This window comes from Aquitalea magnusonii (genome assembly GCF_002217795.2).
GTDB lineage: Bacteria > Pseudomonadota > Gammaproteobacteria > Burkholderiales > Chromobacteriaceae > Aquitalea > Aquitalea magnusonii_B.
The window spans coordinates 4,641,244-4,754,616 of sequence record NZ_AP018823.1 but is presented as its reverse complement, the minus strand read 5'-3'; the positions used below and the strand labels follow the sequence as shown (position 1 = coordinate 4,754,616).

117 protein-coding genes, 9 tRNA genes, 2 rRNA genes and 1 riboswitch (2 of these 129 cut by a window edge) are annotated in these 113,373 nt (G+C 58.6%); of the genes, 26 read left to right on the top strand and 102 right to left on the bottom strand.

Annotation, left to right across the window (positions count from 1 at the left end; all coding sequences use genetic code 11):
• The 4 genes from DLM_RS22460 to DLM_RS22445 form a co-directional block, all read right to left on the bottom strand.
• Positions 1-731 (bottom strand): 23S ribosomal RNA (locus DLM_RS22460); it reaches 2,156 nt to the left of the window's first position.
• A 285-nt stretch (positions 732-1,016) separates the two neighbouring features.
• Positions 1,017-1,092 (bottom strand) — tRNA-Ala (locus DLM_RS22455).
• A gap of 4 nt (positions 1,093-1,096) precedes the next feature.
• Positions 1,097-1,173 (bottom strand) — tRNA-Ile (locus DLM_RS22450).
• Positions 1,174-1,237: 64 nt separating this feature from the next.
• Positions 1,238-2,773 (bottom strand): 16S ribosomal RNA (locus DLM_RS22445).
• Together the 16S and 23S rRNA genes with 2 tRNA genes alongside form the textbook arrangement of a ribosomal RNA operon.
• A gap of 374 nt (positions 2,774-3,147) precedes the next feature.
• Between DLM_RS22445 and DLM_RS22440 the strand changes: the two genes are divergently transcribed.
• A complete protein-coding gene (locus DLM_RS22440; RefSeq protein WP_089083734.1) occupies positions 3,148-3,780 on the top strand; it encodes a pyrimidine 5'-nucleotidase in 633 nt (210 codons plus the stop codon).
• Positions 3,781-3,806: 26 nt separating this feature from the next.
• Here DLM_RS22440 and DLM_RS22435 read toward each other — a convergent pair whose 3' ends face one another.
• Entirely contained in the window at positions 3,807-4,862 is a 1,056-nt protein-coding gene (locus DLM_RS22435; protein ID WP_089083733.1) for a PLP-dependent cysteine synthase family protein, read from the bottom strand.
• A gap of 102 nt (positions 4,863-4,964) precedes the next feature.
• Entirely contained in the window at positions 4,965-5,561 is a 597-nt protein-coding gene (locus DLM_RS22430; protein ID WP_089083732.1) for an OmpW/AlkL family protein, read from the bottom strand.
• 147 nt (positions 5,562-5,708) lie between these two features.
• Between DLM_RS22430 and ubiD the strand changes: the two genes are divergently transcribed.
• The gene (ubiD, locus tag DLM_RS22425) at positions 5,709-7,184 is read left to right on the top strand and encodes a 4-hydroxy-3-polyprenylbenzoate decarboxylase (RefSeq protein WP_089083731.1); all 1,476 of its coding nucleotides are present in this window, start codon (positions 5,709-5,711) and stop codon (positions 7,182-7,184) included.
• Between the two features lie 82 nt (positions 7,185-7,266).
• The gene (locus DLM_RS22420) at positions 7,267-7,626 is read left to right on the top strand and encodes a 50S ribosome-binding protein YggL (protein WP_089083730.1); all 360 of its coding nucleotides are present in this window, start codon (positions 7,267-7,269) and stop codon (positions 7,624-7,626) included.
• A gap of 70 nt (positions 7,627-7,696) precedes the next feature.
• On the opposite strand, the gene DLM_RS22415 is transcribed toward DLM_RS22420, so the two are convergent.
• The 6 genes from DLM_RS22415 to DLM_RS22390 form a co-directional block, all read right to left on the bottom strand.
• Positions 7,697-8,296 carry a YdcF family protein gene (locus DLM_RS22415; protein WP_089083729.1) on the bottom strand — a complete coding sequence of 200 codons (600 nt, stop codon included), beginning with the start codon at positions 8,294-8,296 and terminating at the stop codon, positions 7,697-7,699.
• 126 nt (positions 8,297-8,422) lie between these two features.
• Positions 8,423-8,662: a DUF2164 domain-containing protein gene (locus DLM_RS22410; protein ID WP_197715473.1), complete on the bottom strand. Its 240-nt coding sequence runs from the start codon at positions 8,660-8,662 to the stop codon at positions 8,423-8,425.
• 73 nt (positions 8,663-8,735) lie between these two features.
• Entirely contained in the window at positions 8,736-9,092 is a 357-nt protein-coding gene (locus DLM_RS22405; RefSeq protein ID WP_089083728.1) for a hypothetical protein, read from the bottom strand.
• 140 nt (positions 9,093-9,232) lie between these two features.
• On the bottom strand, positions 9,233-10,633 hold the full coding sequence (aspA, locus tag DLM_RS22400; RefSeq protein WP_089083727.1) for an aspartate ammonia-lyase: 1,401 nt from the start codon (positions 10,631-10,633) through the stop codon (positions 9,233-9,235).
• 258 nt (positions 10,634-10,891) lie between these two features.
• Positions 10,892-11,662 carry a histidine phosphatase family protein gene (locus DLM_RS22395; protein ID WP_089083726.1) on the bottom strand — a complete coding sequence of 257 codons (771 nt, stop codon included), beginning with the start codon at positions 11,660-11,662 and terminating at the stop codon, positions 10,892-10,894.
• A gap of 118 nt (positions 11,663-11,780) precedes the next feature.
• On the bottom strand, positions 11,781-12,692 hold the full coding sequence (locus tag DLM_RS22390; RefSeq protein ID WP_089083725.1) for a LysR family transcriptional regulator: 912 nt from the start codon (positions 12,690-12,692) through the stop codon (positions 11,781-11,783).
• A gap of 196 nt (positions 12,693-12,888) precedes the next feature.
• On the opposite strand from DLM_RS22390, the gene DLM_RS22385 reads away from it, so the two are divergent.
• Positions 12,889-13,995, top strand: a complete 1,107-nt coding sequence (locus tag DLM_RS22385; protein ID WP_231959940.1) for a sensor domain-containing diguanylate cyclase — start codon at positions 12,889-12,891, stop codon at positions 13,993-13,995.
• 13 nt (positions 13,996-14,008) lie between these two features.
• On the opposite strand, the gene DLM_RS22380 is transcribed toward DLM_RS22385, so the two are convergent.
• From DLM_RS22380 to DLM_RS22290, 19 genes are all read right to left on the bottom strand, one after another.
• The gene (locus tag DLM_RS22380; protein ID WP_089083723.1) at positions 14,009-15,892 is read right to left on the bottom strand and encodes a polysaccharide biosynthesis protein; all 1,884 of its coding nucleotides are present in this window, start codon (positions 15,890-15,892) and stop codon (positions 14,009-14,011) included.
• Positions 15,893-15,914: 22 nt separating this feature from the next.
• Entirely contained in the window at positions 15,915-16,592 is a 678-nt protein-coding gene (locus DLM_RS22375) for a sugar transferase (protein ID WP_089083722.1), read from the bottom strand.
• A complete protein-coding gene (locus DLM_RS22370; protein WP_089083721.1) occupies positions 16,589-17,752 on the bottom strand; it encodes a DegT/DnrJ/EryC1/StrS family aminotransferase in 1,164 nt (387 codons plus the stop codon). The genes DLM_RS22375 and DLM_RS22370 overlap by 4 nt, the downstream gene beginning before the upstream one ends.
• Positions 17,753-17,911: 159 nt before the next feature.
• Entirely contained in the window at positions 17,912-19,033 is a 1,122-nt protein-coding gene (locus DLM_RS22365) for an acyltransferase family protein (protein WP_089083720.1), read from the bottom strand.
• Between the two features lie 60 nt (positions 19,034-19,093).
• A complete protein-coding gene (locus DLM_RS22360; RefSeq protein ID WP_089083719.1) occupies positions 19,094-19,612 on the bottom strand; it encodes a hypothetical protein in 519 nt (172 codons plus the stop codon).
• Between the two features lie 4 nt (positions 19,613-19,616).
• Positions 19,617-20,852, bottom strand: a complete 1,236-nt coding sequence (locus tag DLM_RS22355; protein ID WP_089083718.1) for a glycosyltransferase family 4 protein — start codon at positions 20,850-20,852, stop codon at positions 19,617-19,619.
• Positions 20,853-20,885: 33 nt separating this feature from the next.
• Positions 20,886-21,578 (bottom strand): DUF1345 domain-containing protein, encoded by a 693-nt coding sequence (locus tag DLM_RS22350; RefSeq protein ID WP_089083717.1) that lies wholly within the window; start codon positions 21,576-21,578, stop codon positions 20,886-20,888.
• Between the two features lie 21 nt (positions 21,579-21,599).
• The gene (locus DLM_RS22345; protein WP_089083716.1) at positions 21,600-22,697 is read right to left on the bottom strand and encodes a glycosyltransferase family 4 protein; all 1,098 of its coding nucleotides are present in this window, start codon (positions 22,695-22,697) and stop codon (positions 21,600-21,602) included.
• A complete protein-coding gene (locus DLM_RS22340) occupies positions 22,694-23,782 on the bottom strand; it encodes a glycosyltransferase family 4 protein (RefSeq protein ID WP_089083715.1) in 1,089 nt (362 codons plus the stop codon). The genes DLM_RS22345 and DLM_RS22340 overlap by 4 nt, the downstream gene beginning before the upstream one ends.
• Positions 23,779-25,005, bottom strand: coding sequence for a DegT/DnrJ/EryC1/StrS family aminotransferase (locus DLM_RS22335; RefSeq protein ID WP_089083714.1), 1,227 nt, complete (start codon positions 25,003-25,005; stop codon positions 23,779-23,781). The genes DLM_RS22340 and DLM_RS22335 overlap by 4 nt, the downstream gene beginning before the upstream one ends.
• Positions 24,992-26,287, bottom strand: coding sequence for a lipopolysaccharide biosynthesis protein (locus DLM_RS22330; RefSeq protein WP_197715472.1), 1,296 nt, complete (start codon positions 26,285-26,287; stop codon positions 24,992-24,994). The genes DLM_RS22335 and DLM_RS22330 overlap by 14 nt, the downstream gene beginning before the upstream one ends.
• Before the next feature lie 2 nt (positions 26,288-26,289).
• Entirely contained in the window at positions 26,290-27,387 is a 1,098-nt protein-coding gene (locus DLM_RS22325) for a DegT/DnrJ/EryC1/StrS family aminotransferase (protein WP_089083713.1), read from the bottom strand.
• Between the two features lie 83 nt (positions 27,388-27,470).
• Positions 27,471-28,040 carry an acyltransferase gene (locus DLM_RS22320; protein ID WP_089083712.1) on the bottom strand — a complete coding sequence of 190 codons (570 nt, stop codon included), beginning with the start codon at positions 28,038-28,040 and terminating at the stop codon, positions 27,471-27,473.
• Positions 28,041-28,061: 21 nt separating this feature from the next.
• The gene (locus DLM_RS22315; RefSeq protein ID WP_089083711.1) at positions 28,062-28,598 is read right to left on the bottom strand and encodes a DUF4337 domain-containing protein; all 537 of its coding nucleotides are present in this window, start codon (positions 28,596-28,598) and stop codon (positions 28,062-28,064) included.
• A gap of 142 nt (positions 28,599-28,740) precedes the next feature.
• Positions 28,741-29,805: a Gfo/Idh/MocA family protein gene (locus tag DLM_RS22310; protein ID WP_045848835.1), complete on the bottom strand. Its 1,065-nt coding sequence runs from the start codon at positions 29,803-29,805 to the stop codon at positions 28,741-28,743.
• Positions 29,806-29,877: 72 nt separating this feature from the next.
• On the bottom strand, positions 29,878-31,182 hold the full coding sequence (locus DLM_RS22305; protein ID WP_089083739.1) for a nucleotide sugar dehydrogenase: 1,305 nt from the start codon (positions 31,180-31,182) through the stop codon (positions 29,878-29,880).
• A 225-nt stretch (positions 31,183-31,407) separates the two neighbouring features.
• Positions 31,408-32,151, bottom strand: coding sequence for a polyamine aminopropyltransferase (locus tag DLM_RS22300; protein WP_231960306.1), 744 nt, complete (start codon positions 32,149-32,151; stop codon positions 31,408-31,410).
• A gap of 46 nt (positions 32,152-32,197) precedes the next feature.
• Positions 32,198-33,184 (bottom strand): tRNA 2-thiocytidine(32) synthetase TtcA, encoded by a 987-nt coding sequence (gene ttcA, locus DLM_RS22295; RefSeq protein ID WP_089083710.1) that lies wholly within the window; start codon positions 33,182-33,184, stop codon positions 32,198-32,200.
• A gap of 89 nt (positions 33,185-33,273) precedes the next feature.
• Positions 33,274-34,047, bottom strand: coding sequence for a pteridine reductase (locus tag DLM_RS22290; protein WP_231959935.1), 774 nt, complete (start codon positions 34,045-34,047; stop codon positions 33,274-33,276).
• A gap of 134 nt (positions 34,048-34,181) precedes the next feature.
• On the opposite strand from DLM_RS22290, the gene DLM_RS22285 reads away from it, so the two are divergent.
• The 5 genes from DLM_RS22285 to DLM_RS22265 all read left to right on the top strand — a co-directional run bounded on the left by DLM_RS22285 (position 34,182) and on the right by DLM_RS22265 (position 37,871).
• Positions 34,182-35,333: a class I SAM-dependent methyltransferase gene (locus tag DLM_RS22285; RefSeq protein WP_089083709.1), complete on the top strand. Its 1,152-nt coding sequence runs from the start codon at positions 34,182-34,184 to the stop codon at positions 35,331-35,333.
• 95 nt (positions 35,334-35,428) lie between these two features.
• Positions 35,429-35,505: transfer RNA gene (locus DLM_RS22280), tRNA-Met, on the top strand.
• A 32-nt stretch (positions 35,506-35,537) separates the two neighbouring features.
• Positions 35,538-35,614 (top strand) — tRNA-Met (locus tag DLM_RS22275).
• A gap of 190 nt (positions 35,615-35,804) precedes the next feature.
• Positions 35,805-37,082: an HD-GYP domain-containing protein gene (locus DLM_RS22270; protein WP_089083708.1), complete on the top strand. Its 1,278-nt coding sequence runs from the start codon at positions 35,805-35,807 to the stop codon at positions 37,080-37,082.
• Positions 37,083-37,169: 87 nt separating this feature from the next.
• On the top strand, positions 37,170-37,871 hold the full coding sequence (locus tag DLM_RS22265) for a S4 domain-containing protein (protein ID WP_089083707.1): 702 nt from the start codon (positions 37,170-37,172) through the stop codon (positions 37,869-37,871).
• A gap of 1 nt (position 37,872) precedes the next feature.
• On the opposite strand, the gene DLM_RS22260 is transcribed toward DLM_RS22265, so the two are convergent.
• From DLM_RS22260 to rbsK, 8 genes are all read right to left on the bottom strand, one after another.
• A complete protein-coding gene (locus tag DLM_RS22260; protein ID WP_089083736.1) occupies positions 37,873-38,526 on the bottom strand; it encodes a HugZ family protein in 654 nt (217 codons plus the stop codon).
• A gap of 102 nt (positions 38,527-38,628) precedes the next feature.
• Positions 38,629-41,571, bottom strand: coding sequence for an EAL domain-containing protein (locus DLM_RS22255; protein WP_167467192.1), 2,943 nt, complete (start codon positions 41,569-41,571; stop codon positions 38,629-38,631).
• Between the two features lie 184 nt (positions 41,572-41,755).
• A complete protein-coding gene (locus DLM_RS22250) occupies positions 41,756-42,760 on the bottom strand; it encodes a LacI family DNA-binding transcriptional regulator (RefSeq protein WP_089083705.1) in 1,005 nt (334 codons plus the stop codon).
• A 318-nt stretch (positions 42,761-43,078) separates the two neighbouring features.
• Entirely contained in the window at positions 43,079-44,020 is a 942-nt protein-coding gene (gene rbsB / locus DLM_RS22245; protein ID WP_089083704.1) for a ribose ABC transporter substrate-binding protein RbsB, read from the bottom strand.
• 64 nt (positions 44,021-44,084) lie between these two features.
• On the bottom strand, positions 44,085-45,023 hold the full coding sequence (locus tag DLM_RS22240; RefSeq protein WP_089083703.1) for an ABC transporter permease: 939 nt from the start codon (positions 45,021-45,023) through the stop codon (positions 44,085-44,087).
• A gap of 21 nt (positions 45,024-45,044) precedes the next feature.
• Positions 45,045-46,535, bottom strand: a complete 1,491-nt coding sequence (locus tag DLM_RS22235) for a sugar ABC transporter ATP-binding protein (RefSeq protein WP_089083702.1) — start codon at positions 46,533-46,535, stop codon at positions 45,045-45,047.
• 10 nt (positions 46,536-46,545) lie between these two features.
• A complete protein-coding gene (rbsD, locus tag DLM_RS22230; RefSeq protein ID WP_089083701.1) occupies positions 46,546-46,944 on the bottom strand; it encodes a D-ribose pyranase in 399 nt (132 codons plus the stop codon).
• Positions 46,941-47,828 (bottom strand): ribokinase, encoded by an 888-nt coding sequence (rbsK, locus tag DLM_RS22225; RefSeq protein WP_089083700.1) that lies wholly within the window; start codon positions 47,826-47,828, stop codon positions 46,941-46,943. Before rbsK ends, rbsD begins: the two co-directional genes overlap by 4 nt.
• A gap of 418 nt (positions 47,829-48,246) precedes the next feature.
• Between rbsK and DLM_RS22220 the strand changes: the two genes are divergently transcribed.
• From DLM_RS22220 to lnt, 8 genes are read left to right on the top strand one after another with little or no spacing between them, the layout of a single operon-like run.
• On the top strand, positions 48,247-48,618 hold the full coding sequence (locus tag DLM_RS22220) for a hypothetical protein (protein WP_089083699.1): 372 nt from the start codon (positions 48,247-48,249) through the stop codon (positions 48,616-48,618).
• A gap of 38 nt (positions 48,619-48,656) precedes the next feature.
• Positions 48,657-49,991, top strand: a complete 1,335-nt coding sequence (miaB, locus tag DLM_RS22215; protein ID WP_089083698.1) for a tRNA (N6-isopentenyl adenosine(37)-C2)-methylthiotransferase MiaB — start codon at positions 48,657-48,659, stop codon at positions 49,989-49,991.
• 22 nt (positions 49,992-50,013) lie between these two features.
• On the top strand, positions 50,014-50,310 hold the full coding sequence (locus DLM_RS22210) for a YciI family protein (protein WP_089083697.1): 297 nt from the start codon (positions 50,014-50,016) through the stop codon (positions 50,308-50,310).
• Complete coding sequence (locus DLM_RS22205) at positions 50,307-50,648, top strand: hypothetical protein (RefSeq protein WP_089083696.1); 342 nt, start codon at positions 50,307-50,309, stop codon at positions 50,646-50,648. Before DLM_RS22210 ends, DLM_RS22205 begins: the two co-directional genes overlap by 4 nt.
• 16 nt (positions 50,649-50,664) lie before the next feature.
• Complete coding sequence (locus tag DLM_RS22200) at positions 50,665-51,627, top strand: PhoH family protein (protein ID WP_089083695.1); 963 nt, start codon at positions 50,665-50,667, stop codon at positions 51,625-51,627.
• A complete protein-coding gene (gene ybeY, locus DLM_RS22195; RefSeq protein ID WP_089083694.1) occupies positions 51,605-52,111 on the top strand; it encodes an rRNA maturation RNase YbeY in 507 nt (168 codons plus the stop codon). Before DLM_RS22200 ends, ybeY begins: the two co-directional genes overlap by 23 nt.
• Positions 52,112-52,115: 4 nt before the next feature.
• Positions 52,116-52,970 carry an HlyC/CorC family transporter gene (locus DLM_RS22190; protein ID WP_089083693.1) on the top strand — a complete coding sequence of 285 codons (855 nt, stop codon included), beginning with the start codon at positions 52,116-52,118 and terminating at the stop codon, positions 52,968-52,970.
• A 1-nt stretch (position 52,971) separates the two neighbouring features.
• Positions 52,972-54,492, top strand: a complete 1,521-nt coding sequence (lnt, locus tag DLM_RS22185) for an apolipoprotein N-acyltransferase (RefSeq protein ID WP_089083692.1) — start codon at positions 52,972-52,974, stop codon at positions 54,490-54,492.
• Between the two features lie 53 nt (positions 54,493-54,545).
• On the opposite strand, the gene DLM_RS22180 is transcribed toward lnt, so the two are convergent.
• Positions 54,546-56,024 (bottom strand): methyl-accepting chemotaxis protein, encoded by a 1,479-nt coding sequence (locus DLM_RS22180; protein ID WP_231959933.1) that lies wholly within the window; start codon positions 56,022-56,024, stop codon positions 54,546-54,548.
• A 540-nt stretch (positions 56,025-56,564) separates the two neighbouring features.
• Between DLM_RS22180 and DLM_RS22175 the strand changes: the two genes are divergently transcribed.
• Positions 56,565-57,362, top strand: coding sequence for an MOSC domain-containing protein (locus tag DLM_RS22175; protein WP_089083690.1), 798 nt, complete (start codon positions 56,565-56,567; stop codon positions 57,360-57,362).
• 86 nt (positions 57,363-57,448) lie between these two features.
• Here the strand turns inward: DLM_RS22175 and rplQ are convergent, their stop codons facing one another.
• The 50 genes from rplQ to DLM_RS21925 all read right to left on the bottom strand — a co-directional run bounded on the left by rplQ (position 57,449) and on the right by DLM_RS21925 (position 93,293).
• Positions 57,449-57,844 (bottom strand): 50S ribosomal protein L17, encoded by a 396-nt coding sequence (gene rplQ / locus DLM_RS22170; RefSeq protein ID WP_045846886.1) that lies wholly within the window; start codon positions 57,842-57,844, stop codon positions 57,449-57,451.
• 24 nt (positions 57,845-57,868) lie between these two features.
• Positions 57,869-58,852: a DNA-directed RNA polymerase subunit alpha gene (locus tag DLM_RS22165; RefSeq protein WP_089083735.1), complete on the bottom strand. Its 984-nt coding sequence runs from the start codon at positions 58,850-58,852 to the stop codon at positions 57,869-57,871.
• A 23-nt stretch (positions 58,853-58,875) separates the two neighbouring features.
• Complete coding sequence (gene rpsD, locus DLM_RS22160) at positions 58,876-59,496, bottom strand: 30S ribosomal protein S4 (RefSeq protein ID WP_045846884.1); 621 nt, start codon at positions 59,494-59,496, stop codon at positions 58,876-58,878.
• Between the two features lie 18 nt (positions 59,497-59,514).
• Positions 59,515-59,910, bottom strand: a complete 396-nt coding sequence (rpsK, locus tag DLM_RS22155; protein WP_008955659.1) for a 30S ribosomal protein S11 — start codon at positions 59,908-59,910, stop codon at positions 59,515-59,517.
• Positions 59,911-59,926: 16 nt separating this feature from the next.
• Positions 59,927-60,289 carry a 30S ribosomal protein S13 gene (gene rpsM, locus DLM_RS22150; RefSeq protein WP_089083689.1) on the bottom strand — a complete coding sequence of 121 codons (363 nt, stop codon included), beginning with the start codon at positions 60,287-60,289 and terminating at the stop codon, positions 59,927-59,929.
• A gap of 70 nt (positions 60,290-60,359) precedes the next feature.
• Positions 60,360-60,473 carry a 50S ribosomal protein L36 gene (gene rpmJ, locus DLM_RS22145; protein WP_011137711.1) on the bottom strand — a complete coding sequence of 38 codons (114 nt, stop codon included), beginning with the start codon at positions 60,471-60,473 and terminating at the stop codon, positions 60,360-60,362.
• A 268-nt stretch (positions 60,474-60,741) separates the two neighbouring features.
• Positions 60,742-62,061, bottom strand: a complete 1,320-nt coding sequence (gene secY / locus DLM_RS22140) for a preprotein translocase subunit SecY (protein WP_089083688.1) — start codon at positions 62,059-62,061, stop codon at positions 60,742-60,744.
• An 11-nt stretch (positions 62,062-62,072) separates the two neighbouring features.
• A complete protein-coding gene (gene rplO, locus DLM_RS22135; protein WP_045846881.1) occupies positions 62,073-62,504 on the bottom strand; it encodes a 50S ribosomal protein L15 in 432 nt (143 codons plus the stop codon).
• A gap of 3 nt (positions 62,505-62,507) precedes the next feature.
• Positions 62,508-62,693, bottom strand: coding sequence for a 50S ribosomal protein L30 (gene rpmD / locus DLM_RS22130; RefSeq protein WP_045846880.1), 186 nt, complete (start codon positions 62,691-62,693; stop codon positions 62,508-62,510).
• Positions 62,686-63,204, bottom strand: coding sequence for a 30S ribosomal protein S5 (gene rpsE, locus DLM_RS22125; RefSeq protein ID WP_045846879.1), 519 nt, complete (start codon positions 63,202-63,204; stop codon positions 62,686-62,688). Before rpsE ends, rpmD begins: the two co-directional genes overlap by 8 nt.
• A 13-nt stretch (positions 63,205-63,217) precedes the next feature.
• Positions 63,218-63,571 carry a 50S ribosomal protein L18 gene (rplR, locus tag DLM_RS22120; protein WP_045846878.1) on the bottom strand — a complete coding sequence of 118 codons (354 nt, stop codon included), beginning with the start codon at positions 63,569-63,571 and terminating at the stop codon, positions 63,218-63,220.
• Positions 63,572-63,584: 13 nt separating this feature from the next.
• The gene (gene rplF, locus DLM_RS22115) at positions 63,585-64,118 is read right to left on the bottom strand and encodes a 50S ribosomal protein L6 (RefSeq protein ID WP_045846877.1); all 534 of its coding nucleotides are present in this window, start codon (positions 64,116-64,118) and stop codon (positions 63,585-63,587) included.
• Positions 64,119-64,127: 9 nt separating this feature from the next.
• A complete protein-coding gene (gene rpsH / locus DLM_RS22110; protein ID WP_045846876.1) occupies positions 64,128-64,523 on the bottom strand; it encodes a 30S ribosomal protein S8 in 396 nt (131 codons plus the stop codon).
• Positions 64,524-64,537: 14 nt separating this feature from the next.
• The gene (rpsN, locus tag DLM_RS22105; RefSeq protein ID WP_045846875.1) at positions 64,538-64,843 is read right to left on the bottom strand and encodes a 30S ribosomal protein S14; all 306 of its coding nucleotides are present in this window, start codon (positions 64,841-64,843) and stop codon (positions 64,538-64,540) included.
• Positions 64,844-64,847: 4 nt separating this feature from the next.
• A complete protein-coding gene (gene rplE, locus DLM_RS22100; protein ID WP_045846874.1) occupies positions 64,848-65,387 on the bottom strand; it encodes a 50S ribosomal protein L5 in 540 nt (179 codons plus the stop codon).
• 12 nt (positions 65,388-65,399) lie between these two features.
• Positions 65,400-65,714, bottom strand: a complete 315-nt coding sequence (gene rplX / locus DLM_RS22095; protein ID WP_045846873.1) for a 50S ribosomal protein L24 — start codon at positions 65,712-65,714, stop codon at positions 65,400-65,402.
• 9 nt (positions 65,715-65,723) lie between these two features.
• Positions 65,724-66,092 carry a 50S ribosomal protein L14 gene (rplN, locus tag DLM_RS22090; RefSeq protein WP_043579386.1) on the bottom strand — a complete coding sequence of 123 codons (369 nt, stop codon included), beginning with the start codon at positions 66,090-66,092 and terminating at the stop codon, positions 65,724-65,726.
• A gap of 205 nt (positions 66,093-66,297) precedes the next feature.
• Entirely contained in the window at positions 66,298-66,561 is a 264-nt protein-coding gene (gene rpsQ / locus DLM_RS22085) for a 30S ribosomal protein S17 (RefSeq protein WP_045846872.1), read from the bottom strand.
• Between the two features lies 1 nt (position 66,562).
• Positions 66,563-66,751, bottom strand: a complete 189-nt coding sequence (rpmC, locus tag DLM_RS22080) for a 50S ribosomal protein L29 (protein WP_011137725.1) — start codon at positions 66,749-66,751, stop codon at positions 66,563-66,565.
• Positions 66,751-67,167 carry a 50S ribosomal protein L16 gene (gene rplP / locus DLM_RS22075; RefSeq protein ID WP_045846871.1) on the bottom strand — a complete coding sequence of 139 codons (417 nt, stop codon included), beginning with the start codon at positions 67,165-67,167 and terminating at the stop codon, positions 66,751-66,753. Before rplP ends, rpmC begins: the two co-directional genes overlap by 1 nt.
• Complete coding sequence (rpsC, locus tag DLM_RS22070) at positions 67,151-67,852, bottom strand: 30S ribosomal protein S3 (protein WP_045846870.1); 702 nt, start codon at positions 67,850-67,852, stop codon at positions 67,151-67,153. Before rpsC ends, rplP begins: the two co-directional genes overlap by 17 nt.
• 10 nt (positions 67,853-67,862) lie before the next feature.
• Positions 67,863-68,192, bottom strand: a complete 330-nt coding sequence (gene rplV / locus DLM_RS22065; protein WP_045846869.1) for a 50S ribosomal protein L22 — start codon at positions 68,190-68,192, stop codon at positions 67,863-67,865.
• A gap of 9 nt (positions 68,193-68,201) precedes the next feature.
• Positions 68,202-68,480, bottom strand: coding sequence for a 30S ribosomal protein S19 (gene rpsS, locus DLM_RS22060; RefSeq protein WP_024301222.1), 279 nt, complete (start codon positions 68,478-68,480; stop codon positions 68,202-68,204).
• A 6-nt stretch (positions 68,481-68,486) separates the two neighbouring features.
• Positions 68,487-69,320: a 50S ribosomal protein L2 gene (gene rplB, locus DLM_RS22055; protein WP_045846868.1), complete on the bottom strand. Its 834-nt coding sequence runs from the start codon at positions 69,318-69,320 to the stop codon at positions 68,487-68,489.
• An 11-nt stretch (positions 69,321-69,331) separates the two neighbouring features.
• Positions 69,332-69,646, bottom strand: coding sequence for a 50S ribosomal protein L23 (gene rplW / locus DLM_RS22050; RefSeq protein ID WP_197077176.1), 315 nt, complete (start codon positions 69,644-69,646; stop codon positions 69,332-69,334).
• Complete coding sequence (gene rplD / locus DLM_RS22045; RefSeq protein ID WP_089083687.1) at positions 69,637-70,257, bottom strand: 50S ribosomal protein L4; 621 nt, start codon at positions 70,255-70,257, stop codon at positions 69,637-69,639. The genes rplW and rplD overlap by 10 nt, the downstream gene beginning before the upstream one ends.
• On the bottom strand, positions 70,257-70,901 hold the full coding sequence (rplC, locus tag DLM_RS22040) for a 50S ribosomal protein L3 (protein WP_089083686.1): 645 nt from the start codon (positions 70,899-70,901) through the stop codon (positions 70,257-70,259). The genes rplD and rplC overlap by 1 nt, the downstream gene beginning before the upstream one ends.
• Before the next feature lie 144 nt (positions 70,902-71,045).
• Entirely contained in the window at positions 71,046-71,357 is a 312-nt protein-coding gene (gene rpsJ, locus DLM_RS22035; protein WP_017507377.1) for a 30S ribosomal protein S10, read from the bottom strand.
• Positions 71,358-71,371: 14 nt separating this feature from the next.
• Positions 71,372-72,562 carry an elongation factor Tu gene (gene tuf / locus DLM_RS22030; RefSeq protein ID WP_119313285.1) on the bottom strand — a complete coding sequence of 397 codons (1,191 nt, stop codon included), beginning with the start codon at positions 72,560-72,562 and terminating at the stop codon, positions 71,372-71,374.
• Between the two features lie 74 nt (positions 72,563-72,636).
• A complete protein-coding gene (gene fusA / locus DLM_RS22025; protein WP_089083742.1) occupies positions 72,637-74,733 on the bottom strand; it encodes an elongation factor G in 2,097 nt (698 codons plus the stop codon).
• Positions 74,734-74,760: 27 nt separating this feature from the next.
• Positions 74,761-75,231: a 30S ribosomal protein S7 gene (rpsG, locus tag DLM_RS22020; RefSeq protein ID WP_089083743.1), complete on the bottom strand. Its 471-nt coding sequence runs from the start codon at positions 75,229-75,231 to the stop codon at positions 74,761-74,763.
• Between the two features lie 99 nt (positions 75,232-75,330).
• Positions 75,331-75,702 carry a 30S ribosomal protein S12 gene (gene rpsL, locus DLM_RS22015; protein ID WP_059285905.1) on the bottom strand — a complete coding sequence of 124 codons (372 nt, stop codon included), beginning with the start codon at positions 75,700-75,702 and terminating at the stop codon, positions 75,331-75,333.
• Between the two features lie 164 nt (positions 75,703-75,866).
• A complete protein-coding gene (gene rpoC, locus DLM_RS22010) occupies positions 75,867-80,057 on the bottom strand; it encodes a DNA-directed RNA polymerase subunit beta' (RefSeq protein ID WP_089083744.1) in 4,191 nt (1,396 codons plus the stop codon).
• A gap of 56 nt (positions 80,058-80,113) precedes the next feature.
• Positions 80,114-84,289 (bottom strand): DNA-directed RNA polymerase subunit beta, encoded by a 4,176-nt coding sequence (gene rpoB / locus DLM_RS22005; protein WP_089083745.1) that lies wholly within the window; start codon positions 84,287-84,289, stop codon positions 80,114-80,116.
• A 154-nt stretch (positions 84,290-84,443) separates the two neighbouring features.
• Positions 84,444-84,815 carry a 50S ribosomal protein L7/L12 gene (gene rplL, locus DLM_RS22000; RefSeq protein WP_045848779.1) on the bottom strand — a complete coding sequence of 124 codons (372 nt, stop codon included), beginning with the start codon at positions 84,813-84,815 and terminating at the stop codon, positions 84,444-84,446.
• A 36-nt stretch (positions 84,816-84,851) separates the two neighbouring features.
• Positions 84,852-85,346: a 50S ribosomal protein L10 gene (gene rplJ, locus DLM_RS21995; RefSeq protein WP_045848778.1), complete on the bottom strand. Its 495-nt coding sequence runs from the start codon at positions 85,344-85,346 to the stop codon at positions 84,852-84,854.
• A gap of 92 nt (positions 85,347-85,438) precedes the next feature.
• A tRNA-Thr gene (locus DLM_RS21990) sits at positions 85,439-85,513 on the bottom strand.
• Positions 85,514-85,690: 177 nt separating this feature from the next.
• A complete protein-coding gene (rplA, locus tag DLM_RS21985; protein WP_089083746.1) occupies positions 85,691-86,386 on the bottom strand; it encodes a 50S ribosomal protein L1 in 696 nt (231 codons plus the stop codon).
• The gene (rplK, locus tag DLM_RS21980) at positions 86,387-86,818 is read right to left on the bottom strand and encodes a 50S ribosomal protein L11 (RefSeq protein WP_059287632.1); all 432 of its coding nucleotides are present in this window, start codon (positions 86,816-86,818) and stop codon (positions 86,387-86,389) included.
• A 98-nt stretch (positions 86,819-86,916) separates the two neighbouring features.
• Positions 86,917-87,450: a transcription termination/antitermination protein NusG gene (gene nusG / locus DLM_RS21975; protein ID WP_089083747.1), complete on the bottom strand. Its 534-nt coding sequence runs from the start codon at positions 87,448-87,450 to the stop codon at positions 86,917-86,919.
• Positions 87,450-87,806 carry a preprotein translocase subunit SecE gene (gene secE / locus DLM_RS21970; protein WP_089083748.1) on the bottom strand — a complete coding sequence of 119 codons (357 nt, stop codon included), beginning with the start codon at positions 87,804-87,806 and terminating at the stop codon, positions 87,450-87,452. Before secE ends, nusG begins: the two co-directional genes overlap by 1 nt.
• A 68-nt stretch (positions 87,807-87,874) precedes the next feature.
• Positions 87,875-87,950: transfer RNA gene (locus DLM_RS21965), tRNA-Trp, on the bottom strand.
• A 13-nt stretch (positions 87,951-87,963) separates the two neighbouring features.
• Positions 87,964-89,154 carry an elongation factor Tu gene (gene tuf / locus DLM_RS21960; RefSeq protein ID WP_119313285.1) on the bottom strand — a complete coding sequence of 397 codons (1,191 nt, stop codon included), beginning with the start codon at positions 89,152-89,154 and terminating at the stop codon, positions 87,964-87,966.
• A 40-nt stretch (positions 89,155-89,194) separates the two neighbouring features.
• A tRNA-Thr gene (locus DLM_RS21955) sits at positions 89,195-89,269 on the bottom strand.
• A 20-nt stretch (positions 89,270-89,289) separates the two neighbouring features.
• Positions 89,290-89,363 (bottom strand) — tRNA-Gly (locus tag DLM_RS21950).
• A 53-nt stretch (positions 89,364-89,416) separates the two neighbouring features.
• A tRNA-Tyr gene (locus DLM_RS21945) sits at positions 89,417-89,502 on the bottom strand.
• A gap of 139 nt (positions 89,503-89,641) precedes the next feature.
• On the bottom strand, positions 89,642-89,893 hold the full coding sequence (locus tag DLM_RS21940) for a YfhL family 4Fe-4S dicluster ferredoxin (protein WP_089082795.1): 252 nt from the start codon (positions 89,891-89,893) through the stop codon (positions 89,642-89,644).
• A gap of 99 nt (positions 89,894-89,992) precedes the next feature.
• Entirely contained in the window at positions 89,993-90,553 is a 561-nt protein-coding gene (gene rsmD, locus DLM_RS21935; RefSeq protein WP_089082796.1) for a 16S rRNA (guanine(966)-N(2))-methyltransferase RsmD, read from the bottom strand.
• 78 nt (positions 90,554-90,631) lie between these two features.
• On the bottom strand, positions 90,632-91,939 hold the full coding sequence (locus DLM_RS21930) for a M16 family metallopeptidase (RefSeq protein ID WP_167467191.1): 1,308 nt from the start codon (positions 91,937-91,939) through the stop codon (positions 90,632-90,634).
• The gene (locus DLM_RS21925) at positions 91,929-93,293 is read right to left on the bottom strand and encodes a M16 family metallopeptidase (RefSeq protein ID WP_089082798.1); all 1,365 of its coding nucleotides are present in this window, start codon (positions 93,291-93,293) and stop codon (positions 91,929-91,931) included. The genes DLM_RS21930 and DLM_RS21925 overlap by 11 nt, the downstream gene beginning before the upstream one ends.
• A gap of 70 nt (positions 93,294-93,363) precedes the next feature.
• On the opposite strand from DLM_RS21925, the gene ftsY reads away from it, so the two are divergent.
• The 4 genes from ftsY (at position 93,364) to rpoH (ending at position 97,188) form a co-directional block, all read left to right on the top strand.
• The gene (gene ftsY / locus DLM_RS21920; protein ID WP_089082799.1) at positions 93,364-94,491 is read left to right on the top strand and encodes a signal recognition particle-docking protein FtsY; all 1,128 of its coding nucleotides are present in this window, start codon (positions 93,364-93,366) and stop codon (positions 94,489-94,491) included.
• 74 nt (positions 94,492-94,565) lie between these two features.
• Positions 94,566-95,219 carry a cell division ATP-binding protein FtsE gene (gene ftsE / locus DLM_RS21915; RefSeq protein WP_089082800.1) on the top strand — a complete coding sequence of 218 codons (654 nt, stop codon included), beginning with the start codon at positions 94,566-94,568 and terminating at the stop codon, positions 95,217-95,219.
• A complete protein-coding gene (gene ftsX / locus DLM_RS21910) occupies positions 95,216-96,124 on the top strand; it encodes a permease-like cell division protein FtsX (RefSeq protein ID WP_089082801.1) in 909 nt (302 codons plus the stop codon). The genes ftsE and ftsX overlap by 4 nt, the downstream gene beginning before the upstream one ends.
• A gap of 200 nt (positions 96,125-96,324) precedes the next feature.
• Positions 96,325-97,188 (top strand): RNA polymerase sigma factor RpoH, encoded by an 864-nt coding sequence (rpoH, locus tag DLM_RS21905; protein WP_089082802.1) that lies wholly within the window; start codon positions 96,325-96,327, stop codon positions 97,186-97,188.
• A 114-nt stretch (positions 97,189-97,302) separates the two neighbouring features.
• Here rpoH and DLM_RS21900 read toward each other — a convergent pair whose 3' ends face one another.
• The 4 genes from DLM_RS21900 to DLM_RS23930 all read right to left on the bottom strand — a co-directional run bounded on the left by DLM_RS21900 (position 97,303) and on the right by DLM_RS23930 (position 101,948).
• The gene (locus tag DLM_RS21900; protein ID WP_089082803.1) at positions 97,303-99,090 is read right to left on the bottom strand and encodes a PglL family O-oligosaccharyltransferase; all 1,788 of its coding nucleotides are present in this window, start codon (positions 99,088-99,090) and stop codon (positions 97,303-97,305) included.
• Positions 99,091-99,184: 94 nt separating this feature from the next.
• Positions 99,185-101,011, bottom strand: coding sequence for a PglL family O-oligosaccharyltransferase (locus DLM_RS21895; protein ID WP_089082804.1), 1,827 nt, complete (start codon positions 101,009-101,011; stop codon positions 99,185-99,187).
• A 58-nt stretch (positions 101,012-101,069) separates the two neighbouring features.
• On the bottom strand, positions 101,070-101,498 hold the full coding sequence (locus DLM_RS21890) for a pilin (protein WP_089083022.1): 429 nt from the start codon (positions 101,496-101,498) through the stop codon (positions 101,070-101,072).
• 21 nt (positions 101,499-101,519) lie between these two features.
• The gene (locus tag DLM_RS23930) at positions 101,520-101,948 is read right to left on the bottom strand and encodes a pilin (RefSeq protein ID WP_089082805.1); all 429 of its coding nucleotides are present in this window, start codon (positions 101,946-101,948) and stop codon (positions 101,520-101,522) included.
• A 188-nt stretch (positions 101,949-102,136) separates the two neighbouring features.
• On the opposite strand from DLM_RS23930, the gene DLM_RS21880 reads away from it, so the two are divergent.
• From DLM_RS21880 to proB, 3 genes are all read left to right on the top strand, one after another.
• On the top strand, positions 102,137-103,486 hold the full coding sequence (locus tag DLM_RS21880) for an adenosylmethionine--8-amino-7-oxononanoate transaminase (protein ID WP_089082806.1): 1,350 nt from the start codon (positions 102,137-102,139) through the stop codon (positions 103,484-103,486).
• 124 nt (positions 103,487-103,610) lie between these two features.
• Positions 103,611-105,149, top strand: coding sequence for a hypothetical protein (locus DLM_RS21875; protein ID WP_089082807.1), 1,539 nt, complete (start codon positions 103,611-103,613; stop codon positions 105,147-105,149).
• A 76-nt stretch (positions 105,150-105,225) separates the two neighbouring features.
• Positions 105,226-106,344: a glutamate 5-kinase gene (gene proB, locus DLM_RS21870; RefSeq protein WP_089082808.1), complete on the top strand. Its 1,119-nt coding sequence runs from the start codon at positions 105,226-105,228 to the stop codon at positions 106,342-106,344.
• Positions 106,345-106,414: 70 nt separating this feature from the next.
• On the opposite strand, the gene DLM_RS21865 is transcribed toward proB, so the two are convergent.
• The 4 genes from DLM_RS21865 to ruvB all read right to left on the bottom strand — a co-directional run bounded on the left by DLM_RS21865 (position 106,415) and on the right by ruvB (position 109,577).
• On the bottom strand, positions 106,415-107,206 hold the full coding sequence (locus DLM_RS21865) for a hypothetical protein (RefSeq protein WP_089082809.1): 792 nt from the start codon (positions 107,204-107,206) through the stop codon (positions 106,415-106,417).
• Between the two features lie 89 nt (positions 107,207-107,295).
• A complete protein-coding gene (locus DLM_RS21860) occupies positions 107,296-107,730 on the bottom strand; it encodes a hypothetical protein (RefSeq protein ID WP_089082810.1) in 435 nt (144 codons plus the stop codon).
• Positions 107,731-107,821: 91 nt separating this feature from the next.
• Positions 107,822-108,538 (bottom strand): glutamine amidotransferase, encoded by a 717-nt coding sequence (locus DLM_RS21855; protein WP_089082811.1) that lies wholly within the window; start codon positions 108,536-108,538, stop codon positions 107,822-107,824.
• Positions 108,539-108,542: 4 nt separating this feature from the next.
• Entirely contained in the window at positions 108,543-109,577 is a 1,035-nt protein-coding gene (gene ruvB / locus DLM_RS21850; RefSeq protein ID WP_089082812.1) for a Holliday junction branch migration DNA helicase RuvB, read from the bottom strand.
• A gap of 90 nt (positions 109,578-109,667) precedes the next feature.
• A riboswitch (FMN riboswitch) is annotated at positions 109,668-109,820 on the top strand.
• A gap of 182 nt (positions 109,821-110,002) precedes the next feature.
• Here ruvB and ribB point away from each other — a divergent pair.
• Positions 110,003-110,662: a 3,4-dihydroxy-2-butanone-4-phosphate synthase gene (gene ribB, locus DLM_RS21845; protein WP_089082813.1), complete on the top strand. Its 660-nt coding sequence runs from the start codon at positions 110,003-110,005 to the stop codon at positions 110,660-110,662.
• 84 nt (positions 110,663-110,746) lie between these two features.
• On the opposite strand, the gene ruvA is transcribed toward ribB, so the two are convergent.
• The 4 genes in view from ruvA to murU are tightly spaced (at most 60 nt apart) and all read right to left on the bottom strand, a layout consistent with a single transcriptional unit that may run on beyond the window.
• Entirely contained in the window at positions 110,747-111,340 is a 594-nt protein-coding gene (gene ruvA, locus DLM_RS21840) for a Holliday junction branch migration protein RuvA (protein WP_089083023.1), read from the bottom strand.
• A gap of 30 nt (positions 111,341-111,370) precedes the next feature.
• Positions 111,371-112,318: a prenyltransferase gene (locus DLM_RS21835; protein WP_089082814.1), complete on the bottom strand. Its 948-nt coding sequence runs from the start codon at positions 112,316-112,318 to the stop codon at positions 111,371-111,373.
• A 60-nt stretch (positions 112,319-112,378) separates the two neighbouring features.
• The gene (ruvC, locus tag DLM_RS21830; protein WP_045846364.1) at positions 112,379-112,909 is read right to left on the bottom strand and encodes a crossover junction endodeoxyribonuclease RuvC; all 531 of its coding nucleotides are present in this window, start codon (positions 112,907-112,909) and stop codon (positions 112,379-112,381) included.
• Positions 112,906-113,373 carry the 3' portion of an N-acetylmuramate alpha-1-phosphate uridylyltransferase MurU gene (murU, locus tag DLM_RS21825; protein ID WP_089082815.1) on the bottom strand. 231 nt of this gene lie beyond the right edge of the window, so only the last 468 of its 699 coding nucleotides appear in the window; the start codon falls outside the window, past its right edge; the stop codon is at positions 112,906-112,908. The genes ruvC and murU overlap by 4 nt, the downstream gene beginning before the upstream one ends.

The window sequence follows — 113,373 nt, the reverse complement described above, 5'->3', positions numbered from 1 at the left end:
GTTCGGACCTCCAGTGCGTGTTACCGCACCTTCATCCTGGCCATGGATAGATCACTCGGTTTCGGGTCTACGCCCAGCAACTAAAGCGCCCTATTCGGACTCGGTTTCCCTACGCCTCCCCTATGCGGTTAAGCTTGCTACTGAACGTAAGTCGCTGACCCATTATACAAAAGGTACGCAGTCACCCCTTGCGAGGCTCCCACTGTTTGTATGCATCCGGTTTCAGGTTCTATTTCACTCCCCTCCCGGGGTTCTTTTCGCCTTTCCCTCACGGTACTGGTTCACTATCGGTCGATCACGAGTATTTAGCCTTGGAGGATGGTCCCCCCATCTTCAGACAGGATTTCGCGTGTCCCGCCCTACTTTTCGTATGCTCAGTACCAAGAATGAAATTTCGTGTACGGGGCTATCACCCACTATGGCGGACATTTCCAGGTCCTTCCACTATCTCAATCTCTATCACATACAGGCTATTCCGCGTTCGCTCGCCACTACTGACGGAATCTCGGTTGATTTCTTTTCCTCGAGTTACTTAGATGTTTCAGTTCACTCGGTTCGCTTCCACAGACCTATGTATTCAGTCTGGGATACCCTTGCGGGTGGGTTTCCCCATTCGGATATCGCGGGATCAAAGCTCTATTGCCAGCTCCCCCGCGCTTTTCGCAGGCTTACACGTCCTTCATCGCCTGTGATCGCCAAGGCATCCACCAGATGCACTTAGTCGCTTGACCCTATCATTTCAGTAACCTGAGTTACCAATCCGACAGGATTGTGTTTGTGCGACATGTCACACCGCCCCTTTTGTGATGGCGACATGACATTAGATACAATCAAATTCCCAAGATGACGATTTGTCCTGCATGCAGAGTTAACTTCATGCATTTCATTTCGCCGTCTAATTAATTCGGCTTCTTCAGTTTGTTAAAGATCGGGCGTTCGACCTTGCGGTCAATTCAACGCAAACAAAAAGATACCCGGAAACAACGTTTCCAGATGCGTTTTTGTTTGAGTTGAGGTGGTGGAGGATGACGGGATCGAACCGACGACCCCCTGCTTGCAAAGCAGGTGCTCTCCCAACTGAGCTAATCCCCCAAACTGGTGGGTCTGGAAGGACTCGAACCTTCGACCCCTGCGTTATCAACACAGTGCTCTAACCAGCTGAGCTACAAACCCAGTCAAACCCTTAAAATCTCGAATAACCGATAGGCTGTGAATACTTGACGATCGCCTTCTCTAGAAAGGAGGTGATCCAGCCGCAGGTTCCCCTACGGCTACCTTGTTACGACTTCACCCCAGTCATGAATCCCACCGTGGTAAGCGGCCTCCTTACGGTTAGCCTACCCACTTCTGGTGAAACTCACTCCCATGGTGTGACGGGCGGTGTGTACAAGACCCGGGAACGTATTCACCGCAGCATGCTGATCTGCGATTACTAGCGATTCCGACTTCACGCACTCGAGTTGCAGAGTGCGATCCGGACTACGATCGGTTTTATGAGATTGGCTCCACCTCGCGGCTTGGCTACCCTCTGTACCGACCATTGTATGACGTGTGAAGCCCTGGTCATAAGGGCCATGAGGACTTGACGTCATCCCCACCTTCCTCCGGTTTGTCACCGGCAGTCCCATTAGAGTGCTCAACTAAATGGTAGCAACTAATGGCAAGGGTTGCGCTCGTTGCGGGACTTAACCCAACATCTCACGACACGAGCTGACGACAGCCATGCAGCACCTGTGTTACAGCTCCCTTTCGGGCACCAATCCATCTCTGGAAAGTTCTGTACATGTCAAGACCAGGTAAGGTTTTTCGCGTTGCATCGAATTAATCCACATCATCCACCGCTTGTGCGGGTCCCCGTCAATTCCTTTGAGTTTTAACCTTGCGGCCGTACTCCCCAGGCGGTCAACTTCTCGCGTTAGCTACGCTACCAAGGATTCAAACCCCCAACAGCTAGTTGACATCGTTTAGGGCGTGGACTACCAGGGTATCTAATCCTGTTTGCTCCCCACGCTTTCGTGCATGAGCGTCAGTGTCATCCCAGGGGGCTGCCTTCGCCATCGGTATTCCTCCGCATCTCTACGCATTTCACTGCTACACGCGGAATTCTACCCCCCTCTGACGCACTCTAGCTGTGCAGTCTCCAATGCAGTTCCCAGGTTAAGCCCGGGGCTTTCACATCAGACTTACACAACCGCCTGCGCACGCTTTACGCCCAGTAATTCCGATTAACGCTTGCACCCTACGTATTACCGCGGCTGCTGGCACGTAGTTAGCCGGTGCTTATTCTTCAGGTACTGTCATCCCCCAGCGATATTAGCGCTAGGAATTTCCTCCCTGACAAAAGTCCTTTACAACCCGAAGGCCTTCTTCAGACACGCGGCATGGCTGGATCAGGCTTGCGCCCATTGTCCAAAATTCCCCACTGCTGCCTCCCGTAGGAGTCTGGGCCGTGTCTCAGTCCCAGTGTGGCGGATCATCCTCTCAGACCCGCTACTGATCGATGCCTTGGTGAGCCTTTACCTCACCAACTAGCTAATCAGACGTCGGCCGCTCAAATAGCGCAAGGTCTTGCGATCCCCTGCTTTCCTTCTCAAAGCGTATGCGGTATTAGCTATCCTTTCGGATAGTTATCCCCCACTACTCGGCACGTTCCGACGCATTACTCACCCGTTCGCCACTCGTCAGCGGAGCAAGCTCCCTGTTACCGTTCGACTTGCATGTGTAAAGCATGCCGCCAGCGTTCAATCTGAGCCAGGATCAAACTCTTCAGTTCAATCTCATAGCAAATTTTCTGGCACGCAAGATCAAAGAAAATAACAAGTATTTCTTGTCTTGCAGTGCAAGTATTTGGCTTTCGCCAAGCACTCACACCTATCGGTTATTCTGTTTTTTAAAGAGCGGTGCAGGTCGCTGCGTTTCGTTTCCGTCGCTGCGTTGTCTGCTGAGGAGGCGAACTATACCGCCCTGCCCCACCCTCGTCAACACTTTGTGCGAAGAAATCTGCAGGATTTGCCAGCAATAAATGCAAGTCATTGATTTTAAATAAACCGGAAAATGGTGCACTGGCAGGTAACTGGCGCGCGCAGTGGATGTCTTGGACTTTGCTCATGATAATAGCCGCTTCCTAACCTTGCCCTGGCCACCCTAATGTCTGCTCCCACCTGGATTTTTGATCTCGACGATACCCTGCATCAGGCTAGCCTGGGGATCTTTGCCCATATCAGTCGCATGATGAACCTATATATGGAGCGGCATCTGGACATGTCAGCAGAGGAAGCTCGACAACTGCGGCTACATTACTGGCATCGTTATGGCGCAACCCTGCAGGGACTGATGCGCCACCACGACGTGGATGCCGGTCATTTCCTGCAGGAGACACACTTACTGGATGAGCTGTATCGCTGGCTGGTATGGGAGCCGTCACTGACAGCTACCCTGCGCGCACTGCCTGGCCGCAAGATTGTGCTATCCAACGGCCCGCAACACTATATAGAAGGGCTGCTGCATAAAATGGATGTCCACCGCCAGTTTGCAGCCTGCTATGGCATGGAGAAAATGCGCTTCCGTCCAAAGCCGGACCGGCGTGGCTTTCGCTGCATGTTGCAGGCGGAGCGGCTTGATCCGGCACACTGCATCATGGTGGAGGATTCTTTGCCCAATCTGTATGCCGCCAAATCACTGGGCATGCGTACGGTGTGGATCAGCCGCCAATGCCGCAAACCCGCTTTTGTCGATGTGCGGGTCAACAAGCTGAGTCAGTTGCTGCGGCAACGCTGGTAAGCATCACCGCGACCTCCCCTGCCGATTTACCAGCGGCCTTCAAAGAAGAAGCGGCGATAGCGCTCCACCCATGGTGTGATGTGGTGGCCATTGTCCTCCAGCCACTGCGCGTTGTAGTAGCTGTTGAGGTAGCGGTTGCCATCATCGCAAATCAGCGTGACGACCGAGCCATGCCGCCCGTTGCGCACCATGTCGCTGACCAGCTCACACACGCCGAACAGATTGGTGCCGGTGGAGCCGCCGCACTTGCGGCCCATTACCTCTTCCAGAAAATGGATGGCTGCGTAGCTGGCCACATTGGGCACGCGGACGACCTTGTCGATGACGGTGGGGATGAAGGATGGCTCAACACGCGGGCGACCGATGCCTTCCACGCCGGAGCCGCCTTCGCAGCGGCAGTCGCTGTCGCCGCTATAGTAGCTATCGTAAAACACCGAGTTTTCCGGGTCGACAACGCAGATTTGTGTCGACAGTTTCTGGTAGCGCACATAGCGGCCAAAGGTAGCCGATGTGCCACCGGTTCCCGCGCCGCAGACAATCCACTCCGGCACCGGATTCGGCTCCAGCTCCATCTGTTTGAAGATGGTGTCGGCAATATTATTGTTACCCCGCCAGTCGGTAGCGCGTTCGGCATAGGTGAATTGGTCCATGTAGTGACCCTTCAGCTCCTGCGCCAAACGTCGGGACTCTTCATAGATGGTCGCCGGGTCATCCACCAGGTGACAGCGTCCGCCATAAAATTCGATGGAACGGATTTTTTCAGCCGAAGTACCACGCGGCATCACCGCGATGAAGGGCAAACCTAGCAAACGGGCGAAATAGGCTTCGGACACCGCGGTGCTGCCACTGGAAGCCTCAATAATGGTGGTGTTGTAGCGAATCCAGCCATTGCACAGGCCATACAGGAATAGCGAACGCGCCAGGCGATGCTTCAGGCTGCCGGTCGGGTGGGTGGATTCATCCTTGAAGTACAACTGGATTTGCGGCAACGCCGGGATCTGTAGCGGTATTAGGTGGGTGTCACTGGAACGATTGAAGTCCGCCTCAATTTTGCGGATGGCAGTACTAGCCCAATTGCCCATTTTTATCTCCTGAATGCATAAATTTAGAATACATTATTCTATTGCATGGAAATAAAAAAGCGCCTCCAAATGGAGGCGCTTTCTTGCGGCAAGACAAATTGCTTAGAATTTGGTGCCGATACCAATACCGTATACCCACGGATTGATCTTCAGGGTGCCAATGTCTTGGCCACCAAGACGAGCCTTGGTTTTGATGTCGATCTTTTTTACGTCGAAGTTCAGGAACAGGTTTTTGCTGATGGCAACGTCAGCACCAACCTGAGCGGCCAAGCCCCAGCTGTTCTGATCGATGTCAACATCCTGACCAAGAGCACGCAGCCCATTGCTATAGAAACGGGTGTAGTTCACACCAACACCAACATACGGACGGAAGGTGGCTTCCGGAGTGAAGTGGTACTGCAGAGTCAAAGTCGGCGGCAGGACCGAAACCTTGCCCAAAGAACCCAGATCACTCCTCAATTCGTGGCGGGAAGTACCCAAAATCAATTCAGCACCGATATTGTTGGTGATCATGTAAGTGAAATCCAGTTCTGGCACGGTATCGGACTTCACATCGGTATGGATAGCGGACAGCGTCTTATCAGCACTAACATCGGGATTCACATTGATCACGCGGAAACGCGCGATGATGTCGCCTTGAGCGGCGAAGGCGCTAGCGGAAATCAGACCGATGGCCGCAGCCAGAGCAAGCTTTTTCATTTGTATTCTCCAAGAGTGTAGGCAAGTTCACGGTCTTGGGCTTCTGCCGTAATTGACTTTCTAATAGGCCGGCAGTAGCTTGCGACGTTCAAGCGGAGGTTAACCAAACCTCCCGGTCAAAACTTTGCTTAAGATCATGAAACAGTCATGAAATATGCCGACCTGCGGGACTTTGTTGCTCAATTGGAACAGCAAGGTGAGTTGAAAAGAATCAATCTGCCGGTGTCTCCACATCTGGAGATGACCGAAATTGGCGACCGTGTCCTGAAAGCGGGTGGCCCGGCCCTGCTGTTCACGCAACCCCGGCACGATACGCAGACGTATTCGATTCCGGTACTGGCCAATTTGTTTGGCACACCCAAGCGTGTTGCCATGGGCATGGGTGCCAGCGACGTCATGCAGTTGCGTGAAATCGGCAAAACCCTGGCTTATCTGAAAGAGCCGGAACCGCCGAAAGGCTTGCGTGAGGCCTGGGACAAGCTGCCCTTGCTCAAGCAGGTGTTGTCCATGGCACCCAAGGTAGTCAGCAAAGCCCCTTGTCAGCAGATTGTGTGGGAGGGTGAGGAGGTGGATTTGACGCGCCTGCCCATCCAGCACTGCTGGCCGGGTGATGTGGCACCGCTGATTACCTGGGGCCTGACGGTAACGCGCGGCCCGAACAAGAAGCGGCAGAACCTGGGCATCTACCGCCAGCAGGTCATCGGCAAAAACCGCGTCATCATGCGCTGGTTGGCGCATCGTGGCGGCGCGCTGGATTATCGTGAATTCCGCCAGCAGAACCCGGACAAACCCTACCCGGTGGCCGTGGTGCTGGGCTGCGACCCGGCAACCATTCTGGGCGCAGTCACCCCGGTGCCGGACACTCTGTCCGAATACCAGTTTGCCGGCCTGCTGCGTGGCAGTCGCACCGAGCTGGTGAAATGCATCGGCTCTGATCTGCAAGTGCCGGCACGGGCCGAGATTGTACTGGAAGGCCACATCCATCCGGATGACATGGCACTGGAAGGCCCGTATGGCGACCATACCGGCTATTACAACGAGCAGGACCACTTCGCGGTGTTTACCATCGACCGCATCACCATGCGTGAGAATCCCATCTATCACAGCACCTATACCGGCAAACCACCGGATGAGCCTGCGGTGCTGGGCGTGGCACTGAACGAAGTATTCGTCCCCATCCTGCAAAAGCAGTTTCCGGAAATTGTCGACTTCTACCTGCCGCCGGAAGGCTGCAGCTATCGCATGGCGGTCATCAGCATCAAGAAGCAATATCCTGGTCATGCCAAGCGGGTAATGATGGGCTGCTGGAGCTTCCTGCGCCAGTTCATGTACACCAAGTTCATCATCGTGGTGGATGACGATGTGGACTGCCGTGACTGGAAGGAAGTGATGTGGGCGATTACCACCCGCATGGACCCGGTACGCGACACCACACTGATCGAGCACACGCCAATTGACTACCTGGACTTTGCCAGCCCGGTGTCCGGCCTGGGTGGCAAGATGGGGCTGGATGCTACCAACAAGATGCCGGGCGAAACCCATCGCGAATGGGGCGTGCCCATCGTGATGGATGATGCCGTCAAGACCAGGGTGGATGCCCTGTGGGAGCAATTGGGACTGTAAATGATCTTGCCGGCCAGGCTATTTCCCTGCCAGCCGGCAATGCCTGTTATTATCGCCGCGTCAATTCGTATCTGGAGCATTCATGTCTGATCTGCACAATCCCAATTCCGCCCAGCGCCTGAAACGTCTGAATCACCGCCAGCGCAAGAAAATGCGCGTCGGAGAATACCGTGAACTGGGTTTCCACCTGATTGCCACCATTGCCAGCGACGTCAATACTGACAGCCTGCTGGACGACTGGCTCAACTGCATCGATGAGGCGGCCATCAGCTTTGGTGGTCATTTCGATGGCAAGAACCGCCTGGAAGGTGTGGTATTCCCGGTAGGGGAAGTTGCCATCACCGAGGAAATCCGCGCCAAACTGGTGGCCTGGCTGCAAGCACGCAGCGAAGTATCCAATGTGGAAGCAGGTGATCTGATCGACCTGTGGCACACGGTGTAAGCACACTGTGCCATACAAAAAACCGGCCTGGTGCCGGTTTTTTTACGTCGGTATATCAATGAAGACAAGGTCAGGACAGCTTGCGGAACACGCGGTACCCCACATACAACCAGGTTTCCCGCGCCAGGAACTTCACCTTGTTGCTCCAACTGACATAGCGGCTGGACTGGGTAGGTGCCGGGGCTGCAGTCAATCCCAGATCATGCGCCATCAGGACGGCGCGGCGCATATGCAGAGGATCGCTGACCAGCAAGAATGAACGAATCCCGAAAGGGCCCGCCAGCTTGCCGGCATTTTCCAGATTCTGCCAGGTGGTGCGCGATTCGTTTTCGGCCAGCATGGCCGTCATCGGCACACCCTGACGCAGGGCAAATTCGCGGCCGACATCGGCCTCGGTGGGGTAGCCCGGTTCCGGCGTGCCGCCAGTGAATACAATCCAGCGCACCCGTCCTTGCTTATACAGGGCCACCGCATGATTAATGCGTTCACGCAGTACCGGCGACGGCTTGCTGCCCCAGGCGGCAGCGCCCAGTACCAAGGCGGCATCGGCAGGCTCAGTCGCAGGTTGGTCTGCATAACGTGCAATGCCCCAGGCCATGTAGCCAAAGCCGAGCATGACCATCAGCACGGCCAGCAGGAATCCTTTGAGCATCAGACGCAGATAAAGCATGAAGCAGTGGCAGCGGGAGGAAGGAAAGCCTGATTGTACCCCCGTTGACGGGCAGATGGCAGTCACTGCCGCTGCAGGGCCGCAATATGCGGCACCCAAATGCCATGCCTCCACGCCGGCGTGGTATTACTTTTCCAGCTCCCAGATGGCTGCCTGCAAGGACTCCATGCGCTGGCTGAGGGCCTGTTGGGCATCCTCCAGCGCCTGGTTGTATATCTGCCGGCCGATTTGGCTGGCCACAAAGTCGAGCAGAAACTGAGCATCGAAGGTTCCGACCTCAAGCTGCAATTCACTGGACAGATAGTGCTGCAGGACAGGTGCCAGTTGTTGCAATTGCTGCTGGCTGAGCATGGACTGAGTGGACATGATGGGGCTTCCGGACGGATCAAGCCCGGCATTGTGCCTTGTCGGCGACCCGCTGCAAAGCGGGTTTCGGACGCTAGCGCAGCAGCGTGCGCCCCATCTCCACCAGGCCATGCAGCAGATGCTGGCCGGATCGCTGCTGCAACTGCTGCCCTGTCAGGTAGAGCCGACAGGGATCATGCGGGGGCAGGGGTAGCTCACGGCACAATGTCAGCTGGGTCTGCGCACTGCCATACAGCAGGGTGATGACATCGGCCCCCGCCCGGCGTGTCAGGCGGCCCAGCTTGTCGGGCAACGCTGCCGGACTGCACAGCACATGGCTGGCATGGAAAGCGGAGGAGCGCAATACTTCTTGCTGGCAACGGCCATGTTCGGCCAGGCAAGACAGCCAGCGCGGGCTGTTTTCCAACCACCAGATCAGAATCTGTATCATGTTCAAGCTCCATTGTGCATTGCACAATAAACTTATACATCCAGCCCCGTCCTGGCACAAGCAATAAAAAAATGGCCGGGCAAACGACCCGGCCAACACAGGAAAGTCGGTACCGGACAAGTACCGACAGCAGAACACCGTTAAGACAGCCAGCGTGGCTGGGTCAATGCTTCGGGCAGCAGGGCTTCGTCCAGTTGGGCGCGCTGCATCAGCCCGCGTTCCAGCACGATATCGTAGACACTGCCACCGGTGGCGTGCGCCTCGGCGGCCACCGCGGTGGCGGCGGCGTAGCCGATGATGGGGTTGAGGGCGGTCACCAGGCCGATGGAGTTGAGTACATCGGCACGCAGCTTGGCTTCGTTGGCGGTAATTCCATTCACGCAGTGCTCGGTGAGCGTGCTGCAGGCATTGGCCAGATGACGCACGCTGCGGAACATGCTGTAGGCGATGACGGGCTCAAAGGCATTCAGTTGCAACTGGCCGCCTTCTGCCGCCATGGTGATGGTCATATCGTTGCCGATCACTTCAAACGCCACCTGGTTGACCACTTCCGGAATCACCGGATTGACCTTGCCCGGCATGATGGACGAACCGGCCTGACGGGCTGGCAGATTGATGTCGCCAATACCGGCGCGCGGGCCGGAGGACAGCAGGCGCAAGTCATTGCAGGTTTTGGACAGTTTGACCGCCACGCGCTTGAGCACGCCGGAGAGCTGGACGAATGCGCCGCAGTCCTGGGTGGCTTCCACCAGATTGGGGGCCGTCATCAGCTTCAGGCCAGTCAGTTCGGACAGATGCAGGCACACCAGCCGTGCATAGTCGGGATGGGCGGTAATGCCGGTACCGATGGCAGTAGCACCCAGATTGATTTCCAGCATCAGCGCACGGGCTTCGCTCAGGCGCTGTTCGTCTTCACCCAGCATCACGGCGTAGGTCTGGAACTCCTGACCCAGCGTCATCGGCACCGCATCCTGCAATTGGGTACGACCCATTTTCAGGATGTGCTTGAATTCTTCGGCCTTGGCCGCAAAGGCTTCGCGCAGCACGAACATGGTGCGTTGCAGGCGCAGCACGCCCCAGTAGGTGGCCAGACGCAGCGCAGTGGGATACACGTCATTGGTACTCTGACTCATGTTGACGTGTTCGTTGGGATGCAGCTTGTCGTACTCGCCCTTGGCATGGCCCAGGATTTCCAGCGCACGATTGGCAATGACTTCGTTGGCATTCATATTGGTGGACGTACCGGCACCGCCTTGAATCACATCCACCACAAACTGCTCGTGCAGCTTGCCATCCACCAGCTCTTCGCAAGCATCGACAATGGCCTGGGCTCGGCGTGCATCAAGCAGGCCCAGATCGCGGTTGGCCAGCGCTGCTGCTTTCTTGATTTGCGCCAGTGCGACAATCAGGTCGCCATAGCTGGCGATGGTCTGGCCGGTGATGGGAAAGTTTTCCACTGCCCGCAGGGTGTGGACACCCCAGTATGCAGCAGCCGGAACGGCGCGATCGCCAAGCAGGTCGTGTTCGATACGGGTGGACATGCAGCAAGCCTTTGTCGGTGGTCCCCGCCCATGCGGAGTGATGGAGGCAGACTGTAGGCTGGCACAGGGGGGATTGGCCAATTCCGATTCGGGATCAGGTCATGCAAATTTTGCATAACCATCAAAAAACCGTCTCAACCGTCAGCCGAATTGCTAAAGGAACACCACCCATCCAGCGCTGCAGTGGCAGACCCGCCAGCATGCGGACGGGCAGCCACCCAGACATTGGCGGGAGATGGGCCGGGCATGCCAGCGGTGCTAGGATGCCGCGTCCTGATAGCTCAGATCGCCCACCTTGCGCAGTTGGTACTGTCCATCCTGATAGCGCAGCACGGTGATGCTGGCGTTGGGGATATCAGCCCCCTGGGCTTGGCCGTGTACCAGCGTATCCAGAATGCTGAGGATGGCTCCGCCATGGCTGACCACCAGAACATTACCGCCCCCCGCCGCCACGGCATTGCTCACGATGTCCTGCATGCCGGCACGCAGGCGCGAGACGATTTGTGGATAGGTTTCTGCCCAGCCGCGCGGGTCGGCATCATGAATGGCCTGGGCAATGGCGCTGTCGCTCATCTTGCGGGTGAAGTCACCCCAGTTTCCCCATTGCGGGTCAAAGGTCATGCCCTGCTTTGCAAATAATGGGGTCCACATTTCGGCATCGGGCCGGCCCTCGAAGCTGCCGTAATTCCATTCCCGCAAGCGCGCGTCTTCCTGTACCGGCAGTTGTTGCTGCCGCCCCTGCGCCAGCACGATGCGGGCAGTGCTGCGCGCCCGTCCGAGATCGCTGCTATAGACTGCGATGAAGTGGATTTTGGCCAGCCCCCGGCCCGCCGCCTCAGCACCCTGGATGCCTGCCGCCGTCAACGGGGTATCGGACCAGCCCTGCACCTGACTGGTGGTATTGAACATGGTTTTGCCATGACGCAACAAATACACATCCACCACCGGCTTATCGGCCGCCGCCGCCAGTTGGCTGCTAAGCATGACCAGACAGCACACCATCCATTGCACAATTTTGCCGCCCTGCATTGCCACCCCCTCTGCCCTTGTGAGCCTTAACGAGCGTTCATGCTAGAAAATCGGCAGGCAAGTAACAGCAGGCAATCGCCTAAAAGCGGCTGCGTTTGGTCCGGATTGTGCGGAAGCCCTACACCGGCTGTACGCTGGCAGCCAGATAATCCCAGAAGGCATCCAGCTCGGGGCGGCTGCGTTTATTGTCGCGATACAAGCGCACCTCCATGTCCACGCTCCAGCCATCCGCCGCCGCCAACACCAATTGCTTGCTGCGCAATTCGTTTTGTACCGAGCTGGCGGGCAGGAAGGCCACGCCATGTCCTTCCAGCACCATGTTCTTCAGTCCCTCGGCCATGTCGGTTTCGTAACGCAGCGACAGGAAGGTGGGTTCGGGAGCCGCCTCCAGAATCAGGTCGGTCATCAGCCTGAAGTAGGCATTGCTGGCATAGCCGAGGAAGGGCAAGGGCTGCGCGGCACTTCCCGGCAGCGCATGGCGCGGCGTGTGGTCGGAATTGCTGCGCACATAAGGCCGCAGGGTTTCCACGCCCAGCCGCAGGCCGCTGTAGCGCGGATCGGTCAGCTCCACTGGCTGTTTGGGATGGTGATAGCACATCAGCAGATCGCAGCCGCCCTCCACGAAGGCCAGCAAGGCGTCATGCACATTGCTGGCCTGCAGGCGGCAGGATAAGGGACCAAAGCCCTGCTCCATCTGCGTGAGCCACTTGGGGAAGAAGGAAAATGACAGGGTATGCGGCACGGCCAGGCTGAGCGTGCCAGCCGGCAAGGGTTGCAAGCCACGCAACTGGGCGCGGGTACTGTTGATTTGCGCCAGCATCTGCACCGCCTGCTCGCGCAATAACTCGCCTGCCGCGGTAAGCCGGGTGGGATAGGTGGTGCGGTCGATCAGGTCGGCACCAAACCAGCTTTCCAATGATTTGATGCGGCGTGAAAAAGCGGGCTGGGTAAGATGACGGACTTCGGCGGAACGGGTAAAACTGCCGGTATCGGCCAGCACCAGAAAGTCCTCCAGCCAGCGGGTTTCCATTCTGTGTTCACTCCCATGTCCATTGCTATTAAAGCTCTTTAAAATCAGCCAGCTATTTCGCAGCCCCGCCACCGATTTTGGCAGAATTTGATATTTTACAATGTAGTACCGCACATTGCCCCTACAATGCTGCAAACGAAAAACTTGTCTGACAATGAGAATCACACACACTATCTGGCGAAGAGTGCTCGGCCTGATGCCAGGCGAGATTGCCAGCGATGAAACCGGCTGGCTGCTCAGCCCCCATCAGCACATGCCCTTGCTGCAGCAACGCCGTGCCTTGATGCTGGTGAACCGGGTGCGGCTGTTTGCCTTGCTGTTTGCCATCCTCACCCCGCTGTGGATTGTGGTGGACGTGCTGGCCCTGCCTTCCGGGCTGTGGGAAAGACTGGCCACGCTGCGCCTGCTGTCCACCGTGGCCTTTACCGCGCTGGTGCTGTGGTATCCGCAGGATGGCAGGCTCAAGCGCGCCTATCAGGGCATGAGCATGCTGTTTGCCATTCCCACCCTGTTCTACATCGGCTCGCACATGCTGATGACCCAGTACCATCTGGAAGGCGTCTCCGCCGCCGTGGGAACCGGCTATGCCTTCCTGCCTTTTGTGCTGCTGGCCGCCATTGCCATCTTCCCGCTCACCATGCTGGAAAGCCTGGCCTTCACCATGCCGGTGCTGCTGGCCTATGCACTGGCCTGGACCTTGGACTGGTCGGTTGCCAGTTGGCCTTCCTTTGGCGGCGAATTCTGGCTGTTGTCGCTACTGGCCGCAGTGTCGTCACTGGCCAGCATCAGCCAGTTGGCCTTCATCATCGCCCTGGTGGGACAAACCATCCGCGACCCGCTCACCATGGCGTTTTCACGCCGCAGCGGTATTGAAATGCTGGAACTGCAACTGGTGAATGCCGAGCGCAACCAGTTGCCGCTGGCCATTGCCTTTATTGATCTGGACCATTTCAAGGGGATCAACGATGCGTTTGGCCATGCCGCCGGGGACAAGACCCTGAAGCTGCTGGTGCAGCAAATCCAGCAGAACATGCGCCGCGGCGATGTGCTGGTGCGCTGGGGGGGAGAAGAGTTTGTGCTGTTGATGCCCAATACCGACCGGGTGCAAGGCGAAGTGGCCCTGGAGCGGCTACGCCAGAACGGCTTGGGCCTGCGCCCGGACGGCACGCCGCTGACCGCCAGCATAGGCCTGGCCGAGCGCCTGGCCGACAAATGCAATGCGCGCCGCCAGTTGGTGGAATTGGCTGACGCGCGCATGTACCGCGCCAAGCAGTTGGGACGTAATCAGGTGGTCAGCCGCTAGGCGGCCAATCGCTTCACCCCTGTTGCAGCACTACCCAGTCCTGGGTTGCCGGGGCGGCACGGAATTCGTGCACCACCTGCTGCATCAGCGCGAATGCCTGTGCGCCATCCAGCGCGCGGCAGGCCTCATCCAACTGCTGCATGAAGTGTTGCAGCTCCTCTGCCGGCAGATGGTATTCCTGCGCCCGCAGGATGCGTGGATGGTCGGTGGGCAGTACGTTGTCGCCGATCAGCAGTTCTTCGTACAGCTTTTCGCCCGGCCGCAGGCCGGAGAAGCGGATCTCGATATCGCCCCCCGGATGCTTGTCATCACGCACTTCCAGCCCGGACAGATGCACCATGCGCCGCGCCAGATCGGCGATTTTCACCGGCTCGCCCATGTCCAGCACAAACACATCACCACCCTCGCCCATCGCCCCGGCCTGAATCACCAGTTGGGCGGCTTCCGGAATGGTCATGAAGTAGCGGGTGATGTCCGGGTGAGTAACCGTCACCGGGCCGCCGGCCTTGATCTGCTTCTTGAACAGCGGCACCACCGAACCGGAGCTACCCAGCACATTGCCAAAGCGCACCATGACAAAACGGGTGTTGCTGCCGCTGGCGTGACGGCCTTGCAAGGTAAGCTCGGCCAGCCGCTTGGTGGCACCCATCACATTGGTGGGGCGTACCGCCTTGTCGGTGGAAATCAGCACAAAGGTATCCACGCCGCAGTCTTCTGCCGCGCGCGCGGTGGTGTCAGTGCCAAAGGCATTGTTGACGATGCCGGCCACCGGATTGTGTTCCACCATCGGCACATGCTTGTAAGCGGCGGCGTGATACACCGTTTCCACGGCAAAGCTGCGCATGATCTGGCATAGCCGGGCATAGTCGGTGACTGAACCGAGCAAGGGCGTGCGCGGGATATCCGGCGCCAGTTGCGACAGTTCCTGGTCGATGGCGTACAGGGCAAATTCGGTCAGCTCGAACAGCACGATGCGCGCCGGATTGTTGCGCGCGATCTGCCGTACCAGCTCGGAGCCGATGGAACCGCCCGCGCCAGTCACCATCACCACCCGGCCCTGGATATTGCGGGCCAGCAGTTCGGGACGCGGCGGCACCGGGTCGCGGCCCAGCAGGTCTTCGATTTCCACTTCTTTCAGCTCTTCCACCCGCGCTTCACCCGAAACCAGATCGGCCATGCCGGGCAGGCGCTTGATGGGGATGCGCAGATGTTCCAGCGACTCCAGGATTTCACGCTGTCGGCCACGGCTGACCGAGGGCATGGCCAGCAGGATGCAACTGGCTGTGGTTTCCTCGATCAACAAGGGCAGGTCGTCCGGGGCATGGACGCTGAGACCGCGATAGGTCCGCTTCCAGCTTTCCGGATTGTCATCGACAAAGGCCATCGGCCGGTATTCCTTGCCTGCCTGCAAGGCCAGCATCAGCTGTACACCAGCCTGACCGGCACCATAGATGATGACGTGTTCACGCGGGGCATCCACTGAATCGATCCGCCGCACCAGGCCGCGCAGCACAAAGCGGCTGCCGCCGATATAGGCCATGGCGAACATCCAGAAGATGATGATGGACGAACGCGGAAACGGCGCAATGCGCGCCATCACGATCACCGCTGTCAACACCAGCACCGCCAGACTCACCCCGGTAAACACGGTGTAGACGATCTTGTCGTCCAGGTATTTCAGCACCGCACGGTACAGCCCCAGCTTGACGAAGATGGGAATCACCCACAGCGGCGGCACGATGAAGATCCACAGATACGGGTCCAGCTTGGGGTCCCAGTAGCCGCCCAGACGCAGGACGACCGCGCTCCACAGGGCCAGCGGCAGCAGCAGCGCATCCATCAGCGCCAGCAGGGCCATCTTGTTGTGACGGGAAAAGGTGAGCAGTTTGTCTAGCATGTCGAATCGACTTTCACGGCCATCAGCGCAGCACGATTTTCAGCAAGGTGGCGAAGATGATGCGGATATCTTCCAGCAGGCTGTGGGTTTGCGCATAGCGCACGTAATAGCCCAGTTTTTCCGGCAGGATCTGTTCGATATAAGCGCGTTCCGGGTCCGCCGCGCGGCCCAGGATCTCGTTTTCATCAATCATGCGGATGGAGGCCCAGTCGGTAATGCCGGGGCGCACCGACAGCACGATGTCTTTGACTTCATCCGGGTAGTGCGCCACATACTTGGGCACTTCCGGGCGCGGCCCTACCAGGCTCATGTCGCCGAACAGCACGTCCAGCAATTGCGGCAGTTCATCCAGCTTGCTCTTGCGCAAAAAACGCCCGGCACCGGTGACACGGCTGTCCGCGCCCACGGTCAACTGACCCTGCACCTCGGTATTCACCTGCATGGTGCGGAATTTGTGGATGCGGAACAGCATGCCGCCCCGCCCTACCCGTACCTGGCGGAAAAACACCGGGCCGGGGGAATCGAACTTGATCCACAGCGCCACCAGCAGCAGCGGCCCGGCCAGCAGCAGCAGGCCGATGCTGGACGCAATCAGGTCGAACAGGCGCTTGAGCAGCGCCGAACCGGCCCCCGGCGGGCGACAGCATGGCGGTAACAAGGCCGGGCCTTCACCCGGCTGCAAAGGCTGGTGCTGACTCATGCGCCCAGAATCTCACGCACGGCGGCAATCACGCGGGTCTGATCGTCCGCGGTCATGCGGGTGTATAGCGGCAGGGTGACTTCGGCCTCGAAGGCGGCATCCGCCACCGGGAAGGCGGCACGGTCCAACTGATAGCCATCGCGCCATACCGGCTGGCGATGCAGCGGAATGAAGTGTACCGAGCAGCCAATGCCCTTTTCCGCCATGCAGACGATGAAGTCATCACGGCTGATGCCGGCTTCCAGCTTGATGCGCACCGGGTAGAGGTGCCAGGCATGGCGGTCCCCGGCATGGGCGGGACGGGCCGGCAGGATCAAGGGCAGGTCGGCCAGCTCACGGTCAAAGCGCTGGGCCATGACTTCGCGTTTTTCGCGGAAGGCCACAATCTTCTTCAACTGGTGGATGCCCATGGCGGCGGCGGTGTCCGGCATATTGTATTTGAAGCCGGGGGCGATCACTTCGTAATACCAGGCCGGGGTCTTGGACACATAGCGGTCGAAGGCATCGCGGCTGATGCCATGCAGACGCATGATCTTGCAGCGGGCAATGATGTCCTTGTTCTTCGATACCACCATGCCGCCTTCGCCGGTGGTCATGGTTTTGTTGGCGTAGAAGCTGAACACGGTGACGTCCGAATCCAGCGTGCCCACCAGCTTGCCCTTGTAGGTGGTCGGCAGGGCGTGCGCAGCGTCTTCCACCACTTTCAGGCCGTGTTCGCGCGCGATGGCGATGATTTCGTCCATCTCGCACGCGAGGCCGGCAAAGTGTACCGGCATGATGGCGCGGGTTTTCGGCGTGATGGCGGCACGGATGGCGGCCGGGCTGATATTGAAGGTGGCCGGGTCCACATCCACCACCACCGGGTCCGCGCCCAGATAACGCACCACTTCGGCGGTAGCGGTAAAGGTGTAGCTGGGGACAATCACTTCGTCACCCGGCTGGATGCCGATGGCTTCCAGTGCCAGATGCAGGCCGGCGGTGGCGGAGTTTACGGCAATCGCTTCCACGCCCTCGCCGATGAAGGCGGCAAAGTCGGCTTCGAACTGCTTGGTCTTGGGGCCGGTAGTCACCCAGCCGGAACGCAGGGCATCGACCACTTCATTGATTTCGTCTTCGCCGATATCCGGCAGGGCAAAGGGCAGGAATTTCTGTTCGCTCATTTTCGTCATCTTCAATAGGCGTCGTTGTTCATGGCTGGCAGCCGACGCATGGTTGCCAGTCGCGTATTCGGTCTTGTCAGCGGCGCTGAGAGCGGCCAACAAAATAGCGTAGCGGCCCTGGGGCAAGGCACGCAGCAGCAGGTTTTTTGTCAGCTGCGCTTACTGGCGCGCCAGATTATCGGTGGCCGGTTTCTCTTTCAGTGCATCGGCGGCGCGCTTGCCCAGCTTCTGCGTGGGCAGTTCCACCCAGCGATTGATGGCCAGTGCCAGATACCAGGTCAGCACGGTGGCGGCGGCCACCAGCAGCCACCACGGCAGATTGTACATAGCCAGCACTTCCATCAGCACATAGCCGGCATTGGAATGACAGACATACCAGGCATAGCTGATCGCGGCCACCCGCGCCAGCCACGGGCTGCTCCACAGTGCCGGGCGCAGCACACCCAGCACAAACAGGCTGATGCCGATGGCGTAGCTGCCGTACAGCTCCAGCGAGGGCCAGTTGGTCACCCACACGAACATGGCCAGCAGCCCGACAAAATGCAACACGGTTTCCACTGCTCCGGCCTGCCCGGTCAAATAGAAATAACACCAGCACCCGGCAAACATCAGCGGGAAATAACACACCACCGAAGACAGGAAATATTGGTCATAAGCCCAGAAATGCGCCAGTTGACCATGCAGGCCCTGTGCATTCGGGCCACGGCACAGCATGGCCACCAGCGGCAGCAGCAGCCAGATGGCCCACTTGATGCGTTTGCCGGTGAGTGCAAAGGCGCTGCCCAGCAAGGCGTAGAACCACAGTTCCACCTTCAGCGTCCACATCACCGGGTCGATATTGCGTCCGCCCAACATGTCCTGAAAGGCAATGCTGACATGGCCGATGACATCGCGCCGGGTGATGTCGAAGTCGTTATCCGCCAGCCAGGCGGCAATCCACAAGGCAAGCAGCGTCACCGCCAGCCCGGCCCAGTATGTCGGGTAAATGCGGAACACCCGCGACACGGCAAAGCGCAGTCCGCCCATGCGGGTGAGCGACAGCGGAATCAGCAGCCCGGAAATCAGCAGGAACAGCCCCACCCCCACCGCCCCCAGATTGAAGGGCAATACAAAAGACGCCTCTGCATAGCCTTCCAGCGGGTCCATATTGAGGATGTCGCCGATGCGCGCGCGATGCTGCCAGAAGGTTTGTGTGAAGTGAAACAAGATCACGCACAGAATGGCCATGCCACGCAGGCCATCGGCAAAATCAAAACGGACATGCTGCTTGCTGCTACTCATCCAGTACTCACCCGTTGCCGACGCAGGCAAGGCGTCGACCATATTTGAAAAAAACCCCTATTATCCTCGCCGTCCGTACGGCTTGGTACGGTTTTTTGTCTCTTTTTCGGCTGCATCAAAACGGTTTTGCCAGTCAAATTGCGCCAGATCAGCAGCAAACGCGTCAGTCCTTGGCTCCGAAGGCGTGCGCGCAGGACGGGCAAGGCGTCTGAGCAGCATTTCCACCAGCGTCAATGGCAGAAACAGCAATACCAGCACGATCCAGCCCACACCATGCCAATGCGCCAGCAGCTTCAGCCACTCCGGGGCTGGCTGCCCGCCTCCGCCATGCTTGTCCCAGAAAAACATCGCACCACAGAACAAGCCGAACCAGCCGACCAACAAGCCGGTCTGCACACGTGGCCACTGCTGCCAACTGGCCAGCGCATAGGCGGCCAGATACAGCAGCACCTGGGCCAGCCCCCAGCCCAGGCCGCTTTGCAAGGCCATGGCCAGCAGCACCATGCTGACAAAAAACACCGCGAGGTAAGTGGCCAGCTTCAGCCCCAGCCGCAGCAGTTTTCCCAGCAGGCGCAACATGACATCAGCCCTGGCGCAGCACAGCCTGCAAGAAGCGCTGTGCCAGGATGCGGTAATCATGATGGGCCAGCACATATTGCCGTCCGGCTGCCCCCATGCGGCCACGCTCGTTGGGCGTGGTGGCCAGCATGCGGCACACCGCGTCGGCAATGGCGGCTGGGTCTTCCGCGCCCACGCTGAAACCGGCCCCGGCATCCTTGACCATGTCATTGCCCGCTTCCACCGAGTGGATCACCGGCTTGCCCGCCATCAGGTAGTCGAACAGCTTGTTGGGATTGATGCCGAAGCGGTAGATGGGCAGCTTGCGCCAGCCAATGAACAGGCTGTCCATTTCAGCCAGAAAGGCCGGTACTGCGCGCTTGGGAATACTGGGCAGAAAATGCACATTGGTCAGGCCCATGGCACTGGCCTTCTCCACCAGCGCGGCCTTGTCCGGGCCATCGCCCACCAGCACAAAGCTGGCTGGCGTATCTTGCAACCGGGCGGCGGCTTCCAGCAGGAAGTCCAGCGCATTGGCCAGACCATGGCCACCGGCGTAGCCAATCAGAAAGCGCTTGTCCGCCTTCAGCTTGGCCAGCGCAGCCAGGTGTTCGGCGGGTAGTGGCGTGTCCGCCCCCTGCCACTCGGCCACGTCCACGCCGTTAGGAACGACATGGTATTTTTCCGCCGCCATGCCATGTTCCATCATGTAGTCACGCGCGCAGGGCAGCATGGAGATGACGGTATCGGCCTTGCGATAGCCGAAATCCTCGGCCCACTGCATCAGGCGGATGAAGGGGTGGGAGCGCGACATGCCGCCCACCTCCACCGGCGTCAGCGGCCACAAATCATGCACCTCGTACACCAGCCGCGCCCCGGTCTTGCCGGCGATGAAGGCGGCGGGGATGGTATCCAGCGGGTAGGTGGAGGAGGCAATCACCACGTCCGGCTTCCACTGTTTCAGATAGCGCCCGGACAGACCCATTACCTTGCCCAGGAAGCTGAAGATGTTGATCACCCGCTTCAGCCCATTGCCCGGATAGGCTGGCGTCTTGCACCAGGTGTAGCGGATGCCGTCGATGTCTTCGTCCTGATACTTGGCCGACAACTGCGGATTGGTCTGGCGCAGGTGCGAGGTATCTGCCGCCAGCATATTGACTTCGTGGCCGGCCTTGACCCATTCTCGCGCCAGGTAATAGGGGCGGAACTCCATGCCGTGGCGCGGGCTGCCGGCATAGTGATTAATATAGAGAATGCGCACGCTGCTGCTTTTCCGGATTTAAGTGTCCGCCGTTCAGAACAGACCTGCGGCGATATTGATCATCATCGCCAGCACGGTGGTGTTGAACAGGAAGGACAGGATGCAATGCACGGAGCCGATGCGACGCATGGCCCGTGAGCTGAAACTGATGTCGGCCGTCTGGCCCGAGGTGCCGATGACGGCGGCAAAGTAAAAGAAATCGCTGTAATTGGGTTCTTCGTCCCCTGGGAACTCCAGCCCCGGCTTGCCGCTATGCAACAGCGCCACGTAATACTGATGGGCGTAATGCAGGGCGAACATCACCTGGGTAAACAACCAACTGCTGAAGATGGTGAGCACCGACAGGCCGATATGCGCCACCCGGTTGCTGCCGTGCAGGTCTTTCGCCACCGACAGCTCGGCCACGATGGACAGCAGGCAGACAATGGCCGCCAACACCACCAGCATCAGGATGGCCAGTTCGCCTTCGTCCTGCCGTGCCGCACGGCGACGGATTTGCGTGGCATCGGCACCGTGCATCATGTGCAGTGCCAGCAGCAGGTACAGACCGGCACCGGCATTCCAGCCAATCACATAGGCGGTCAGCGTGCGCATCGGCGTCAGCATGGTCAGCGCTTGCGCGATGAAGAGGCCGAACACGATGGCCGACAACAGGCGCGGCCTGGTCCGCAGGATGTGGATCAGCCGGGCCAGCGGGCCGTGATGGTGACGGATGGGCTTGTCCATGTCGGTCCTCCTCAAGCGTCCTCAGGAAAGTTGCGCGTACAGCTCTACCAGCTTGCGGCCTTCTGCCGCCCAGCTATATTTTTGCAGCACCGCCTGCTTGCCGGCTTCGCCCAGTTGGCGCATGCGGTCTTCGTCCGCCATCAGGCTGTTGATGGCGGCGGCAATGGCTTGCGGGTCTTGCGGGTCCACCAGCACGCCGCAGCCGGCGTCGTCGACGATTTCGCGCCATACCGGGAAGTCACTGGCAATCACCGGCATGCCGGCGGCCATGTATTCAAACAGCTTGATTGGCAGCGCATCCACGTAATTGGGGGTGGGGAATAGCGTCACCAGGCCGATCTTGCTTTGCGCCAGCACCTGGGCCACGCCCTTGCGGTCCAGCACGCCCAGGTCATTCACCCGCGCCCAGCCGGCTTGCGCTTCCAGTCTGGCGCGCAGGTCGCTCTCGCTCCAGATACCGGCCAGATTCAGCCGGGTGGCGGTATCCGGCAGTGCGGCCACGATGGGTTCGATACCGCGAATGCGACTGATGCCGCCGATATAGCACACCTCGTTCTTGCGGCTGTCCCACGGCGTATCGCGCACCAGCTCTTCCAGAATGGGGAAGTTGCACACGTCCAGCACCCGCCCGCCCAGCTTGGCAAAGCGGTTGCGGATGTGCGGGGTAGACGTCACCACCGCGTCAAAGCGCTTGGCCGCCCAGTCTTCCACTGTTTCAAAGCTGCCGGACACCAGGGGACGGATGGCACCGGGAATCCAGTGCTTGGCCAGAATCTGGCGCGGCATGTCTTCGTGTACGTCGTAAATCACCTTGATACCGGCCTGCTTCAAACGCAGCGCGGCGGGAATCAGCTCCGGGTCGTGAAAATGCACGATGTCCGGGCGCAACGCCAGTGCCGCCTGGTATACCCGGCTGGTGGTGCCGGTCATGCGGGCAAAGCGGCCGCCGGTCTTGGGGCCGACATCGTGAAAGCGCACGCCCTTGTTGATTTCCTCGCCCAGGCCATCGGCCACGATCAGGCTCACCTCGTGACCGGCGGCAGCCAGCGTGGCGCATTCCTTGACGAAAATGCGGATGTCGTGACGCGGGTGGGCAGAAGTGAGATGGGCTACTTTCATACGGCAGAATCCTTGTGTGCCAGCCCGGACAGCAGGCTGGCATAGAGATCGGCAAAGTGTTGCATATTGCGGTGATGCAGGGCTTTCTGGGCCACCAACTGGCGGTTGAGCTGCACCGCCTGTGCCAGGCGGGCATTATCCGCCGCCCAGTCCATGCCGGACAGCAGGCTATCGCTCAGCCGGGCGATGTCTTCGGCAATCAGGCCGTTGAGGCCGTCAATCACCCATTCACCATTGGCCGGCAGATTGGACAATACCGGCAGGCAACCGTGCCCCATGGCTTCCAGCAGGCTGATGCTGGTGGCGTCCGAGCGCGGCACGCTGACAAACAGGCGCGATTCCTGATACAGCGCGCCCAGCACGGCGGATGACACAAAGCCGGTGAATTCCACCCTTTGCAGTTGCAGGCGGCTGGCCAGGGCTTTCAGGCTATCGGTTGATTCGCCGCTGGCGGCCACGGTGAGGCTCCAGTCCGGGTAACGGCCGCTGGCCTCCACCTGCTGCCAGGCATGCAGGATGGCGTCGATGCGGTACAAGGGCTTGTGCAGCCGGCAGGACAGCACCTTGTTGGCCTTGGCCGCGATATCCGGCTGCGCCGGCAGCGCGTCCATGCCGAAATTCAGCACGTCGATACGGCAGTTATCCCCAGCCAACTGGCGGATCTTCGCTGCCATGTACAGCGAATCCGAGGTGATGGCCGTCGCGGCACGCAGATTGGCGCTCACCATCTGCCGCATCAGCCGGTTACTGTCCGGCAGCAGCAGCACGTCCGAGCCCCAGGCGGTCAGCACCATGGGGATGTGGCTACCGGCCACTGCCCGGCGCGCATGCCAGGCCACGCTATTGGCCTGATGCACATGGACCAGGTCCGGCTGGATCTGGGCTATCCAGCGACGCAATGTGCCTGCGCTGCCCAGTGCCTTCAGGCCAAAGTCCAGGCGCAGCTCGCCCTTGAGATTGGCCGGACGCTTGTCGGCCGGGACTTCGCCATTGCAGGCCAGCCAGATTTCGTCCACATGCGGGGCGATACCGGCCAGGTAACGCCAGGTGTGTACCGAGGCAGAACCGATCAACAACAGCTTCATTGGATATTTTCTTTCTCGATGCGGCGCAGTTCTGCCAATAGCCGGTCCAGTTTGTGCGCCAGCGCGGCGTTGTCGGCCAGCGCAATATTCATCGGCAGGTTCAGCACCGTAGCCGCCAGCCGCTCGCCCTGCGGCGCACTACCGGCCACATAGCCATGGCGGAAGGAACCGGCCGGATGGATCACATCATCAAACCACACGCCGATATTCAGCCCGCTGGCCTGACTCAAGCGTCGCGCCAGCGCGGCCTTGTTCGCCACAGGGCGGGACAGTGCAAACGGGTAACGCACCCAGTGGCACGCAGCAGCGGCAGGCACTGCCCATTGGGTGATGGACGGCAGTGCCGCCAGTGCCTGTTGGTAACGCTGCGCCAGCGCCTGCTTGTGTGCCAGCGTGGCGGGCAGATGGGCCAATTGGCGGCGCACCAGCACGCTGGACAACAGCGGCATGGCGCGTACCGGATGCGGCACGCCCTGTGTCACTTCGGCATCCGCCGAGCGGTAAATCAGGCCCAGACGACGGTTGATCGCCATGGTGATGCGGCCCAGCAGCGGCCAGCGTGCGCTCAGCAGATGTGCTTTGAGCGTGGCCAGCAAGCGCCATTCATCGGCGCAGGACAGTTCCGGCCAGTCCTGCTGCGGGGTGGTCATGCCGGGCGGAAAAATCGCCAGGCCGCCGATGCCGCCAGTCAGGTTCTTGGAATATTCAAAGCTGAAGAAAGCCCCGTCGTGATAGCTGCCCAGCCATTGGCCATCCAGCTGGCTGGCAAAGCCGTGGGCGGCATCGTCGATGAACTTCACTTGCGGATGGGCGGCGCGCAGCGCCTCCGGCACCCGGCACGGCAGGCCGTAATTGTGCGGCACGATGACGGCGCGGGTGGCCGGGCCGATGGCAGCGGCCAGCACGTCCCAGTCAAAATTCAAGGTGCCTGCCGACACATCGACAAAGCGCAGCGAGGCCGACAGCGCCGGAATCTGGTTGGGCACCACCACGCAGGTATAGGCCGGGACAATCACCTCGTCCCCTGCCCCGATTCCGTGTTGCTGTAACAGTACGCGCAGCGCGGCACGGCCGGTGTCGTACAGGCCGATGCGCGCCTCGTCCACGCCAAAACAGGCTGCCAGCTCGCGCCGCAGCGCGGCACGCTGGAATGCGCGGCCACGCAACATGCCGGGCAAGGCGGACAGGTAATCGCACAGGCTCAGTGAATTAGCCGTGAGCATGGTCTTGCTCCAGTTGGCGACACAGCCGGAATACCCAGACCATGTAGATGATGTAATAGATGGAAACCGTCACCGACAGCAGGCGGAATACCTGATGGGCATTCTCCCCCGCCCAGTACACCACGCCCAGCGAGCCCAGGTTCACCACCACACCCAGCAGGGCAAACAGCAGCGACTGGCGTTGGCGCGACAGCACCATGGGCACCATGAAGCAAGGCGCAGCCAGGAACATGCAGAAGAAGGACGGCGTCAATGTGGCGGCAATCTGGCCGGCATCACGCCATTGCTCGCCAAAGGCAAAGGCAAACAGCGGCCCGCCCCAGGCCATGATGATGAGAAAGGGCACAATCGCCAGCGCGGACAGCACCAGCAGCGCCTTTTTCAGCAAGGGCCGCAGGCTGTGTCCCTTGGCATGGGCTTCGGCCAGATCGCGGTACAGCACTTGCGACACGGCCTGCCCCAGCAAGGCAGCGGGCAGCTTCAGCACCCGCACCACCAGGCCGTAATGGCCCATCAGTTCGGCGGTGGCCAGCATGCCCAGCAGCTGCACCATCAAGGAATCCTGCAAGGCCACCACAAAGGCATGCGGGGTGTTGACCAGCGGAAACTCACGATAGCGGCGCAGGATGCGGCCCATGCCACCGGAGCGGGCGGTACGCAGCCACTGCGGCAGTGCGCGCCAGTCTTGCCGTGCTTGCAGCAGCCAGGAGGCAGTCTGGCCGGCAATCTGCGCCAGCAACAGACCGAGCGCACCCAGCTTGCCAAAGCCTGCCGCCAGTTGCACCGTCACCATGGCGGCGGATTGACCCATGCGGCCCTGCGCATTGGCACTGTAGCGGCGCTGGCGGTTGTTCCAGTTGGTCCAGATCTGGTTATTGGCCGCCACCCAGATGCCCAGCGGCAGCAAGGGCAGCCAGGGTGCCATGGCCGGGGCATGCAGCCGGGCGGCAATCCACGGCCCGGCTGCCAGCAGCGGAATGCTCAGCACCGCCAGCAGCAGGGTGTTGAACAGCAGCGCCAGCACCATCAGGCGCATGGCGTCGGCCTCTTCTTCCGGCAGCACCACCGCCATGTCGTAGCGCCAGGTGGCAATCACCACCAGGTTGGACAGCCAGGCGACAAACTGCGTCAGCACGCCAAAGTCGGCCGGGCTGTACAGCCGGGTGAGCAGCGGGGTGAACAACACCGGCAGGAACTGCGCCACGGCAGCGCCGCCAGCCAGGGTGGCGACATTGCGGGCAAAGCCGCCCTGCCCCAGCCTGGCCTTGAGTTTGGCCAGCACTTTTAGCCCAGTGCCTTTTTCACCGCGGCGACGATGGCATCCTGGGTGGCTTCATCCAGGAAGGGGTGCATCGGCAGGCTCATCACGCGCTTGCCGGCGGCTTCGGCCAGCGGGAAGCTGCCCTCGCCCAGGCCCAGATGGGCAAAGGCCGGTTGCAGGTGCAGCGGAATCGGGTAATGCACGGCGGTGGGCACGCCCAGTTCCTGCAGCGCTTTCTGTACCGCTTCGCGATTGTCCACCTCGATGGTGTACTGGGCGTAAACGTGGGTATTGCCCGCGCCGATCACCGGCACACGGGCCACATCCTGCAGCAGCGCGCTGTAGCGGGCACCAATGCGCTCACGCGCCGCCACTTCGTCGGCAAAGCTGGGCAGCTTGGCCAGCAGCACCGCGGCCTGGATGGTATCCAGACGGCCATTCAGGCCGATCACCGGGTGGTGGTAGCGACGGTCCTGGCCGTGAATGCGGATTTCACGCATTTTCTTTGCCAGTTCGTCGTCATTGGTAAAGCAGGCACCGCCATCGCCATAGCAGCCCAGGGGCTTGCTGGGGAAGAAGCTGGTGCAGCCGATGGTGGACAGGCTGCCGGATTTCTTGCCGTGCTGGCTGGCGCCAAAGCTTTGTGCGCCGTCTTCGATCACCGCAATGCCGTGCTTGTCGGCAATGGCGTTGATGGCGGTAAAGTCCGCGCACTGGCCGTACAGGCTGACCGGCATGATGGCCTTGGTACGCGGGGTGATGGCCGCTTCCAGCAGCGCCGGGTCCAGGTTGTAGCTGATGGGGTCGATATCGACAAATACCGGGGTGGCACCCAGCAGGGCAATCATTTCGCCGGTGGCGATGAAGGTAAACGGCGTGGTGATGACTTCATCGCCACGGCCCACACCCAGCGCCATCAGTGCAATCAGCAGCGCCTTGGTGCCATCACACACGCCGATGGCGTGCTTGACGCCGGCATAGGCGGCCAGTTGCTGTTCTACCTCTTTGACTTCCGGCCCCATGATGTACTGGCCGTGATCCAGCACCGCGTGGATGCGGGCGTCGATGTCGGCTTTCAGATGCTGGTACTGCGCTTTGAGGTCGATGAACTGGATGCTCATGGCTCGATTCCTTGCTGGGGCCGGGCTGCCGTGCAGGCAGCCGTCGGGATTGAATGATTGCAGGCGGTGCAGGCTGGTCCGGTTCAGGCCGGAGTGCAGTGATTGCCGCCAATCTGGTAAAAGCTGTCGCAAGCCGGGCAGGCGTGGGTGCCGATGTCATTGGGCAGACGCTCACCGCAGGCACACATCCAGCCGATACGCTTGGCCGGGGTGCCCACCATCAGCGCATAGGCCGGAACGTCGCGGGTGACCACCGCGCCGGCACCGATAAAGGCATATTCGCCCACCTGATGGCCGCAAACGATGGTGGCATTGGCACCGATGGAGGCGCCACGTTTCACCACCGTGCGGCGGTATTCATCCTTGCGGCTGACATGGCTGCGCGGATTGTTGACATTGGTGAACACCATGGACGGCCCGCAGAACACGTCGTCTTCCAGTGTGACGGCATCGTAGATGGAGACGTTGTTCTGGATCTTGACGTTGTTGCCGATCTGCACATCATTGCCGACAAACACGTTCTGGCCGAAGGAGCAGCGCTCGCCAATGCTGGCGCCGCCGCAGATATGCACCCAGTGCCAGATACGGGTGTCGGCGCCGATTTGTGCGCCTTCATCAACAATGGCGGTAGGGTGTACGGTGTATTGGGTCATGGGCGGGCCTCCGGACGGGGGTCAGAAAAACAGGAAAAAGCCATCGGCAAAATACAAGAGGCCAAGCAGGCCGACCGGCAGCGCCGCCAGCCAGATGACCTTGCGCTTGAACAGACCTGCGATGGAGGAAATCAGGATGGCCACTTGCAGAAAGATCACCGCCACGCCAAACGGCTTGCCCTGACGCTGGGCGGCATCGCGTTCGGCTTCCAGCCGGCGGGCTTCCTTTTCGATTTCCTTGCGCTCGGCCGCATAGCGGGCAGCCTTGTCGCCCACTTTCTTCAACTGGGCCTGATAGTGCTCACGCTGGGCCGGGCTGGCGGAAGCCGGCAGGCTGTCCAGCTCGAACTGCAGTCGTTCACGCTCCACATCATACAGATTGCCCTTGATGCCCTTGGCCTGATAGTAGGCCCACTGGTCCGAGGCCTGGGCCTGGGCGATCACGCTGCGGGTGGAGAAACCACCGCCCTTGAAGGTGGACAAGGTGGCGCACACCGCCAGGATGACGGTGGTGAGCGCCAAATAATTCAGCCAGGGGTCTTTCTTTTCTTCAGCCATAAACCTGCTTTGTCATGCGGTATTCAGGAAACGGGCGCACCGGCTGGATGGCCGCGTGCGCCGGACATGCCGGGAACGCTGCGTAGCGCTGCTGACAAAACCTCGTAGAAAATCCGGGCCGCCGAGGTTTTGTCAGTGGGTCTTAGTAATCCAGCGGCAGGCTGATGCGACGGCCATCGCGCGCCGACAGATACATGGCAATCAGCAGTTCCAGCGACTTCAGACCTTCGCGGCCGTCGGTTTCCGGCTCGGCCTTGCCCTGCATCACGTTGATCACATTGTCGTAGTACAGCGGGTGACCAAAACCGTAGACGCTGGTGGTGGCGTAGCTGGCGTTCTTGATTTCATCGTCCATGGCGTGCGGTTCGGCGAATTCCCAGTGCTGGATTTCATTCACCGCCACACCACCCACGCGGACCGAACCCTTCTCGCCCAGGATGGTAATGGAGCCTTCCAGGTTCTTGGGGTAGGTGAGCATGGTCACGTTCATACTGCCCAGCGCGCCGGAACGCCACTTGATGCTGACGGTGCCGGTGTCTTCCACTTCGATATTGCGTGCCAGCGTGGCGGTGTAGGCCTGCACGCTTTCAACCGGGCCGATCAGCCAGTCCAGCAGGTCCACATAGTGGCTGGCCTGGTTCATGAAGGCACCGCCGTCGAATTCCCAGGTGCCGCGCCAGCCGCCCTGGTCGTAATAGCTTTGCGGACGGGTCCAGAACACGTTGACGTTGACCATATAGATGCGGCCAAAGCGTTTTTCCTGCATCGCGCGCTTGAGCAGTTGCAGGGTGTCGTTACGACGGTTCTGCTTCACCACGAACATGCGCTTGCCGGCCTTGTCGGCGGCTTTCACCATGGCCAGGCCGTCTTCCCAGCGGGTGGCCATCGGCTTTTCCGTCATCACGTGGAAACCGGCTTCGGAACATTCGATGCTTTGCGCCGGATGCAGGCCGGACGGAGTGGTCAGCACGATGATGTCGGCATTGGTGGAAGCCAGCATGTCGGTGAGATTGCTGTGACCACGGGCGCCGGTGCGCTCTACCGCAGCTTGCAGTGCAGCCGGGTCGATGTCGCAAACATCTACCAGTTCGGCACGGTCTTCGTGTTTTTCCAGCGAACCGAAATGGTTGTTGGCAATGCGGCCGCAGCCAACCAGCGCGAAGCGGATCTTGCGGTCGGTGATGGGGGCGTGATGTACGGTTTTCATGGTGTGTTCCGTTCTGTGCTTAAACGGCAAAAGGCGACCACGGGGTCGCCTGCTTGCGTCATGCCGTCAGGGTCAGGCCTTGACGATGTGGTCGGCGGGTTCCAGATACTTGCCACGGCTGTCGACGATCAGCTGGGCATGTTGCTTCAGCAGCGTGTAATCGAACTTGTCATGGTCGGTGGCCAGCAGCACGCAGTCGTAGCTGGCAATGGTGGCCGCATCCAGCGCCACGCTGGACAGCGCGAAGTGGTGCTCGCGCATCTTGGGGAACACCGGCACATGCGGGTCGCTGTAGGACACTTCCGCGCCCAGATCGCGCAGTTTTTCCATCAGGAACACCGACGGGCTTTCGCGCATATCGTCCACGTTCTTCTTGTAGGCAATGCCCAGCACCAGCACGCGGCTGCCGTTGATGGCCTTCTTGCGCAGGTTCAGCGCAGCGGCCACTTTCGCGACCACATAATCGGGCATGGCGCTGTTGACTTCACCGGCCAGCTCGATGAAACGGGTGTTCACGCCGTATTCACGCGCTTTCCAGGTGAGGTAGAACGGGTCGATCGGGATGCAGTGGCCACCCAGGCCCGGACCCGGATAGTAAGGCACGAAGCCGAAAGGCTTGGTGGCGGCAGCGCGGATCACTTCGTGAATGTCGATGCCCATCTTGTCGGCCACGATCTTCATTTCGTTGACCAGACCGATATTCACCGCACGGTGGATGTTTTCCAGCAGCTTGGTCATTTCCGCGGCGCGGGTGGAGGATACCGGCACCACCTTGTCGATCACCGCGCTGTACAGCGCCACGCCGATTTCCTGGCAGGCCGGGCTGTAGCCGCCGCATACCTTGGGAATGGTGCGGGTGGTGAAATTGGGGTTGCCCGGATCTTCACGCTCCGGCGAGAACACCAGGAAGGCGTTTTCGCCCACCTTGAAGCCACGCGATTCCATGCGCGGCAGCAGTTCTTCGTCGGTGGTACCCGGATAGGTGGTGGATTCCAGCGATACCAGATGGCCTTCGCGCAGATAGGGCACCAGGCTGTCCATGGTGTCCAGCACGAAGCTCAGGTCCGGCTCGCGGTATTTGTTCAGCGGGGTCGGCACACACAGAATCAGGGTGTCGGCTTCCGGCGCGCGGGAGAAGTCGGTGGTGGCTTCAAAGCCGCGTTCCAGCGCGGTGGCAATGCTGTCGGCGCTGATATGCTCGATATAGCTCTTGCCGGCCATCAGGGCGTCAACCTTGCTCTGGTCGATGTCAAAGCCCAGTACCTTGTAGCCCACTTCGGCAAAACGCAGCATCAGCGGCAGGCCGACATAGCCCAGGCCGACAATGCCGATGACGGCGGATTTGTCCGCGATACGGTTAAGCAATTGCTGCTTGATCACAATGATAGTCCCAACAAAGTAAAAACCTGCCATGGCTGCATCCGGGCAGCCATGCACTGAATTCGGTAAGGTCTGGCAGTGTGCCTCGCCTGGCTGGCGGGCTTGCTGATCTGGCTCAAACCGCGCTTGTGAAGTTGCAAGCGCCGCATTATACGCCTGCTTGGCAAGCCGCTGGCGTTACCAAACGTGACAACACAGCCGACTGCGCCAAGTACAGCCGGCTCAGATCAGCAGATGCCCGGCACTGCCCTGATTGTTCTGTTTCAGACGATTGACGAACTCGCCAAACTCCAGCCCGAAACGGCACTCCAGCCGGTCGGCACGCTCCTTGAGCGCCTCCCACTGGGTCAGCGTGGGGCTTTGGCGGAAGGCCAGCACCGCCACATTGCCGTGACTGGCCGAGGGTAGTTCCAGCACGCGGCCTTCAAACACCGACAGCAAACGTTCGACAAAGCTGTGATAGCGCTTGTCGCCGCTCCACCAGTTGGTGACAAACACGCCATTGGGGCTGAGCGCACGCTTGCAGTCTTCGAAGAAGTCTTCGGTGGTGAGTTCGTCCACAATCTGCAAGCCATCAAAACCATCCACCAGAATGGCATCGGTGGAACCACGGAAAATCTTCACGTAATCCGCACCGTCGGCCTCGATGATTTCAAAGAAATCACCCTCGGGTGGCAATTTGAAAAAGGCGCGCGCCACGGCGATGACCTGCGGGTTGATGTCCACCGCCACGCTGACGGCTTCCGGCAGGTATTCGTCGATGAAGCGGGCAAAGGAACCACCACCCAGGCCGATTTGCAGGATATGGCGCGGGTCGTCGTTCCACAGCAGGAAGGCCATCATGGCGCGGCTGTAGGACAACACCAGCTCGGCCGGTTCGTCCATGTCCATCGAGCTCTGGATGGTTTCCGAGCCCAGATGCAAGGACCGGATATTGCCGGCTTCGGAGATTTCCACTTCCGGCATGTCTTCCACCGCAGCGCGTACGCGGCGGCGGAAAGGATGCAAGGCTCTACGCGCCACAGCCACCCTCCTCCTGCTGCGCCGGTTTGCGCGAATCCAGAATGCTGATGGTGCGACGTGCCGGTGCCGTCACGGCGTCTTCACCGTCTTCAAGCGGCAGTGGCGGATCGCGGAACTCTTCCTTGTCAAAAGCGGTGTCACCATTCTCGAAGGGACTGTCACCGGTTTTCAGGCCGGCAAAGTCGAACAGGCCGGTATCGCACAAATGGGACGGCACCACGTTTTGCAGCGCGCGGAACATGCTCTCCACCCGGCCGGGGAAGCGCTTGTCCCAGTCGTTGACCATTTCCTTCACCACCTGGCGCTGCAGATTGGGCTGCGAGCCGCACAGATTGCACGGAATGATGGGGAACTGGCGCAAGTCGGCGTAGCGGATGATGTCTTTCTCGCGGCAATAGGCCAGCGGGCGGATCACCATGTGCTTGCCGTCGTCCGACACCAGCTTGGGCGGCATGGACTTGAGCTTGCCGCCGTAAAACATGTTGAGGAACAGCGTGTGCAGGATGTCGTCGCGGTGGTGGCCCAGCGCAATCTTGGTGGCACCCAGCTCGTCGGCCACGCGGTACAGAATGCCGCGACGCAGGCGCGAACACAGGCTGCAGGTGGTTTTGCCTTCCGGCACCAGCTTCTTGACGATGGAGTAGGTGTCTTCTTCGATGATGCGGTATTCCACCCCGATGGACGCCAGATAGCCGGGCAGCACGTCTTCCGGGAAGCCGGGCTGTTTCTGGTCCAGGTTGACGGCCACGATGGAAAAGTCGATGGGGGCGGATTTTTGCAGACCCAGCAGGATGTCCAGCAGGGTGTAGCTGTCCTTGCCGCCGGACAGACACACCATGACCCGGTCACCCTGCTCGATCATGTTGAAATCATTGATGGCATCACCCACGTGGTGACGCAGGCGCTTGGCCAGTTTGTTGCCCTCGAACACGGCCTTTTTGGCCTTGTCGTCGAGCACGGTGTTCTGTTCGGACATGGGGTACGGCTAAGAAATTGAAAAACAGGCGATTTTACTGTTTTTCCCTGCAACAATCCATGCCATTTCCCGGCAAACCGCCCCAAGCCCTACAACACGATGCCGCGTCCACCATCCACCGCCAGAATCTGGCCGGTGACATAGCTGGCATCCAGCAGCAAAAAGGCCACCGCACGGGCAATATCATCCGGCTGGCCGGTACGCTGCAAGGGAATGGTGGCCTCGATGGCGGCACGCTCTGCCGCATCGAAAGACGCCTCGCCTTCCGGCCACAGGTTCACCCCCGGTGCCACACCATTCACCCGCACATCCGGTGCCAGCTCCAGCGCCAGACTGCGAATCAGCTGGGCATGCCCGGCCTTGGCCAGGTTGTACACCACGTGGCGCTTCATCGGCCGGTCGACGTGGATGTCTGAGATGCCGACAATGGCACCGCCGTTACGGCGCAAGGCCGGCGCCACCGCCTGACTGAGAAACAGCGGGGCCTTGAGGTTGCTGCCCATCAGGTCGTGCCAGGCCGACTCGTCGATCTGGCCGATTTCGGTGGGAAAAAAACTGGAGGCATTGTTGACCAGACCATCCAGCCGCCCGAACGCGGTAATGGCCTGCGCCGCCAGTTGACGCACCGCCTGCATGTCCAGCAAATCGGCCTGCAGCAGTACAACCGATTCCGCTCGCAGTGCATTCAGCTCGGCGGCCAAGGCTTCGGCCTCCGCTTGCGAACCACGGTAATGCAATACCAGCCGCACCCCACGCGCATGCAGCAGCCGGGCAATACCCGCGCCCACCCGGCGCGCACCGCCGGTAATCAGTACCACGCGCTGTTCATTCACTTGCATCAAGCGCTCTTGCTGTTGCTCCATGTCCTGTTCAGCCTTTCCTGCCTGCTTTGCCGCGCCGTGTTTGCTGGCTGCGCCGACAACAAAATGCGCAGTGCCTCTTCACCCCTGCGCCGCTTTCGACCACAATCGCCGCACATTGTAGCAGGATGCACGTCATGACCACCCTACCCGCCCCCAGCGCCGAGGCGCTTGTCACCAGCCAGGCGCTGTGCGCCCATATCCGCCAGACCATCACCCAGGCCGGCGGCTGGATTCCCTTTTCCCGTTACATGGAACTGGCGCTGTATGCGCCAGGCATGGGCTATTACTCCGCCGGCAGCCACAAGCTGGGCAGCGCCGGTGACTTTACCACCGCGCCGGAAATGACAGCGCTTTTTGGCCGCACCCTGGCGCGGCAGATTGCCGAACTGCTGCCGCAAACCGGCGGCACGGTGTACGAATTCGGTGCCGGCACCGGCAAGCTGGCCATTGATATCCTGACCGAACTGGAAAAGCTGGACTGCCTGCCTGAGCATTACATCATCATCGACCTGTCGGCCGACCTGATCGAGCGCCAGCAAACGGCCATCCGCAGCGCCCTGCCCCATCTGGCCGGGCGGGTGAGCTGGCTCAGCCAGTTGCCCGACCAGCTCGATGGCGTGGTGATCGGCAATGAAGTGCTGGATGCCATGCCCTGCGAGCTGCTGCACTGGACGCCGGAACCACTGCAACGCGGCGTAGCGCTGGATGGCGACAACTTTGTCTGGCAGGACCGCCCGATCCAGGACCCGGCCCTGCAACGACAGGCTGCGGCGCTGAACATCCAGCAGGCGGGCTATATCAGCGAGCTGAGCCTGAGCAACACCGCCTTCATCCACACCCTGGCGCGCCATCTGGTGCGCGGTGCCATCCTGCTGGTGGACTATGGCTATCCGGCCAGTGAGTTCTACCACCCGCAACGCCATATGGGCACCCTGATCGGCCATTACCGTCATCACACGGTGGATGACCCCTTCTTCCTGCCCGGCCTGATGGACCTCACCTGTCACGTGGACTTCACCGCCATTGCCCAGGCCGGCATCGACGCCGGGCTGGACCTGATCGGCTACACCACCCAGGCACAGTTCCTGATCAATGCCGGCATCACCCAGCTATTGGGCGAACTGGACGCCGACGACAGCGCCAGCTACCTGCCGGTGGTGGCCATGGTGCAAAAGCTGCTGTCCATGCAGGAGATGGGCGAGCTGTTCAAGGTGATCGGCTTTGGCCGAGGCGTCAGCATAGACTGGCAGGGTTTTGCCCAGGGCGACCGCTGCCATACCCTGTAAGCCGGACAGCAGCTTGATTTGTCTGCAAATGTGGTTGACAGCCGAAAAAACGCTGCGTATAGTTCGCGTCTCGGTGCAAGCGCATCGAGAAACGTGGCGAATTAGCTCAGTCGGTTAGAGCGACGGAATCATAATCCGCAGGTCCGGGGTTCGAGTCCCTGATTCGCCACCACAGTTTGCGAAGTTTGACTTGTCAGGCTTCACGGCGAATTAGCTCAGTCGGTTAGAGCGACGGAATCATAATCCGCAGGTCCGGGGTTCGAGTCCCTGATTCGCCACCAGCATTAGCGCAAAGGCCAGCTCCCAGGAGTTGGCCTTTTGCTTTTGCGCATCCTGCCGTGTCAGCCGCACTGCCTGCGGCATGTCAAACACAGGCAAGATTCCGCCTTTCAGGCCGTGTCGGCGTGCATTAGATTGATAGAACAGTCCCCTCATCCCGGATTGCCCGATCACCTGACGCGAAAGACCACCATGCCTGCCGCTGCTGCAACGTGCTCCGCCTCTGCCGATGGCAGCATCCATGTCGACCTGCGCGAAGTCATCCACGCGCTGTCCGATGCGCTGGATCTGGTTGGCATCGACGATGTGGCCCATGGCAAGCGCGTCGGCATCATGGCGTTTCACTGCGCAGGCGTGCTGGGACAGCCGCGCCAGCAAGCCGGTTTCATGTTCGATCTGGGTCTGCTGCACGATATCGGCGTATCGTCCACCCGCACCCATCAGCATCTGGTCAGCGAATTCGACTGGGTCGGTTCACAACAGCACTGCATCAGCGGTGCCAAGCTGCTGGCCAGTTTTGCACCACTGGCCGCCATGGCGCTGCCGGTGCGTTATCACCATACGCAGTGGGACAGGCTGCAGGCGATGCAGGAAGTCCCGCAGCATATTGCCGAACAGGCCAACCTGATCTACCTGGTGGACCGGGTGGATGCCCTGGCGGCCCCCTACTACCAGGGCGGGGAATTGCTGATGCATACCGCCGCCATCCGGCAACAGATTGCGCAGCGCCGCGGCGTGCATTTTGCCCCGCATCTGGTGGATGCCTTCCTGAGTGCCGCGCAGGCGGAGGCTTTCTGGCTGCAACTGGAACCGCGTGGCATTGCCGGCGTATTGCAGGATATGTGCGCACTGCGGCAGCCCTGTACTGCCAGCACCGGGCAACTCAAGCAACTGGCCACGCTGTTTTCCTGCATCGTGGATGCCAAGAGCCCGTTTACCGCACGTCATTCGCTGGGCGTGGCCGGACTGTCACGCTGGCTGGCCGAAAAAATGGGCTTGCCCACCGCACGTTGCGAACAACTGGAAATTGCCGCCCTGCTGCATGATCTGGGCAAGCTGCGGGTGCCGGACGAGATCCTGGACAAACCCGGCGGGCTGGACCCGCATGAGCGCAGCCTGATCAATGCCCACAGCTTCGAGACCTACCAGATCCTGCGCCACATCCATGGTTTTGAGGAAATTGCCTGCTGGGCGGCCTATCACCATGAGGAGCCGGACGGTAACGGCTACCCCTTCCATCTGCAGGCCGCCAGCATGAGTGTGGAAGCACGCATCCTGCGCGTGGCCGATATTTTCCAGGCACTGGCGCAGGACCGTCCCTATCGCGCCGGGCTCAGTGCGGCAGAGGTATTGGCCACGCTGCAGCGCTTTGCCGATCAGCAACGCATTGATCCGGCGGTGCTGGCACTGGCGGCCAGCGATATGGCGGGTGCCATGGCGGCGGCCCTGCCGGAGCTTAGCCCGCAGTGATGGCGCTTGCCGCGATTGCCAGCACCGGAAGGGGGGCGGATAATCGCCGACCCCGACCACACGTCGCCCCGACCGGAGAATCAGAAGATGAGTGAACAGGAAATGCGTCTGTCCAAGCGCATGGTGGAGCTGGGCTTGTGCTCGCGCCGCGAGGCCGATGCCTTCATCGAACAGGGCCGGGTGCGGGTGGATGGACAGGTGGTGCAGCAATTGGGCAGCCGCGTCCGTGCAGACCAGCGCATCGAACTGGAAGCCCCGCGCATGGTATTGGGGGAGTTGAGCATCAGCCTGCTGCTGCATCGCGCGGCAGACAGCCAACTGCCGCTAAGCGGGCTGGTCACACCGGCGCAGCGCTTTGCCCGTGATGGCAGCGAGATCAACTTTAACCCGCGTCATCTGAAGGCGCTGCAACAGGCCGGTGCGCTGGACGAAAACAGTCACGGACTGGTGGCGCTCACCCTGGACAAGAAACTGGCGCGCAAGCTGGCCGATGCCGAACAGGAATACCTGATCCAGCTGGAAGCTGCTCCGGCGGCCGAGCTGCTGAAACAACAGATGCAGGCACTGCAACTGCCGGGCAAGCCGCCGCGCGGTTTGAAGATCAGCCGCCAGAGTGACCGCCAACTGCGCATGGTGCTGTCAGCCGTGCAGCCAGGTCAGCCATGGGCCATCTGCCGTGCCTTGGGCTTGCAGCCGCTGGCGTTGCGCTGCATCCGCATCGGCAAGCTGGGCATTGGCGAGCTGCCCGCCGGACAATGGCGCTACCTGCTGCCGATGGAATCCTTCTGAATCACTTGCCGGCCAGCGTATCCAGCGCCGTCTGCAAGGCCGCTGCCAGCGCCTCCGGCTGGCTGATGGCCTCAGGCCAGTTGTAACGCTCATGCCCGGCTCCGCTCTGGCGCCGGTAATCCACGCCGTAGGCATCCAGCCCCAACAGCGTGATGCCATCCGGCAACCGGGCCTGCTGCAATAGCGCGGCCTCCTGCGCCAGCGGCAGCACCTCCGGGCTCAATTCCGCCGCCTCCAGCCAACCCATGCGTCCCACGCCGCCGATATAGCGCAGGCGTTGTGGCTGTAGCCGGAAGAACATGAAATCCAGTTGCAGCAAGTCCTCTGCCTGCGGCTGGTAGCGCAGGAAACGCTTTAGCAACAAGTCATCCGCTTCGATGCGCTGCGCATCGGCCAGCAAGGTCAGCCGCGCTTCGGCCTGCACATCTTCGGCCCCCTTGTGCAGTACCGCCAGGCTGCAACGTCCGTCCGCCAGCAGATTGCGGGTGTGTTCGGCCAGCACGCTGATCAGCAGCAGTGGGCGGTGTTGCTCATCCAGCACATAGGGCAATACCGTGGCGTAGGGATAACCGGGCAACTGCTGCGCATGGGTGGCCAGCGTGGCGTGATGCTGGGCATGCAAGAGTTGCAGGGCGGCGGCAGGGGCGATTTTCACAGGCAAGACTCCCATCGGGGCGGATCAATCCAGCCGCTGATTTTACCCCCGGCATCCGATGCGGGGCCAAGCACGGCAACCATGGTTTGCGCTGGCGCAAGCTCAGTCGGGACCGACCGGCTGACGGACACCGCTGACAAAGGCGCGTAGCTGGTCTGCCGGCATGGGCCGGGCAAACCAGTAGCCCTGCATGATGCGGCAGCCCAACTGTTGCAGGCAATCGCTTTGCGCCTGGGTTTCCACCCCTTCGGCCACCACATCCATGCCCATATCGCGCGCCATGGACAGGGTGGCCCGCACCACGGCTTCATCATCGGTATTGCCGGGCAAGGTGCGGACAAAACCGCGATCGATCTTGAGACGGCTGATGGGAAAACGCCGCAAGCGTGACAGCGAAGAGTAGCCGGTGCCGAAATCATCCAGCGCAAAGCGGCAGCCCAGCGCCATCAGCCCGTTAAAGGCCTGCAGATGGTGGTCGTCCTCGTTCATCAGCGCGCCTTCGGTCAGTTCCAGTTCCAGCGCGCCCTTCATCATGCCGTGACGTTGCAGCAAGGCTTTTACATAGGGCTGCAGATCACTGCGCTCCAGTTGGATGGGCGACAGGTTTACCGATACCGGCAACTGCATGCCGCTGTCGCTCCAGCGGGCCTGCTCGGCGCAGGCTTCGGCCAGCACCCAGCGTCCCAGTTCGACAATCAGCCCGCTGCGCTCGGCCAGCGGGATGAACTCGCCCGGCAGCATGAGCCCACGCACCGGATGCTGCCAGCGCACCAGGGCTTCGCAGCCCACGCATTCACCGGTGGCGGCATCGACTTGTGGCTGGTAGTACAGCACCAGTTGGCTGGGATCGTCCTGCAGCGCGCGTCGCAAATCACGTTCCAGCGTCAGGCGCTCCATGGCCAGCACATTCATTTCCGGCGAGTAGTAACGCAGGGTATCGCGCCCGGCTTCCTTGGCGGCATACATGGCCATGTCGGCATGGCGCAGCAGGGTATCCGGGTCCTGCCCGTCCTGCGGGAACAGGGCCACACCGATGCTGACGGTACAGCGCAGTTCGTGCGCTTCCACCAGCACGCCCTGATCAAACAGGGCCTGCAATTGTTCACCCAGGCGGTCAAGCTGGGCTTGCTGCGCATACGGCAGCAGAATGACAAACTCATCCCCGCCCAGCCGTGCCAGCGAAGCCTCGGGTGGCAGCGGCTGCTGCAGGCGGCGGGCAATATTGATCAGCAACTGGTCGCCCACCGGATGCCCCAGGCTGTCGTTGACGGTCTTGAATTCATCCATGTCCAGAAACAGCACCGCCAGTTGCTGCTGTTGTCGGGCGGCATTGGTGATGGCATGACGCGCCATGTTCAGCCAGCACGGACGGTTGGGCAGACCGGTCAGGCTGTCGTGCAAGGCCAGATAGGTGACGTTGGCTTCGGCTTTGCGAGTGGCATCAAGCTGGGCTTGCAGTTGCTGGTTGGTGTCTGCCAGCTCGGCGGTACGCTGCTGCACCTCGCCTTCCATGCGCCGGGTGTAGCCGGTGACAATCAGCAGGAAGCCGCCAAACAGGCCGGTCATGGCCAGGCCGATTACAAAGGCAACCCACTCCAGCCAGCTACGCAGGCCATCCAGATAGTCGTCGCTGGCACGCAAGCGCAAGGCCCAGTTGCGCCCGGCAAAGACAAACAGGCTTTCGATATGCGGGCGCTGGCCAAACCAGCTGCTCTTGCCGCAGTTCTGCGGACCGGACAGCCGGTGAAAACCCGGCAGGCCGTCACGATCGATCAGGCAGACTTCGATATCGTGGCGCACGTCACGCTGCAAAGTGATATTGACGATATCGTCCATGCGGAACAGGCTGGAAATCACGCCACGCAACACCGGATGCTGTTGCACGCCAGCGGGATCGTAAACCGCCTGATACAAGGCAATGGCCTTTTGTTGTCCAACTTCCTGCACCAGGCGGATGGCCGGGCTGGCTTCGGACTGCCCGCTTTGCATGCTGCGCCGGATGGTGCCGGCCAGTATCGGCGAGGACAGGATGTCCAGCCCCAGCGCACGCTGATTTGCCTGCATCGGCTCGTTGAAACGGATGGGCAGATAGGAAGGACGCTGCGGTGAGGTTTGCATATTGCCGGCGCTATCGCGCGCCTTCACCGGGCTGCCACCCAGCATATTGCGCTCGAAATCGGCACGGTCGGCATCATTGAGCAGCGGGCTCCATCCCAGGCTTTGCGTTCCCGGCAGACGGGCCAGCCAGGAACTGGTCAGCTCGCGCCACTGCTCGGCCGAGGTGGCCGGACTGCGGGTCTGCAGTTGCTGCAGGGCCAGCATCACGTCCAGTTGCATGTCCAGCCGCTTGCGCAGCGCCTGCTCGATCTGGTTGGCATCGCGATTGAACTGGCTCTGCACCCGCAGGGCCTCCCAGTGATGAATCAGCACGCTCAAGCTGCCCATGGCCAAGGCGGTCATCAGCATCGGCCACAGCAAGGCTCGGCTGCGCGCCCGCCATTCGCTGCGCGGTCGGCCAAACCAGGCCAGCATCAGCGGCAGCATGATCAGGCAGCCAAAGGTATCGCCCAGCCACCAGTTCCAGGCATTGAACAGGGCATCGCTCTGCGTCAGCACCCCCAGCATGGCCAGCAGCGGCACACTGAGTCCGCTATTGACCAGACAGCATAGCGGGATGAACAGCAGCATCAGGCGGATGACGGTATAGGCACTATCCAGCCGGTTAGGCCAGCCTATCCAGCGGGTAATCAGCCAACGCCCCACCAGGGCTTGCACCGTGGCGGCAACCGGCACCACCAGCAGGGCCAGAAACCCCAGGCCCTGCACCCCGGACTGCCAACTGGCCACCAGTTGCACCAGCAAGGAGCCCAGCAGCACACCAGGCCACAGGCGTCGGCCCCACAACAGCAAGGACATCAGGGCAATGCCCGCTGCCGGAAACACCGGCGCGGTATAGCCTGGCGGAATGGCACTGTAGAGCGAGGGAATGCCCAGCAGGGCATACGCTGCAGCCAGCCGCATGATGGCGGGAAATCGAACGGGCACTAGACACCTTGCAGTTATAAATGACAGCCATGCCGACATTAGCATGATGTGTTGATAGCGTCACTCACCATGCCCAATATCGGGGCAGCGGTGATGACAAACGGGAATATCAGGATGTAAAAATTGCAGACCCCGGCCCTGCGCAGGCAGCCAAGCGCGTCAGCAGCGCGTACCAGATCGCCGCTCAGCGTCGGGTAATGCCGGCGGCAACGGCCACGTCGGCCACTGCCGGCTGCTGCCCCTGCAGCAGCGAGAAAATCTGCTGCAGACATTGCTCGGCCATGCGCTGACCATCTTGTACGATGGCGTCGATCGGAATGGGCAGGCAGTCGAGCAAGGGGTGATCGTCAAAGGTCATCAGACAGGATGGTGCCTCGCGCAGATGATGCGTCTGGCTCATGAAGGACAGCACGCCTTCAAGCAGGGTAATCGAAGCGGTAAACAGCGCCTGCGGGTAACGTCCTTCGCGCGCATGCCATTGCTGCATCATGGCAAAGCCGGAAGCGCGCTGGAAATCACGTTCGACAATCCACTGCGCGCGCGGGGTGATGCCGTATTGCTGCAAGGCCTGCTGGTAGCCGGCCAGCCGGTCGCGGCTGGGCGACAGGGTGGGCGGGCCACCGAAATACACCACTTCTTGCACGCCCTGTGTCAGTTTGCTGCCAATCAGCCGGGCTACGGTGTCGGTAGCATCGGTCACCACCGACGGAATGCCGCTGCCATCGATGCGCCGGTCGACAAACACCAGCGGCAAGCGACTGGTCCAGCGCTGGTACAGCGCGGCATCGCTGCTGCACGGCACTACCGCCATCCCATCCACCTGGCGCGCCACCAGATGGGCAATGCCCTCCGCTTCGCGCTGCGGGTCTTCATCGCTGGTCACCAGCACCAGTTGGTAATCGCGCTCGCGGCACAGGTTTTCCATGGCCTGGGCCAGCGCGGCATGGGCCGAGTTGGTCAAATCCGGAATCACCAGCCCGATGCTGTTGCTGCGTTTGCTGCGCAGCGAACGTGCCGACTGGGAAGGATTGAAATGATGCTCCCGCGCCACCTTTTCCACCCGCTCCACCGTGGCCGGCGAAATGCGATATCGCTCGGCATGACCATTGAGCACCATGCTGGCCGTGGTGCGGGATACGCCGGCCAGACTGGCAATGTCATCGATGGTGAGGCGCTTGTAGGCAGTCACGAAAGCCCTTCCTGTAAGGGGTTAACAAGATGGCGGCAACCCCCGCCAGCCTTGGCAGCAGCAGTGGTTGGCGCGCATGTAGCGATTGTATTACAAGCCGGCGGCCAGCCATAATATTGCTGCGATTGCACAGAACCCGGCAAAGCCGGGCCTCTGTACGCACCGATTGCTTACGCAGCCTTCCTGCCTATGCCCGATCTCCCCGCCCTGGCCTTGCTGGTCGAAGCAGGGAGTCTCGCTTTCCTTGCGGAAAGCGAGACGGGTTTTCAACACTCAGTGCTCAGCGCAAAACAAGCTGTGCGCGGCATGGTTTCCCGCTTACTGCTTGATCAGGTTCAGCGGCACCGGGATGAACTTGTCCACGCTCTGACCGGAGGCCAGTTTCTTGGCGGTCTGGATGCCATACTGGCCGATCAGCTCAGGCTGCTGCTGCACGGTGGCAGCCAAGGTGCCGGCCTTGACGGCGGCAACGGCGTCGGCAGTGGCATCAAAGCCCACCACCACCACGTTTTTCAGGCCAGCCGCCTGAATGGCCTTGAGCGCGCCCAGTGCCATTTCGTCGTTGTGGGCAAACACGCCCTGGATGTCCTTGTTGCCCTGGATGATGTTTTCCATCACCGACAGGCCCTTGGCGCGGTCGAAGTCTGCCGGTTGCTTGGCCAGCAGTTTCACCTCGGCCTTGCCATCCACCACCTTGTGGAAGCCTTCGCCACGTTCACGGGCGGCGGAGGAGCCGGCAATGCCTTCCAGTTCAACGATACGGCCCTTGCCACCCAGTTTTTCCAGCAGGTACTCACCGGCCATCTTGCCGCCCGCCACGTTATCCGAGGCAATGTGGGCGCTGACTTCGGCCCCGTTCACGCTACGGTCCAGCGACACCACCTTGATGCCCTTGCCGGTGGCTTCCTTCACCACATTGGCCACGGCGGAGGAATCAGTCGGGTTGATCAGGATGACATTCACCTTTTTCTGGATCAGGTCTTCCACGCTGGCCTGCTGCTTGGCCGGGTCGTCCTGGGCATCCACGGTAATCAGGTTGACGCCCTCTTTCTTGGCTTCATCTTCCGCGCCCTTGCGCAGCGACACGAAGAAGGGGTTGTTGAGGGTGGAAACAGCCAGGCCGACGGTCAGCTTGCCATCAGCGGCAGCGGCCGGGGCGCTGGCAGCAGCGGGGGCTGCGCTATCCGGGCCTTGCTTGGAGCAGGCGGCAATGCCGAACACCAACATGCTGGCCAGCAGCGGGTGAAGAATGCGATTCATGGTGAGTCTCCCTGATATTGACTACGTTGCGTTAAACGGCCCCGGTCAGAGCCTTTCCTGTGTTCTATTTCTTGCCGCTGCGGTCGATCAGTACCGCCAGCAGAATCACGACACCCTTGATCACCTGCTGGTAGAAGGAAGATACACCCAGCAGGTTAAGACCATTGTTCAGCACACCAATCAACAGCGCCCCCATCAGCGTGCCAAAAATCCAGCCACGGCCACCGGTCAGGCTGGTGCCGCCCAGCACCACGGCGGCGATGGCATCCAGCTCGTAGCCGCTGCCAGCGGTAGGCTGGGCCGAGTTCAGCCGCGAGGTAAGCACCACCCCGGCCATGGCCGACATGGCACCGGAAATGGTATAGACCCACAGCTTGATCTGATCCACCTTCACCCCGGACAGACGGGCGGCTTCCTCATTGCCACCGGTGGCATACACATGGCGGCCAAATACGGTTTTCTTCAGCAGGAAGGCAAACAGGCCGAACATGATCAGCATCCACACCACCGGAATCGGAATCAGCCCGGCCACATAGCCGCCGCCCAGCATGGAGAACAGATCGCTGTTGAAGCCGGTGATCGGGCTGCCGCCGGACACCACCAGCGCCAAACCACGCAGAATGGTCATCGAGGCCAGGGTGGCGATAAACGGTGCCACCTTGCCCTTGCTCACCACCAGGCCGTTGAGCAGGCCCATCACACCGCCGCCTATCACCCCCAGCAGCGTGGCCAGCAAGGGATCGACGCCGGACTGGATCAGCGTGGCAATGCCCACCGAAGACAGTGCCAGGATGGAACCCACTGACAGGTCGATGCCGCCCAGCAGGATCACCAGCGTCATGCCAAAGGCAATCAGCGCATTGATGGACACCTGCCGCATCACGTTCAGCAGGTTGGCCACGGTCAGAAAGTCCGGGCTGAGTACGGCCAGCCCCACCGACACCAGCACCAGGGCGATGAAAGGCCCCAGCTTTTGCAGGGTGGCTTTTTGTTTTGGAGTCATTATTTATTCCCTTGCTCTTGTTCAGGCAGCATGCGCCGTGCCGGTGGCGGCGGCCATGATGCGCTCCTGCGTTGCCTCGGCGGCCTCAAACAGGCCGGTTTGCCTGCCTTCATGGATGACCAGGATACGGTTGCTCATGGCCATCACTTCCGGCAATTCCGACGACACCATCACGATGGCCACACCCGCCGCAGCCAGTTGGTTGATGATGTGATAAATCTCGGCCTTGCCGCCCACGTCCACCCCACGGGTAGGTTCGTCCAGCAACAACACCTTGGGCGGCTGGGCCAGCCATTTGGCAAACACCACTTTTTGCTGATTGCCACCGGACAGCGACTTCACTTCCAGCTCGGCGTCGCGGGTGCGGATGCGCAATTGCTCGATCAAGCCGGCCACCGCCTGCTGCTCGGCCGCGTCTGATACCACGCCCAGCCGGGCGTACTGCGGCAGATGCACCAGGGTGGCGTTTTCGCGCAGCGACATGCCCAGCACCAGGCCCTGGCTCTTGCGGTCTTCCGTTACAAAGGCGAGGCCAGCGGCAATGGCTGCGCCCGGACTGTGCAAGCTGACAGCCTGTCCGTCCAGCAGCACCGTACCGGCGCGGCGGCGGTTCAGGCCAAACAGGGTCTTGAGGATTTCACTACGCCCCGCCCCCATCAGCCCGGCCACCCCCAGCACCTCGCCTGCGCGCACGGCAAAGCTGATGTCGCGTACATGATGCTCGTCAGCCAGTCCGTCCACCTGCAGGCGTACTGCCCCCGGCTGCACACTGCGGCGCGGGAAGCGGTCGCCAATCTCGCGTCCCACCATCATGCGCACCACTTCATCAAAATCGGTACGGGCAATCACCCGCTCACCCACAAAGCGGCCATCGCGCAACACGCTGATCTTGTCGCAGATGCGGAAGATTTCTTCCATGCGGTGCGATACATACACAATGGCCACGCCCCGCGCCTTCAGCGTCTGCATCAGGCCAAACAAGGTATCGATCTCGCGCTCGGTCAGTGCCGCAGTGGGCTCGTCCATGATCAGCAGGCGCGCATCCATGGCCAGCGCCTTGGCAATTTCCACCATCTGCTGCTGACCGATGGACAGGCTGCCGGCTTCGGCTTCAGGGTCGATGCCGCTGGCCCCCAGCGCCGCCAACTGCGCCTGCGCCTCGCGCCGCATGCGGGCGCTGTCAATCACGCCAAAGCGGGACGGTTCGCGGCCAAGAAACAGGTTTTCCATCACCGACAGTTGCGGAATCAGGTTCAGCTCCTGGTGGATGATGGCAATGCCGCAAGCTTCGGCCTGACGGGTGGAGCGGATGTCCACCGCCTTGCCGTCAATCACGATGCTGCCGGCATCGCTGCGGTACACCCCGCTGAGGATTTTCATCAGCGTGGATTTGCCGGCGCCGTTCTCCCCCATCAAGGCATGGATTTCTCCCCCGGCGATGGCGAAGTCAACTTCTTCCAGCACCCGGACCGGGCCAAAAGCCTTGCTGATGCCCTGCATGACGACATTCATGGTCAGGTCCTCAGAAAATCACGCCGGAATGCAGGATCACATTGGCATAAGGAGTGCATTCACCAGTACGGATGATGACCTTGGCCTCCTGGCAGCGCTGCTTGAATTGCGCGTGGCTGACAAAATCCACCGCCACGCCGTGCTGCATCAAACCGGCGGCAATATCCAGCACCGCCGGATTATGACTGCGACACTCATCGGCAAATACGGCGCGCTCACATTGGAAATCCGCCAGCACGGTGTCCAGCACGCGGGCAAAGCCGGGTTCGCCCAGCGCCAGCGCCAGATCAATGCACTCTACACCGGGCGGAATCGGCAGGCCGCAGTCCGCGATCACCAGACTGTCGGTATGGCCCATGCCGGCCAGCACGCGGGCGATGTCGCGGTTCAGATGTCCCAGCTTTTTCATGCTTGTTGTCCCAGAAATTGTTGCAGGGCCGCCAAGGTGGGCATGCCGCCTTGTGCGCCATGCCGGGTAACCGACAGCGCGGCTGCCGCATTGGCACGGCGCACGGCTTCGGCCAAACCCAGCGACCAGAAGGCCGCCAACGCACCGTTGAAGGTATCACCGGCACCAGTGCTATCCACCGCCATGACAGGAAAGCCGCGCACCTGGCGCAACACCCCGTCGGCATCGACATAACTGGCCCCCAGGCTGCCCTGGGTCATCACGATGCCTGCCGGGCGGCTGGCCAGCAGTTGTTGCCATGGCTGCTGGCTACCCAGCGCCACCGCCAGCTCGTATTCATTGGGGGTCAACAGGGAAACCTGCTGCAGCAAGCCCGCCGGCAAGGGCTGTGCCGGGGCCGGATTCAGAATGAAAGGCTTGCCGTGGCGGGCTGCCAGCATGGCGGCATGCTCCACTGTCGCCAGCGGCACTTCCAATTGGGCCAGTACCACATCGGCCTGGGCAAAGGCCGCTTCGGCGGCATCCAGCTGCGCGGGGGAAACCGCATGATTGGCACCTGGCACCACCATGATGGCATTGTCGCCGCCCGCCAGCGTGATGCTGGCCATGCCGGTAGCACCTGCCACCTGCTGTACCCAGCGGGTGTCTATCCCTTCAGCCTGCAGGCCGGCCAGCAGCTCTGCGCCAAAAGCATCCTGGCCGACACAGGCGATCAGGCTCACCTCCGCCCCCAGCCTGGCGGCAGCCACCGCCTGATTGGCACCCTTGCCACCCGGATAGGTGGCAAAGCGGCGACCAAACAGGGTTTCACCCTGACGCGGGAAGCTGTCCGCCTCCACCACCAGGTCCATATTGATGCTACCGATCAGCAAAACTCGGCTCATGTCCTGTCTTTCTTCAGGCTGCCTGCCAAGGCAGCGGTGTTGCGCGGCAGGCGGCTGTTGATCAAACGCTAAAACGTACTCAGCAATGCGGAGAACTTATAGCAGAGCCCGCAATCCGGTGGAAGCGGAAAACGCAAAAAATGTAAGATTTCAACTACATGGACGCAGAAAAAAACCACACACTGGTGCGCGATGCCCGCCATTCCCTGCTTATTGCAGCGCACAATGCACCGCGACAGTGCCATCAGCCCCCATGTTGTAGTTGCGGCGCACCATTTACCGCAGCTTCATCCGGCCCGCTTTGCACCTGGTACGCTGGCACAGCGCAGCACAAAAACGGCAGGCAGCAGCGGGATGACAAGTCACCTGCGTCGACACGCCGGCTGTGCTAAACTCCCGGCAACACATTCATTTGATTATGAAAACACTCATCACCACCCTCCTGCTCTGTCTGCTCGCGCTGCCAGCCATGGCCGTGAACAGACTGCTGCCTGCCAACATCATGGCCGGCACGCTGTCCAGTGTGGATAACAATGTGGTCACCTTCGTCAAAAGCGAAACTTCGCTGCTGAATAAGCTTGTTACCATGGTGCTCCCAAGCGGACAGCGCTATACCACTGCGCCCGGTCTGCGTATCTTCGATGCCAACAATCTGTTCTTGCTGTCCGGTCAACTGCCCACTCTGGTGGGCAAAACGGTAGGCATCACACTGGACTTGCAAGGCAACATCAACCGTATCTGGGTGCTGAGTGACGAAGAAATTGCGCTGCTGCAGCAGCGACAGCAGTAGGCCTCCCACCCGATGAACCCGCTGGAATCCCTGTAGCAATGAAGAAGGTATACATCAAGACCTTCGGCTGCCAGATGAACGAATACGACTCTGACAAAATGGTCGACGTTCTGGGCGATGCCGAAGGCATGATCAAGACAGACAATCCGGAAGAAGCCGACGTCATCCTGTTCAACACCTGTAGCGTGCGGGAAAAGGCACAGGAAAAGGTCTTTTCCGATCTGGGCCGCATTCGCCCGCTGAAAGAAGCCCGCCCCGACCTGATCATCGGCGTTGGCGGCTGTGTGGCCAGTCAGGAAGGTGACACCATCGTCAAGCGCGCGCCTTATGTAGATGTGGTGTTTGGCCCGCAAACCCTGCACCGCCTGCCGGAGATGATCCGCGCCCGCCAGCACAGCGGTGCGGCACAGGTGGATATTTCCTTCCCGGAAATCGAAAAATTCGACCACATTCCCCCGGCCAAGGTGGATGGCGCAGCGGCCTTTGTCTCCATCATGGAAGGCTGCTCCAAATACTGCTCCTTCTGCGTGGTGCCCTATACCCGTGGCGAGGAAGTGTCGCGCCCGTTTGAAGACGTGCTGACCGAAATTGCCGGCCTCACCCAGCAAGGGGTGAAGGAAATCACCCTGCTGGGGCAAAACGTCAACGCCTACCGTGGGCTGATGGCCGATGGTGAAATCGCTGACTTCGCCCTGCTGCTGGAATACGTACACGAAATCCCCGGCGTGGAACGCCTGCGCTTCACCACCAGCCACCCGCGCGAGTTCACCCAGCGCATCATCGATTGCTACGGCAAGCTGCCCAAGCTGGTTTCGCACCTGCACTTGCCGGTACAAAGCGGTTCCGACCGCATCCTCACCGCCATGAAGCGTGGCTACACCGGGCTGGAATACAAGTCCATCATCCGCAAGCTGCGCGCGCTGCGTCCGGACCTGTGCCTGTCCTCCGACTTCATCGTCGGTTTCCCCGGTGAAACCGAGGCAGATTTCGCGCAGACGCTGAAGCTGGTCCAGGACCTGCAGTTCGACTTCAGCTATGTGTTCATCTACAGCGCCCGCCCCGGCACGCCGGCGGCCAACCTCACCGACGACACCCCGCACACGGAAAAGGTGCGCCGACTGGAGGCGCTGAACGAAGTGATCGAGGCGCGCGGTTTTGCCATCAACCAGAGCATGGTGGGCAGTGTGCAGCGGGTGCTGGTGGAAAACATCTCCAAAAAAGACCCGAACATGCTGGCCGCCCGTACCGCCAACAACCGGGTGGTCAACTTTGTCGGTCACCCGCGGCTGCTCAAGCAGATGGTGGACGTGGTGATCACCGAAGCGCGTCCGCATTCGCTGGCGGGGGAAATCCTGCTGCACGAAACCCTGTAAGTCACCAAGGAAACAGCCCCTCATGTTCATCGTTTCACTCAGTTATATCGCTCCGCTGGAAGAAATCGACGCCCAGTTGGAACACCATGTGCTGTGGCTGAAGCAATGCTATGCAGACGGCTTGTTTCTGGCTTCCGGCCGCAAGGAGCCGCGCACCGGCGGCATCATTCTGGCGCGCGGTGAACGGCATGTGCTGCAACAACGGCTGGCACAGGACCCCTTCGCCCTGGCCGGCCTGGCACGCTATGACATGACCGAATTTCACCCCAGCATGACGGCAGCCGGCCTGGAAGCGCTGCAGGACAGCCAGGCAGCATGAGCGATAGCGCCGTTACGCCCGTCCCGCGTCCGCTTGGCCGCCATGCCCGCAAGGTAGCGATCATCAGCCTGATTGCCCTGCCCGTCCTGTTACTGCTGAGCCTGCTGATTGGCCAGCCGGGCAGCCATGGCAACTGGGGTAGCCGCACGCTATTACTGCTGACCGGCCCCGCGGCGCTGGTGCCCACCGCCCTGATGTATGCAGGTCTGCTATGGCTGCTGGACAGATTACCCTCTGCCGGCCTGCGCAACGGCCTGTTCATGCTGCTGACGCTGCTGGTCTGCGTCTTGCTTGTACTGGAAGCCAGCTTCTGGTTTGCCTTGCTGTTCAGCCACTGACACCCTGCCCTGACACATGAATACCACTCCTCTTAGCTTCAATCCGGTCGACAACGAACGGCTGGCCCGCCTGTGCGGCCCGCTGGATGAAAACCTCAAGCAGATCGAAACCGGTCTGGATGTGCTGATCCAGCGCCGCGGCGAGCACTTCAAATGCAGCGGTGAGCAGGCCGATCTGGCGGTTTACAGCCTGACCCGCCTCTACCTGCTGGCGGAAAAGCAGGACATCTCCATTGACGATGTACAGCTGGAACTGGTGGAAGCCCGCCAGCATAATCAGCAAGCCGATGCCGACGCCCCGGTGCTGCTGACCCGGCGCGGTGATCTGCGCGGCCGCACCCCGCGCCAGAGCGGTTACATCAAAGCCATCAGCCAGCACGACATCACCTTTGGCATCGGCCCGGCCGGTACCGGCAAAACCTACCTCGCCGTGGCCTGCGCGGTGGATGCCATGGAGCGCGATGCCATCAAGCGCATCGTACTGGTGCGCCCCGCGGTGGAGGCCGGTGAAAAACTGGGCTTCCTGCCCGGCGATCTGGCACAAAAGGTCGACCCCTACCTGCGTCCGCTGTACGACGCGCTGTACGACCTGATGGGCTTTGACCGTGTCACCCGCCTGTTCGAAAAAAACCTGATTGAAATTGCACCGCTGGCTTATATGCGTGGCCGCACGCTGAACAATGCCTTCATCATTCTGGACGAGGCGCAAAACACCACACCGGAACAGATGAAGATGTTCCTCACCCGCATCGGCTTTGGCTCACGCGCGGTGATTACCGGTGATGTGACGCAGATCGACCTGCAGCGCCATCAGAAAAGCGGACTGGTGGAAGTGGAGAAGATTCTGGGCCACGTGCGCGGCATCCACTTTCACCATTTCCAGAGCGAAGACGTGGTGCGCCACCCGCTGGTGCAGAAAATCGTCGATGCCTACGACAACTATCAATTGAAGAACGATGAAACAAGCCAAGCGAAATAACCCGCTGCCGCGCCTTGCCGCCCGTCTGCAACTGACGCTGGAAGACCGCAGCCAGGCACAACGATTGCCTGAAGCCAAACTGATCCGCCGTTGCTGCCAGGCTGCCTTGCAGGCTGATGTAAAGCAGGCCCAGGTCAGCATCCTGCTGGTAGGCAGCGAGGAAGGCCGCAGCCTCAACCACAGCTACCGCGGCAAGGACTACGCCACCAATGTGCTGTCTTTCGCACTGAACGAAGGCGAAAACATTGCCGATCTGCCCTTGTTTGGCGATCTGGTGCTGTGTACCGAGGTGGTGGAAAAGGAAGCCGCCGAGCAAGGCATTGACCTGATGGCCCACTATGCCCACCTGCTGGTACACGGCATGCTGCACCTGCAAGGCTTTGACCACGAGGATGATGCAGAAGCGGAAATCATGGAAACGCTTGAAACTGTCATTCTCGCGAAGTTAGGATATCCCGATCCCTATCTAGAGGAAAAACGCTAACCCCATGGAAGACCCCAGTAAACACAAGCCCAGCCTGTTGGAACGCTTGTCCGCCATGCTGCTGCGCGAACCGGAAGATCGCGAGGAGCTGATCACCCTGCTGCACTCCGCCTTTGAACGCAATCTGCTGGACGCCGAAGCGCTGGCCATGATTGAGGGCGTGCTGGAAGTCAGCGACCTGACCGCCCGCGACGTGATGATTCCGCGCAGCCAGATGGATGTGATCCGTATCGACGACCCCATCGAGCGCCTGCTGCCGGATGTGCTGCGCACCGGCCACTCGCGCTTTCCGGTGATTGGCGACAACAAGGACGACGTGCTGGGCATTCTGCTGGCCAAGGATCTGCTGCACTACTTCCATGCTCCCAATCGTTTCGACCTGCGCGCCACGCTGCGTCCCAGTGTATTTGTGCCCGAGTCCAAACCGCTGGACGTGCTGCTGCGCGAGTTCCGCTCCAACCGCAACCACATGGCCATCGTGGTGGACGAATATGGCGGCGTGTCCGGCCTCGTCACCATCGAGGATGTGATCGAGCAGATTGTCGGCGACATCGAAGACGAATACGACTTCGAAGAGGATGACAACAATATCGTGCCGGTACGCGACCAGCGCTACCGCGTCAACGCCCTCACCGAAGTGGCCGACTTCAACGAATACTTCGCCACCAACTATGAAGACGATGATGTGGATACCGTCGGCGGATTGGTGATTTCCCTGATCGGCCACCTGCCCAAGCGTGGCGAAACAGTGGAATCCGGTTCGCTGCGCTTCACCGTCCTGCGTGCCGACAGCCGCCGCCTGCAAACGCTGCTGGTGGAACGTCTGCACAGCAATACTGCCGAAAGCACCCCGGACTGACATGCGCACCTTGCTTGTGCTGATTGCCGCCGCCCTGGCCGGCGCACTCACCCTGTATGGCTTTGCCCCCTACCGCCTGTATGGCCTGGTGCCGCTCTCCCTGGCCGCCCTGGCACAGCTGGTAGAGCGAAACCCCCAACTGGCTTTCCGTACTGGCTATGTCTGGGGGGTGGCGGCTTATACCAGCAATTTCAACTGGATTTACCACAGCCTGCACGATATTGCCGGTCTGCCGGCCGTGCTGGCCGCACCGCTGGTGCTGCTGTTGCCTGCCTATCTGGCCATCTGGCCCGGTCTGGCCTGCTGGCTGACCAGCCGTATCGACCAGCGCCCATGGGTGCGCTGGCTGCTGGCCTTTCCGGCACTGTGGGAGCTGGGCGAATGGCTGCGTAGCTGGGTGATGACCGGCTTTCCCTGGGGTGCCGTCGGCTACTCGCAGGTAACAGAAAGCCCGCTGTCCGGCTTCATTCCCATCGGCGGCATCCATCTGGCCAGCTGGCTGGTGGCCTTGAGCGCCGGTGCATTGGCACTACTGGCCAATGGCCAGCGCCTGCAACGCCTGGCGGCAACGGCTGGGCTGATCATCCTGTGGAGCGGCGGCTTCTGGCTGCAATCTGTCAGTTGGACCGAACCGGTCGGCAAAGCCTACCGGGTGGCACTGGCGCAGGGCGATATTCCACAGACCATGAAATGGGATCCGGCAAGCTTTGAATCCACCCTCACCACCTATTACCAGCAGGTGGCCAGCACCCGTGCCGAACTGATGATCCTGCCGGAAACGGCCTTGCCGGTGTTTCTGGACGACCTGCCATCGGGCTATCTCACCATGATGGCCGGCGATGCACAGCGCAAGAATATGGCCCTGGCGGCCGGTATACCGCGTCGCACCGCGGATGGCCGTGGCTATCTGAACGCCGTGGTTGCCCTCACCGACCCGGCCTTGCCCTCCTACGCCAAGGACCACCTGGTGCCGTTTGGCGAATTCATCCCGCTACCGGGGCTGATTGGCTGGATTTACCAGTATATGAACATGCCCCTGTCCGGTTTCAGCCGTGGCGGTGTAAACCAGGCTCCGCTGCAGTTGGCCGGGCACAAGGTGGCATTCAATATCTGCTATGAAGACAGCTTTGGCGAAGAACTGATTGGCCCGGCAGCCCATGCCGGCATTCTGGCCAATGTCAGCAATCTGGCCTGGTTCGGCAAGAGCGTGGCCATGAGCCAGCACTTGCAGCTATCGCAGGCACGCGCATTGGAAACCGGGCGCTTCATGCTGCGCGCCACCAACACCGGCATGACGGCCATCGTGCGACCCAATGGTGAGATTGCCAGTGTCGCAGCGCCCTTCACCCAGCAGGTGCTGGAAGGCATGGTGCAGGATTACCAGGGCCAGACACCGTATATGCAATATGGCAACCGACCGGTCATTATCGCTTGCCTCAGCCTGCTGTCGCTGGCGATAGCCTTGGGGGCCTGGCTACGCCGCCGTCAAGACCAGACCGCCACGCAGCATCCGGCCAACTGAGCGACATGAAAAAGCCCTCCATGCGGAGGGCTTTGCGGTTTCAGCAAACAGGCTCAAACATGGAAGCGCGATACCAGTTGGCGCAGATCATCCGCCAGTGCATGCATGGCCTGCACCTCCTTCGAGGTCCCTGCTGACTCCTCGGCATTATTGCTGGCACTGCGGGCAATCAATTCCACCTGTTGTGCAATTTCGGTACTGGCGCTGCCCTGCTCCTTGAGCGCATGTGAAATTTCGTTCACAACATCAACCACCCCGGTCGCACTTTCGCGGATATGCGAAATGGCTTCGCCCCCTTGCACCGCCAGCTGCAAACCGGTTTTAACCCGGCCCACCGCCTCTTCCATACAAGCACGCGATTGATCGGAGCTGGTCTGGATTTCCTGGATCATGCCGGCAATTTCCTGCGTGGCCTGTCCGGTACGCTCGGACAACTTGCGCACCTCATCGGCCACCACGGCAAAGCCACGCCCCATCTCACCCGCCCGGGCAGCCTCAATGGCGGCATTGAGCGCCAGCAGATTGGTTTGGTCGGCAATGTCCTTGATCACCTGCATGATGCTGGAAATGGTTTGCGTCTTGCTGGCCAGGTCGGCAATCGTCACCGCAGCCTGATCCACCGACTCATTGATGCGGTGCATTTCGCTGACCGCACTGGAAATCACCTCGCCACCCTCACGCGACAGACGGCCAGACTCCTGCGACAGATCGCGTGCATCCAGCGCATGACTGGAGATGTGGTTGATGCTGACCGTCAGTTGCTCAATAGAAGCCGCCATGGCTGCGGCAGCCTCGCTTTGCTGATCAGAACCACGCACCACCGCATCCGAGCGGCGGGCCACATCAGAACTCATCTGCGACAGGCGTACTGCTTCGTCAGCAATTTCTCGCACCAATTGCTTCAGATGCTTTTGCATTTGATCAACCGCAGCCATCACACTGTGATTGTCGCCGGCAGCTACCGGGACCTGGGTATCGAGGTAGCCATCAGCAATGCGCCGTACCACGCGCATGGTCTCGCCCGGATCAGCACCGAGCTGGCCAAGAATGCTACGCATCAAGAACACCCCGGCAACCAGCAACAGGGCAAGGATGACAGCCACCTCCCCCAGCGTCAGCCACAACTGCCCCATGAAGGCAGCCTGGACATCATCCAGATAAATACCGGTACCGATAATCCAGTGCCAGCGCGAGCTGGTCATCAGGTAGGAAATCTTGGGTTGTGGCTGATCAAAACCGGGCTTGTCCCAGACGTAGGCGGCAAAACCCTGACCATTACCTTTGGCAACCGTTTCCTGGAATAGCTGACCCAGATCCACACCGGTCGGGGTCTTCAGTCCCAGTAAGGGCTTGCCCACCTTGTCCGGTTTGGCACCATGGATGACATAAGTCCAGTTCTGGTCATAACCAAAAAAGTACTCTTGGCCATCATAGTGGCTGGCCATCAGCGCAGCTGCCGCCATTTGCTTGGCCTGAGATTCGCTCAGTTTGCCGCTAGCTTCCAGTGCTTCATAGCTACTGATAATCCCCATTGCAGACTCAACGAGATTACGGGTTTTGTCCTGCCTGTCCTGCAGCATACTGTTACGTTGATTGTACAAGGCTAAGCCACTGAGACAGCAGATCAGCAATGCGACCAGCAGCAACCACGCAATAAGGCGGCCCCGCAGTGTCATTCCGGCGGATGTATTCATATTTTCTCTGTTCCCGTTGGCAGCGTTTCTATCAAGCAACTGCTCTAATGTACAGCACATCGTCATTCTACAACTTTATACACAAAGTAAAACAGGGGTTTACCAAGCTGTTCTATCAAATTAGTCGAGATATTTATCAATTACATCCAAGAACTTAATAGCGACGTCAGGGCAGAAACAGCGAGCCGTGATTTGCGTGGCCATGCGACCACACCAATAGTGCAAGATGTCATCCAAAGCGGATGAGGCATGCCCAGCTACGCACACATACGGCAAGCGCAGGCCACACTGCCAACAGCCCGCATGGCAAAGAAGAAAGCCACATTGCCAGCCAGATGATACGATCATTATTTTCCTACCAGATCAGCAGGGAACCACATGCATCTCTCTCACATGTTCGTGCATCCAATGAAGTCGGCTCGTGGCATTGCCTACGATCGCGCCTACGCCAGCCTGCAAGGTCTGCTGCATGACAGAGAGTGGCTGCTGGTCACACCGCAAGGCCAATTTCTTACCGCCCGCGACTATCCGCGCATGCTGCTGATCGAGATGGACCTGATACCGGGTGGCATGCTGATCAAAGCACCAGGGCAAAATCCCATCATGGCCATGACGCAGGTTTATCAACAATCGGTGGCAACAGCAGTGTGGAAGGATGCATTCACCGCGCTGCATGGTGATCCGCATGTGGATGCCTGGTTTAGCAATTACATGGGGATTGCATGCCAGTTGCTGTGGCTGGGCATGAAATCAACCCGCACCCTGGTCCACTCCGATATTCCACTTTCCTTTGCAGATGGTTATCCCTATCTGCTGATCAATCAGGCCTCACTGGAAGCCTTGAATCAGGATCTTGCCACACCGGTTGGATTGCGCCATTTCCGGCCAAACCTGGTTGTGACGGATGCGCTGCCCTATGAGGAAGATGACTGGAGCGTGATACGCATAGGCGAGATTGAGTTTGAAGTCGCCAAGCCTTGCACTCGCTGTCAGATGACAACGGTGAACCCTGATACCGGGGAATTTGCTGAAGATAACGAACCAATGAGGACCTTGATCCGCACCAGACAACTGCCAGAAGGCATTTGCTTTGGGGTAAATCTGGTAGCACGCAGTGAAGGCGTACTGGAGACAGGAGCGAAAATCGAGATCATCGCGTCGCGCTACAGCTTCTGAGGCAAGCCAGAAAAGCACTTGCGGCAATCGCTGCAGCAATGAAAAAAGCCAGCTTGCGCTGGCTTTTTTCTCAACTTCACCGAATATTATTCAGCGGAGTCATCTACAACGGCAACGGCATCTTCAGCACGGTCAACCAGCTCAACCAGAGCCAGCGGGGCATTGTCGCCCTTACGGAAACCGTACTTCAGGATACGCACATAACCACCATTGCGGGCGGAGAAGCGCGGGCCGAGGACGTCGAAGAGTTTAACCACGATATCGCGGTCACGAGTGCGGTCAAACGCCAGACGACGGTTGGCGAGAGACGGCTTTTTGCCGAGCGTAATCAGCGGCTCGGCCACACGACGCAGTTCCTTGGCTTTCGGCAGCGTGGTCACGATAACTTCGTGCTTCAGCAGCGAATTCGCCATGTTGCGCAGCATCGCCAGACGATGGCTGGTCGTGCGGTTCAGTTTACGATTACTGTAACGATGACGCATTGTTAATGTCCTTTAGTCTCAAACTTACGGCTTTTCCAGACCAGCCGGAGGCCAATTCTCAAGCTTCATGCCGAGAGTCAGGCCCTTGGAAGCGAGAACTTCTTTGATCTCGTTCAGCGACTTGCGACCGAGGTTCGGAGTCTTCAGAAGCTCGGTTTCAGTACGCTGGATCAGATCGCCGATGTAATAAATGTTCTCAGCCTTCAGGCAGTTGGCCGAACGAACCGTCAGTTCAAGATCGTCTACCGGACGCAGCAAGATCGGATCGATCGGCGGCGCCTTTTCAACGACTTCTTCAACCGCTGTGCCTTGGAGGTCAGCAAAGATCGACAGCTGATCCATCAGAATCCGTGCAGCATTGCGCACGGCCTGTTCCGGTTCGATCACGCCATTGGTCTCAATATCGAGAACCAGGCGGTCGAGGTCGGTACGTTGTTCAACACGGGCGCTTTCCACCGCAAAGCTCACACGGCGAACCGGCGAGAAGGAAGCATCCAGTTGAATGGTACCGATGGAACGGTTTTCTTCATGAATGGAACGAACAGACACGGGCTGATAGCCACGGCCTTTTTCGACCTTGATCTCCATGTCGATTTTGCCACCTGCGGAGAGATGAGCAATCACGTGTTCCGGATTGATCACTTCCACGTCATGCGGCAACTCGATATCGCCAGCCAAGACAGCGCCTTCGCCTTCCTTTTTCAGGGTCAGCACGACACTGTCACGACCATGCAGCTTAAGCACTACGCCCTTGAGGTTGAGGAGGATGTCTACGACATCCTCACGCACGCCATCAAGTGCGGAATACTCATGCAAAACGCCAGCGATAGTCACTTCGGTAGGAGCAAAGCCCGGCATCGACGACAGCAGAATGCGGCGCAACGAGTTTCCCAGAGTGTGGGCATAGCCACGCTCGAACGGCTCCATCGACACGCGTGCATGGGTCGCGGAGACCGGCTGCACGTCAATCAGACGAGGTTTCAAAAATTCCGAAGCGCTGTTTTGCATAGTCATTCCCTAAGAGCTAGCGATTACTTGGAGTAGAATTCCACAACGAGTTGTTCGTTGATATCGCTAGACAGTTCGGAACGTTCCGGAGCAGATTTGAAGACGCCTTCCATTTTCTTGGAGTCAACAGACACCCAGGAAGGGAAACCACCTTGCTCAGCCAGAGCCAGACCTTCTACGATACGGGCCTGTTTCTTGGCCTTTTCGCGGACAGACACAACGTCACCAGCTTTAACCTGGAAAGACGGAATGTTAACTACCTGGCCGTTCACAACGATAGCCTTGTGGCTTACCAACTGACGTGCTTCCGCACGTGTGGAGCCAAAGCCCATGCGATATACAACGTTGTCCAGACGTGCTTCAAGCAGCTTCAGCAGGTTTTCACCAGTGGAGCCCTTGCGACGTACAGCTTCCGCAAAGTAATTGCGGAACTGACGCTCAAGTACGCCATAGATACGGCGGATTTTCTGCTTTTCACGCAGCTGAACACCGTAGTCAGACAGACGACCCTTACGGGCGCCATGCTGACCAGGCGGGGTGTCCAGTTTGCACTTGGAATCCAGTGCACGACGCGCGCTCTTCAGGAAAAGGTCGGTGCCTTCGCGACGAGCGAGCTTACATTTCGGGCCGATATAACGTGCCATGTTCTCACACTCTCCGAATTAAATACGACGTTTTTTGGGCGGACGGCAACCGTTGTGCGGTACCGGCGTCACGTCGGAGATGCTGGTGATTTTGAAACCCAGCGCGTTGAGTGCGCGAACAGCGGATTCACGACCCGGACCCGGGCCCTTGATACGAACTTCGAGGTTCTTCACACCGTATTCTTGGGCAACTTTACCAGCGTGCTCTGCTGCTACCTGAGCAGCAAAGGGTGTACTCTTGCGCGAGCCCTTAAAACCAGCGCCGCCAGAGGTAGCCCAAGACAGTGCATTGCCTTGACGGTCGGTGATAGTGATGATGGTGTTGTTGAACGAAGCGTGCACATGCACGATGCCTTCGCTAACAGACTTGCGCACTTTTTTACGTACACGGACAGCTGTGTTTGCTTTAGCCATTTCTGTGTTCCTTTAGTTACTTCTTGCCGGCGATCGCCTTACGCGGTCCCTTGCGGGTACGAGCGTTAGTGCGAGTGCGCTGACCGCGGCACGGCAGGCCACGACGATGGCGCATGCCGCGATAGCAGCCCATGTCCATCAGACGTTTGATGCTCATGGTGATTTCGCGACGCAGGTCACCTTCAACGGTGAACTTAGCCACTTCTTCACGCAGAGTCTCCATCTCAGCCTCAGTCAGATCCTTCACCTTGGTGGAGGGATTCACGCTGGCAGCAACACAAATCTGCTGGGCGCGAGTCTGACCGATGCCGAAAATTGCCTGCAGGCCGATAACGGCATGCGCATGATTGGGGATATTTACCCCTGCAATACGGGCCATACTCTTTCCTTAAGCCTTAAGACCTTGAAAAGTTTGCGATTGTAACACGCAAAGTCAGGTCTAACAAATGTTAGCCTTGCTTTTGCTTGTGACGCGGATCCGTGCAGATCACGCGAACTACGCGATTGCGACGGATGATTTTGCAGTTACGGCAAATCTTCTTTACCGAAGGCTGTACTCGCATGTCAGTTCCTTTCGTTACTCTAAAAGAGCGAGTGCGTTATTTCGCACGGAACACGATACGGGCAGTGGTCTGTCCAGGCGGGATGTTATCCACCCTGACCATGTAAACAAGGTACTTGCCAACATCAGGCAAGGACTGCTTACGCCCAAGTACGACGTGTCCATTCTCAAGTTTGATCCAGCAGTAGGGCGACAGCTCTACTGCCAAATCTCACCCTGCATCTGGAAGGTTTCTTACCTAGCCATATAACCCAGCGAGAACACGTATGTCACCGGCCGAGTGCATTACCCTTGAAGTTAGCCTTCTTGAGCAAACTCTCGTACTGATGAGACAGAACGTAGGACTGTACCTGAGCCATGAAATCCATGGTGACCACTACAATGATCAGCAGTGATGTGCCACCGAAGTAGAACGGTACATTCCACTTCAGGATGAGGAATTCCGGCAACAGACAAACCAGCGTAATGTAAATTGCACCGATCAGTGTCAGCCGCAGAATGATCTTCTCGATGTAACGGGAAGTCTGCTCACCTGGACGGATACCTGGGATGAACGCACCACTCTTCTTCAGGTTATCTGCCGTCTCTTTCGGATTGAAAACAAGCGCGGTGTAGAAGTAACAGAAGAAAATGATGGCCGTTGCATACAGCAGCACATAGATCGGCTGACCCGGATGCAGCTTGTCAGCCACGCCCTTGAGCCAACCCAGGCTTTCATTGTTGCCCAGCCAGCCAAGGATGGTGGCAGGGAACAGGATGATGCTGGATGCAAAAATCGGCGGAATCACCCCTGCCATGTTGAGCTTGAGCGGCATGTGCGTGCTCTGGCCCTGCATGACACGATTACCAACCTGACGCTTGGCGTAGTTGACCAGTACCTTACGCTGACCGCGTTCTGCGAACACGACAACATAGGTCATCAGGGCAACACCGATAAACAGCACGATGGTAAACAGGATGGGCAGCGAGCCTTGACTGGTCAGCGTGAGCGTCTTGCCAATGGCAGCCGGAACACCCGATGCAATACCTGCACAGATGATCAGCGAGATACCGTTGCCGATACCACGCTCGGTAATCTGCTCACCCAGCCACATGAGGAACATGGTGCCGGTTACCAGAGATACCACGGTTGTCAGGTAGAACTCCCACTGGGCAGTCACCACCAGGTTAGGCTGCTTAAACAGCATCACCGCAATACTGAAACTCTGGAAAGAGGCCAGCAAAACGGTTGCATAACGTGTGTACTGAGTTACCTTACGACGTCCCGCGTCGCCTTCCTTCTTCAGCTGCTTCAGGCTCGGAAGAACCTCAGAGGCAAGCTGAAGAATGATGGAAGCCGAGATGTACGGCATGATGCCCAAAGCAAATACCGTAAATCTCGAGAGGGCGCCGCCCGAAAACATGTTGAACATGTCGAGCAGGCCCGTCTGCGACGTGTGGAACAACTTCGCTAGTTCGGCAGGATTGATACCAGGCACCGGAATATGCGCACCAATACGGTAAACAATCAAAGCTCCGATCAAGAACATGATGCGGCGCTTCAAATCACCAAATTTATTGGCATTTCCAACTAGAGAAGTATTCGACACGTAAGTGCGCCTTATTCAATACTGCCGCCGGCAGCTTCGATAGCAGCGCGAGCGCCAGCAGTCGCAGCAATGCCACGCAGCTTAACGGCACGTTCGATCTTGCCGGACAGGACAACCTTGGCTACCAGAGCCTGAGCGTCTACCAGACCAGCTTGCTTCAGTGCCAACAGATCGATTTCGTCAACCGGCAGCAGGTTCAGTTCGGACAGGCGTACTTCTGCATTGAAGCGAGCCGTCAGCGACTTGAAGCCACGTTTCGGCAAGCGACGTTGCAGCGGCATTTGACCGCCTTCAAAACCAACCTTGTGGAAACCACCTGCACGGCTCTTTTGACCCTTGTGGCCACGACCGGAAGTCTTGCCCAGGCCGCTACCAATGCCGCGACCTACACGACGCTTGGCATGCTTGGCGCCGGCACCGGGTTGAATGGTGTTCAGCAGCATCTCTTAGCCCTCGAATTTCAACAGGTAGCTGATCTTGTTGATCATGCCACGGTTTTCAGGGGTATCGAGCACTTCCACAGTCTGGCGGATCTTTTTCAGACCCAGGCCACGGGCGCAAGCCTTGTGGGATTCCAGACGACCGATCAGGCTCTTTACCAGAGTTACCTTAACAGTGTTGGTGTTACTCATGATCAACCCCCAGGATCTCTTCTACGGTCAGACCACGCTTGGCGGCAACCTGAGAAGCGGTGTTAATCTTGTTCAGACCGTCCAGAGTTGCACGAACCACGTTGTACGGGTTAGTGGAACCATGGATCTTGGCCGAAACATTATGTACACCCATTGCATCGAAGATTGCGCGCATCGGGCCACCGGCCTTAACGCCAGTACCTTCCTTAGCCGGCTGGATGAACACGGTGGTAGCACCATGCTTGCCGGTTACGGTGTGATGCAGCGTACCATTACGCAGCGGGATCTTTACCAGATTGCGGCGGGCTTGTTCCATTGCCTTCTGTACGGCAACAGGAACTTCCTTGGAACGACCCTTGCCCATACCGATGCCGCCATCGCCATCACCAACGACGGTCAAGGCGGAGAAAGCCATGATACGGCCGCCCTTAACCACTTTGGTGACGCGGTTGACGCTGATCATCTTCTCGACCAGACCGTCGCCACGATCTTCCATTTCGTGCTTAGCCATTCTTCACTCCGAATTAGAATACGAGACCGTGTTCACGGGCTGCGTCTGCCACAGCCTTCATACGGCCATGGTATTTGAAACCGGAACGGTCAAATGCCACGGTCGAAATACCGGCTGCCTTGGCTTTTTCAGCGATGCGCTTACCGACTACGGCTGCAGCGGCCACATTGCCACCATTGGAAACGTCAGCGCGTACTTCGGCTTCCAGAGTGGAAGCGCTAGCCAGTACCTTGCTGCCAGTTTCATCAATGATCTGGGCATAAATGTGGCTGTTGGTGCGGTAAACAGTGAGACGCACCATCTTGAGCTCCGCAATCCGAGCACGGGTTTTACGTGCACGGCGGAGTCGAGCTTGTTTCTTGTCCATGTCAGTGCCTCAGTTACTTCTTCTTGGTTTCTTTCAGAACCACAACCTCATCAGCGTAACGAACGCCCTTGCCCTTGTAGGGTTCCGGGGAACGGTAAGCGCGGATTTCGGCAGCGATCTGGCCAACGAGTTGCTTGTCAGCACCCTTGATCAGGATCTCGGTCTGAGTCGGAGTCTCAGCCTTGATGCCAGCAGGCATCTGGTGAGCTACCGGATGGGAGAAACCCAGAGACAGGTTCAGGGTGTCGCCTTGAGCCTGGGCACGGTAACCCACGCCAACCAGCTGCAGCTTCTTCTCGAAGCCCTTGGATACACCAATCACCATATTGTTCAGCAGGGCGCGCAGGGTACCGGACATGGCACGTGCGAACTTGCTGTCGTTTTTAGCCGCGAAAGTCAGTTCGTTATTGTCGAACTTGATTTCAACGTCATTGCACAGAGCGGCGCTCAGGGAGCCCAGGGCACCCTTTACGGTCACTTCTGCAGCACCGAATTTAACTTCGACGCCAGCCGGAATGGCTACGGGATTCTTAGCTACGCGAGACATTTGACCCCCTTATGCCACTACGCACAGCAGCTCACCGCCGATACCGGCAGCGCGTGCTTTGCGATCGGTCATGATGCCCTTGGAAGTAGACAGGATAGCTACGCCCAGACCATTCATTACCTTCGGGATTTCGGTGGAGCCCTTGTACACGCGCAGGCCAGGACGGGAAACGCGGTCAATGCGTTCGATCACCGGACGGCCAGCGTAGTACTTGAGCTGGATATCAAGAACAGGCTTCTTGGCTTCGCCGGCAACGGCGAAGTCTTCGATGTAGCCTTCTTCTTTCAGCACCTGTGCCAGCGCAACTTTCAGCTTGGAAGACGGCATAGCAACAGCCACCTTGGAAGCCATTTGGCCGTTACGGATGCGGGTCAACATATCGGAAATAGGATCGTGCATGCTCATTTATGGTTCTCCTATTACCAGCTGGCCTTAACAACACCCGGAATTTCGCCCTTCATGGCGATTTCACGGAGTTTGTTACGACCCAGACCGAATTTACGGAACACGCCACGCGGACGACCGGTAATGGCGCAGCGACGACGCTGACGTACCGGGGAAGCATTGCGCGGCAGCTGCTGCAGTTGCAGGCGAGCGGCGAAGCGTTCTTCTTCCGAGAGGCTTTGATTGTTGATGGTAGCGATGAGGGCTTCGCGCTTAGCGGCAAATTTTTCAGCCACCTTAACGCGCTTCTCTTCACGCTTGATCAGTGCAAGTTTTGCCATGTGCTTAACCCTTGAACGGGAACTTGAACGCAGCCAGCAGAGCGCGGGCCTCTTCGTCAGTCTTCGCCGTAGTGGTAACAGTAATGTTCATACCACGCAGAGCATCGATCTTGTCGTACTCGATTTCCGGGAAGATGATCTGTTCCTTGACACCCATGTTGTAGTTGCCGCGGCCGTCAAAAGACTTGGCGGAAACACCACGGAAGTCACGAACACGCGGCAACGCGATGGTTACCAGACGGTCCAGGAATTCGTACATGCGTTCACGGCGCAGGGTAACCTTGCAACCAACCGGATAGTCATCACGAATCTTGAAGCCGGCGATGGATTTGCGAGCGGTGGTAACTACCGGCTTCTGGCCAGCAATCTTTTCCATGTCGCCCACGGCGAATTCCATTACCTTTTTATCGGCAACAGCTTCACCAACACCCATGTTGACGGTGATCTTCTCGATGCGCGGAACTTCCATGATCGACTTGTAGCCGAACTGTTTCATCAGTTCCGGCACTACGCTGTCTTTGTAGAAATCGTAGAAACGTGCCATGTTTGCTTTTCCTTACGCGCCGATAACTTCGCCACTGGACTTGAACACGCGTACCTTGCGGCCGTCTTCAAGAGTCTTGAAGCCTACGCGGTCAGCCTTTTGGCTAGCCGGGTTGAAAATAGCAACGTTGGAAGCGTCAACAGGCATAACCTTTTCAACGATACCACCAGCAACGCCACGTACCGGATTCGGCTTCTGGTGTTTCTTGGCAACATTCACGCCTTCAACAACCAGCTTTTCATCCAGGACGCGCAGAACGGTGCCGCGTTTACCTTTGTCTTTACCGGTGATTACTACGACTTCATCACCTTTACGAATTTTGCGCATGCGACCTCCTTACAGCACTTCAGGAGCAAGCGACACGATCTTCATGAAACGCTCGGTACGCAGTTCACGCGTCACGGGTCCGAAGATACGAGTGCCAATCGGCTCAAGCTTGTTGTTGAGCAGAACGGCAGCATTGCTATCAAACTTGATCAACGAGCCGTCCGGACGACGCACGCCTTTGGCGGTGCGTACTACTACTGCGTTGTACACGTCGCCTTTTTTGACGCGACCGCGCGGAGCAGCATCCTTGATGCTCACCTTGATGATGTCGCCAACGCTTGCATAGCGACGCTTGGAACCGCCCAATACCTTGATGCACATAACGTGACGCGCACCAGTATTGTCAGCGACCTCAAGCATGGTCTGCATTTGGATCATTTGATGATTACCTTTCTAATCCAACTTTATCCGTCACTTTCACCTGCCGGTTTCTCGCATAAGAGCAAGACCAAACAGACGAAACGCCACAGATCAAGCTGTGGCGTGTCAAACGGCCAGTTTTGGACCCCGTAAGGGCGGAATTCCTATCCGACACGAATAGGAAGATGGCCATTATACAAGGGACTTTCGTCCCTTGCAAGTCTTATACCTGGCGAGATTTCTCGACCAGGGCAGTCACCACCCACGATTTGGTCTTCGAGAGAGGACGGGACTCGCTGATTACTACGATGTCACCGGCCTTGAACTCGTTGTTCTCGTCGTGTGCGTGGAACTTCTTAGAACGACGGATAATCTTGCCGTAGATCGGGTGCTTAACCTTGCGCTCGACCAGAACGGTTACAGTCTTATCCATCTTGTCGCTGACAACGGTACCGGTCAGCGTACGTACCACTTTGGTTTCGCTCATCTTAAACTGCCTTTTCTTTCAGAACGGTGCGAACACGCGCGATGTCGCGACGCACTTTCTTCAGTTCAGAGGTCTTGGCGAGTTGCTGAGTAGCGTGCTGCATACGCAGGGCAAACTGGGCCTTCAGGAGGCTCAGCAATTCCGCTTTCAGCTCGTCAACAGTTTTGGCTTTCAGTTCGGACGCTTTCATTACTGACCTACCTGTCTAGTTACAAACACAGTGGCGATCGGCAACTTGGCTGCGGCCAGACGGAAAGCTTCACGAGCGAGTTCCTCGTTAACACCGTCCATTTCGTACAGCATCTTGCCAGGCTGGATTTCGGCCACGTAGTATTCCGGAGAACCCTTACCCCCACCCATACGGACTTCAGCAGGCTTGGAAGTGATCGGTTTGTCCGGGAAAATACGGATCCAGATACGACCGCCACGCTTGATGTGACGAGTCATGGCACGACGGGCCGCTTCGATCTGACGCGCGGTCAGACGACCACGACCAACAGCCTTCAAACCGAAATCACCAAAGCTCACCTTGTTGCCACGGGTAGCGATACCAGTGTTGCGGCCTTTATGCTGTTTACGGTACTTGAGTCTAGTTGGCTGCAGCATTGCGCGGGCCCTTTCTCGTTTTCTTCTCGGTCGCAACCGGAGCCGGTGCTACTTGACCCGGCTTCAGCTCACCTTTGTAAACCCATACCTTGATGCCGATGATACCGTAGGTGGTCTTGGCTTCAGAGGTAGCGTAGTCAACATCGGCACGCAGGGTATGCAGCGGCACACGGCCTTCGCGATACCATTCGCTACGAGCGATATCGATACCGTTCAGACGACCGGAGGACATGATCTTGATGCCCTGGGCGCCCATGCGCATGGCGTTCTGCATGGAACGCTTCATGGCACGGCGGAACATCACGCGCTTTTCCAGCTGGGAGGCGATGCCATCAGCAATGATTTGCGCGTCCAGTTCCGGCTTGCGAACTTCTTCGATATTCACGTGAACCGGCACGCCCAGGCGGGCTTGCAGTTCGCGCTTCAGAACTTCGATGTCCTCACCTTTTTTACCGATCACAACACCCGGACGGGCACTGTGAATGGTAATGCGTGCGGACTTGGCCGGACGCTCGATGGTGACACGACCAACAGCCGCATGACCCAGGCGCTTCTTCAGGTATTCGCGAACTTCCAGGTCTTGCATCAGCATTTCCGGGAAATTCTTCGAGTTGGCGAACCACTTGGAAGACCAGTTTTTGTTAACGGCAAGACGGAATCCCGTCGGATGAATCTTCTGACCCATTTCTTACCCCTTAATTGCCAACGGTCAACGAGATGTGGCAGGTCTGCTTTTCGATGCGGTTGCCACGACCCTTAGCACGGGCAGTGAAACGCTTCAGACTAGCGCCCTTGTCAACAAAGATGCTGGTGACACGCAGGGTGTCGATGTCAGCGCCTTCGTTGTGCTCGGCGTTAGCGATGGCAGATTCCAGCACTTTCTTCACAATAACCGCGCCCTTCTTCGGGGAGAAGGCCAGGATATTCAGAGCCTGACCAACGGATTGACCGCGGATCAGATCGGCCACCAGGCGGCACTTTTGTGCCGACAGGCGGACGCTTTTCAGATTTGCAGATACTCTCATCGCTTCACCTTATCTCTTCTTCGCCTTCTTATCGGCCGCATGGCCTTTGAAGGTACGAGTCAGCGAGAATTCGCCCAGTTTATGACCGACCATGTTTTCGGAAACATAAACAGGCACATGGGTGCGACCGTTGTGTACCGCGATGGTCAAACCAATGAAGTCCGGCAGGACGGTCGAACGACGCGACCAGGTCTTGATCGGACGCTTGTCATTGGTTGCACGCGCCGCGTCGACCTTCTTCAGAAGGTGCAGATCAACGAACGGGCCTTTTTTCTGCGAACGTGCCATTGTCAATTACCCTTTAGTAGAATAGCGGCGGCGTACGATCATGTTATCGGTACGCTTGTTGCGACGGGTACGGAAGCCCTTAGTCGGAGTGCCCCATGGGCTAACCGGCACACGGCCTTCACCAGTACGGCCTTCACCACCACCATGCGGGTGATCAATCGGGTTCATCGCAGTACCGCGAACGGTCGGACGAATACCACGCCAGCGGCTAGCACCAGCCTTACCCAGCTTGCGCAGGGAATGCTCTTCGTTGCTTACTTCGCCAACGGTAGCGCGGCAGTCAACATGCACCAGGCGAATTTCGCCGGAACGCAGACGCAGCTGAGCGTAGACACCTTCACGGGCCAGCAGCATGGCGGAACCGCCAGCCGAACGGACCATTTGGGCACCCTTGCCAGGTTGCAGCTCTACGCAGTGGATGGTAGTACCCACCGGGATGTTGCGGATCGGCAAAGCGTTACCAGCCTTGATCGGAGCCTCGGCACCGGACAGCAGAACTGCACCAGCTTTCACACCGCGCGGAGCGATGATGTAGCGGCGTTCGCCATCGGCGTAGCACAACAGGGCGATGTGGGCAGTGCGGTTCGGATCGTATTCGATGCGTTCCACTTTTGCCGGGATGCCATCCTTGTTGCGACGGAAGTCGATCAGACGGTAGTGCTTCTTGTGACCACCACCCATGTGACGGGTAGTAATGTGGCCATTATTGTTACGACCGGCAGTGGCAGACTTTTTCTCTACCAGAGCGGCGTGCGGAGCGCCTTTGTGCAGATCAGGGTGAACCACCTTGACAACAGCACGACGACCCGCGGAAGTCGGTTTTACTTTAACGATAGGCATGCTCTATCTCCTTACTCCGCAGCGGCCGGGGTGGCGGTCAGATCGATTTCCTGACCCTGAACCAGGCTAACGTAGGCCTTTTTCCAGTCTTTACGACGGCCAAAGGTACGGCCAAAGCGCTTAACTTTGCCCTTTACGTTAACAGTGGATACGCCTTCAACTTTTACATTGAACAGCATTTCAACTGCAGCCTTGATCTCCGGCTTGGTAGCATCGGTAGCAACACGGAAAACAACTTGCTGATGCTTCTCAGCAACCATGGTGCTCTTTTCGGAAACAACCGGGGCCAGAATTACTTGCAACAGACGTTCTTGATTCATGCCCACTGCTCCTCCAGATGCTGCACCGCCTCACGGGTGATGACGATCTTCTTGAAACGCAGCAGGCTGTACGGGTCAGCTTGTTGTGCTTCGATCACCAGCACGTTCGGCAGATTGCGCGAAGACAGATAGAGGTTTTCGTCCAGTTCACGGGTAATGAACAGTGCCTGTTCCAGACCCATGGACTTAACCACACCTACGAATTCCTTGGTTTTCGGCGATTCAACCGACAGCGAATCAACCACGATCAGACGCTCGTCGCGAACCAGCTGGGACAGAATGGCTGCCATGCCTGCGCGGAACATCTTGCGGTTAACCTTCTGAGAGAAATTCTCGTCCGGGCTGTTCGGGAAAGCACGACCACCACCACGACGGTTCGGAGTAGAAGTCATACCGGCACGTGCGTTACCAGTACCCTTCTGCTTGAACGGCTTCTTGGTGGAATGATGTACTTCGGCACGAGTCAGCTGAGCACGGTTACCACTGCGTGCATTCGCCAGGAATGCAGTCACAACCTGGTGAACCAGAGCTTCGTTGTATTCGCGACCGAACAGAGTCTCGGAGGCCTGCAGGCTACCTGCAGCCTGACCTTGGCTATTGATTACTTTCAATTCCATCACGCACCTGCCTTCACGCTAGGACGAACGACTACGTCGCCGTTCTTGGCGCCGGGAACGGCACCCTTAACCAGAAGCAGCTGACGCTCGGCATCAACACGAACAACTTCCAGGCACTGAACAGTGCTCTTGACGTTGCCGTACTGACCAGCCATGCGCTTACCCGGGAAAATACGACCCGGATCCTGAGCCTGACCAATGGAACCCGGCGTGTTATGCGAACGCGAGTTACCATGGGAAGCACGGTTGGAAGAGAAATTGTGACGCTTGATCACACCGGAGAAACCCTTACCCTTGGAGGTACCGGTTACATCAACCAGTTGGCCTACGGCGAAGATTTCAACGGACAGTGCATCACCCGGCTTCAGGGAGGAGAGAGCTTCTGCGGACAGAACGAATTCGTTCAGGCCCAGACCTGCTTCTACGCCAGCCTTAGCGAAGTGACCGGCAGCCGCCTTATTTACGCGGTTTGCCTTACGGGTGCCGAAAGTAACTTGAACGGCGGAGTAGCCGTCAACTTCAGCGGTTTTGATTTGCGTGACGCGATTAGCAGACATGTCCAGCACAGTTACCGGGATGGATGCACCATCTTCGGCAAAAATGCGGGTCATGCCGACTTTGCGACCGACAAGACCTAAACTCATGTTTATATCCTTTTGCAGGCGCCGATTACGATTGACCGGCATACAAAAACAAAAGCGGACTCGCAAAATTGCGAGTCCGCTAATGTATCACAGGAATTTCAGCAATCGCAAGCACTTAGCTTGCGATCAGCCTATTTCTTGTCATTACTGCAGCTTGATTTCCACATCCACACCGGCCGGCAGGTCGAGCTTCATCAGAGCATCAACAGTCTTGTCGGTCGGATCTACGATGTCCATCAGACGCAGGTGAGTACGGATTTCCAGCTGGTCGCGGGAAGTCTTGTTCACGTGCGGGGAACGCAGCACGTTGAAACGCTCGATTTTGGTCGGCAGCGGAACCGGGCCCTTAACAACAGCGCCGGTACGCTTGGCGGTTTCAACGATTTCCTGGGCGGAACGATCGATCAGGTTGTAATCGAAAGCCTTCAGGCGGATGCGGATTTTCTGGCTTTGCATAATATCGGCTCCGATTAGGCGATGATTTTGGCAACAACGCCGGCGCCAACAGTACGGCCACCTTCACGGATCGCGAAACGCAGACCTTCTTCCATAGCGATCGGGGCGATCAGTTCTACGGTGATTTCTACGTTGTCACCCGGCATTACCATTTCCACGCCTTCGGCCAGGCTTACAGCACCGGTCACGTCGGTTGTACGGAAGTAGAACTGCGGACGGTAGTTGGCGAAGAACGGGGTGTGGCGACCGCCTTCATCCTTGCTCAGCACGTATACGGATGCGCCAAACTTGGTGTGCGGGGTGATGGTGCCCGGCTTGGCCAGTACTTGGCCACGTTCTACGTCTTCACGCTTGGTACCACGCAGCAGTACGCCTACGTTGTCACCAGCCTGGCCTTGGTCCAGCAGCTTGCGGAACATTTCAACGCCGGTGCAGGTGGTCTTCGCAGTTGCCTTCAGGCCTACGATTTCCAGTTCTTCACCAACTTTGACGATACCGCGCTCTACACGACCGGTTACTACAGTACCACGACCGGAGATGGAGAATACGTCTTCGATCGGCAGCAGGAACGGCTTGTCAACAGCACGTTCCGGCGTCGGGATGTAGGAGTCCAGTGCAGCAGCCAGACGGAAGATGGACGGTTCGCCCATTTCGGATTGGTCGCCTTCCAGTGCCAGACGAGCGGAACCGATTACTACCGGAGTGTCGTCGCCCGGGAAGTCGTAGGAAGACAGCAGATCGCGCACTTCCATTTCAACCAGTTCCAGCAGTTCAGCGTCGTCAACCAGGTCAGCCTTGTTCAGGTAAACGATGATGTACGGTACGCCAACCTGACGGGACAGCAGGATGTGTTCGCGGGTTTGCGGCATCGGGCCGTCAGCTGCGGAGCACACCAGGATTGCGCCGTCCATCTGGGCAGCACCGGTAATCATGTTCTTAACGTAGTCGGCGTGACCCGGGCAGTCTACGTGAGCGTAGTGACGGGACTCGGTTTCGTATTCTACGTGTGCGGTATTAATGGTAATACCACGTGCCTTTTCTTCCGGCGCGCTGTCGATCTGGGAGTAGTCCTTGGCTTCGCCACCGAACTTCTTGGACAGAATGGTGGTGATCGCTGCGGTCAGGGTGGTCTTACCATGGTCAACGTGACCGATGGTGCCGACGTTTACGTGCGGTTTGGTCCGCTCAAACTTTTCTTTTGCCATTTTGCAAAAATCCTTAATTAAAGAACATTAGATCAGAACTGGCCGACTCTGACGCCGGCCAGCTTCAGCGCGCATTACTTCTTGGCGGCCATCACGGCTTCAGCGATATGCTTCGGCGCTTCGGAGTAGTGCTTGAACTCCATGGAGTAGGTAGCACGACCCTGGGTAGCGGAACGCAGGTCGGTGGAGTAACCGAACATCTCGGCCAGCGGTACTTCGGCCTTGATCTTCTTGCCACCCAGACCATCATCGTCCATACCTTGCACGATGCCGCGACGACGGTTCAGGTCGCCCATCACGTCGCCCATGTACTCTTCCGGCGTTTCAACTTCAACGGCCATCATCGGCTCGAGGATGCACGGGCCGGCACGGCGCATGGCTTCCTTGAAGGCGATGGAACCGGCCAGTTCGAAGGCGATCTGCGAAGAGTCAACGTCGTGGTAGGAACCGAAAGTCAGACGTACAGTGACATCAACCACCGGGAAGCCAGCCAGAATGCCGTTGTTCAGCGAGTTGCGGATACCCTTGTCAACGGAAGGAATGAATTCACGCGGAATCACACCACCCTTGATCTCGTCGATGAACTTGTAGCCATTACCTTCGCCGGACGGCTCCAGGGTAATCGTACAATCACCGTACTGACCCTTACCGCCGGACTGCTTGGCGTGCTTACCTTGCACGTCGGTAACAGTCTTGGTAATGGTTTCGCGGTAAGCAACCTGCGGAGCACCCACGTTGGCTTCAACGCCGAACTCACGCTTCATACGGTCAACCAGAATTTCCAGGTGCAGTTCACCCATACCGGAAATGATGGTCTGACCGGACTCTTCGTCAGTGCGTACGCGGAAGGACGGGTCTTCCTTGGCCAGGCGGTTCAGGGCAACGCCCATCTTTTCCTGGTCGGCCTTGGTCTTCGGCTCAACGGCAACGTGAATTACCGGATCCGGGAATTCCATGCGTTCCAGCACGATAGGCGCATCAACGGCACACAGGGTTTCACCGGTGGTCACTTCCTTCAGGCCGATAGCAGCAGCGATGTCACCAGCGCGTACTTCTTCGATTTCCTTACGGTCGTTAGCGTGCATCTGAACGATACGGCCGATACGTTCCTTCTTGCCCTTCACGGAGTTCATTACGGTATCACCGGATTGAACCACGCCAGAGTAAACGCGGAAGAAGGTCAGCTGACCTACGTACGGGTCGTTCATCAGCTTGAATGCCAGCGCGGAGAACGGCTCGTCATCCGAAGCGTGACGCTCGGCTTCAACACCGTCGACTTCACCCTTGATCGCCGGAACTTCAGTCGGCGACGGCAGCAGTTCGATCACGGCGTCCAGCATGCGCTGTACACCCTTGTTCTTGAATGCGGAACCACACAGCATCGGCTGGATTTCGCAGCGCAGGGTACGGGCACGCAGACCAGCAACGATTTCTTCCTCGGTCAGCGTTTCGCCGCCCAGGTACTTGTCCATCATTTCGTCGCTGACTTCGGCCGCGGCTTCAACCATCTTCTCGCGCCATTCTTCAGCAACGGAAACCAGGTCAACCGGGATTTCGCCGTATTCGAACTTCATGCCCTGGGAAGCTTCATCCCAGATGATGGCCTTCATCTTCAGCAGGTCAACCACGCCTTCGAAGCCATCTTCAGCACCGATCGGCACAACGATAGGCACCGGATTGCCACGCAGACGGGTTTTCACCTGCTCTACGGCGCGGAAGAAGTTGGCACCTTGACGGTCCATCTTGTTCACGAAGGCAATACGCGGAACCTTGTACTTGTTGGCCTGACGCCATACGGTTTCGGACTGAGGCTGAACACCACCCACAGCGCAGTAAACCATGACGGCACCGTCCAGTACACGCATGGAACGCTCTACCTCAATGGTAAAGTCCACGTGGCCCGGGGTGTCGATGATGTTGAAGCGATGTTCCGGGAACTGCATGCCCATACCTTTCCAGAAGGTAGTGGTAGCAGCGGAGGTGATGGTGATACCACGCTCCTGTTCCTGTTCCATCCAGTCCATGGTGGCGGCGCCATCATGCACTTCACCGATCTTGTGGTTAACACCGGTGTAAAACAGAATACGCTCGGTAGTGGTTGTCTTACCGGCGTCAATGTGAGCGGAGATACCGATATTACGGTAGCGCTCAATGGGGGTCTTTCTAGCCACGATCTACACCTTATTGTGTGGTTGAGCTTAGAAGCGGAAGTGAGAGAAGGCCTTGTTGGCTTCTGCCATACGATGCACTTCATCACGCTTCTTCATGGCGCCGCCACGACCTTCGGCAGCGTCGATCAGCTCACCGGCAAGGCGCAGGTCCATGGACTTTTCGCCACGCTTACGCGCAGCATCACGCAGCCAGCGCATGGCCAGAGCCATACGACGGGACGGACGAACTTCAACAGGAACTTGATAGTTTGCACCACCTACACGGCGGCTTTTTACTTCAACAACCGGCTTGGCATTGGACAGTGCGGTATTGAACACTTCCAGTGCGCTCTTGCCGGTTTTCTTTTCGATCTGTTCCAGTGCGCCGTAGATGATGCGCTCTGCAACGGCTTTCTTGCCGTCGATCATCACTACGTTCATGAACTTGGACAGATCTTGGGAACCGAACTTCGGATCCGGCAGAATCTCGCGCTTGGGGACTTCTCTGCGTCTTGGCATGTTACTTCCTTCATTATTCAGTTGAGCTAGTGCTCATGACCACCCATATCAAAGCAGCCACTTACTCGACGACCTCAGGCCGCCGCCAGTACATCCCAATTATTTAGGACGCTTAGCACCGTATTTGGAACGGGATTGCTTACGGTCCTTAACACCTGCGGTGTCCAGGGAGCCGCGTACGGTGTGGTAACGCACACCCGGCAAGTCTTTTACACGACCGCCACGGATCAGCACTACCGAGTGTTCCTGCAGGTTGTGGCCTTCACCACCGATGTAGGAAATCACTTCGAAACCGTTGGTCAGACGAACCTTGCACACTTTACGCAGAGCGGAGTTCGGCTTTTTCGGGGTGGTGGTGTAAACACGGGTGCACACGCCACGCTTCTGCGGGCAGGCTTCCAGCGCAGGCACCTTGCTGTTCACGGTCAGGACCGTACGGCCCTTGCGAACGAGTTGGTTAATGGTTGGCATTACTATCAGTTCCTAGTTGATTCATTCTGTAGACAACACGTCTCCAGAAGGACGGAGGATTATATTTTAGTCAAATACTTATCGTCAAATGAAAAACGCCGCACCTGCAACGTTAACCGTTGAAGGCGCAGCGTTTTTTCAACAACTGCAGCTTTTTGGAGCAATCAGCTGTTGTTTTCTACTTCATCCACTTGCTCTTCCAACAGTTGGGAACCGGAAGTGTCCAGACCCAAGCCCTGACGACGACGGGTGCGGTGGTAAGCCAAACCAGTACCAGCCGGGATCAGTCGACCCACGATCACGTTTTCCTTCAGACCGCGCAGATCGTCCTTCTTGCCCATGATCGCTGCTTCGGTCAGCACGCGGGTGGTTTCCTGGAAGGAAGCCGCCGAGATGAAGGAGTCGGTGGACAGGGAAGCCTTGGTAATACCCAGCAGGATGTTCTCGAACTGGGCAGGTTCCTTGCCTTCGGCCAGCATCTTGTCATTCATTTCCAGCACGTCGGCACGTTCTACCTGTTCACCCTGGATGAACTCGGTGTCGCCGCTGTCGGAGATGATGACACGACGCAGCATCTGGCGAATGATCACTTCGATGTGCTTGTCGTTAATCTTCACACCTTGCAGACGGTACACTTCCTGAACTTCCTGGACGATGTAACGTGCCAGCGCTTCGATACCTTGCAGACGCAGGATGTCGTGCGGATCAACCGGACCATCGACAATCAGTTCACCACGGTTGACGACCTGACCATCGTGTACCAGTACGTGCTTGTCTTTCGGGATCAGGTTTTCGTAACCATTGCCTTCCAGATCGGTGATGATCAGACGCTGTTTGCCCTTGGTGTCCTTACCGAAGGAAACGGTACCGGTCACCTCGGCCAGCATGCCGGCATCCTTCGGCGAACGGGCTTCGAACAGCTCGGCCACACGCGGCAGACCACCGGTAATGTCACGGGTCTTGGACGATTCTTGCGGGATACGGGCCAGCACTTCACCCTTGCCCACTTCCTGACCGTCACGCACGGTAATGATGGCGCCCACCTGGAAGGTGATGGATACCGAAGCATCCGAACCTGCCAGCTTCACTTCCAGACCATTCTCGTCCAGCAGCTTCACCAGCGGACGCAGCATCTTGGACTGCGAACCGGCACGACGCTTCGGATCGATAACCACCAGGGTGGACAGACCGGTCACTTCGTCGGTCTGCTTGGCAACGGTGTTGCCCTCTTCCACGTTTTCGAACTTCACGCGGCCAGCGTACTCGGTGATGATCGGACGGGTGTGCGGGTCCCAGGTTGCCAGGACTGCACCGGCCTTGATCACCAGACCGTCGGTTACCATCAGCGTGGCACCGTACGGTACTTTGTGACGTTCGCGCTCACGGCCCATATCGTCATGGATCACCACTTCACCGGAACGGGTGATGACAATCAGCTCGCCCTTGGTGTTGGCGACATAACGCATCTGGCTGGAGAAGCGTACGGTACCGTTCGACTTACCTTCAACCTGGCTGGCTGCGGCATTTCGCGACGCGGCACCACCGATGTGGAAGGTACGCATGGTCAGCTGGGTACCCGGCTCACCAATCGACTGGGCGGCAATCACACCGACGGCTTCACCGGCGTTCACGCGCTTGCCGCGTGCCAGGTCGCGACCGTAGCACTTGGCGCACAGACCATAACGGGTGTCGCAAGTAATGGCCGTGCGGACTTTGACTTCGTCGATACCCAGGCTGTCGATGACGTCAACCAGTTGCTCGTCCAGCAAGGTGCCGGCTTCCAACACGGTTTCGCCAGTGGACGGGTCCACCACGTCAACTGCAGCCACGCGACCCAGAATACGGTCACGCAGGGCTTCGATCACGTCACCACCTTGCAGCACGGCCTTCATGGTGAAGCCGTTGCTGGTGCCGCAGTCGTCTTCGATCACCACCAGATCCTGCGTCACGTCAACCAGACGACGCGTCAGGTAACCGGAGTTGGCAGTCTTCAAGGCGGTATCCGCCAGACCCTTACGCGCACCGTGAGTGGAGATGAAGTACTGCAGAACCGTCAGGCCTTCACGGAAGTTGGCGGTAATCGGCGTTTCGATAATCGAGCCGTCCGGCTTGGCCATCAGACCCCGCATACCGGCCAGCTGCTTGATCTGGGCTGCGGAACCCCGCGCACCAGAGTCGGCCATCATGTAAATGGAGTTGAAGGATTCCTGATCGACTTCCTTGCCGTCGCGGTCCAGCACCTTCTGCTTGGACAGCTCGTCCATCATGGCCTTGGCGATCTTGTCGCCGGTACGGCCCCAGATGTCCACTACCTTGTTGTAGCGTTCGCCCTGGGTAACCAGACCTTGACGGTACTGTTCTTCGATTTCCTTGACTTCCTTCTGGGCTTCGCCCAGCAGCTCGACCTTCTTGCCCGGGATTTGCATGTCGTCCACGCAAATGGAGATACCGCCACGGGTGGAGTAGGCAAAACCGGTGTACATCAACTGGTCGGCGAAGATCACGGTATCGCGGATGCCGCAACGGCGGAACGATACGTTGATCAGCTTGGAGATTTCCTTCTTCTTCAGCGCCTTGTTGATGTGCTCGAACGGCAGGCCCTTCGGCAAGATATCCGACAGGATGGCACGACCAACCGTGGTGTTGTAGCGCTTAATCACCGGCTGGAATTCGCCCTGCTCGTCCTTTTCCCATTCCTTCAGGCGGACGGTAATACGGGTAGCCAGCTCGACCTGACGGGTTTCGTAGGCGCGATGCACTTCCTTGGTGTCGGCAAATACCATGCCTTCACCCTTGCCGTTTACCTTGTCGCGGGTCATGTAGTACAGACCCAGCACGATATCCTGGGACGGTACGATGATCGGGTCGCCGTTGGCCGGGGACAGCACGTTGTTGGTGGCCAGCATCAGGGTGCGGGCTTCCATCTGCGCTTCCAGCGACAGCGGCACGTGAACGGCCATCTGGTCACCGTCAAAGTCGGCGTTGAATGCCGCGCAGACCAGCGGATGCAGCTGGATGGCCTTGCCTTCGATCAGTACCGGCTCGAACGCCTGGATACCCAGACGGTGCAGGGTCGGCGCACGGTTCAAGAGGACCGGATGTTCGCGGATCACGTCTTCCAGGATGTCCCATACTTCCGGCACTTCCTGCTCTACCAGCTTCTTGGCTGCCTTGATGGTGGAGGCCAGGCCCATGACTTCCAGCTTGTGGAAGATGAAGGGCTTGAACAGTTCCAGCGCCATCTTTTTCGGCAGGCCGCACTGATGCAGACGCAGGGTCGGGCCTACGGTAATCACCGAACGGCCGGAGTAGTCGACACGCTTACCCAGCAAGTTCTGACGGAAGCGACCGCCCTTACCCTTGATCATGTCGGCCAGCGACTTCAGCGGACGCTTGTTGGCGCCGGTCATGGCCTTGCCACGACGACCGTTGTCCAGCAGCGAGTCAACTGATTCCTGCAGCATGCGCTTTTCGTTGCGCACGATGATGTCCGGTGCGCGCAGTTCCAGCAGGCGCTTCAGACGGTTGTTACGGTTGATGACGCGGCGATACAGGTCGTTCAGGTCGGAAGTGGCGAAACGGCCACCATCCAGCGGTACCAGCGGACGCAGTTCCGGCGGCAGTACCGGCAGCACTTCCAGAATCATCCATTCAGGCTTCATGCCGGAGCGCTGGAAGGCTTCCAGTACTTTCAGACGCTTGGCGATCTTCTTGATCTTGGTGTCGGAATTGGTGGCTTCCAGTTCGCGACGCAGGGTCTCGATCTCGGTATCCAGGTTCAGACGCTTCAAGAGTTCGCGTACGGCTTCGGCACCCATCATGGCGACGAATTCTTCGCCGTACTGGTCTTCCTTGTCCAGGAAGTCTTCTTCGGTCAGCAGCTGGCGGTATTGCAGCGGAGTCATGCCCGGATCGGTCACGACAAATGCTTCGAAGTACAGTACGCGTTCGATGTCGCGCAGGGTCATGTCAAGCACCATGCCCAGACGGGACGGCAGGCTCTTCAGGAACCAGATGTGCGCGGTCGGGCTGGCCAGTTCGATATGGCCCATGCGTTCGCGACGCACCTTGGACAGGGTGACTTCAACGCCACACTTTTCGCAGATGACGCCGCGATGCTTCAGGCGCTTGTATTTGCCGCACAGGCATTCGTAGTCTTTTACCGGCCCGAAGATACGGGCGCAGAACAGGCCGTCGCGTTCCGGCTTGAAGGTACGATAGTTGATGGTTTCCGGCTTTTTGACTTCACCGTAAGACCAGGAACGGATCTTGTCGGGCGAAGCGATGCCGATTTTAATCGCATCAAACTCTTCTTCTTGCGTTACTTGCTTAAAGAGGTCGAGCAGAGCTTTCATTGCGTCTCCAGTCAGGGGACAGGAGGCGCGGCATGATGCCGCGCCTTCTCACCCAATCAATAACGTTCCAGGTCGATATCCAGGCCGAGCGAGCGGATTTCCTTCACCAATACATTGAAGGATTCCGGCATGCCGGCGTCGATCTTGTGTTCGCCCTTGACGATGTTTTCGTAAACCTTGGTACGACCGGTGACATCGTCAGACTTCACCGTCAGCATTTCCTGCAGGGTGTAGGCGGCGCCATAAGCTTCCAGCGCCCACACTTCCATTTCACCGAAACGCTGGCCACCGAACTGTGCCTTACCACCCAGCGGCTGCTGGGTAACCAGGGAGTACGGACCGGTGGAACGGGCGTGCATCTTGTCATCAACCAGGTGATGCAGTTTCAGGTAGTGCATCACACCCACGGTAACCTTGCGGTCGAAGGCTTCGCCGGAGCGGCCATCGTACAGGGTCATCTGGGTTTTGGACTCGTTAAAGCCCATCTTCTCGGTCAGTTCGTCGCCGCTCGGGTAAGCCAGATCCAGCATGTGCTTGATCTCGGTTTCCTTGGCACCGTCGAATACCGGCGTGGCAAACGGCATGCCCTTGCGCAGGTTGTCTGCCAGATCCAGGATCTCGGCATCGGACAAGCTGGCGAGGTCTTCGGACTTGCCGGTTTCGTTATAGATGCGCTCCAGGTAAGCACGCAGCTCGGCAACGTCCTGCTGTTGCTTGATCATGCGGTCGATGCGCTCGCCGATACCCTTGGCAGCCCAACCCAGATGCACTTCCAGAATCTGACCGATGTTCATACGCGACGGTACGCCCAGCGGGTTCAGCACGATGTCGACCGGACGACCGTCGCCCATGTAAGGCATGTCTTCGATCGGCAGGATGCGGGATACCACACCCTTGTTACCGTGACGACCGGCCATCTTGTCACCAGCCTGCAGACGACGCTTAACAGCCAGGTAAACCTTGACCATCTTCTGTACGCCCGGCGGCAGTTCGTCACCCTGGGTCAGTTTGCGCTTCTTGTCTTCGAACTTGAGGTCGAATTCTTCGCGCTTCTGTACCAGGCTTTCCTTGATCAGTTCCAGCTGCTTGGCGATGTCTTCGTCAGCCATGCGGATGTCGAACCAGTCATGCTTGACCGGCAGGCTTTCCAGGTACTCGGCATCAATGGCGGTACCCTTGGCCAGACGCTTCGGACCACCGTTGGCCAGCTTGCCAACGATCAGGCGTTCGATACGGCTGAAGGCGTCGTTTTCGAAAATGCGCAGCTGGTCGTTCAGGTCGAGGCGGTAGCGCTTCAGTTCGGCATCAATGATGGACTGGGCACGCTTGTCGCGCTCGATACCTTCGCGGGTGAACACCTGTACGTCGATCACGGTACCCACGGTGCCGGTCGGCACGCGCAGGGAGGTGTCCTTCACGTCGGAGGCTTTTTCACCAAAGATGGCGCGCAGCAGTTTTTCTTCCGGCGTCAACTGGGTTTCACCCTTCGGCGTTACCTTGCCCACCAGTACGTCACCGGCTTCCACTTCGGCGCCGATGTAAACGATGCCGGATTCATCCAGACGGCCTGCCATGCGCTCGGACAGGTTCGGAATATCACGGGTGATTTCTTCCGGTCCCAGCTTGGTGTCACGCGACACAACTGACAGTTCTTCGATGTGGATCGAGGTGTAGCGGTCTTCAGCAACCAGCTTTTCCGAGATCAGGATCGAGTCTTCGTAGTTGTAACCGTTCCACGGCATGAAGGCGATGGTCATGTTCTGACCCAGTGCCAGTTCACCCAGGTCGGTGGAAGCACCGTCGGCCACCACGTCGCCGCTGGCGATCTTGTCGCCCACCTTCACCACCGGACGCTGGTTGATGTTGGTGTTCTGGTTGGAACGGGTGAACTTGGTGAGGTTGTAGATATCCACACCCACTTCACCGGCAACGGCTTCTTCGTCATTCACGCGTACCACGACACGGCCAGCGTCAACATAGTCGACTACACCGCCACGACGGGCAACAACAGTGGTGCCGGAGTCAACCGCAACCGAACGCTCGATACCGGTACCGACAAACGGTTTTTCCGGACGCAGGCACGGTACGGCCTGACGCTGCATGTTGGCACCCATCAAGGCACGGTTGGCGTCATCGTGTTCCAGGAAGGGAATCAGCGATGCAGCAACGGATACCACCTGGCCGGTGGCCACGTCCATGTACTGAACGCGGTCCGGGGTAGCCAGAATGGTTTCGCCCTTTTCGCGGCAAGTAACCAGCTCGTCCAGCAGAGTACCGTCTTCGCCCAGCTCGGCGTTGGCCTGCGCAATGACGTAACGGCCTTCCTCGATGGCGGACAGGTAGTCGATCTCGTTGGTCACCTTGCTGTCCACCACCTTGCGGTACGGGGTTTCCAGGAAACCGAACTCGTTGGTACGTGCGAACACGGACAGCGAGTTGATCAGACCGATGTTCGGACCTTCCGGCGTTTCGATCGGGCACACACGGCCGTAGTGAGTCGGGTGTACGTCACGCACTTCGAAGCCGGCACGTTCGCGGGTCAGACCGCCCGGACCAAGAGCCGATACACGGCGCTTGTGGGTGATTTCCGACAGCGGGTTGGTCTGGTCCATGAACTGGGACAGCTGCGAGGAACCAAAGAATTCCTTGATGGCAGCGGATACCGGCTTGGCGTTGATCAGGTCGTGCGGCATCAGGTTGTCGGACTCGGCCTGGTTCAGGCGTTCCTTCACTGCGCGCTCAACACGTACCAGACCGGCACGGAACTGGTTCTCGGCCAGTTCACCAACCGAACGTACACGGCGGTTACCCAGATGGTCGATGTCATCCACTTCGCCGCGGCCATTGCGCAGTTCGCACAGGATGGCGATGACGGAAACGATGTCTTCAGTCGACAGGGTGCCTTCCATCACGTCACGACGATGGGCAAATTTCTCCCCGATCAGCGACTTGAACCACTCCGGCGTCTTCTCATCGAACTTGTACTGATAAGTACGCGAGCTGAACTTCATGCGGCCTACGCGCGACAGATCGTAGGTTTCTTCGCTGAAAAACAGGCGCTGGAACAGCGCTTCCACCGCATCTTCGGTCGGCGGTTCGCCAGGACGCATCATGCGGTAGATGGCAACACGCGCTTGCAGGCGGTCCAGGCTGTCATCGGTACGCAGGGTTTGCGAGATGTACGCGCCTTGGTCCAGATCGTTGGTGAACAGCACTTCAACCTGTTCGATCTCGGCCAGGGCCAGCTTGGCCAGCAGCTCTTCGGTGATTTCTTCGTTGGCGCGCGCCAGCACTTCGCCAGTGTCAACATTGGTGACATTGTGCGACAGCACCTTGCCCAGCAGGACATCAGCCGGTACTTCGATGCGATCGAGCTGGGCGGTCTGGATGTCGCGGATGTGCTTGGCAGTGATGCGCTTGTCCTTGGCCACGATCAGCTTGCCATCGGCAGCGACGATGTCGAACTTGGCCACTTCGCCCTTCAGACGCTCCGGAACCACGCGCATGAACACGCCGGTCTTGGTCAGGTAGAAGGTGTCGAAGCTGTAGAACTCGGACAGGATTTGTTCGTTGCTGTAACCCAGTGCCTTCAGCAGGATGGTCACCGGCATCTTGCGGCGACGGTCGATACGGAAGTACAGCAGGTCTTTCGGGTCAAACTCGAAGTCCAGCCAGGAACCGCGGTAAGGAATCACGCGGGCGGAGAACAGCAGTTTGCCGGAGGAATGGGTCTTGCCGCGGTCATGCTCGAAGAACACGCCCGGGGAACGGTGCAGCTGGGATACGATGACACGCTCGGTTCCGTTGATGATGAAGGAACCATTGGTGGTCATGAGCGGAATCTCGCCCATGTAAACTTCATTCTCGCGCACTTCTTTTACCACCGGCTTGGACGACTCTTTGTCCAGGATGGTCAGACGGATACGGGCGCGCAGCGGAGCAGCATAGGTAATGCCACGCAGCTGACATTCCTGCACGTCAAACGGCGGCTCGCCAAGGATGTAGTGAGCAAAATCAAGGCGGGCATAGCCATTGTGGCTATGGATCGGGAAGATCGACTTGAACGCGGCCTGCAGACCAGCATCCTTGCGCTGATCTAGCGGTACACCCAGTTGCAGGAAATCGGCATAAGAATCAATCTGGGTCGCCAACAGGAATGGGACATCGAGAACACTGGCGCGTTTCGCAAAGCTCTTACGAATACGCTTCTTCTCAGTAAACGAATAACTCATAGAGTCTCCATCGAGGTGGTAGTGGCGCAAGAAACCAAAAGTCAGCAGCCACGCCGGTAAGTGCTGGCTTTTACTATCTTTGTTTCGGCCAATTACAAGCGCAATAAGGCTGGCGGATTTCTCCGCCAGCCTCACCTTCTTTTTTCAAAGAAGATTATTTGATTTCAGCCTTGGCACCGGCTTCGGTCAGTTGCTTCAGAACTTCTTCGGCTTCAGCCTTGGCTACGCCTTCTTTCACGGTCTTCGGAGCGCCGTCAACCATGTCCTTGGCTTCCTTCAGGCCCAGGCCGGTGATAGCACGAACAACCTTGATCACGTTAACCTTGTTGTCGCCAGCAGCGGTCAGAACAACGTCGAACTCGGTCTTTTCTTCAGCAGCAGCAGCGCCACCAGCAGCCGGGCCAGCAACGGCAACGGCAGCAGCGGAAACGCCGAACTTCTCTTCGAACGCCTTAACCAGGTCGTTCAGTTCCATAACGGTCAGGCCAGCAACGGCTTCGAGGATGTCTTCTTTGGTGATTGCCATGTAAAAATCTCCTGAATTCTATAAGAATCAAATAAGTTAAGCGGCTTCGGCTTGCTTCTCTGCCAATGCAGCCAGGGCGCGGGCGAAGCCAGCAACCGGAGCTTGCATAACGTAGAGGAGCTTGGACAGCAGTTCTTCGCGGCTCGGGATGGACGCCAACTCAGCAACCTGAGCAGCATTCAGTACCGCGCCATTGTAGGAACCTGCCTTGACGATGATCTTGTCGTCAGCCTTGGCAAATTGATGCAGCACCTTGGCAGCAGCAACCGGATCGGCAGAGATACCGTAAACGAGCGGGCCAACCATTTGTTCGGCCAGCGCTTCGAATTGGGTACCAGCAACCGCACGGCGAACCAGCGTGTTCTTCAGAACGCGCAGGTAAACGCCTTGCTCACGCGCTTGAGCGCGCAGCTTGGTCATGCTGCTTACCTCGATGCCCCGATATTCGGCGATGACGAGGGTCTGTGCAGCGGCCAGCTCGGCAGCTACAGCAGCAACGACTGCCTTTTTATCTTCGATATTGAGACTCAAGGTCTATCTCCTAGACTGAAATGAAGCAGAATGATTTCTGCTCCGCTTTGCAGCGGCGACCTGTATCAGGAGACAACATAGAGAAGGGAAACTGGTGCTCATGGGCGGAATTGAACCGCCGACCTCTCCCTTACCAAGGGAGTGCTCTACCCCTGAGCTACATGAGCCCTGAACTCTTCAGAAGCCTACTTTCGGGTACACCATCTGCGCAGGATGCAGGCCACCGGGCAGTGACTTGCGATTAAGCCTTGCGGCTCCTACGGTCTTTGACAATCTGGCAGGCAAGCCTGCCAGCCCAAAGCCAGTGGCAAGGTGGCACGCCACCTCGCCGCACTCACATCAACTTAAGCGCTGACGGAGCTGGTATCTACACGAGCGCCAATACCCATGGTGCTGGATACGGCGATCTTTTTCAGATACACACCCTTGGCAGCGGCCGGCTTGGCTTTCACCAGGGCATCTACCAGAGCGGTAAAGTTTTCACGCAGAGCTTCGGCTTCGAAGGAAGCACGGCCGATGGTGGCGTGAATGATACCAGCCTTGTCGGTACGGTATTGAACCTGACCGGCCTTAGCGTTTTTAACCGCTTCGGCAACGTTCGGGGTAACAGTACCAACCTTCGGGTTCGGCATCAGGCCACGCGGGCCGAGGATTTGACCCAGCTGACCAACAACGCGCATTGCATCCGGGGAGGCAATCACCACGTCGAAGTCCAGGTTGCCAGCTTTTACTTGCTCGGCCAGGTCGTCGAAACCGACAACTTCAGCACCGGCAGCCTTGGCGGCTTCGGCGTTGGCACCTTGAGCAAATACAGCAACGCGTACGGACTTACCGGTACCACGCGGCAGAACTACGGAGCCACGTACAACCTGGTCGGATTTACGCGGATCAACACCCAGATTAACGGCCACATCGATGGACTCGTCAAACTTGGCGGTAGCAGCGGACTTAACCAGAGCAATTGCTTCTTCAACAGCGTACAGCTTGTTGCGATCAACAGTTGCCTTCAGGGTTTGCAGGCGCTTGGAAATCTTGGCCATTTACACACCCTCCACTTCAAGACCCATCGAACGGGCGGAGCCGGCGATGGTGCGAACAGCAGCGTCCAGATCAGCAGCGGTCAGATCCGGCTGCTTGGTCTTGGCGATTTCTTCCAGCTGAGCACGGCTTACCTTGCCAACCTTATCGGTATGCGGCTTGGCGGAACCGGACTTGATACCAGCAGCCTTCTTCAGCAGAATGGTCGCCGGCGGCGTCTTCATGATGAAGGTGAAGGACTTGTCTGCATAAGCAGTGATCACAACCGGAATCGGCAGACCCGGCTCGATGCCTTGAGTCTGGGCGTTGAACGCCTTGCAGAATTCCATAATGTTCAGACCACGCTGACCCAGGGCCGGACCGATCGGAGGAGACGGGTTGGCCTTACCAGCGGGCACTTGCAGCTTTACATAGCCGACAATTTTCTTTGCCACGATTAAAACTCCTAAAATGGGTATAGCGCGAGCGTGTACTCGCTTCCCGGACGAAAGCGCAACAGTATATACGCTTACAAACTAGCTGCCAAGTAAAATTACAGCTTTTCTACCTGACTGAAATCCAGCTCAACCGGCGTGTCGCGACCGAAAATCTGCACCGACACACGCAGCTTGTTACGCTCGTAGTTAACTTCATCAACAGAGCCGTTGAAGTCATTGAAAGGACCGTCAATGACGCGAACCTTTTCACCCACTTCAAACAATACCTTCGGCTTCGGCTTTTCCACGCCTTCTTGCATTTGCTGCATGATGGCATCGACTTCCTTCTTGGAAATCGGCGCCGGGCGATTGGCAGTACCACCAACAAAACCAGTCACCTTAGGCGTACTCTTCACCAGGTGCCAGGTATCGTCGGTCATATCCATCTCGACCAGAACATAGCCAGGGAAGAACTTGCGTTCGGTAATGGAGCGGCGACCGTTCTTGATATCCACCACTTCTTCCACCGGAACGAGAATCTGGCCAAACAGATCCGCTACCTCGGAACGTTCGATGCGCTCACGTAGCGCCTTCTGCACACTTTTCTCAAAACCGGAATAAGCGTGCACAACGTACCAGCGCTTTGCCATTATCTACCTCGACCAAGAATTACATCGTAGAACAACCAGGACAGACCCGAGTCCACCATCCACATGAACAGGGCCAGCACCAGAACGAAGACGAAAACCAAGCCGGTCATTTGCATAGCTTCCTTGCGGGTAGGCCATACGACCTTGCGCGCCTCCACAAGCGAATCATTGGCATAGGCAACAAACTCCTTGCCCGGCACTGACAGCCAGACAGCACCCGCCGCCAGCACAACACCAACAATGAATGCCAGAGCGCGCAACACACCCTGATCTTCGGGAATCATGTAGAAGCCAACAACACCGGCAACCACCAGCAGACCGGCCAAGGCCAGTTTGAGTTTATCTTGCATTTCCATGTGCGGAATGTTCTCTGCGCGTATGCGACAAAAGACCAACCGGCGCACAAGCGCCGGCTGGTCTTAATTGGCAGGCCAGGAGGGTCTCGAACCCCCAACCCTCGGTTTTGGAGACCGATACTCTACCAATTGAGCTACTGGCCTATAAACCTATTAATCAAGCAATGATCTTTGCTACCACGCCGGCGCCAACAGTACGGCCACCTTCACGGATCGCGAAACGCAGACCTTCTTCCATAGCGATCGGGGCGATCAGTTCTACGGTGATTTCTACGTTGTCACCCGGCATTACCATTTCCACGCCTTCGGCCAGGCTTACAGCACCGGTCACGTCGGTTGTACGGAAGTAGAACTGCGGACGGTAGTTGGCGAAGAACGGGGTGTGGCGACCGCCTTCATCCTTGCTCAGCACGTATACGGATGCGCCAAACTTGGTGTGCGGGGTGATGGTGCCCGGCTTGGCCAGTACTTGGCCACGTTCTACGTCTTCACGCTTGGTACCACGCAGCAGTACGCCTACGTTGTCACCAGCCTGGCCTTGGTCCAGCAGCTTGCGGAACATTTCAACGCCGGTGCAGGTGGTCTTCGCAGTTGCCTTCAGGCCTACGATTTCCAGTTCTTCACCAACTTTGACGATACCGCGCTCTACACGACCGGTTACTACAGTACCACGACCGGAGATGGAGAATACGTCTTCGATCGGCAGCAGGAACGGCTTGTCAACAGCACGTTCCGGCGTCGGGATGTAGGAGTCCAGTGCAGCAGCCAGACGGAAGATGGACGGTTCGCCCATTTCGGATTGGTCGCCTTCCAGTGCCAGACGAGCGGAACCGATTACTACCGGAGTGTCGTCGCCCGGGAAGTCGTAGGAAGACAGCAGATCGCGCACTTCCATTTCAACCAGTTCCAGCAGTTCAGCGTCGTCAACCAGGTCAGCCTTGTTCAGGTAAACGATGATGTACGGTACGCCAACCTGACGGGACAGCAGGATGTGTTCGCGGGTTTGCGGCATCGGGCCGTCAGCTGCGGAGCACACCAGGATTGCGCCGTCCATCTGGGCAGCACCGGTAATCATGTTCTTAACGTAGTCGGCGTGACCCGGGCAGTCTACGTGAGCGTAGTGACGGGACTCGGTTTCGTATTCTACGTGTGCGGTATTAATGGTAATACCACGTGCCTTTTCTTCCGGCGCGCTGTCGATCTGGGAGTAGTCCTTGGCTTCGCCACCGAACTTCTTGGACAGAATGGTGGTGATCGCTGCGGTCAGGGTGGTCTTACCATGGTCAACGTGACCGATGGTGCCGACGTTTACGTGCGGTTTGGTCCGCTCGAACTTTTCCTTAGCCATGGCAAAATTTCCTGAAATGAGTCACTACAAACAAATTTGGTGGTGCCCATGGGCAGAATTGAACTGCCGACCTCTCCCTTACCAAGGGAGTGCTCTACCCCTGAGCTACATGGGCCCTTAACAGGCATTAACGCTTGGAGCGGGTGAAGGGAATCGAACCCTCGTCGTAAGCTTGGAAGGCTTCTGCTCTACCATTGAGCTACACCCGCCTGCAACAACTAAACGGCTTTCATACTACACGCCGCCAAGACGTAAATAATTCTGGTGGGGGGAGAAGGATTCGAACCTTCGAAGGCTGAGCCGCCGGATTTACAGTCCGGACCCGTTGACCGCTGGGGTAACCCCCCCTGAGAGACCCGAATAGTATAGATACCCGTTTCTGTCGTCAACACCTGTAGCGCAATTTTTTTAATTATTTTTGCCGGAAAATGCACAAAGCCCCGCACTGGGCGGGGCTCTGCTTTTTGCATCAAGCACTTAGCCTTGATCAGGCCTTGCCGGAGATCTGCAGATATTTTGCATGCAACTGTTCCTGGGTTTCCGGATGGGCCGGATCCAGCGGGATGCAATCCACCGGACAGACTTGCTGGCATTGCGGTTCGTCATAATGCCCAACGCACTGGGTACACAGGTTGGGGTCGATCTGATAGATCTCTTCGCCCTGGGAAATGGCGTTGTTCGGGCATTCCGGTTCACAGACGTCGCAGTTGATGCATTCGTCGGTAATCATGAGAGACATAGTAATTTCCTCAAGTATTCACAGTATTGATTCTGTCATCCGCCTGCCACGGTCGCAAGTTCGCCCCGTTATATCTTTATGCGGCGACCTGCAGGCGTATTACAGCGATTCTTGTTGCAGCGGACGCACCAGTGCGTAATGCACGGATGCTGCCTTGTCCTGTTTGATGACATCCCAGCCGGCCAGACTTTCAGGCCAGTGTCTGGCCTCGAAGTAAACCACGCCTTCTGCCGTCAGCAGTTCCGCCAGCACGGGCAGCACCTGCTGCAGCAATGTCGAATCATAGGGAGGATCCAGAAAGATGACGTCAAATTGTTCGCGGCAGCTTTTCACGTAGTGCAGCGCGTCCATGGCGACAACATCGATATGCATGGCCGATAGCAACTGACGATTTGCCTTGAGTGACTCGACTACCTTGCGTGATTTCTCCACCATGACCACACGGGAGGCTTCACGCGATGCCGCTTCAAACCCCAGCGCACCGCTACCGGCAAACAGGTCCAGACAGCGTTTGCCATACAGTTCCTGCCCCAGCCAGTTGAAAACGGTTTCCCTTACCCGATCCGGCGTGGGCCGCAGTCCTTCCGCATCCGGGAAGGGCAACAGGCGGCGGCGATACTGGCCACCAATGATACGGACTTTGTTTCGCTGCTGATTCATGGTACTTAGGCTGAAAACACAAGGGCGAGAGTTTACTCTTTTCCCGCCTAGCATGCTGCATCGCAAGCAGTTTGCCGGCTAAGGTGTAGCGCCTACCGTCACAATCTGCAGTTGCTGCGGATCAATCCGTCGCAGCCAGGCATCACGAATCTGCTTGCTGGTGAGTGCAGCTACCGCCTTCGGGTAGTCCTGCAGATAAGTCAGCGGCAGATGGTACTGTCCCATGGTGGCCAGATAGGGGAGCAACTTGCCATTGCTGTCGTAGCGCAATGGAAAGCCACCGATGATGTTGGCCTTGGCCTGCGCCAGTTCAGCCTCGCTTGGTCCGCTCTTTATATATGTGGCGAGTACCTCACGTGTTGCCTGCAAGGCGGCAGCAGCTTCGGCATTGCGCGTTGCCAGCGCAATGACAAAAGGTCCGGCCTGCTGCAGTGGCGTGAAATGGCTGCTCACCCCGTAGGTAAGTCCACGCTTGTTGCGCAGTTCCTGCATCAGGCGAGAATCGAATCCACCGCCACCCAGGATGTAGTTGCCGACAAGCAGTGCGTAGTAGTCCGGATCATCGCGGGTCAATACCGGCATGCCCAGCATGATATGCGTCTGACTGCCTGGCCGTGACAAGCGGAGCGGGGCAGCAGCCGGCATCACGCTTACTGCCGGAATGGCAGGCAAAGCGGCATCTTCCAGCGGCAAATCCTTTAACAAGCGATTCACCAGTTGCTCGGCATCCGGACGACTGATATCGCCCACGATGGAGACCACTGCCGTGTTGCTACGGTAATGCTGACGCCAGAACGCCAGCAGATCATCGCGCTGGATTGCCTGCAAACTTTGCACGGTGACAAATGCGGGCTTGCCATAAGGATGCGCGCCATACATGCGCTGACGCAGCATGATGTCGGCCATGGCACCGGCGTCTTCCTGTCTTTGCTGCAAGCCATCGATCGCCCGTTTACGCTCTCTGTCCAATACGGCCTGGGCAAAACGTGGCTGGCTCAGCTCGCGGGCAGCCAACTCCACCACACTTTGCAGCAGGTCCGGGCGGGTCAGCGTGCGCAAGCGCAGTCCGGCACTTTCCACATCGACAAAGCCCTGCAGTTGCGCCGCGCTGCTGGCCAGTTGCTGTTGAATGGCCTCCTCATCCTGCGTGCCGGCACCCGCATCCAGCAAACCAGCCACCATGGCAGCCAGTCCTTCCTTGCCTGGCGGGTCGCGACGACTCCCGGCATCAAAGTCGATGCGCACATCCAGCATCGGGTTGCCATGCGCTTCCACCAGCATTACCCGCGCGCGCTGCGGACTGGTCCATGACTGGATGTCCACCGCCTGCACCTGTGTGCAGGGCACTATCAGCATGCTCAACAGCATGATTGCTTTAGCGAACAAGGCCATCTCCCTTCAAGCTGCTCGTTGCAGCCGGCTGCCCACCCATTCCACGCAAGGTCAATACCGTCAGTTGCGCATCCTGCAAGGCCGCTGCAGCCTGGCGGACCTGCTCGGCACTGACCTGACGCAGGCGCTGCCGGATCTGTTCATGATCCCGCCAGGAAAACCCCAGCGACTCCAAGCTGCCAATCTGCATGGCCTGCGCGAACATGGAGTCACGCTGGTAGACCTGGTCTGCATCCAGCTGCAGCCGGACCCGCTCAAGCTCCTGTTCCGACACCCCGTGCTGCACGATCTGCTGCAGTTGTTGCCGAATGGCAGCTTCCAGCGCATCCGGCTGCCGACTGCGGGCCTGGCTGGCCGTGATGGTAAACAGTGCTGCGCCACGGCCCATCATGTCGTAGTCTGCGGAAACATCCTGCGCTTGCACGCCCCCTCGCAGCATATTGCGTGGCAAACGTGCCGCAGCGTCCCCGGACAGCACAGCTTCCAACAGTGCATAGGCATACGGCTGCGCATCACTGATACTGCCAAGTCGCGGCACATGCCAGGCCATGGTCAGGTAGTTGAGCTGTGATGGCGCGCTCAGCGCAATCCGCTTCATGCCACGCTGGGGCGGCTCTAACTGCGGATTGCGTTGCGGCAGGGCATGTGCCGGCAATGTGCCAAAATGGCGACGGGCCAGTTCAAATACCCATGCGGGCTCCACATCCCCGACCACCACCAGGGTGGCATTATTCGGGGCATACCATTGTCGATACCACTGGCGCAGGTCTTCGGCGCGGGCATGCTCCAGATCATTCATCCAGCCGATGACAGGGTTACGCACCGGATTGGCCACAAAGGCATTGGCATAGAGCGCCTCCTGCAATATGCCCATAGGTTGATCATCGGTACGCATGCGCCTTTCTTCTTTCACCACTTCCAGCTCACGACGGAAACTTTGTTCATCGATCTGCAGCGCCGTCATGCGATCTGCCTCCAGCGCCAGCACCAAGGGCAAGCGCTCGGCAGTCAGTTGGGCAAAATAGACCGTGTAATCACGGCTAGTGAACGCATTTTCCTTGCCCCCCGCCTGGGCAATACGGCGTGAATATTCGCCATCCGGCACACTGCGCGTCCCTTTGAACATCATGTGTTCCAGCAAATGGGACAAGCCGGTGTGACCATTCACCTCATCCACACTTCCTACCCGGTACCACAGCTGCGACACCACCACGGGCGAACGGGTATCACGCACCACCACCACCTTGAGCCCATTGGACAAGGTGGTTTCCACCGGGGCTGCATTCAGCATGCCAGCCAGCAGCATGAGCATGGCCCCGATCAGCCCCGATTTTGCTTTCATCATCATCGTTTCTGCCCTGTTGCTCATTTAAGGATACAATTTAGCCATTTATCGCCTTCCCAGACTACGCAGACGCATGTTTAGTTTCTTCAAGAAAAAGCCCAAACCGGTTGAAACCCCGGTAATCGAACCACAGGCAGAAGTGTCCAGCGATGCGCTGGCCGAATCTGCCCCTACGCCGCCGGCAGACAGCAGTAACACCATTGCAAAGAGCAGTGATCCCGCCACGCCAGCGGCCATCAGCCCCGTCGAAGCCGCGCAAGCCGCGCCCAGCGAGCCGGACGCCCCTGCGCGCAAACTCAGCTGGACGGAGCGCCTGAAGGCCGGCCTGTCCAAGACACGCGATAAGCTGGGCAAATCGCTGGCCGGACTGTTTGGTGGCGGCAAGATCGACGAGGACCTCTACGAGGAGCTGGAAACCGTTCTGCTGACTGCCGACATGGGCATGGATGCCACGCTACACCTGCTGAAGGATGTACGCGAGCGCGTCAGCCTGAGGGGCCTGAAAGATGGCAGTGAGCTGAAGGGCGCACTCAAGGACTCGCTCAACGAACTGATTCAGCCACTGGAAAAACCGCTGGATGTCAGCGGCAAGAAACCGTTTGTCATCATGATGGCCGGGGTGAATGGGGCGGGTAAAACCACTTCCATTGGCAAACTGGCGAAATACTATCAGCAACAGGGCAAGAGCGTGTTGCTGGCCGCTGGCGACACTTTCCGTGCCGCCGCCCGCGAACAGCTGATGGCCTGGGGTGAGCGTAACAATGTCACCGTGATTGCCCAGCAAGGTGGCGATGCCGCCGCCGTATGCTATGACGCCATCCAGGCCGCCACGGCCCGTGGCATCGATATCGTGCTGGCGGATACCGCCGGCCGACTGCCTACCCAGTTGCACCTGATGGAAGAAATCAAGAAGGTGAAGCGCGTCATCCAAAAAGCACTGCCGGAGGCACCACACGAGGTCATTCTGGTGCTGGATGCCAACATTGGCCAGAATGCCATCAGCCAGGTAAAGGTATTTGATGATGCTTTGGGCCTGACCGGCCTGATTCTGACCAAGCTGGATGGCACGGCCAAGGGTGGCGTGATTGCGGCAATTGCCAAGCAACGGCCAATTCCGCTACGTTTTATCGGCGTGGGTGAGAGCATTGACGACCTGCGGCCATTCAATAGCAAGGATTATGTCGACGCCCTGTTCGACTGAACCTCTGCCTCAACACAGCCACGCCGGCAGCTTGCTGTCGGCAACGTCTTACCGGATCAAGGGGAATCCAGCACATGATTCAGTTCGACCAGGTCACCAAGCGATATCCCGGTGGCAATGAAGCCCTGAAGAATCTTTCCTTTACCATCGACAGCGGTGAAATGGCCTTTCTGGCAGGCCACTCCGGTGCAGGCAAATCCACCCTGCTCAAGCTGGTGGCCGGCATTGAGCGTGCAAGCAGCGGCAGCGTGATTGTCAGCGGCCATAATCTGTCCAAGCTGCGCAACAGCCAGATTCCGTATGTCCGGCAGCATATCGGCATGGTGTTTCAAGACCACAAACTGCTGTTTGACCGCTCGGTATTCGACAATGTGATGCTGCCGCTGGACATCATCGGCTTCGATCGCCGCGATGCGGCGCGCCGGGTACGTGCCGCACTGGACAAGGTAGGCCTGCTGTCCAAGGAAAAATCCATGCCCATCCGCCTTTCCGGCGGCGAACAACAACGCCTGTGCATCGCCCGTGCTGTGGTTCACCGCCCCAGCCTGTTGCTGGCTGATGAACCATCGGCCAACCTCGACCGCGCTTATGCACTGGACATCATGGAGCTGTTCAAATCCTTTCATCAGGTGGGTGTCACCGTGGTGATTTCCGCCCATGATGAAACACTCATGGAAGACTATGGTCGCCGCATCATCCGGTTGAAGGAAGGACAATTCGCCGCATGAAACACTACCTGTACCTGAACTGGCAAAGCGCACGTCAAGCCCTGGGCAAGATAGTCCGCCAACCATTCGGCAGCCTGCTCACCTTGCTGATGCTATCCATCGCACTGGCACTGCCCTTGTCGCTCTATCTGACCGTCAGCAGCATCCAGGAATGGGCCGGTCGACTGACCGCCACGCCGCAAATCACCCTGTTCATGGAGCAATCTGCCGAAGAAGCCGACCTGGCCGCGGTTTCCAGCACACTCACCAAGCACCCGCGTATCCAGAGCTTCAGCTTTGTCGGCAAGAAGCAGGCACTGAGCGATCTGGAAAAGCGCAATGGCCTGGCAGGACTGAGTGATGGCCTGACCGACAATCCACTGCCCGATGCCTTCGTCGTCACCCCCAAGACACTGGAACCACACGAACTGGAAATGCTGCAGAAAGAACTGTCCGGCCTGCCCATGGTGGAAGCCGCACAATTTGATGCCCGCTGGGCCAAGCGGCTGTACGGCATGGTGGAACTGGGCAAGCAGTTAACCTGGTTCCTGGGCGGCGCACTGGGCATTGCCCTGGTGCTGGTCACGCATAATGCGGTACGCATGCAGATTCTGGCGCGGCGGGACGAGATCGAAGTGGCCAAGCTGATTGGCGCACCTGACAGCTTTATCCGCCGGCCCTTCATGTATCACGCCATGTGGCAGGGTTTGCTGGCCGGCCTGGCGGCATGGGGCCTGACCAGTTGGCTGGTACTAACCGCCAATCCTGCCATTCATGATTTTGCCCAGCTCTACAACGAGCGCGTTTCCCTGCGCGGCCTGAATGCCAGCGAACTGCTGGTGGTGCTGGCGGTCTCCGCCCTGCTGGCCATGCTGGGTGCCCGCCTGGCATCCGATCATCACCTGCGGAAAATTCAACCTCGTTAACAATCCATTACTTTCCCCTGCGGCTGGGTTTCGCTTAATGTGAGACCCAGCCAGCGCATTCATCTTGGTCTTTTCCCTGGTTTGTCTGGTAAAAATCTATCGGCTCCATAGAAAAATTCATTGACGCTGGAACCTTTGCTTGCTAGCACTCTCTATATGCGAGTGCTAAGATAGCACTACCCAAGGAGGTAGTTACACTGATGACCACAACATTTGCCTTGCCCGTTCCGTCGTCCAGCGGCAGCCTGGAGCAATACATTCAGGCGGTGAACAGTGTTCCCATGCTGACCCCCGAACAGGAGACAGAGCTGGCCACCCGCTTCCAGCAAGACAATGATCTGGAAGCCGCCCGCCAGATGGTGCTATCGCACCTGCGTGTCGTCGTATCGATTTCGCGTGGCTATGCCGGTTACGGCCTGCCGCAAGCCGACCTGATCCAGGAAGGCAATATCGGCCTGATGAAAGCGGTAAAACGCTTCGAACCGGGCCGTGGCGTTCGCCTGTTTTCCTTTGCCGTGCATTGGATCAAGGCTGAAATCCACGAATTCATCCTGCGCAACTGGCGCCTGGTACGCATTGCCACCACCAAGCCGCAACGCAAGCTGTTCTTCAATCTGCGCAGCATGAAAAGCAGCTTCTCCGCCTTGAGCGAAAATGAAGCCCGGCAGATTGCCGAAGATCTTGGCGTTAAACCCGAAGAAGTGCGGGAAATGGAAACCCGCATGAGCGGACAAGATATCGCCCTGATGGCAGATGATGGTGATGATGAAGGCTATGCCCCGATCGACTGGCTGGCCGATGCGCATCATGAACCTACCCGCGCGCTGGAGCGCAAGGCTTTCGACCATCTGCAAACCGAAGGCATCGAGTATGCGCTGTCCTCGCTTGATGCCCGCAGCCGCCGTATTGTTGAAGCACGCTGGCTGGCAGACGATGGCGGCGCCACGCTGCACGAATTGGCTGCCGAATTTGGTGTATCGGCAGAACGCATTCGCCAGATTGAAGCCAAGGCACTGGGCAAGATGAAGACTGCACTGAGCGAAGGTGTGGTCATCGATAGCTGAGCTATCAGCACAGCCTGATTTAACAAAGCCCGCGTCTGCTAACGCGGGCTTTTTCATGCACAGATGGCGTCAAGCGGGGACAAAGCCACCGCGACACCATCCGCCAGACCCTGCTTACTCCCCCTCGCCCCCCCGGTACTTGGCCGGCAACCGGTCAAACACCTGCTGGGCCACTGCACGCAAGGGCTGCCACTGCGGCACATCCTCGTCGATCTCGTCCAGATAATCCTTGGCATATGTAGGGAATGAGGCCAGTGCCGTTGAGACCGTTGCTTTGGCTTCCGCCTCCCGGCCCGCCAATGCCAGCATCTGCGCCTTCTTCATCATCACATCAGGGTAAGGGCGGAAGGCTGTCAGGCGCTCCTCCCACTCCAGCTTCTGTGACAGATTGGAGGTATCCGCAGTCAGATAATCATCCAGCGTGCTGAGCGCATGATAGGCAAACAGAGGATGCTGCACCATGATCTCGGCCAGACGCTGCTGACGCTTGGCATCGCGTGCCGGATTATCTGTCTGGGAATACAAACCGACCAGCTCGTTGTAGGTAGACCAAGTCACCACCGATAAATAACCGACAAACACCATGCCCAGCAGCCAGGCAACACGCACCAGCCACGCGGCCCGGCCCGTTCGCGCCGGCGACATGGCGGCAAACACCACCAGCATGGCGAGGAAATACAGATACCACAGCGGGTACTCCAGCATGCTGTGGATCAGCGTCACCGCCATGCAACCCAAGGCCAGCATGCCTTCCGCCTCGGCACGCTCGCTGAAGAAGGGCCACACCACCCAGGCAAAACCACCCACCACCGCCAGGGTGATCGGCAGTCCCATCTCCGCCAACAACTGCAGGATCAGATTATGGCAATTGGTAAACAGCCCACTGTTGAAGCCCGCACTGGCAAACTGCGGCAAAGGCTGCAAGCGCACACTCTCCGCGGCATATTGCGACCAGCCCACCCCCCACAGCGGATGCGACTTGAAGGTAAGCCAGGCTTTTCCCATCTCGGCAATACGTCGCGAACCCATGTCATCGCCATTGGCAGCCAGGCGCTCTACCCCGGAAGCATTGGTGACAGTGGCATGGGTGAACAGGGATACCAGATGGTTTACCAGCGGCAAGGCAAACTGTGCGGCAAACACCACGATGCAGGACAGCAACATCGCCCACATCAAGCGGCGCGATTCGGCACTACGCATGCGCCAGTGCCACAGACCGCCCAGCAGCGTCAATGCCAGCAGATAAAGCAGCGTGGTGCGCGATGCAGCATAAGCCAGCATCAACCCCAGCCAGACCACCAACACCGCCAGCCAACCGCGCGCCATGCGGTCCACGGCAAACAGATACACACCACTCACCACCGACCACATCAGATAATGCGCATATTGGTTGCGCTGTCCTATATGGCCAAAGATATTGGTACTCGGATGGGCACTGTCATAAAACAGGCCGAGCGTGTGCGCCAAGCCCGTCAACTGCGCCAGACCAATCAGTGATTGCACCAGCCCACCCACGATGATGGCCCGCGCCAACCAGACAGCAAACTCGCGCTGGCCAAAGCTCTGTTGCAGGCTATATGCCAAGCCAGCCAGCAAGGCCACTACTAACCAGGCCAGCGCGGTGGCATAGGTCATGCCGGGAAACAAGGCCTGCACCAACTGTGGCTGGAGCGCCCACAGCAACGCCAGGGACAGACACCACCAACTGGCCCGCGGAATGCGCTCAAACAATACGCCACCAGGCAGCAGGAAAACGGCTGACGCCAGCATCAGCCATACCACGTTCATCTCGCCAAACCACTGCGGCAAGGGCACAAAGTGAATGCGGGAGGCAAACGGCAGAATGGCGATCAGGCAAAAAGCCAGCAAGGCCAGACGGCGGGAAAGTGTCGGAAAGGGCATGATGGAATGAGGCCAGAATGCAAAACAGCGAGGATACCGCATGTCAGCCAGTGAAGACACCGCCAGCCATCAGCTTGGCGGTGTCTTTAACAGCTTAGAACAAGGGCTTGCGGGTCACGGGGGAAGCGACGGTCATGACGGCGGCGATACGGCCTGGATCGGTCTGAGCACCATGATCGACATATGCCTTGGCCGCCCTAGAGGAGATCAGTTGCAATGGTTTCAACTCATCCTTCCTTATCATTTCTAAACGGTAATCAAAATTAGGTGAATAGTCTGGATAGTTTGCGATTGCAAGCTTTATCGTATGCTCGGCTTTAGCCGTCTGCTTATCTAATGCATACAAAACTGCCAACTTCAGCAATACCTCTGGATAGGGCCGATAAGCAGCTAATCGGGAAAAGTGCTGCAGCTTCAGGTCTAGCTGATCACGTGAGGGAACCAGATAATTGGCCAATACAATATCTACGTCATTTGTCCACAATACATTTTTGCCGACATCAAACAAGGTTGCCATGCGCCGTACATTTTCCTGCACATTTGAGGTTGGGAAAACATACGCCACCATAGTTTGAAAGACTGCCACACCAGTCCCCACATAAAATAGTGCCATTAACATGACTACCAAGTCGCTTATCCTGATAAACGCTGTACGCAGGGGAAGCACAACCCGGCCTACAGGAGCAAGCAACAGAACGATCAAGAACATGCTGAAAAATGGTAGATACCACAGTGGATACTCAAACATACTGTGAGCTAGGATCACACAGCCGATACCCAGCAACAGTAAATTTTCCGCCGACTGTTCGCCTTTCCGCAAAAAAGCTCCTAACGTATAAAACAGTGTGGAAAATACTATCAGTACACCAACAATACCGGTTTCAGCCAGTAGCTGGAAAAAAAGATTATGGCAATGAACGAACAACCAGCTCTCTGGATATTTCGGTAACCCACCAGTTAACTCCATCTCAACTGACTGTGCTGGAAACATCCCCCAACCAATACCAAGCCAAGGTTGCTGTATAAAAATATCCCATGCTTTAGTCCACTCGATACGACGACGGATACCAAAACCTGCTGAAAAGAAACGATCTGCTCCGCTTACCACGTGAATGGGAACTCCCATCCAAGTCAACAAGGTAGCGATCTGCTGACTAAATAATTGAGTAGATACCATCAAGGCGACAGCAGCAACCATCGCCCAGACCATACGACGGACTGTTTCTGCTTTATTACGCCTGGACCAATACCATCCCAACACAGAAAAAATCAGTGCATAAGCCCATACCAAGCGTGCACCAGCACATGCCGACAACCATGCCAATAAAAACACACTTCCAATGAAAAATGGCCTACGCAATAGACTATTGGCATGAAGATAGCAAGCAGACAATATACCCCAACTTAGAAACTGGGCATATTGATTCCGCTGTCCGATATTACCCATAATGTTCGAATTAGCGGCAGACCGGTCAAACACTACATAACCATGCAAGAAAGGGGCAAGGTTTAACACTTGCAACAAACCCAACATAACTTGCAACATTGCAAAAATAAAAACCACCGTCGCAAGAGCCAGTAGAAGCTCCCCACATGCATCAGCACTAAATCGAATGGAAAACAACAGACCCCAAATCAGGAAAAAAAACAGCACTGCAATGAAGACTGTAACATTCGTCAGATTATGGTTCGTTATCGCCAAATAAATGACAAAACCAAATATTGGCAGCAATGCTTTAGATATACTTAATGAGAAGTCATACCTTGCAGGCAATAGAAATAGCATTGAAGTTGCCAGAAAAAATAGACACGATGCATCTGACACCCAGTCTGGCAATGGAGCATAACGCAGCCAACTTAAAAAGGGCAGAGTCACTGCAGCTGCAACCAATAGCCCAGCACAACCATTTTTTTTAATCATTATAAAAAAAGGTGCTCTTTACAGAGCACCTTCCACACTAATCAATTAATGATCAAAATCAGTTACCATTACGGCAATTGGAAGGCAACCAGTTGGTTGCAATAGTTCCAGCGGCACACTTCCAAGTAATTGCGCCATTAGAAGCAGCAGGAGTCAAGGTCAAAGTATTGCTAGCCGTATCGACCAAAGAGTTATAAGTCACGGTAATCACACCCGAGCCACTAAGCGAAACACTGGAAACTGCATTACCCTGAATTGTATCTGCCAACCCGGCGGAGGCATTTGTTGAGGGGAATGTATTATTAGATGCATAGTACTCGGCAACAGCCGTTTTGGCCGCAGAAGCCAACGACAGACCTTCTGTCACACGCGCACGCTTGGTGTAATCCTGGTAGGCCGGGATGGCGATGGCAGCCAGAATACCGATAATGGCTACGACAATCATCAGTTCGATCAGGGTAAAACCTTGCTGGATCTTGCTGTTCATGTTCATTCCTTTGCTTGATGGTTAACGACAACTGGAAGGTAAATACTGGGTCGATGACGCATTCGACTGGCACAACCAAGTGATGGAGCCACTTGAAATGACCGGCGTCAACGTTACCGTAAGCCCACTTAATACTGTACTGGCATTAAAACTGACCACAATCTGACTCACTGAAGAGGCTGCCACAATATTGATACTGTCGATGTAGTTGGTGGCATATGCCGTTGCGGAAGATATTCCCGCCGAAGCATTACTACTTGGCCAACTATTATTCGTCGTATAGCTATCCCACATCGCAGACTTGATCGCGTCAGCTGCTAGCAGCCCCTCAGAAACCTTGGCCCTGATGGTATAACTCTGATACGCCGGTATCGCAATCGCTGCCAAAATACCGATGATGGCCACGACGATCATCAATTCAATCAAGGTAAAACCGTTATTTCCCCGCATGACCCTCTCCGTGGTATGCACTGTCTTACTCTTGCAGGAAGCGTGCCAGGTGGCTGCATGGCCGGATTTGCTGTTGCCGCTGCAATCCCGTACAGGCATATCGCGGCAGCATGTGACGTTTTTTGTCAGTTCGAAGTGACTGAAGCGGCTGTGTTAGCATCCTGCCATTCATGCTTACAGGAGATTCCATGAGCAATCAGGACTGGCTGACACGCAGCCTTGCCAGCGTCTGGCACCCTTGCACCCAGATGAAGCGCCACGAAACCCTGCCCATCATTCCGGTGGCCCGTGCCGAAGGGGTGTGGCTGGAGGATTTTGAGGGTAACCGTTATCTGGATGCGGTCAGCTCCTGGTGGGTCAATCTGTTTGGCCACGGGCATCCACGTATCAAGCAGGCCATCAAGCAACAACTGGATGAGGTGGAGCATGTGATGCTGGCCGGTTTCACCCACAGGCCGGTGATCGAACTGTCCGAACGCCTGTCCGCGCTGACCGGGCTTGGCCATGTGTTCTATGCCTCGGATGGTGCCAGTGCCACCGAGATTGCCCTGAAGATGAGCTTTCATTACTGGAAGAATGTCGGTCAGCCGGACAAGTGCCGTTTCATCAGCCTGGATAACAGCTATCACGGTGAAACCGCCGGCGCGCTGGCCGTGACAGATGTTCCGCTGTTCTCCGCCACCTATGCGCCGCTGCTCAAGCCAGGGGTGCGGGTGCCGTCGCCGGATGCACGTCTGGCGCGCGCGGGGCAGAGTGCAGAAGACGTGGCAAGGGCGGCTATCCGTTCGCTGGAAAACGTCCTGGCCAAGAAAGCCGGTGAAATGGCTGCCATCATTGTGGAGCCGCTGGTACAGGGTGCCGCCGGCATGGCGATGTACCACCCGGTTTACCTCACTGAGCTGCGCCGCCTGTGTGACCAGTACCAGGTACACCTGATTGCCGATGAGATTGCGGTAGGCTTTGGCCGCACCGGAACACTGTTTGCCTGCGAGCAGGCTGGCATCAAGCCGGACTTTCTCTGCCTGTCCAAGGGCATTACCGGCGGTTTTCTGCCGCTATCCTGCGTGCTGAGCACCGACACCATCTACCAGGCGTTTTACCACGATGATGTCACCCGTGGCTTTCTGCATTCCCACAGCTACACCGGCAATGCCCTGGCCTGCAGTGCGGCGCTGGCGGTGCTGGATATCTTTGCGGATGAAGACATCATTGCGCGCAACCGTGAACTGGCCGCCACCTTTACGGACATTCTGGCGCCACTGGCTGAGCGGGCAGATGTTCGTCACTTCCGCCATACCGGCATGATCTGGGCGTTTGATGTGGACACCCCGCGTGCTGACTTTGCACAAGCCTTTTTCTCAGCCATGCTAAAGCAAGGCTGTCTGGTCAGGCCGATCGGCAAGACGGTGTATTTCATGCCGCCCTATGTCATGCAGCCGGAGGAAATGATGCAGCTATGCCAGGCAAGCTGTCTGGTACTGGATGCCTTGCATCAGGAAAGTAATGTTTTGACCGGGCCGGCAACAGCCCTGCCGTGAGTATTGCCTTGCCTTGGCGGGCTTGATTCCAATAGCATGGCGCATGCATAGGCGGGAATGCAGACACTGCGTGGCATTCCCGCCCGTACACCGCCCATTTACCCGCCCTGCAATAGGATGCACGATGCTGCTTGCCTTGCCCACTCTGGATATGGACCCGAGATTGGTAGATACCAACCCTGACAGCGTCACCAGTTGGGTAGAACGCTTGCCGTATACCGACCTGCACGAATGCGGTCGCCAGATGCTGGATGCGCTGCGCAATCTCAGCCGCACACCGATGGAGGTGGGCAATCGTCACAAGCTGTTATTGCAATACCTGAAGGGACTGGACCGTTACTACCCGGCACTGGAAAGCGAAATCGTCCAGACTGATCTGACCTCGGCCCCACGCACCCGCCAGTTGGCCATGCTGGGTGCGGCACTGTTCGAAGCGGTGTTTGTTGCCTTCAAGCTGACACTGACCGAGCGTCTGGCCAAGCGTGGCTTGCTGGAACGGGAGCAGCAGCGCATCGAGCTACTGCTGTACACCATGATGGCGGCACGCCAGTTGCTGAGCATTTGCTGCCAGAGCTATAGCCCGCCACCGGCCAACTTCTGGTACGACTGCCACCAGTTGTACAGCTTTGCGCTGGCGCGTGGCTGGCAGGAACGGCATCTGGAAAACGACGACGCTGCGGCTGTCATCTATCACCAGATCCTGCTGCTGGGGCTAACTTCCACCAACCGCCTGTCCATGCCAGAACTACTGGTAGCCAAGCAGTTGATCATGGATCTGGCACGCCAGGCTGGCCTGGTGCCGGTTGAAGCCATTCAGGGCCAGGTAAACGGTTATCTGGTGGATGCCAGCCGAGATGAGCCGCCGCGTTTCATGCGCATCCAGGCCGACACCCTGGAAGCCGGCTGTTATTTGCTTGATCTCACACCAGCCATCACTGTGCTATCGCATAGCATTGAGCAACTCACCAAGGTGCAGAACAGCAGTGCCCACCCCAGTCAGACGCAGGATGAACTGAATCTGCTGCAATCACTGGCCGCCGAATGGCAGCAGCCACGCCGCCGACGTCACCAGCGCCTACCCATTCAGGAAGTAATCGAACTGATTTCCACCGTTCCGTCCATCTGGTATCGCAGCAATGGCATGAGCTGGGTGCTGACCGGTAACGAGCAAATTGCCCCGCCCCCCACTACCCGCGCCCCACCCGCTCCCAGCCTGTTTGTGGTGGTCAATCAGAGCGCCACCGGCTACCTGCTGCGTGGTCAGCCCCGCGGTCAAACCCTGCGCGCCGGCGAGGCCATCTTGCTGACACCGCCGGGCAAGCCGGATGCCGCACAGCTATGCATGGTGTGCTGGGTATCCCTGCTGCCAGATGGCGTGGACGTGGAATGTGGCGTGGAAATCATCGGCAATCAGCCACAGGCTGTCATGGTGATACCCACCATCACCCACCCAACCGACACCCCTCAGTTTGCCCTGCACCTGCCAGCCATCAGCGCACTACGCCGCCCCGAGCTGTTGTTGATGCAGGGGCGTCTGTTCAGCCGCCTGCGTGAATTCCGGTTGTGGACCGACCAGGGCGAGACACTGATCCGCACCTTCCGTCTGGACAAGCAATCTCCGCATTTCCAGCTGATGGAATATCGCGACAGCGAGCATTTCTGAGATCGGCCACTGCGCCACGACAGACAGTTTGCGGTACACTGACAGGCTTGATTTCATAGCCTGCAGGGGGTTTTGTATGCGTTCGGTGATTCATGCCGCCAGCCGTATTGTGGTGAAGGTTGGCTCCAGCCTGGTAACCAATGATGGCAAGGGACTGGACCTGTCCGCACTGGCGCGCTGGGCCGCCGAGATTGCCGAACTGAAACGGCGTGGCAAACAGGTGGTGCTGGTTTCCAGCGGCGCCATTGCCGAAGGCTGTCAGCGTCTGGGCTGGTCGGTACGTCCCAAAGGTGTACACGAACTGCAGGCCGCCGCCGCTGTCGGCCAGATGGGCTTGTGCCAGGCTTATGAAACCGCCTTCCGCGAATTTGGCCTGAAAACCGCGCAAATCCTGCTGACCCACGAAGACCTGGCCGACCGCACCCGCTATCTGAATGCGCGCTCCACCCTCACCACCCTGCTAAACCTGAATGTCGTGCCCATCATCAACGAGAACGACACCGTGGTGACTGACGAAATCCGCTTTGGCGACAACGACACGCTGGGCGCACTGGTCACCAACCTGATTGAAGCCGATGCGCTGATCATCCTGACCGACCAGCAAGGCCTGTACACCGCCGACCCGCGCAAGCACCCGGACGCCGTCTTCGTACATGAGGCACAGGCTGGGGATGCCGCGCTGGAAGACATGGCCGGCGGTGCCGGCTCCAGCGTGGGGACCGGCGGCATGATTACCAAGATCCTGGCCGCAAAACGCTCCGCCCGCAGCGGTGCCGCCACCGTCATCGCCTGCGGACGCGAACACGATGTGCTGTCACGGCTGGCCGATGGCGAAGGCATCGGCACCCAGTTGCTGGCCCCGACCAACCGCATGGCGGCGCGCAAACAATGGCTGGCCGATCATCTGAAGTTGACTGGCCGCATCGTGCTGGATCATGGAGCGGCACAGGCAGTACGCGAACGCGGCACCAGCCTGCTGCCGGTGGGCGTAACCGCCATCGATGGTGACTTCCTGCGCGGCGAAGCCGTAGCCTGTGTCGATCAGCACGGTGAGGAAGTGGCACGCGGCCTGGTGAACTACAGCTCGGACGAGGCCCGCCTGATCATGAAGAAAACCACGCGCGAAATCGAAGCCACGCTGGGCTATATGGTGGAGCCGGAACTGATCCACCGCGACAATATGGTCACCCTGTAAATCCTGGCTTCAGGATAGGGACAGGCACAAAAAAGGCGGCGCAAGCCGCCTTTTGCATGGTACAAGGACTTCAGAAAGAATACGCCACACTCACACCCACTTCCTTGGTGGTGTTTTGTGGTTCCATCCCGGAGACAATGAAATTGCTACATACGGTAGTGGCCGTATCACTGTCCTTGATGCTCCAGTAACGGTAAAACGGTGTGATGCTCAGTGCGGTTCCGCCTGCAAGCTTGCGGTCGAAAGCCAGGTTGGCTTCATAGCCATAGCCATTCTTCTGGCTATTGTGCAAGTCGCCACAAGAACTGCTGATTTCACTTAAACGTGATACCTGGGTACCCGCCAGCATGTATTTGTAGGTCAGACGAGGGGCAATCATCCAGTCGGCATTCAGGCTGTTGCGGGTACTCACCCCCAGCAGCAAATAGCTGTACATGGAATTGCGTCCGTAGCCGCCACTGCTGGCCTGATCCAGGTGGTCATCCAGACGGCGATAACCCAGACCAATTTCCGGCGTCAGCGTGGTAGCGCTCAATTCAAATGCATGCTGGTAAACCAGGCTGAAGTCATAGCTCTTGCGGCGCAAATCGCTGAACTGGCCGGAAGCACTCGAGTAGTCGGAACTTCCCCAAGCATAGCGACCGCGCAGTACAAAGGCATCCCTGTCGTTGATATCTTCGCGCAAGGTCATGTTCAAGCCGAACATGTTTGCCTTCTCAGTCATGAAGCTCGCACCAGCCACGGTCTCGTGGTAAGTCTCGTGATAGCCTTCAATACCGAGTTGGGCCTCCGGCATAGGGTTGGCTGCATACAAGCTGGCGGAACAGGCTGCCAGCGCCAGAAAGAGTGCTGTTTTTTTCATCGGGGACTTTCATTAACATGTTTTCATGCCATGCGATTGTCCTGAATGGCCATGCCAATGTCAAAAAACAGCCCGTGTCACATGCCGGATCATTCCAGCCCGGACGTATCCCCGCCTTTGCCTGCCTCCAGCTCGCGTGCGCGGCGCAGCTCCAGCGAACGGGCAATCACGTAGGCCATCATCGAGCACAGGAAAAACAGCAGCATGATCAGCGCAATGGAGCGCAGGGTTTCGGTAAGCGCATTCCACAGCTCCAGCAGCCAGCGTGCGCCGGTAATGTCCAGTTGGGTGCTACCCTTGCCCGCAGATGGTGGCAGATATTGCTCCAGATTCCACGGCCGTACCCCGCCGGAAATGCCTGCCACCAGGATGGCAAAGCTGATGTAACGCCGCCAGGCATCTGCCAGATCCGGGCCCAGCGTGCGCTGCAGGATTTTGTGGACAGCCGGGTCGAAGAAACGCACCACCGCCAGCGAAGCGGCCAGCGCCACCACGACAATGGCGACAAACAGTGCATAAAACATGATGTTCCCTTTCTGGAAAGCCGGATAAACAAGGCGCGAGGCCAATCAGTTCATGGCAGCCAGCACTGCTGCGCTGCTGGCTGCCGCCATCTCAGGCAGCCTGCTGCCGCAGCAGGCTGGCAAAGCGCCGCAATACCGCGGCGGCCTGCGGCGTCGGGCGCAACTGTTGACGCAAGGGCCCGGCAGGCTGACCGGCAGCCTCAAGCGTGGGCGCAAGATGTGTCAAATAGGCATCCATGGCCGCTGTATCAAATTCTGGGTGAAACTGCACCCCCCACGCCGAGCCGACGCGGAAGGCATGGTTGGGTTCAAAATCATTGGCTGCCAGCCGTACCGCACCGGGTGGCAGCGTACTGACCGACTGCCAGTGGATCACCGCTGCCGGGAAACGCGCGGGCATGCCGGCAAACAGCGGGTCTTCTGCCGCGGCAGGCAATACGTCCACATCCACCACCCCGGCCTCCGGCCCCTGTGGGTGATAGCCGACGCTGCCACCCAGCGCATCGGCCAGTAACTGGTGGCCGTAACAGATGCCCAGTAGCGGCACCTCGCTGGCCACGGCGGCACGCAGCCAGTGGGCCGTGGCCACGCTCCAGTCCTCATAGTCGCTCACCATGGCCGGCGAGCCGGTCAGCACCGCCCCGGCACATTCACTGACCGGTGGCAGCGCTTCGCCCCGCTGCACGTCCACCACGCGCCAGTCCCCGGCAGCCTCACCCAACTCGCGGGCAATCCAATCTTCGAAGTCGCCCAACTGTGCGGCCAGTGCCGGATAGGTACGGCCAGTCTTGATAATGATTTTCTGCATATGCCTAGTCTTTCAATGGCAGGCCGAAGTGGGTGTAGGCCAGTGCCGTTGCCATCCGTCCACGCGGCGTGCGCTGCAGATAGCCTTGCTGGATCAGGAAGGGTTCGATCACATCTTCGATGGTATCGGTGGATTCACCGATGGCCGCCCCCACATTATCCAGCCCCACCGGGCCACCACCGAATTTTTCCAGAATGGCGGCAAGCAATTTGCGGTCCATCACATCCAGCCCGGCCGGGTCCACATCCAGCATGGCCAGCGCGGCATCGGCAACCTGGGCGGTGACAATGCCGTCGGACTTCACCTCGGCGTAATCACGTACCCGGCGCAACAGGCGGTTGGCAATCCGTGGCGTGCCACGCGAACGGCGGGCCACTTCAAAAGCGCCATCATCGGCCAGCGTCACGTTAAGCAGGCCGGCAGAACGGCTGACAATGCGGGTCAGCTCTTCCGCGGTATAAAACTCCAGCCGCGCCACAATGCCGAAGCGGTCACGCAAGGGGTTGGTGAGCATGCCGGCGCGGGTAGTGGCACCAATCAGGGTGAAGGGCGGCAGGTCCAGCTTGACCGAGCGCGCGGCCGGGCCTTCGCCGATCATGATGTCGATCTGGTAATCCTCCAGCGCCGGGTAGAGGATTTCCTCGACAACCGGGCTCAAGCGGTGGATTTCGTCGATGAACAGCACATCGTGCGGCTCCAGATTGGTCAGCAGTGCCGCCAGGTCGCCGGCACGCTCGAGCACCGGGCCGGAGGTCTGGCGCAGGTTCACGCCCATCTCGCGCGCCACGATATGCGCCAGCGTGGTCTTGCCAAGGCCAGGCGGGCCGAACAGCAACACGTGGTCCAGCGCTTCGCCGCGACGCTTGGCCGCCTCGATGAAGATTTCCAGCTGTTCGCGCGCCTTCTTCTGGCCCACATATTCATCCAGCAGCTTGGGACGCAGGGCGCGTTCCAGCGCCTCCTCCTGGGTGGACAGGCTTTGCTGGGTCACAATGCGTCGCTCGGGCGCGCCGCCAATCAGCTTGTCGGTTTCAATCATGGGTACTGCCGTGGTGGCTGAATCTCGAATCCGCCCATCTTACCACTGCGTTATACTGGCCGCTGGCCGATGCGTATTGCGCGGCCTGTGCTACGTCTTCAGGGCGGGGTGAAACTCCCCACCGGCGGTATGGCCTGCCTGTGCAGGCCGAGCCCGCGAGCGCCTTTTTCTGAAGAAAAAGGGTCAGCAGATCTGGTGCGATGCCAGAGCCGACGGTCATAGTCCGGATGAAAGAAGATGACAGCAGCGTCAGCCTGGCCATGCCGGGCTGGCGTCGTTCTGTCCGGGTGCCATGCGGTGCCGGGCTTTGCCATGGCAGGGTCCGCGCACGCCATTGCGCCCTGCGCTGGCTGCATGCTGATCGATGCGGCAGCGCATTTTCACGCCCTGAAACGTGTTTCTCTGACTTCATCGAGGACCGTTTCATGTCATACCAATACCAGCCCCAACTTACCCCACGGCTTGCCGCCGCGCTGTTTGCCCTGCGTCAGGGCCGGCCTGTCATTGTCAGTGACGATGATGACCGCGAAAACGAGGCCGATCTGATCATGGCCGCCGACAACATCACGCAGCCGGAAATGGCACGCATGATTCGCGACGGCAGCGGCATTGTCTGCCTGTGCCTGACGTCAGAGCACGCCGCCCGCTTACAACTGACCCCCATGGTGCAGAACAACAGCAGCCGCTACGGCACGGCCTTTACCGTCAGCATCGAGGCGGCACACGGCGTCACTACCGGGGTATCCGCCGCCGACCGCGTCACCACCATTCGGGCCGCCATTGCGCCCCACGCCAAAGCGCAAGACCTGGCGCGTCCTGGCCACGTGTTTCCGCTGATTGCCCGCCCCGGTGGCGTGCTGGAACGACGCGGCCATACCGAAGCGGCGGTGGAGCTGGCCACACTGGCCGGTTTCAGCCCGGCAGGTGTGTTGTGCGAGTTGATGAACCCGGATGGCAGCATGATGCGTGGCGAACAACTGAGGCACTACGCCGAGCAGCATCGCCTGCCCATGCTGACCGTGGCCGAACTGGCCGACTGGCGACACCAGCAGCAGGCCGCTGCGCCGGACGCGGTCTGCGTCTGATCCTGCTGTGAAAACGCACCAGGCCAGCGGCATGCCGCTGGCCTGGTTGCTTGCCGATAAGCTGAGCACGGCGCGGATGGCGCACTAGCCCTTCATCAGGTTCTTCAGCGCCAGCCTTACCCCGTCGCTGACGGTCACGTCGGCCGGCAGGCCCTTGGTGGCGGCAGCGGCTTCCTTCTCGTTGTAACCCAATGCCAGCAGCGCATTGACAATATCGCTCTTATCATCCGGCGTCGCCGCAAACGGCAGGCCACCCGGCACCGCCAGATTGCTGCCGGTGGCCAGCTTGCCGCGTAGCTCCAACACCAGCCGTTCGGCGGTTTTCTTGCCGATGCCCGGTACGGAAGACAGGCGCTTGATGTCCTCACTGGCAATGGCCACCGCCAGTTCGTCCGCCGTCATGCCGGACAGGATGGCCAGCGCGATCTTGGCACCGATGCCACTAACCTTGATCAACTGGCGGAAGGTTTCCCGTTCTTCCTTGCTGGCAAAGCCAAACAGCAAGTGGGCATCCTCGCGCACCACCAGATGGGTGAACAAGGTGGTCTTTTGCCCCAGCGCCGGCAGTTGGTAAAACGTGGTCATCGGCACATCCACTTCGTAACCAACGCCATTGACGTCCACCACCACCTGCGGTGGCAGTTTTTCGATAAGTGTGCCGCTGAGGCGTCCGATCATGACAAACATACTCCCGATAAAATTGGCTGCTCAGGCCAGTAGCAGGGCCACGGCCAGCAGCAGTGGATACAGATTGGCCGCCATGATGGTGGCGATGATGGCCGGGCGCAAGTGTGACGGTTGATCCGCATGCCGCCATAACTGCACGCTGGCAAAGCCGGACAGCGGCAAGGTCAGCAAGCCCAGCGCGGCAAACAGCGGCAGCCGCTGCTGCCACAGCAGCACGGCCAGCAAGCCGTAGGCCAGTACACTCAGCAGACCATACACCGCACGCGCACGCGCCAGCGGCAGCCGCACCACCCAGTGCCATTTGCCGGCCTGCCGGTCGGCATCACGGTCAGGAAACTGATTGATGAACAGCAGCAGGCTGGTGAGGATGGCAAAGGGCAGGCTGGCCCAGCACAATACCGGCAGCACTCCGCCGGTCAACAACACCGCCATACCCTGTGGCAGCAAGAAAAAGCACAGTGCCACGCTGACCTCCCCCCAGCCCCGGCTGTTCAGCCGCAATGGCGCTGCCGAATAGCCCCAGCCCAGCACCACGCCAGCCAGGCCGATCAGCAAGAGCGGCAAGCCACGCACGCTGACCAGATACAGTCCGCCAGCCGTCACCAGTGCAAACAGGCCGTAAGCGAGGCTACGCATTTGTGCAGCGCTGAGCACCCCGTTCTGGATGAAGCGGCTGCCGCCGGTAAACGGAAACAGCCGCGCGGTATTGGCCGCATCCGTGCCATTGTGATGATCGGCCACATCATTGATGACATTGACCGCGGCATGGGTGAGCAAGGCCAGGATCAGGCCCAGCAGCGCCAAGGGCCAGTGCTGTTGCCATGCGGCAGCGCCGCTGGCGGCCATGCCCAGCAGGACCCCGGCCAGTGTGATGCTGAGAAAGGCAGGCCGGGTGGCCAGCCACCAGCGTGCCGGATGATGCGCCAGATCAGCCGCTTGCGGTTCGATGGCAACAGGAGGAGGAGACATGCAGTGCTCCGTCAGAACGATGACCACAGCATAGCGCAGCCACTACTGACCGTGCTTGCGCTATACCAAACGCCCGCCACGCACTTTCAAGCCCTGCCGTGCCAGTTGGCCGATGGCACCGCCACTGAGATTGGCATGCGCCAATGCCACGGCCAGCGCATCGGCCGCATCGGCCTGGGGCGTGCCGGACAGATTGAGCATGCGCACCACCATGTGCTGCACCTGCTCCTTGGCCGCCTTGCCGTGCCCGACCACCGACTGCTTTACCTGCAAGGCGGTGTAGTCCGAAACCGCCAGATTGCGCAGCACCAGGGCGGAGACACAGGCGCCACGCGCCTGGCCCAGCATCAGCGTGGCCGCCGGATTGACGTTGACGAATACCTGCTCGATGGCCGCCTCGTGCGGCTGATAGGTGTCGATCACGCCGAACAGCCCGTCGATGATGACCTTGATGCGCTCGGCCAGCGGTGCGCCCTGCGGAGTGCGGATGCAGCCGGAAGCCACGTAATGACGTTGCTGGCCAATCAGGTCGATCACGCCAAAACCGGTAATGCGGCTACCGGGGTCCACCCCCAGAATGCGCCGACTCACGCCGACCAGCCCGCGGCAATGGCATCAGCCTCGGCCAGCCGTTCCGGCGTGCCCACATCCAGCCACAAGCCATCCAGCCGGCTGCCACTCACCTGCCCTTCATCCATGGCGGCACGCAGCAGCGGTGCCAGCTTGGCCGGCTGCCCGGCGAGTGTGGCGGCAAACAAGGCCGGATGGTAGGCGGCAATGCCGGAAAAGGTCAGGCCATTTCCTGCTTGCGGGCCAGGCGTCAGCAGGCCGTTGTCCAGCAGACCGAAATCACCAGCCGGATTGTGCGGCGGGTTGTCCACCAGCAGCAGGTGGGCCAGTCGGCTGTTGCCATCCAGCAGCCCTGCCTGTTGCTGCAAGGCGGCAAAATCGACATCGCTCAGTACATCGCCATTTACCACCAGGAAAGGCGCATTGCCCAGCAAGGGCAGCGCGGTGGCAATGCCACCTGCAGTTTCCAGTGCATTCGCTTCGGG

Coding starts and splice junctions, on each gene's coding strand:
- ybeY (WP_089083694.1), top strand. CDS start 51,605: ATGAAACAAGCCAAGCGAAATAACCCGCTGCCGCGCCTTGCCGCCCGT.
- DLM_RS22410 (WP_197715473.1), bottom strand. CDS start 8,662: ATGTCCACTCAGTCCATGCTCAGCCAGCAGCAATTGCAACAACTGGCA.
- DLM_RS21895 (WP_089082804.1), bottom strand. CDS start 101,011: ATGATTAAAAAAAATGGTTGTGCTGGGCTATTGGTTGCAGCTGCAGTG.
- rplR (WP_045846878.1), bottom strand. CDS start 63,571: ATGGACAAGAAACAAGCTCGACTCCGCCGTGCACGTAAAACCCGTGCT.
- DLM_RS22435 (WP_089083733.1), bottom strand. CDS start 4,862: ATGGGCAATTGGGCTAGTACTGCCATCCGCAAAATTGAGGCGGACTTC.
- DLM_RS22320 (WP_089083712.1), bottom strand. CDS start 28,040: ATGACCCAATACACCGTACACCCTACCGCCATTGTTGATGAAGGCGCA.
- rpsK (WP_008955659.1), bottom strand. CDS start 59,910: ATGGCTAAAGCAAACACAGCTGTCCGTGTACGTAAAAAAGTGCGCAAG.
- DLM_RS23930 (WP_089082805.1), bottom strand. CDS start 101,948: ATGCGGGGAAATAACGGTTTTACCTTGATTGAATTGATGATCGTCGTG.
- DLM_RS22350 (WP_089083717.1), bottom strand. CDS start 21,578: ATGGACAAGCCCATCCGTCACCATCACGGCCCGCTGGCCCGGCTGATC.
- rpsH (WP_045846876.1), bottom strand. CDS start 64,523: ATGAGCATGCACGATCCTATTTCCGATATGTTGACCCGCATCCGTAAC.
- rpsC (WP_045846870.1), bottom strand. CDS start 67,852: ATGGGTCAGAAGATTCATCCGACGGGATTCCGTCTTGCCGTTAACAAA.
- rpsS (WP_024301222.1), bottom strand. CDS start 68,480: ATGGCACGTTCGCAGAAAAAAGGCCCGTTCGTTGATCTGCACCTTCTG.
- rpoC (WP_089083744.1), bottom strand. CDS start 80,057: ATGAAAGCTCTGCTCGACCTCTTTAAGCAAGTAACGCAAGAAGAAGAG.
- DLM_RS22220 (WP_089083699.1), top strand. CDS start 48,247: ATGAAAACACTCATCACCACCCTCCTGCTCTGTCTGCTCGCGCTGCCA.
- DLM_RS22200 (WP_089083695.1), top strand. CDS start 50,665: ATGAATACCACTCCTCTTAGCTTCAATCCGGTCGACAACGAACGGCTG.
- rpmC (WP_011137725.1), bottom strand. CDS start 66,751: ATGAAAGCGTCCGAACTGAAAGCCAAAACTGTTGACGAGCTGAAAGCG.
- DLM_RS22440 (WP_089083734.1), top strand. CDS start 3,148: ATGTCTGCTCCCACCTGGATTTTTGATCTCGACGATACCCTGCATCAG.
- DLM_RS21890 (WP_089083022.1), bottom strand. CDS start 101,498: ATGAACAGCAAGATCCAGCAAGGTTTTACCCTGATCGAACTGATGATT.
- DLM_RS22205 (WP_089083696.1), top strand. CDS start 50,307: ATGAGCGATAGCGCCGTTACGCCCGTCCCGCGTCCGCTTGGCCGCCAT.
- DLM_RS21865 (WP_089082809.1), bottom strand. CDS start 107,206: ATGAAAAAAACAGCACTCTTTCTGGCGCTGGCAGCCTGTTCCGCCAGC.
- rplN (WP_043579386.1), bottom strand. CDS start 66,092: ATGATCCAAATGCAGACCATGCTTGAGGTCGCTGACAATACTGGTGCG.
- DLM_RS22265 (WP_089083707.1), top strand. CDS start 37,170: ATGAGTGAACAGGAAATGCGTCTGTCCAAGCGCATGGTGGAGCTGGGC.
- DLM_RS22335 (WP_089083714.1), bottom strand. CDS start 25,005: ATGCTCACGGCTAATTCACTGAGCCTGTGCGATTACCTGTCCGCCTTG.
- ribB (WP_089082813.1), top strand. CDS start 110,003: ATGTCATACCAATACCAGCCCCAACTTACCCCACGGCTTGCCGCCGCG.
- miaB (WP_089083698.1), top strand. CDS start 48,657: ATGAAGAAGGTATACATCAAGACCTTCGGCTGCCAGATGAACGAATAC.
- ttcA (WP_089083710.1), bottom strand. CDS start 33,184: ATGTCCGAACAGAACACCGTGCTCGACGACAAGGCCAAAAAGGCCGTG.
- DLM_RS22405 (WP_089083728.1), bottom strand. CDS start 9,092: ATGATACAGATTCTGATCTGGTGGTTGGAAAACAGCCCGCGCTGGCTG.
- rpsM (WP_089083689.1), bottom strand. CDS start 60,289: ATGGCCCGTATTGCAGGGGTAAATATCCCCAATCATGCGCATGCCGTT.
- nusG (WP_089083747.1), bottom strand. CDS start 87,450: ATGGCAAAGCGCTGGTACGTTGTGCACGCTTATTCCGGTTTTGAGAAA.
- rplD (WP_089083687.1), bottom strand. CDS start 70,257: ATGGAATTGAAAGTAATCAATAGCCAAGGTCAGGCTGCAGGTAGCCTG.
- DLM_RS22290 (WP_231959935.1), bottom strand. CDS start 34,047: ATGGAGCAACAGCAAGAGCGCTTGATGCAAGTGAATGAACAGCGCGTG.
- rplP (WP_045846871.1), bottom strand. CDS start 67,167: ATGCTGCAGCCAACTAGACTCAAGTACCGTAAACAGCATAAAGGCCGC.
- ftsY (WP_089082799.1), top strand. CDS start 93,364: ATGTTTAGTTTCTTCAAGAAAAAGCCCAAACCGGTTGAAACCCCGGTA.
- rpmJ (WP_011137711.1), bottom strand. CDS start 60,473: ATGCGAGTACAGCCTTCGGTAAAGAAGATTTGCCGTAACTGCAAAATC.
- lnt (WP_089083692.1), top strand. CDS start 52,972: ATGCGCACCTTGCTTGTGCTGATTGCCGCCGCCCTGGCCGGCGCACTC.
- rsmD (WP_089082796.1), bottom strand. CDS start 90,553: ATGAATCAGCAGCGAAACAAAGTCCGTATCATTGGTGGCCAGTATCGC.
- rplV (WP_045846869.1), bottom strand. CDS start 68,192: ATGAGAGTATCTGCAAATCTGAAAAGCGTCCGCCTGTCGGCACAAAAG.
- rpoH (WP_089082802.1), top strand. CDS start 96,325: ATGACCACAACATTTGCCTTGCCCGTTCCGTCGTCCAGCGGCAGCCTG.
- DLM_RS22390 (WP_089083725.1), bottom strand. CDS start 12,692: ATGGAAACCCGCTGGCTGGAGGACTTTCTGGTGCTGGCCGATACCGGC.
- DLM_RS22420 (WP_089083730.1), top strand. CDS start 7,267: ATGTCTGATCTGCACAATCCCAATTCCGCCCAGCGCCTGAAACGTCTG.
- DLM_RS22325 (WP_089083713.1), bottom strand. CDS start 27,387: ATGAGCATCCAGTTCATCGACCTCAAAGCGCAGTACCAGCATCTGAAA.
- DLM_RS22360 (WP_089083719.1), bottom strand. CDS start 19,612: ATGTTGCGCCTGCTGGGAAAACTGCTGCGGCTGGGGCTGAAGCTGGCC.
- rbsD (WP_089083701.1), bottom strand. CDS start 46,944: ATGAAAAAGCTGGGACATCTGAACCGCGACATCGCCCGCGTGCTGGCC.
- aspA (WP_089083727.1), bottom strand. CDS start 10,633: ATGTCCACCCGTATCGAACACGACCTGCTTGGCGATCGCGCCGTTCCG.
- rplB (WP_045846868.1), bottom strand. CDS start 69,320: ATGCCTATCGTTAAAGTAAAACCGACTTCCGCGGGTCGTCGTGCTGTT.
- DLM_RS22315 (WP_089083711.1), bottom strand. CDS start 28,598: ATGGCTGAAGAAAAGAAAGACCCCTGGCTGAATTATTTGGCGCTCACC.
- rplL (WP_045848779.1), bottom strand. CDS start 84,815: ATGGCAATCACCAAAGAAGACATCCTCGAAGCCGTTGCTGGCCTGACC.
- ruvB (WP_089082812.1), bottom strand. CDS start 109,577: ATGATTGAAACCGACAAGCTGATTGGCGGCGCGCCCGAGCGACGCATT.
- secE (WP_089083748.1), bottom strand. CDS start 87,806: ATGGAAATGCAAGATAAACTCAAACTGGCCTTGGCCGGTCTGCTGGTG.
- rpsD (WP_045846884.1), bottom strand. CDS start 59,496: ATGGCACGTTATATCGGCCCGAAATGTAAGCTCGCTCGTCGCGAAGGC.
- DLM_RS22365 (WP_089083720.1), bottom strand. CDS start 19,033: ATGAGTAGCAGCAAGCAGCATGTCCGTTTTGATTTTGCCGATGGCCTG.
- DLM_RS22375 (WP_089083722.1), bottom strand. CDS start 16,592: ATGAGTCAGCACCAGCCTTTGCAGCCGGGTGAAGGCCCGGCCTTGTTA.
- rplC (WP_089083686.1), bottom strand. CDS start 70,901: ATGAGTTTAGGTCTTGTCGGTCGCAAAGTCGGCATGACCCGCATTTTT.
- rpsN (WP_045846875.1), bottom strand. CDS start 64,843: ATGGCAAAACTTGCACTGATCAAGCGTGAAGAGAAGCGCGTTAAGGTG.
- DLM_RS22340 (WP_089083715.1), bottom strand. CDS start 23,782: ATGAAGCTGTTGTTGATCGGTTCTGCCTCGGTACACACCTGGCGTTAC.
- rbsK (WP_089083700.1), bottom strand. CDS start 47,828: ATGAGCCGAGTTTTGCTGATCGGTAGCATCAATATGGACCTGGTGGTG.
- DLM_RS22285 (WP_089083709.1), top strand. CDS start 34,182: ATGACCACCCTACCCGCCCCCAGCGCCGAGGCGCTTGTCACCAGCCAG.
- ftsX (WP_089082801.1), top strand. CDS start 95,216: ATGAAACACTACCTGTACCTGAACTGGCAAAGCGCACGTCAAGCCCTG.
- DLM_RS22380 (WP_089083723.1), bottom strand. CDS start 15,892: ATGCTAGACAAACTGCTCACCTTTTCCCGTCACAACAAGATGGCCCTG.
- DLM_RS22345 (WP_089083716.1), bottom strand. CDS start 22,697: ATGAAAGTAGCCCATCTCACTTCTGCCCACCCGCGTCACGACATCCGC.
- ruvA (WP_089083023.1), bottom strand. CDS start 111,340: ATGATCGGACGCCTCAGCGGCACACTTATCGAAAAACTGCCACCGCAG.
- rpsQ (WP_045846872.1), bottom strand. CDS start 66,561: ATGAGCGAAACCAAAGTGGTACGTACGCTGACCGGTACCGTTGTCAGC.
- tuf (WP_119313285.1), bottom strand. CDS start 89,154: ATGGCTAAGGAAAAGTTCGAGCGGACCAAACCGCACGTAAACGTCGGC.
- DLM_RS22310 (WP_045848835.1), bottom strand. CDS start 29,805: ATGAAAACCGTACATCACGCCCCCATCACCGACCGCAAGATCCGCTTC.
- DLM_RS21880 (WP_089082806.1), top strand. CDS start 102,137: ATGAGCAATCAGGACTGGCTGACACGCAGCCTTGCCAGCGTCTGGCAC.
- rpsJ (WP_017507377.1), bottom strand. CDS start 71,357: ATGCAAAGCCAGAAAATCCGCATCCGCCTGAAGGCTTTCGATTACAAC.
- DLM_RS22300 (WP_231960306.1), bottom strand. CDS start 32,151: ATGCCGGAAGTGGAAATCTCCGAAGCCGGCAATATCCGGTCCTTGCAT.
- DLM_RS21835 (WP_089082814.1), bottom strand. CDS start 112,318: ATGTCTCCTCCTCCTGTTGCCATCGAACCGCAAGCGGCTGATCTGGCG.
- DLM_RS21925 (WP_089082798.1), bottom strand. CDS start 93,293: ATGATGATGAAAGCAAAATCGGGGCTGATCGGGGCCATGCTCATGCTG.
- rplE (WP_045846874.1), bottom strand. CDS start 65,387: ATGGCACGTTTCTACGATTTCTACAAAGACAGCGTAGTGCCGGAACTG.
- rplF (WP_045846877.1), bottom strand. CDS start 64,118: ATGTCTCGCGTAGCTAAGAATCCCGTAGCCATTCCGGCTGGCGTCGAA.
- rplO (WP_045846881.1), bottom strand. CDS start 62,504: ATGCTGCTGAACACCATTCAACCCGGTGCCGGCGCCAAGCATGCCAAG.
- rplX (WP_045846873.1), bottom strand. CDS start 65,714: ATGCGCAAAATTCGTAAAGGTGATGAAGTCGTAGTAATCACCGGTAAA.
- DLM_RS22210 (WP_089083697.1), top strand. CDS start 50,014: ATGTTCATCGTTTCACTCAGTTATATCGCTCCGCTGGAAGAAATCGAC.
- DLM_RS21940 (WP_089082795.1), bottom strand. CDS start 89,893: ATGTCTCTCATGATTACCGACGAATGCATCAACTGCGACGTCTGTGAA.
- DLM_RS22370 (WP_089083721.1), bottom strand. CDS start 17,752: ATGAGCGAACAGAAATTCCTGCCCTTTGCCCTGCCGGATATCGGCGAA.
- rbsB (WP_089083704.1), bottom strand. CDS start 44,020: ATGAATCGCATTCTTCACCCGCTGCTGGCCAGCATGTTGGTGTTCGGC.
- DLM_RS21900 (WP_089082803.1), bottom strand. CDS start 99,090: ATGCCCTTTCCGACACTTTCCCGCCGTCTGGCCTTGCTGGCTTTTTGC.
- DLM_RS22395 (WP_089083726.1), bottom strand. CDS start 11,662: ATGCAGGGCGGCAAAATTGTGCAATGGATGGTGTGCTGTCTGGTCATG.
- ftsE (WP_089082800.1), top strand. CDS start 94,566: ATGATTCAGTTCGACCAGGTCACCAAGCGATATCCCGGTGGCAATGAA.
- proB (WP_089082808.1), top strand. CDS start 105,226: ATGCGTTCGGTGATTCATGCCGCCAGCCGTATTGTGGTGAAGGTTGGC.
- DLM_RS22235 (WP_089083702.1), bottom strand. CDS start 46,535: ATGAATGTCGTCATGCAGGGCATCAGCAAGGCTTTTGGCCCGGTCCGG.
- DLM_RS21875 (WP_089082807.1), top strand. CDS start 103,611: ATGCTGCTTGCCTTGCCCACTCTGGATATGGACCCGAGATTGGTAGAT.
- rpsE (WP_045846879.1), bottom strand. CDS start 63,204: ATGGCTAAGCACGAAATGGAAGATCGTGGCGACGGTCTGGTCGAGAAG.
- rpoB (WP_089083745.1), bottom strand. CDS start 84,289: ATGAGTTATTCGTTTACTGAGAAGAAGCGTATTCGTAAGAGCTTTGCG.
- DLM_RS22385 (WP_231959940.1), top strand. CDS start 12,889: ATGCCAGGCGAGATTGCCAGCGATGAAACCGGCTGGCTGCTCAGCCCC.
- DLM_RS22180 (WP_231959933.1), bottom strand. CDS start 56,024: ATGGGGATTATCAGTAGCTATGAAGCACTGGAAGCTAGCGGCAAACTG.
- DLM_RS22430 (WP_089083732.1), bottom strand. CDS start 5,561: ATGAAAAAGCTTGCTCTGGCTGCGGCCATCGGTCTGATTTCCGCTAGC.
- rplA (WP_089083746.1), bottom strand. CDS start 86,386: ATGGCCAAGATTTCCAAGCGCCTGCAAACCCTGAAGGCAACTGTTGAT.
- DLM_RS22240 (WP_089083703.1), bottom strand. CDS start 45,023: ATGACTCCAAAACAAAAAGCCACCCTGCAAAAGCTGGGGCCTTTCATC.
- DLM_RS21855 (WP_089082811.1), bottom strand. CDS start 108,538: ATGCAGAAAATCATTATCAAGACTGGCCGTACCTATCCGGCACTGGCC.
- DLM_RS22165 (WP_089083735.1), bottom strand. CDS start 58,852: ATGCAAAACAGCGCTTCGGAATTTTTGAAACCTCGTCTGATTGACGTG.
- tuf (WP_119313285.1), bottom strand. CDS start 72,562: ATGGCAAAAGAAAAGTTTGAGCGGACCAAACCGCACGTAAACGTCGGC.
- ubiD (WP_089083731.1), top strand. CDS start 5,709: ATGAAATATGCCGACCTGCGGGACTTTGTTGCTCAATTGGAACAGCAA.
- DLM_RS22415 (WP_089083729.1), bottom strand. CDS start 8,296: ATGCTTTATCTGCGTCTGATGCTCAAAGGATTCCTGCTGGCCGTGCTG.
- DLM_RS21860 (WP_089082810.1), bottom strand. CDS start 107,730: ATGTTTTATGCACTGTTTGTCGCCATTGTCGTGGTGGCGCTGGCCGCT.
- rpmD (WP_045846880.1), bottom strand. CDS start 62,693: ATGAGTAACACCAACACTGTTAAGGTAACTCTGGTAAAGAGCCTGATC.
- rplQ (WP_045846886.1), bottom strand. CDS start 57,844: ATGCGTCATCGTTACAGTAATCGTAAACTGAACCGCACGACCAGCCAT.
- DLM_RS22175 (WP_089083690.1), top strand. CDS start 56,565: ATGCATCTCTCTCACATGTTCGTGCATCCAATGAAGTCGGCTCGTGGC.
- rpsL (WP_059285905.1), bottom strand. CDS start 75,702: ATGCCAACCATTAACCAACTCGTTCGCAAGGGCCGTACGGTCCTGACC.
- rpsG (WP_089083743.1), bottom strand. CDS start 75,231: ATGCCAAGACGCAGAGAAGTCCCCAAGCGCGAGATTCTGCCGGATCCG.
- DLM_RS22270 (WP_089083708.1), top strand. CDS start 35,805: ATGCCTGCCGCTGCTGCAACGTGCTCCGCCTCTGCCGATGGCAGCATC.
- DLM_RS22190 (WP_089083693.1), top strand. CDS start 52,116: ATGGAAGACCCCAGTAAACACAAGCCCAGCCTGTTGGAACGCTTGTCC.